The organism is Priestia sp. MDV22-iso46 (genome assembly GCF_058629175.1).
In genome coordinates, this window is sequence record NZ_JBZVWT010000001.1 from 1208515 (window position 1) to 1323857 (window position 115343).

The window sequence follows — 115343 nt, forward strand, 5'->3', positions numbered from 1 at the left end:
TAGGGATGGGCAGATAGTGATGTAAGATTTGATTTCATTTCATATAGGAGATGTTGAGTGTTGTTCAAGTAAGGCTAATAAAGAGCGAAAGAACGAGGCTTAAAAAGGAGTGATTGATTATGATGTATGAATTAGAATTCGTAATCCTAGAAGAACAACGTGTAATTGATCATGCATCCCATCAACAGAGACATGATACTAATTTATCAACTGAAGAAACTTTTTTTAAAAAAAAGTACTGCATCTAGAAATCCCAATGTAACACAATCTAATTCTCAATGTTGTGTATCATGTTGCTAACGTTGTAAATAACAGATAATTTTAAATTATAAGTATAATAAAGGTGAAATAATGGTATAGTGGGAGATAAAACTACCTTATGAGTTATAAGTGAGGAGGTTTTATCTTCCTTTTTTTATTCTGTGTTTCTAAAAAATAAGACGGGGAGGATTTATATGAATAATGTTATTGATCTTTATCAATTCCGAAGACATAAAAAAATTAAGAAGGTTTTCCGTTTCATTGCATTAATTGCGATAAGTATTATATTGATTATGTTTATTTATATATTACTTATAATAGACACACATCATCCTTCTGAGTTTCCTTCTTACATTGAGCCTAAACCATAATACCTGAATGCTCTTAACCTCCTCACTTAAACTCAAAAACCTATTAGTAAAACTTAATAAAAACAGATATAGGCCCTTTTGAGTTCTTAAGGACCCAGATACTATATATTGAAACTACACATTTTTATTTTATATACTCTTCTTCATTCCGCATTCTCTACATTCACGTAAGAAAACGCCACCTTTTACGGAACTTTTGAAGTAAGCTGAATTGCAATTGTCGCATCGACCACTTATCTTATTATCGAGACTGAAATTCAAATAATATAGTTAAAATAAGGGTCCTTACATATTAGACATGTCTAATATGTAAGGACCCTTCTATTCACAAACTTTTTTGTAGCCAAAGACTTAAGCAATAAATAGAGTGATGAATTTTATCTAATTCATCACCCTATTCATTATGCGTTACTATGTTAATTATAAAATTTGGTTTTTTCTTATTCAAATAAGGCACTATTACTAATGCACGGAGAATATCTACACTTCAAATCCTTTGATTTTAGCGTCAGGACTTAATGTCTTTTCTGGTACAAATTCGTCTGGTTGTTCTCCATTTTTCACTTTGTTTGCCCAGTCATGGTTAGCAAGTGCTCCACGACCTAAAGTGATGACATCTGCTTCACCTTTTTCGATAATTTCTTTCGCTTTTTCTGGGTCATGAAGGCTTCCGTTTGCGATAACAGGTAATTTGCTGTACTTTTTAGCTAATGCTGCAAGAGTAGCTCCAGTTTCTTCGCCTTCAGAGAATGCAGGTTGCCATGCTTCAAATTCTGTTACATGGATAAAGTCTAGTCCTGCTTGTCCTAACTGACCAAAAATAATTTCAGCGTCTTTCTCTTTATCGGCCCACTTATGATAATAGTCATTTATTTTACCTTGAGAAATTCTAATACCAACTGGATAGTCTTTTCCAACTGCTTCACGCACTGCTTCTGAAACCTCTACTAATAAACGAACACGATTTTCAGTAGTGCCACCATATTCATCAGTTCGCTTATTTGCATAATCTGTTAAGAACTGGTCTAGGATATATCCATTTGCACCGTGGATTTCAACTCCATCAAAACCAGCCTTTTTAGCATTCTTTGCAGCCTCAGCAAATCCTTTAATTACTACTTTAATATCTTCTTTTGTTGCTTCTTTAGGTACTGGGAATTTACCATTACCACCATAAACCTTCATTTGTTCTCCTTTTGGTTCAACAACTGATGGCCCAATTGAGTCCTTTACAAATCGATTTCCTTGAGATAAAGCACCTGCATGCATCAATTGAAGGATTATTTTTCCGTCTTCTTGATGAACAGCATCTGTAACCTTTTTCCAACCCTTAATTTGTTCGTCATTAATGATACCAGGTTGATCGAAATATCCTTGACTATAAGCATCATCTGGATATGTTCCTTCAGTTATGATTAAACTAAATCCTCCACGAGCAAATTTCGCATAATAATTAACCATTTCGTCAGTGGCTACACCTTCTGGTGTAGCGCTTGTGCGTGTCATTGGGGCAACACCTACGCGATTGTCAATTGTAATACTACCTAATTTCACTGTGTCGAAAAGTAAATTGTTGTTTGGCATAATATATACTCCTTCTTTATTTAAAATTATATATGGTGATAAATTGTTGAATTAACACCTATTAATTCCGCACGCCATACCCTCTGGGAAATCAGGCTGCTTTTTATTAATTTCTTCTGCAATAATATCTTCAAAAGATTCTTTAGAACGAATACCAGCTATTTTGGTATCACCAATAATAAAAGTGGGCACTGCAGAGATATCTGCTTCTTTATATGCATGTTGAAGTGCCTTTTGATGTGTCTCCCGATACTTTCTCGTTTCCAGAGCTGATCGTACTCATCTGTATTTAAATTGACTTCGCCAGCTAGCTTGGTCAGTATATTAATATCACCGATATCTTGTTCTTCTTGGAAAAAAGCTTTTAGTATATGTTTGTTATATTCGTTTCCTTTCCCATTTTCCTTTGCATATTGATAGCCTTCAAATGCCAAATGAGTATATGGTTGAGGAGAAACTTCTGGAAGTACTATATTAACTCCCATTCTTTCTGCCATAGGGTAAACAGATTGTCTCCAAGTGCTCTGTAGATAGCTCCCTTCAGGCTTTAAAGTTTCAGTCGGAAAAGGACGTAATTCATAAGGCATCCACTCTACTTCTACATCCTTTCCTTTAATTGCTGCCTCCAATGGCTGTTCAGCTAGAAAACAAAAAGGACAAACGTAATCAGAATAAACCTTTATCTTTACCGTCACGTATAATACCGCCTTCCTTAACATAATTAATTTGTTACTATTGATAACAAACTTGTTATGCCCTTATAATAATATACAATATATAATCAGTAAAATAGATATATCAGAACGTAACGTTCAATAAAATTGAACTAAGGAAGGAAGAAGCAATATGGAGCTTAGACACCTGGTCACATTTAAAACGATTGTAGAGAAAGATGGCTTTAAAAGAGCAGCTGATCTTCTCGGGTATGCTCAATCGTCTGTTACCACCCATATTAAAGAATTAGAAAGAGAATTGGGAAAACCCTTATTCGATCGATTAGGTAAAAAAGTGGTGTTGACTCAATATGGTCACCACTTTTTACCGTATGCGGCCAAAATCATTGATTTATATTCACAAGCTTTAAACACCAATGATGAGCCGATTGGAAACCTCATTATAGGTATTTCTGAATCACTCACAATAGACCGTATCCCCCCAATACTAATTGAATATAAGAGATTATATCCGAAGGTTAGTCTCTCTTTAAAATCAATTGATAATTATGATGTAACATCATATTTACAAAACGGAGATATTGATCTTGCATTGATACTCGAGAAAGATGATTTATCCCTTCCAGAACTTTTTACGGAGAATTTGAAAAGAGAAAAAATGGTTCTAATACGCCCTAACGACGTTGAAGACTCTAGCACAGTACTATATACCGAGCGATCATGCAGTTATAAATCTGTTTTTGAACACTATATAAATTACAAGCAAATGGATGTAAAAGAGAGTCTGGATTTTCAAAGTATTGAGGCTATAAAGCAGTGTGTTAGAAGTGGTCTTGGTATTTCGCTCGTTCCTTATTTCTCAGTAAAAGAAGAGCTAATGACAAACAAATTGTCGGGTGAAGAAGTACCGCCAGATCATCCTGCCATTTCTACTTTCCTTGCTTATCACAAAGATAAATGGCTCTCACCAGCTATTTTAAAAATGAATGAATTGATAAGGGAACATGCTAAGGGATGGGAATAATCTTTTACTACCCAAATTACATTTAATGCGTATTCATAATGAATACGCATTATCTAAAGCACTAACAACAACTAAAAAATTAACATTGTAATAGCAATAAAAAAGGGAGTATTGATAGCATGATAGGACAATTGGTAAGAAAAGGATTACCAAAAGAGGTGGAAAAGGCGTTAGATAACCTACGAGTAATAGGAAACGAAGCTGTGCATCCAGGTACTATAGATATAAAGGATAACGCTAATGTTGCATTTGCTTTATTTAGACTATTGAACTTTGTTGTAGATAGAATGATTACACAATTAAAAGAAATTGATGAAATTTATGAATTGTTACCTGAGGGGAAAAGAAAGGGAATTGAACAACGTAATACTAGAGTCACTAGTAAACAAGGTTAAGCATACCTTGTTTACTTTTATGTTAAAGGCATCGTAATGCGCTCACCGTAAACTTTAACAAATTTAAAGTGAATTTAAAAACTGACTTTTAAAAAGCTATTTTATATCATTACTCTTACTGACGATAAATGAATATTTTTCTAAAATATAAGCATTTTAGAAAGACTTTTTTAATAATACATTTCAATTTTTATATAGAGGCTTTTAACATAAACTATTCTGACGAGTTTCTTTCTTTTATTTTACCAAAAGTGTTCGTAAAAGTGTGTCGTTTTTAAAGAACGTTTGTAAAGTGATTTTAAATATAAGTGAACGTTAAGAGTAATGGATTTTATATCTGAAAGTAAAGTTCGTAAAGGTATACTTTTTCGAACTTTATTATTTTCTATTAATTCACGAATCAAAATATATAGATGTCTGAAAAAATAAAGAAGCTAGAAGATTTTGTGCGTGAAAAGTGGGTTCCTGAAGGAGCTGATTCAGCGCATCGTGTGCAATGTATCAGCTCCTATAAAATTAAAACATGCTCCCATAATCCTAGCTTTCCCTTTGCTGGAATAAATTCATCCAGCATCTGCATATCCTCAACTACCCAAGCATAACCTCCCACTATAAAGTTACCCATAAAATAGTCATTCCCTGATACGATTCGACCATCCTCCAGAATGGCCCATGTCTCATTGTTTTCAGTTACCTTCAAACAATCTACAAGTTTGCATACAGCAATGATCTGGCCAGTTGGAAGATTCTCTGGTGTGTATCCGTGCTTACCAAGCAACGACTTTATGGCTATATGGTTAGAGACGTCTTTATCTATTTTTTTACTTGTGTGAATGGCAAGTGGCCCCCGATAATTCGTTCTCCATGACCTTGTTTCATATGTTGCCTCTCTAAGGACAAAAAGGCTTGCCCACGGCTGGATCATTGATAAAACCTTCATTCTGACAGCCTCCAACCTATAGAAGTTTATTTTGATTATAGAGTGTCCCTTTAAAGGAATATTATGAGCAAAAGGCAGAATATCAGTTCACGGAGATCCAATTTATGAGGCATGAGTCATGACCAGTGATCATTAATATCATATATTAATCAGCAAACTATTTTTGTTAGGTTTTACAAACTCACTAGATGTGATTGGGCACGAACTTACACATGTAGTGACCCAGTTCACAAGCGGGCTAGAATATGAAAAGCAGCCTGGAGCTTTAAACGAACAGATTTAATGTGGTTTTTTATACCAATTGTGGAATTTTACGTAACGGAAGGAATTCAACTGGTGAATCGATTCAACTAGGCGTAAGTAAAATTAATATTTATAGTGATATGAAGTATGCATATTTTACAAAAGCACGCGAAATTCTAAGTACTACCGAATACTGGGATCCACTTTATTTTCCGAAAAGCCAAACAAAAAGCGTTTGTCAGGTTGAAGGGTGCAATGGTAAACACAAGAGTTTAGGTTATTGTTCGAAGCATTATAAACGATTTAGAAGTCATGGAGATCCTTTTTTAGTTGCGCCAACACACGGAGAGATTAAAAGGGTAAAAGATTAAATTTGTCATAATTAAGGTTCAGAAAAAGAGAACCTGAAAAGGGTTCTCCTTCTTACTATGAATTATATTATATTTGTCCAGTGGTACAATATTAGATATGTAAATAATAAATTATTTACGATATATTTATGGTTTTAAACTTCACACTTATTGAAGACAAATATGGACTTATGCATGGAGGTATAAGGATTTTCAATCTTAAATATATTTGATTACTACATGGTATTAGATTATAATTCTCTAGATTTGTCTCTCGTAGGTAAAATCTGCTGTTCCCCTTTTTCATAAAGCCATAATAATTTTCTTATAATATTAAGACGAGAGACAATAAAAGAGGCAATAAAAGTCGAAAAGATACTAATTATTGCTCCAACTATAACATCAGCAGGGTAGTGCACACCTACCCAGATACGAGAGATCCCAACAACAAGGGCAAGCATAATCCCTATGTATCTCCATCTCTTTTGATATATAAAGAAAGTCATACAGAATGCAAAGAACAAAATAGTGTGGTCACTTGGGAAAGAGTTGTCTACTGCTTTCTCAATTAATTTATTTACATTAGATAATTCAGCAAATGGTTGGTTGTTTGAATGCAACGTTCCAGCAATTTTCCCCATCATCTCAGCTAAAATAAAAGAAATAGTAGCTGAAATGATCATCATCCTGTTCTCCTCTCTCCTAGTAAACCAGAAAATTAAAGCGATAAAGGCAAGGACAAAAACCATATATTCAGCCATAAATATAAAAAAATTATTTAAATAGGTATACTCCTTACCAAAATCATTAATCGTTCTAAACAAATCAACATTCATTTCAAATAAATCCATGATTTATGTTTCCTCCTTGAATTTATATCCATATAAAAGAAGTATAGATAATCTTCTACAAATTAATAATTGATTTATCTTACATTATCCTTAACTGGAGTTGTATATTGTATTCATCTCAAGCTTCTTTTTTAATAATAAAGTAGTAAAAAGCAGAAATTCCTAAAACGACAAACATAATAAGTAGTAAGATCATTGTATGTTCACCTTCTTTCTTATAAGGTTTGTCGGGATAGACGTTTCAGCTGCTACTGGAGAGTCAAAAAATACTCTTTTTAATTTTTTATATTCAAAGAAAAGTAAAGCTATACTCATACAGGTTAACAATGTGGTAACAGAACGAGCTGGTATCTCAAAACAAAAATCAAGAATAGTAATATTTACTGTGATAGGTAAATAAATATTGTTTCCTAAAGTTGCTGTCTTTGGAATTACTAATAATAAGGCTGCTGTTATTTCTCCAAAAGCAATAAAAAGATTATATGTATCCGAATATCCAAAGAAATGCCATGCTAATTGCATTGCTGAGTCCTTTGTCGAGTCATATATAAAGTCGCCAGTAGAAAACATTTTGGCAATGCCGTAAATCAAGAAAGTTAATGCTAAAGACCATCTAAAAGTAGTAATAATCGTCATTCTAAGCTTTTTTAGAAATGTACTTCTATTCATCGGTTTTCCCACTTTCTGTTTCCGTTTTAATAAACCTATTTTGTATTTCTTTACTAGGAACGAGACAACTTTCTTTTTTCCCAAAGAATCGATATCGGTTCTTTGCAATAAAACGGTACACTTTATCTCTAATTTTTTCAGGTATTACCCAAAAGAGAACGAAGAACCTTATAGGTCCGGTAAGCTTATTTATGATATGTAAGATTGCTGTAGATTCAGTATATATTTGATCTTTATCAATTAAGATAATGGAATCCAATTGCTTATTATTCAGATTGTAATCTGTTATCAATGAGCATGCTAAATCTGATTGAAGAGACAAAAATTTAAATATGCCTTTAGGATCCCTTTTTATAACAAATTGAACCCAATGATTACATACGTTACATATACCATCAAACATAATAATAGGTTGATTGTCTTTTTTCACCTTCAATATATTTCATCCCTTTAGTTAATTGTAAATATTTTCTACAAATAATTATAATACGAGATTTAATAAAGCTCACCTAACAATAATGTAAGACGGGCTTACAATTTTGTTAGGTGAGCTTTATTTTTTGTTAAGAGTGCCTAGAAATCACATTATGGTAACTAGAATTGAACGCCTTATATGTTTAAAATAAACGTATCTAAGCATTTTGAAAGGAGTTATTTATTTAATGAATCTTCCTAATGGAGTAACGGGTTTTTATAGTTCAATAGATAATAAACCGAATGAAATAGATGAGAACCATTTTAAAAGTATCTGCTTCGATTTGATCAGAAGAAATCAAGGGAAGATATTAAAGATTGATGAGGCAAATTTAACAAGTAATTTTTCAAAGGTAAAAGTAAATGTTTTTAATCGAGAGATATATGTGTTACTCAATGCATATTATCCTTTTCTCGCTCTTGCTTCTACTGTTGAATTTCAACATATTAATTTTATTGATGATCCTGTGTTATCAAAGGGTTTTATGCCATTCTATAAAGTTCTAAGTAAAGAAGAACTTAATGAACCTTTAGATATAAGAAACAGCAAAGGAAAAGTAAGCTTAGAAAATAAGAATAACCTGAACAGCAGTGAGTTAGAACAAATCTTTTATTGGAAACCAAATACTGTTGGAGAAGTTATGTTCAACTTTTGGGATTGATCTTATGAAATAAGCTTCTTTTACTACAAAATTATTTCCGATAATCCGTTTTATGTTAACTAAAAATATATAGTATTTACATTTTAAGAAGAAAAAAGCAACTGTCCTATATCAGTGGCTTTTTTTGCAATGAATGCATGTCGTCAACTCGAAAACAGAATGAAAATTTCCAAATAGACACTTCCCAGCGTCCCAAATAGTTTGCTCAAGACATTGAATTTTATAAATAAAATTATACTTCTAGGAGAAGTTAAGGAGAAAAACAAATGTTTATAAAATAAGTTTTAAGACTAGAGCTTTTAAATTATATATAGTACTATTGGTGTTTCTGAAAAAGCTCATGATAAAGTGAGGAAGTAGAAAGTGAGGTCGAAATATCTATGCACTTCCCTCTTAAGGAACCAGTTCTTATATTTGGTTTTGCTGTATTAATTTTTTTATTGTTCCCTATACTCATGGGGAAATTAAGAATACCTGCTATTATTGGTCCCATTATTGCAGGTATTATCGTTGGACCAAATGGGCTAGAAATATTAGAACGAGATTCGACTATTCAATTGCTTGGAACAGTTGGATTGCTGTTTATCATGTTCATAGCAGGGCTTGAGTTGGATCTTGATGGTTTCAAAAAATACCGAAATCGCAGCATTTTGTTTGGAATGCTCTCGTTTTTAATTCCATTAGTTCTTGGAGTACTCATAGGGTTATGGCTTCATCTCAGCATGCTTTCAGCCATTCTATTCGGTAGTATTTTCTCTACCCATACCCTTTTAGGATATCCTGCCATTAGCCGGCTAGGCGTGGCGAAAAACCAAGCTGTCACCACAGCAGTTGGCGGTACATTATTAACCGATAGCTTGGCATTACTTTTTCTTGCCGTCATAACAGGGGCGTCTGAAGGTCATTTAACAGTTAGATTTTTTGTATACTTGATTGTTGCAACGGCTCTTTTTGCGGTAGTTGTTCTATTCTTAACTCCTTACCTGACAAAGTGGTTCTTTAAACGTTCTAATAATGAAGGAACAACAGAATTTAATTTTGTTCTAGCCATTTTATTTGTTGCAGGAGCAATCTCTTTATTTGTTGGATTAGAACCAATTATCGGCGCATTCTTGGCTGGCCTGGCTTTAAATCGGTACATTTATGACCATGGTCCGTTAATGAATCGAATTCGTTTTACGGCAAATGCCTTATTTATTCCATTTTTCTTGTTATCTGTAGGTATGTTGATGGATCTTGGCGTTCTTATATCCATTCCCAAAACATTGTTAACCATCGCATTAATTACCATTGTAGCAATTGGAAGCAAACTACTTGCCAGTTGGGTTACCAGTAAAGTATATGGTTATTCCAAGACTGAACGTAACGTTATATTTGGTCTTTCCACTACTCATGCAGCAGCAACACTAGCCATCACACTTGTTGGATATGAATTTGGATTATTTGACCAACAGATCATCAATGCTGTAATTATTGTTATATTAGTTACGTGTATTCTTGGCCCTTACTTGTGTGAAAAATATGGAAGAAAACTAGCTGTTGCACAAGATAAAGAATCACTGGATGATACACTTCCAGAACGTATATTAATAACCATTACGAATTCAGACACAATAGAATCTTTACTTGATTTAGGATTTGTTCTTAAGAAGGCGAAAAAGACAGAAGAACCGATTTATCCCCTAACAGTTATTCAAAAGGATTTAAAGCAAGCGGATCATGAAGTAGCACAAGCTGAAAGAATGCTTGGACACGCTCTCACGTATGCATCAGGAGCAGATGTTCCCGTTAGGTTATTGACACGCGTAGATCATAATATTGGATGGGGTATTGAACGTGCTGCTACAGAAGAACGAATCACAACAATTATCGTAGGATGGGATGGTTCAGTGAAAGAAAGCCAAAAGGTCTTTGGTAGAGTTATTGATAATTTCCTTGAACATACCTATCAACGCTCACTCATTACAACAATTAAGCATCCGTTGAATACGATGGAACGAGTGATTCTTATTCTGCCAAATAATATCGTACACAAGCCAGGATTTGAAGATTCAATTACAATTATTAAAGGTATTGTATCCCAACTCAATGCGACAATTCAAGGTCTTGTCATTCGTGATGACTTAGAAGCTTATAGAAAAGCTTCGGAACAGGTACACCCTAATGTCGAAGTCGAGTTCCAATCCATTGATTGCTGGAATTCCGTTTACAAAAATGGTTTGAATGATATTAAGTCAACTGATCTTGTGATTTTATTAAGTGCTAGAAAAGGTACTGTGGCATGGCACCCGGAATTAGAAACATTACCTAAAAAGCTAGCTTCGATGAATCTTAAAAACTTCATCGTGTTCTACCCAACAGAAATGAAGGAAACAGATATTCGAGGCTCACGTGGTACAGAAATTCCCAAAGAATTACTTCTTAAAAGTGATTATGAAAGCTAATGATGTTTTATATGCCACAGTGTGGTCTAATATATCATTAAAAAAATTTAATTGGCTAAAAAATAAAACCCTTGTCACATCTATATTTGTGGCGAGGGTTTTATTTGCATCACATGTAATCTTACACCTTTTAATTAATAAAAAAGTTCATTGATTTGCAATAGGTTGTTACGACATACGAGTCTTTATTTAGCAAATAGATAAAGACTTATTAATTTTATATTCCTTTTGGTTATCTAAAATCGGTTTTATGTTAACTAAAGTTGTAGATGATATTCACTTCAAAAGTAAAAAAACTCTCTATTTCCGTAGAGAGTTTTTCTACTACAAGAATTATCTATCATATAGGTTGACGTGTTGGAGCATCTTAGACAATTTGTTCAAGAATCAAATTTGTAATCCTCTCTAATAAGATCTGTATTTTTAAATGGAGAATCAACAACAAGCATTATCTACAGGTAGCTTTTCATTTGGCCCAACGCTATCCTCACCCTTATGAACCTCACTATCAGATTTCGTATAAAAGAATTCCCATTCATTCCCGTCAGGATCTGTTACCCAAAACTTATCTTGTACAGCATAGCAGCATGTTATATCCATTTCTTGACGGGCAAAGAAGCCTTCTTTTTCTAATCGTGATTTATGGGAATGGATTTCTTGGGGAGTTTCTACTTGGAAGCCGAAATGATTCACTTGATTACCCTTTACTTCGTCCTGTACATTTAAAGTGAAATTTAATCTTGGCTCATCTAATAAGAATTTAGCATAATCTACTTTCGTTTTTACAGGTTGAACGCCAAATACCTTTTGATAAAATTCAATGGACGCCTCTAGATTTGTTACATTAATTCCTACATGAACATATTTCATTTACACTTCCTCCTTCGCATGATAAACAATATTATTTTGAATGTAGTAAATTACGAGCATGAGCCGCTTTTACTTGTATCTTTTCTAAACAAGCAGCAAAGCTCCTCAGATAACAGGTGATTTACCTCTTTATCATTTAAATCATAATAGCTCCATGTCCCTTTCGTTTCTTTTGTGATGAGGTTTGCTTCTAATAAAATCTTTAAATGATAGGAAAGTTTAGATTGAGACATTCCAAAGCATTCAGTTAGATCACATACGCATGTCTGTCCTCGCTGACAGAGCTCATACATAATTTCTAATCTCTTTTGATCAGCAAGAGCTTTAAATTTTTGTTCGTACTGTTTAAATGGGTGCTTTTCTTCATTAACTTTTTCCATTGTCATTCCCCTTCATCAATTTTTTTTGATTTAAAGTTCAAAGCTTTCGGCAGCTTTTTTAAAGTTACTATATGTAGTTTCCCCTCTTAGCATAGGATCTTGATGAAAAAAACGCTGAAAGATTAGGTTTTGTGCTTTCTTATGGTTCATCCCTTGAGTGTTCATAACTAAATGAAAATAGGCTCGAAAGTACGTAACTGATAAGTTTCCAGAGTTGTTGACTCTCACTGCTTTCATCCTCACTTTTATAAATCAATTTTTTTTGATGTATTCATCATATCTGGAAAATTTAGATAAATCAAGGTATTCATCAACTTTTTTTGATTAATATTTAAAATGTATATTTTCGTTTAAAATATAATAAAATACTTATATAATTATATTTGAAAATAAGGAGGTGAGTCATAATGGATGTAAAAGCGCAGGTAGAAGTGGAAAAAGCAGTACAGATACTGAAGCTGCTTGGAGATAAGACAAGATTGTCAATGATGAAGCTGCTTCAAAATAACGAGTGCTGTGTTTGTGAGCTAGTTGAAATTTATAAAGCAAGTCAACCGGCTATTAGCCAACACTTACGTAAATTAAGAGATATCGAACTTGTAAGTGAAAGACGAAAAGGACATTGGATCTTCTATTCCTTAAATAAAGAAAACAGCTATTATCAGTTTGTCCTTGATATACTCGATTCTTTGCCAAGCGAAGATGAACGATTAAAAGAACTAGAAAAGCAAGGATTACGTATTAGTTGTTGCTAATAGTAGGAGGTTTGTAAAGTGGTATCAGTTATAGTAGCTTCCCTCATTTTCTTAGTGACATTGATTTTTGTCATTTGGCAGCCGAAGAACTTGTCTATTGGCTGGTCAGCATGCGGAGGCGCAGTATTAGCTCTTTTAGCGGGTGTGGTTGATTTCCATGACGTGCTAAATGTAACTCAAATTGTATGGAATGCAACATTAACGTTTATTGCAGTTATTATTATTTCCTTAATTTTAGATGAAATTGGATTTTTTGAGTGGGCAGCTTTACATATGGCACGAGCTGCAGGAGGAAATGGCGTTCGCATGTTTGTGTATGTATCCCTACTTGGAGCTGTAGTAGCCGCATTATTCGCAAATGATGGAGCAGCCTTAATTCTAACCCCTATTGTACTTGCCATGGTACGAGCACTAAAATTTGAAGAAAAAATGGTCTTTCCTTTTATTATCGCCAGTGGATTCATTGCAGATACAACATCGTTACCTCTTGTAGTAAGTAACTTGGTCAACATTGTATCAGCTGATTTCTTTGGTATTCGCTTTTCTGAATTTGCATCACGTATGATTGTGCCAGATCTGTTCTCACTTTTGGCAAGTATTGTTGTCTTATATTTGTACTTTCGTAAAAGCATTCCTAAGAAATACAACTTAGATGACTTACAGAAACCGGTTGAGGCTATTAAAGATGAAAAAATGTTCCGTTTATCAGGAATCGTTTTATTCATTTTAGTTCTTGGTTACTTTATTGGTGAGTTTTTCGATGTTCCCGTTTCAATTATTGCAGGAATTATTGCAATTTTATTCTTAGGAATAGCGAGAAAGAGTCCCGCTGTTCACACTAAAAAAGTGTTAGCAGGAGCTCCATGGGCAATTGTTTTCTTTTCCATTGGTATGTATGTGGTTGTCTACGGATTACGTAATGTAGGGCTAACTGAAGTATTAGCAAGCCTTATTCAAACAGCGGCTGACCATGGATTGTTTGCAGCAACTATTGGCATGGGATTCATTGCAGCCATTCTTTCATCGATTATGAACAACATGCCAACCGTGATGATTGATGCTTTGGCCATTGATGCAACTTCTGCAACAGGTACAATTAAAGAAGCCTTGATTTATGCAAATGTCATTGGTTCGGACTTAGGACCAAAAATTACACCTATTGGCTCTCTAGCCACTCTCTTATGGCTCCACGTTCTTTCGACAAAAGGAGTTAAGATTTCTTGGGGAACCTATTTTAAAACAGGTATCATCTTAACCATCCCAACATTGTTTATTACGCTTGTTGGTTTATATATTTGGTTATCAATTATTTCTTAACACATTATAAAGGAGATTTTACACATGTTTAAAAAAACACTTTATTTCTTATGTACAGGTAACTCTTGCCGTAGCCAAATGGCTGAAGGATGGGCAAAAAAATATCTAAATAACGATGAATGGGATGTACGCAGTGCAGGATTAGAAGCTCATGGATTAAATCCCAATGCTGTAAAAGCAATGAAAGAAGCTGGTGTTGATATTTCAAATCAAACATCTGATGTCATTGATCCTGAAATTTTAAATAATGCAGATTTGGTCGTTACATTATGTGGCCATGCAGCAGATCACTGCCCAGTAACGCCTCCCCATGTGAAGCGTGAACACTGGGGATTTGATGACCCAGCAAAAGCTGAAGGAACAGAAGAAGAAAAATGGGCGTTTTTCCAGCGTGTACGTGATGAAATCGCTGAACGTATTCAGCGTTTTGCTGAAACAGGTAAATAATTAATCAAGAAGCAGTCTATTTGTGTAGACTGCTTTATTTCTTCCTGAAATCTGTTTTATAATAACTGGGAATATGAGGAATACGTTATTAGTCTAACCAGATTTGTAGATTCATATACATACAAATTTAAAAATGCAGATTGTAATCGATTCTACTTCTATAAAAAGCGTCACTTATTGTTACTTATTTAATTTAACTTATATAAAAGTAAAAGTATAAACTTACTTTTTATAAATATAAGATATTCTTTTAGCTAGTTTGTAGAAAAACTTTCGCCTTTACAATTAGATGCGTTTATTGTATGATTACACAACAGGAACATTTGTTCGATGCTAAGGGTTTAGAGATGAATAAAGGAACACCGGAACAAACTAAGACAGTTAAACACAAAATTTTCTCGCACGGAGCAAAAACATTTGAGCCAACTCTTATTATTTATCGAAATACCTTGGCGTTTATTGTAAACGTAATAACAATCGGAGGTTTCAAATTATGAATGATAAAAAAGCAGCACTAGATATGGCTCTAAAACAAATTGAAAAACAATTCGGTACAGGATCAATTATTAAAATGGGAGAAGGCACACATACAAAAGTTGAGGCATCTAGCTCAGGCTCATTAGCTTTAGATATAGCTCTTGGAATTAATGGTTATCCCAAGGGAAGAATTATGGAAGTTTACGGGCCCGAAAGTTCAGGTAAAACAACCGTTTCCTTACACGCAATTGCAGAAGTACAAAAAAATGGAGGTCGAGCTGCCTTTATTGATGCTGAACATGCACTTGATCCGGTTTATGCAAGAAAACTAGGTGTAGATATTGATGAGTTACTGTTATCTCAACCAGATACTGGTGAACAGGCACTTGAAATTGCTGAAGCATTAGTTAGAAGTGGTGCTGTAGATATTATTGTTGTTGACTCAGTAGCAGCATTAGTTCCACAAAAAGAAATTGAAGGAGAAATGGGAGATTCTCACGTAGGTTTACAAGCTCGTTTGATGTCTCAAGCTCTTCGTAAACTATCTGGAGCAATCAATAAGTCTAAAACCATTGCCATCTTCATCAACCAAATCAGGGAGAAAGTAGGCGTTATGTTTGGAAATCCGGAAACAACGCCAGGTGGAAGAGCACTAAAATTCTATTCTTCCGTTCGTCTGGAGGTTCGCCGCGCTGAACAACTAAAACTCGGAAATGACATAGTTGGTAATAAAACAAGAATTAAAGTAGTCAAAAATAAAATGGCACCTCCTTTCCGCATTGCTGAAGTAGATATTATGTATGGAGAAGGTATCTCAAAAGAAGGAGAAATCTTAGATATCGGCTCTGAAGTAGACATTGTTCAAAAGTCTGGATCTTGGTTTTCATATAATGAGGAGCGTTTAGGACAGGGACGAGAAAACGCTAAGATTTTCTTAAAAGAAAACCCTGAAATTAGAGAAGAAATTAGAAAAAGAATTATTGATTTCAAATATAGTGATAATGTTAATAACGATAACGATAGCGAAAAAGAAAACCAATAAAAGCATAAAACACCTTTCCCACGGCTTGAACTGCCCCCCCATTATTAGATAAAAAAACTCTAATGATTGGGGGGTTTTTATGTCAAGACTATTGATTTGTACCTAAATAAACACTACTCATATAGAGAAACAGCATGAATCTTCTTGCAATCCATTGGTATATTTACAACGAACGCACCTTTCTCTTTGTTTCAATGAAATAAAAAGTATAATCAGCAGATAGTGAAGTGAATAATTTTTCGGCCTCAAATAGAATCCCAGCGAGTAACTAAATAAAGAATATCTTCTAAAAAGAAATTCTTATTAAAAAAGCCTAGGTGATACGATAGTAGAACTTTCTATTTCTGCCCCCTTCCATATCCATCGATTCGCTTTATCTCTACTTTTATTTAGGTACACATTATGATTAAGTTGATTATATTTATTTGAGTAATGAAGATTGGCCAGAAGCAAATTAGATTTTACTGAAACCATAACATTATTGTTGATAGTGTTATGAGTTGCATGATATTGCATCAGTAATTGGCCACCATCCATGTTCATCGTATCATTTCCATATAAAATATTATGTTCAATAAGAGTATTTATCGTCCCTCCACGTTTTTTATCATAGCCTCCAATGGAAATTCCTGTAAAACGATTCTTATAAATCATATTCCGTATAACTTGAACATTGCTAGTTTGTTTACCATAGTGTTCACTTGCGATTTCTATTCCTAGATCGTTATGACTTGAAACGTTATGCTCAATAATAACATCTTTTCCTCCGTCTACGTAGATTCCGCCAGCGGAGTATTCATATTTGTAAGCAGGGTTTGAATAACTGCTGACGTTGTAAATATGGTTTTCACTAATGAGTCCTTCACGGGCTCGGTCATATTTCTCAATAGGAGCTACTTTTTCAAAGCCAATTACGTCAATCCCAATATTATCAACGTTTCGAATTGTATTGGCATTGACGATAAAATCTTTAACATTCCCATTTAGAGTTAGCGCTTCACTAAAACCTAAGGTCAGGTTTTCAAGTAGGTTTCGCGATATTTTAATGTTTTCTAATGAACGCGGCGCTTTGGATCCATAAAAAGCTATTCCATGAGCGTTTCCATTTTTATGTGCAGTCTTAATATCGAAAATATGATTATTAATAATTCGAAGGTTCTTTCCACTTCCTTCTACTAAAATACCACATGGTGTATTTTGTTCCTTAGAAGTAGAAGAATGACCTATATTCAAACCTTGAATTGTTATGTAGCTCTTATTTTTTATGCTAACTAGCCCTCCATCTGTAGAACGGCTTTTTATTTTTTCTCCACTAATAAGAGGCTTTTCACTTTTATAGTTCCTGAAGATAATAGGCTTTTGTTTAGTACCTGAACGGCTAATAATTAATTGTTCATAGTAGATACCGCCCCTGATGTAAACGGTAGTTCCGGGCTGAGCTGCTTCACTTGCCTTTCTTAATGTTCTAAAAGGTTTGCTTTTAGTACCTAGGTTTTTGTCATCCCCTGTAGGAGAAACATAAATTTCATGATGTATTATAGGAGCTGCTGAAGGTTGATTAGCTGCCTCAACCCTTTGATTTATACAACACAGTAAAATAAGAAGAATACCAACTGCTTTTTTCATAAGATCCTCCTTAAAGTTAATGAATTTCACTTGCAAGATTTTTAAATTGTACTATAGTTCTTTTAATAAGGATGTAAATAATCGCACTATGTCTTATTATTTTTTAAAACTACAACAATTTTTACATTTAAAACGGAAAGTGCTAAAGTAATGCTAGAATGTGGAGGTTTGAGAAATGAATAAGGAACTTAAGTTACGACCTTTGGAAAGAGAAGATTTAAAATTTGTCCATGAACTCAATAATGATGCAAACATTATGTCTTATTGGTTTGAAGAGCCTTATGAAGCTTTTGTAGAGCTACAGGACTTATATGATAAACATATTCACGATCAAGGTGAGCGTCGTTTCATACTTGAAAAGGACGGGGATATGCTTGGATTAGTGGAATTAGTCGAAATTGATTATATTCATCGTAGAGCAGAGTTTCAAATTATCATTGACCCTACGTATCAAGGTCATGGTTACGCCATGGTTGCCACAAACCTAGCAATGAATTATGCCTTTTCGGTATTGAATATGCATAAACTTTACTTAATTGTAGACAAGGAAAATGAAAAAGCAATTCATATCTATAAGAAGGTTGGTTTTTCTATTGAAGGCGAGTTAAAAGATGAATTTTTTGTTGATGGAAGCTATCATAACGCTATAAGAATGTGTATGTTTCAAAAAGAATATTTACAAACCAAAAATAAAAACTAAGGTTGAACTAGTATAAGAGTCCTGGTCACTAAAAAAAGAAGAAAGAATGAAATTGGGCTTCTGCTATAGGGGTGAAAAATCCTGGAGGAGAAATGTGCAAACCATTTAAATATGATAACATTGTAAATTATAGAAATCATAAGGATGGTATTATGAGTACATTTAGTCCAACAGGATTGCTATTATTCTTAATAATTATTGGTTTAATAGGATTCCTAGCTTTTAAAGTTGTTAAAAGGTTAAAAAAGAAATAAGTAACAAGAAGGACCTGCTATCAAAACAGTAGGTTTTTTTAATAAGAAGATACATAATACCAGTTTTTATGTACTTTTTTTATTTGTTTAAAATCCCCGTTAAAATCGCTTTTTGAAGGTTTATTATCGTTTGGGTTATATACAAATCCCGAAAAATTGTCTATCATCCCACGGTATGTAAAGAAAAGAATTGATTTAGCCTTTCCTTTTGTTTCTACTACGATGTCGCCCCCACCTTTAGACAATTGAGTATACTCTTTAGGTAATTGAATAAGTGATGGACTATTAGGTACATTAGGTTTAATAACACCATTTTCTATTTTAGTTGCAACCTCTTCTCTCTTATCTTGATGGATTCTAAAGTTGAGATCTAAGTTGATTTGATTGAATGGAAAGAAAAACCATAATAAGATAGTAATGAGCTGAATAACAAACGGCTGCCACTTTCTATTTTTTAAAAGATGAATCAATGTCCATATAGTCATTATGATAAAGAAAGCATATACAAATAACCAAATAGGTAACATTAAAAATTCTGTTATAATATCAATCAGATCCCACTGGAACAATGACACTAAAATAACTAACAAACTACTAATTAACGATAAAAGCAACAATCGATTACGTTTCACACATTTTCCTCTTCCTAAAATAATTCTTTTTTAACCTTAATTATATATTAAAATCCTTATAAAGACGTATATATAATTCATACATAATCTGTTAACATAATCACTCTTTCAGAAAACATCATAAAAAAGAACCCTTGATGAAGGACGGGGACTGCCAAGGGCCCTTTTTCCGGAGTATGCAGCTTTTTATACATTGTTGACTGATCAACGTTTTCTCAGTAGGTGGATGAGAAACTAATGTATAAGAAGTGCACCTTTTATACATATGTTAATTTTAAAAAATATAGTATTTCCAGGTGAAATTGCCTCTTTTTTTAGTAAACTTTCATAAGATATTCTGATAATACTCAAAATTGAGAGGATGATCTATTAACGGATTAATCTGTTAATAGATCAGAAAGCAACCTCACTTTAATACCTGTGAATGAGATTGCTTTCTTTTTTTACGTATTTACTTTTTATTTGCTGTTAGTACATTTTGGAACAAAATACAATTAGAATGCTTTCAGACCTTGGGCATTTGCAACCCATTTTTTCTGTTTTTAAGCTGGATATGATATACAAATTTCTATTCTGCATGCTTATAAACATCCGGTCTCAGGCTTTCAAATATTGGGATGTATTTTTGTTGTTCTGTAACTTTCTGTATATGGATTTCCGCAGTTATAATCTCTTCTTGATCTCTCCCCTCTTCTACAATGTTTCCATTTGGATCAATGATCATTGAATGCCCCGCGTATGTGTTGCCAACATGATTTTTATTATTTACATTTCCTACACTGTTACATGCAATGACATAAACACAATTTTCTATAGCTCTTGCCCTCAATAGTGTTCTCCAATGGTTTATATTTCTGGTAGTCCATTGTGCAACGTAGAATATGACTTTTGCACCTTGAGACGTTGGGTAGCGTGTGATTTCTGGAAAACGTAAATCGTAGCATATAATTTGACTGGCTTTTATATTGTTAATCTCAAAGACATCTGGGACTTCATCTCCCCCTGTTAAATAATGATGTTCATCCAACATCGGCACGAGATGTATCTTATCCTTTTGATAGAGCAGCTTACCCGTTTTTGATACAGCAAAGGCTGTATTATAAATATTTTCATTTCTTTTATTTGAAACTGAACCTGCAATGATATTCACTTGATGGTTGATTGCTAAACGTTGAATAAAGGGAAAAGCTCTCTTTAAATCAATATCTGCTTTTTCTGCTACATTTTTTAAATCATAACCCGTATTCCACATTTCAGGTATCACAACAATCTCAGTATCTATATGAAGCTTTTCTTCAAATAAGGACTCAATGCGGTTTTCGTTTTGCTTAACTTCTCCTTCCATAATCTCCATTTGAAATAATTGTATTTTCATTTTTCTCCCTCTTATTCATATATAAATTTATAAATAGGATATAAATCACAGTTATATTTGACATCTTCGCCATGTGATGAAGAAATAATAGAAGGTTTAATTTCATCTATAATTCGCCCGCTATTAATATTTTCACCCATATCAACTGTAAACTTTCGAATCGGTGGATGTAAGGATTCAGCATTAGAAAAGAATAAGTCTCCAGTTAGCAGCACATTGTCATCTTTATGATGGTATATCACATGTCCTGGTGTATGACCGGGCGTTAAATATACATCTAAAGGTAACTTTTTAATGATGTTGTCACTTAAACTTTCAACTTGATGTTCCACGCCTGTTGTTTCCTTTTCTGCCTTGTTTGGATATGGCTTTTCGCCATTGATAAAAGGCGTTTCAATTTCGTGTGCGTAAATAGGAATATTTAAATTATCTCTTAAATACTTGGCGCCATTAATGTGATCTAAATGGCCATGTGTCAGTAAGATACTTTTGGGGATACCTAAAGATTTTGCTATATTTAACTGAGTATGTGCATAGTCTTTCATTCCGGTATCAATGATATGAACATTCTCACCATCTAGCACGTACCATGTATTGATTTTGACTGGAATTCCCACAATGGTTTTGTAAGTAAGTTTGTAAATATGGCTAGAGATTTGGACAAATTCCAATTGATGCACCTTCTTTTGTTTTATTTGACAATATAAGTTTAGTAAGAAAAAATAGACGTAACAAGAAGGCACAATTTTGTTACTAGCCATTGAGGTGAGAAAATGTCAGACTTTAAAAGTGATCAATACGGTCCTTGTACGTTAACTGTAAAACATGCTTGTCCAATTGAGTTAACGATGCATATTATGGGTGGTAAATGGAAAGGTATTATTTTATCTTTGTTATCAAAATCACCCATGTATTATAATGCAATGCGCCGTGAAATACCGGGTATTACCCAGCGCATCCTTACACTGCAGCTTAGGAATATGGAAAAAAACGGATTGATTGAAAGGGAAGAAACAAACGATAACCCTAAAAGGGTTTTATATTATTTAACAGATCTTGGAGAAAGTTTTGTTCCAATACTAAAATCTTTAGAGAAGTGGGGCAATGCTTATATAAGTCAGCAGGAAGAAGAATTAAAAAAATCTTAACGCTTTAAATAAACTCCTTAACTATATTTTACTTCTTTTTAATGATGCCTTGTTTTTTATAATGTAAGGACTTAATTAAGTGGTGTCCATGAAACTATACTAACTCCACCTCCTTTAATTAAAACGAAAACTTATTAAATGAGAAGAGCCTTTACCATGACGGTAAAGGCTCTTCATACGCTCTTCCCTGATGGGAATCTCTTGTTATCTTTATCTTTATTTTTAATTAAGGTCTATGAAAATCGACTGTTTTTTCGTCATCTCCTGTTCGTTCAAACCATCCTCTGAAAGCCCAGTTATCATAACCTCCATCGCCTTCATTAATAAATGTTCCTTCTTCAAATACCCAGACACCATACGTAATACCATCATAATCTACGGTATCAAAATATTGAACACCTTGTAATTGATCTGAATTATACCCTTGGCTCAAATTCATAACCATTACATTATATTGTTGACCTGACTCAAAGAATGCTTTTTCCATTGCTCCCTTGACGAAACCACTTCGATTGTCGGCTGTTTTAGCCGCATCTGCAATCGCTTGTCCTATGGCTACGGGATCAACTGTTACGTCTCCTCCAACTTCTGCAGCTTCTGCGGAGCCTGCAGAACCTCCTAAATTCGGTAGAGCTAATGGCGTCGCTAACACAGCTAAACCTACGGCAGAAGCTACAACAGCTTGTTTCGCTTTTCTCATTTGATCTCCTCCTATTTTTAGGTGATTCTTAGAACATTTACCCTTTATTACCAAACCAAAACAAAAAAGGTACTATAATTAAGAATAGGAGGTGGATAATTTTATTCTTTTGAAGCTTTTGTTCAACCAAACCTAAGCTTATAAGTTTCTTTCTAAAAGCTCCCTACTTTTTCTGCTATTTCTCTCGGTGAATATGGCATCTCATTTTTGAGCCACCACTCCACTGTGACGCCGTATTGGAAAAAGTTGAGGTAGCTCATTCAACATGATAACCAACTATTATTTAATGGATTTAGTTGCCAGATAACAAGGCATATATTCAGTGATTTTCCCCTTGTGGTGATGATCTTCATAAAGATCTTGTAGGGTGAATCCAGCTTTTAGCTGTCCTCCAATTTGAGTTTCTAAAGAATGACTAAACTGTACACCGCCATTCTTTATAAGCTCTTCATCATTTTCTACCGTGTTTTTAGTTCCATCATAAGGTAATTTATTAACCACTTGTAATGCTTTCTTACCTTCTCCAAATAAATAAAGAGCAGGGTTTGCAAAGCCAGATAGCAGAACGCCACCTTTTTTTAGAACTCTAAAACATTCTTGCCAAACGTGTTCAACATCTTGAATATAGCAGTTTGATACGGGATTAAAAATCATATCGAACGTCTCATCTTCAAAGGGAAATGTCTTACTCATATCGCCTTTAACTAAATCAATAGAATAGCCTTCTCTAGCGGACACCATTCTTTCTAATTCTAATTGTTTATCAGAGTAGTCAAACACTGTAACTTCTGCATGCTGTGCTGCAAAGACTGGGCATTGCTGTCCTCCTCCGCTAGCAAGTCCCAATATTTTTGCTTTTTTAAATGGAATAAACCAGTTATGTGGAACAGGCTTACAAGGTGTTAAGTAAATATCAAAAACACCTTGAGTTGCATCTACAAAGTCTTGATGATTAATAGCTAATGACCATTCTCCTCCAGCTGAAGCCCACTCATCCCACATTTTTGAGTTAATTTTTGTATAATCAGCTTTTTGTGACATAGTTACTCCCCCTTTACCTTTTTTAGTATTTTGTTTAATTTTACCATGTCACTAGAAGAATAATTTAGATGTACAAATTAATTTTTTCTGTTTCAGATAATTAATTTGTACTGGAGAAGTACTTAATAGATATTTTTAAAAATAAAAACACTCTTTTTAAAAATTAAAAGGGTGTTTTTATCTTAAGTATAAAAGCTTGTATATAAACAAGATACGAGTTTTATTTTTAATGACTTGTCTCGAAGCTTTCAGCCATCATTAGGTCATTTTTGTAGGCAGCCATTGCGAGTTCATATCTCACCTTTTGACCCGCTTCTACAAAATCTGCTTCCTTCACAAGTCCTGATAATGAATATTGGTGACCTTTAAAATCTACGTTCAGTTCAGTAATTTGATTGAATTGAAAGCTCTCTATAGGAATTCCATTCACATCTTTCAACAAATATTGACCATATTTCTCGTTACATGTTTGTGCTACTTGCTCCATTACTTTGAAGGCATCGTCCGGATTTTGCCTATAGTTGAGAATAAGACTTTCATTTACTCGGCGTCTTCCTCGGGTTCCGTTCTGTAGTTCCGTAATGTTGCTATATGAGACTGTATAGAGGTAACCGTCATACTGACGAATCTTTAAGTAGCGCATGGTGATTTCTTCTATTTTCCCTTGGCGGTTTCCGTTGAGAATAACATAATCTCCATGATGGATCTGGCGTTCAAACAAGTAAGTCAGTCCCATTATATAATCACGGATAATATGCTGGAGGATTATTGCCAAGGCACTGGCCAACACTACTGAACTAGTGAGTATCTTTCCGAAGTCAAAGAAATGGCTAAGCACATAAATAAAGAAAAAAGCCAGGCCTACTACTCTTGTCACCTGATTAGAAAAATGCATCAGCGTCTCTTCTCGTTTTTCATCTAAGAAGCTCGTTTTGTCAAAGAAAAGCTTAATGAATTTGCGAATAAAATAAACGATAAGTATAATCAGCAGCGCTACCGTTAAAACCTTTACGGGAAACTGCTGGAAGAATTCAGTAAAAACCAACCTATCCACTCCTTATTTCTAACACTATACCAAAAGAATGCACGTAAAAACAAAAATCTTCTGTTCTTCATAAACCTTAATGATAATAGCACGGTTTCATCAAAAAAAGAAGCGTAATCTATGCTTCTTGAAGTTGGGTATATTGATGATAATCTCTCAATTAATTGAAATTAAAGGGGTAAGGTGAACTGTAATAGACTAATTTTCTTCGTTTTTTTGTAGACTACTCTTATATATCTTTTGACTTTTGCAGGCTTTCTAATAAAGACATTCCTATATGTTCATCATTATTTCTACCTAGTCTATAATTAGCTAAAACGACGGACGCAACTTTCTTTTCTTTATCAATCCCTAAAAATGAGCTGAAGCATCCTGTTCCACCGCCGTGCAACACTACATTATTGTTTTTCTTTAAAAGCAACCATCCAAGACCCATATCAAACTTCTTTGTTCCATTCCCGTGTTTTTTATGACAAAAAGAAAGATATGGTTTATCTTCATACATATTTATTTTTGCGTATTTAAGTAAATCGTCAGCGGTTGAGGATACCGCCCCGGCAGGTGATATAAAATTTTCCTTGTCCCACTGCCAGTTGCCACAATTATTATTTTTGCGGTCATAACCCTGTAGATTATTATTTGAGCTGCCTAAACAAGTATCCTTTAGTCCGAGCTCATTATGAAAAAAGTCATTCATGGTATCCCAATATCCCCTGCCCGATACCATTCCCAACACGTACCCAATAAGTGAGATGCCGAAATTGGAATATTTCCATGAATAATCTACTTCTTTCAATTTATTACTTTCGATTAGCATCTTCATTTTGTTAAAATCCATATGCAGCGGATTATTTTTGTTCAAATCACTTCCGCCAAAAATCAAACCTAAAATTATTTTAAAATATTCCCGTTTATTTAAAGGTAAGCTTCCTGAATATCCAGAAGAGTGAGTAGCAAGGCGAAGCAATGTGGGATAATACGTGTCTTCTTTAATTTCTTTTATGTATTTTTGTATAGAGTCATTTATTGACAGCTTGTTTTCAGATACATACTTTGAGAGCAGCGATACAGTGAAAGTTTTCGTAATAGAACCAATTTCATAATGATATTTTTTTGATGAATCTATTTCACCGCCTTCGTTATAAGTTTTTGTAACAGGATCATTGTCCTTTAAGTAGCCAACGGTTAATTTTAAGTGTTTTTTTCCTTTACAGGTTTTATTAATTAACCGTAATGTTTCATCGCTGATTTCAAACATAATGATTGCTCTCCCTTATCCTTTATTTTTAAAATTTTAAAAGGATTAATCGATATGCTTTAAGTTAGATTAGCCTATCGAGTTTTTTTATATATTCTTTCTCATGTTATCAATTGCTTGAACTCTTCGACTTTCAAGCTCCCTTATTACTCTCAACTGTAATTCATTGTGATCATCATCCATTTTGATGTTGCCTTCTTCTTCAAATCCATCATGTTCTTCCCCATCAAAGCTATAGAGTTTCTTTAAAAGCTTCCACATTATTTCCAGCTCTTCAGTTGAGAACTTTTTAAAAAGTTCTTCCAAAAAGAAAATTCCTTTTTCTGAGACAACAAGCAGTGCCACTTTTCCCGCTTTTGTAATTTTTACGTTAACTGCACGCTTGTCTTTACTGCTAGGAACTACGTCAACATAACCCTTCTTTTCCATAATGGTAATTAACTGTTTGACGCTTTGTTTTGTGGTTCCTAATTTTCTAGCGATATTATTCAATGTTGTTTCATCTTCAGGTAAATGAGCAATTGCCACCATCGCCATATGCTGTCTTGATGTTAAAAGTTCAAGAGATTTATCACCTTTTACTTGGATTTTATTTGCCAGAGAAAATAAAGTAGCGTAAGTTTGCTGCATTAAGAAAAGCTCTTTATAAATATCCATATTCAGCCTCCATTTTAGACAATATAATGTCTAAAATAAGAGTATTACACTTCGAGAATTTAGTCAATATATTGTCTATTTTATTTTAGAAACATTCGGATTATGTGAACAAATAAAAAAGCAAACTCCCTATCACCAGAGGTTGCTTTTTATCTTATTTTAATTTTGACAATTCTAAGGAGACTATTCTGTTACACTAAATTAGGCAAAGAAATAGTGGCCGCTCGTAACCAAAAGTTGTCCTTTCTTTATCTAATTAGATAACTAAAAAGGCAATCTAATTTAATATTACTCTAAAAAAATGTAAGAAAACCGATATGAAGTAAAGGAGAAAAAACATGAACCAACACACACAACCTTTAAACCAGATATCAAAACGTGTATTAAGGGATAAAAACCAACAAAAGCAGCAAGTTGATCTTCAGAGTCACTGAAAATCAACTTGCTGTTTTTTTGTATTGTTCATTAATATTTTTAATTATAATGATCACTTATCTATATTTTACTAATAATAAACCGTCTTTTATAGTTAAAATATACACTTCTTGTGTGAAGCTGCGCTTGATAAGAATTCATATTGGAGATGAAATGTATGATAACTATAAATAAAGCCCAAAAGCAGAATCTATTTTCACGAACAAATGCTAAAACATCATCTACTGTTTCTTTATGGACTGGAGGAGTTGCTTTTACTTTTCTTTTTGCTTTACTTGCTTATGGCTTAGCGAAAGTCCCAGGGTTTAATCATATCGGTCCACTAGCCTGTTCAATTATAATGGCAGTCATTTATCGTCAAATTTGGGGGTACCCTGAAAAAATAAGATCTGGAATTGAATTTTCTTCTAAAAAGCTGTTACGCTATGCGATTGTTTTATATGGACTAAAGCTTAATATTGATGTTGTTATTCATCACGGGTTAGGATTGTTACTTCGCGATGTGGGAACGGCTGTATTTGCGATTGTTTTAACGGTTTTTCTAGCCAAATGGATGAAGGCTGATAGTGGTTTATCCCTTCTTTTAGGGATAGGAACAGGAATATGCGGTGCCGCAGCTATTGCGTCTGTTTCTCCGATTGTAAAAGCAAAAGAAGAAGATACAGCTATCGGAGCTGGTGTTATTGCTTTAGTGGGAACCCTATTTGCGATTGGATATACCATTTTAAGACCTTATATACATTTAACAAATATTCAATATGGAATTTGGTCAGGCGTAGGTCTCCATGAAATTGCCCATGTAGCTCTAGCTGCAGCACCGGCTGGACGCGATGCCCTAGCTATTGGACTGTTGGCTAAGTTAGGCAGAGTGCTCTTACTTGTGCCATTAAGCTTTATCTTAATGTACTGGATGAAGCGAACAGGAAAAATTGAAAAGGATACGAAGATTGAATTCCCTTGGTTTTTAATAGGTTTTATAATCATGAGTATTTTTGGGAGTTATGTCGTCGGTAAGTATTTTATAATACCTAAAACGATCATGAATGATATTTCAACTCTAACTACCTTTCTTTTAACAATGGCTATGGTCGGCTTAGGGTTAAATGTAAGTATGAAGGCTCTTCGAACAAAAGCATTAAAGCCGTTGATTGCGATGTTTATTACCTCTATACTCTTATCATTCCTTACATTTTGGACGATGTAAAGATAAGTAAATTAGAATAATTAAGTAACAACTAATACTTCCTATACAACTGTTAATGTGAAAAAAGTTTCTTATTTATCATGTTTTAAATCTCTTCCCAAATTTATGGATTAATTATAGAGAACTCTAAACCTATAACCTAAATACTAATGGTAGTTCCCTCTCTAATAAACAGTTTCACTTAAAAAACAATCTTTATTGCAGTAAGTAGTGCTGTAAGATGCGCTGTATTTGTATATACTAGGGGTTGTACTGCTGAACTTGATGTTGTTTTAAGAGCAGCAAGCGGATGAAAAGCCAAAGCATCTCCTGCCCATGGAATACAGTAAAACAGAGACACATTTAGAAAATACATTGACGCCTCTGAATCAGTCATGGTATAAACACAATAGGAGAGTTTAGTGCTTAAAAGCATAAAAGCGATAAAGTTTAAAATAATACTCATATAAATGAATACATAGGAGGAAACAACTACCATGGAACATAATGGCAAAATTATAGACTGTACCATTCGTGACGGAGGTTTAATTAATAATTGGGATTTTAGCGTTGAATTTGTGCAAGACTTATATAACGGCCTAAGCGCAGCCGGCGTTGAATATATGGAGATCGGTTATAAAAATTCACCTAAGCTTCTTCAAGCAACCGAGCCCAATCCATGGAGATTTCTTGACGATAACTTTCTCAAAGAAATTATCCCTGAGAAAAAGTTTACGAAGCTATCTGCCTTAGTAGATATTGGGCGTGTAGACCCAAACGACATCCTGCCGCGTGAACAAAGTATGTTAGATATGATTCGAGTGGCATGCTATATTCGCGAAGTAGATAAAGGCTTAGAGCTTATAAAAATGTTTCACGATTTGGGCTATGAGACTTCACTTAACATTATGGCACTATCTAGCGTACCGGAAAATCAGCTTATTGAAGCATTTGAAATGGTAAAGAAAAGCCCTGTAGATGTTGTATATATCGTTGACTCCTTTGGAAGCCTAGACCCTGCGGATATTGAGCATCAAGTGAAAAAGTTTCAAGCCATGATTCCTAGCAAACAGCTTGGTATCCATACGCATAACAACATGCAGCTAGCTTTTGCTAATACATTAACTGCGATGCGTAATGGCGTTACATTCCTTGATTCATCTGTTTATGGTATGGGCCGTGCAGCTGGCAACTGTAACACAGAGCTGCTTGTTAGCTACATACCAAAACCAAGCTATGAGATAAAACCGATTCTTGGCGTAATTGAAAAGCATATGCTTGAAATGCGTCAAAAGTGGGAATGGGGCTATATCATTCCTTACATGATTTCTGGTGTACTGAATGAACATCCACGTGTTGCTATGGCTTACCGTGATAGCGAGGATCGTGACAAATTCGTAGATTTTTATGACAAAGTAACGTCTCCAGAAGTTACTACGTCTCCAGCATCAAAATAAGTTAAAATGCTAAAAGTACCTCTGTTAATCGGGGTACTTTTTTGTTTTCGTACAAAAAGCCCATGATTGTATAGCATATACTTAAACTTTGATAACCTCGATCTCGACAATTAGCTAAATGTAAGCAGTCTTGCTCTTCTTAAACTATTATTTATGTATATAAACCGGCGTTCCAATAGGAACTGCAGAGGAAAGTTCTAGAATATCTTCATTGTCCATTCTGACACATCCATGTGACATATCTCTGCCAATAGAAGCTGGATCATTAGTCCCGTGTATTCCATATGTAGGTTTTGACAGTCCCATCCATAAGGGACCAAATACAGCTGGAGGGGTAGTATCTTTATTAATAATTTTAAATTTTCCAGTTGGAGTTGGAGTGATCATTTTCCCTACAGCAATAGGATATGTCTTTACTAATTTAGCTCCATCATATAGTTTTAATTGATGCTGCTTTATTGAGACATCTATCCTTTTTGCCATAGCACTACCTCCAATCTCTTATAAGTTGCTATAAATAGAATTTTTTTATTGTTAACCACGTATATCGAATAACTGTTAACTGAAAAATATCTAAATTGATCCATAAAAATTAGTACTATTTATACCGTTCTAATAGTGAAAAATTTCTTTAAAAGCCAAGGCCCTGGCGTAAATCCAAGCGTTAATTGCCAAGCTCCTATTGCTTGCAAACCAAATTTACGAACTAACACCATTTTTTCACTCATGCTTCTTACATCTTCAAACCATACTTCATGCATCTGTCCCGCTTGATCTCTATACTGAAAAAATGGTGATTTATACTCCTTAGAATATTGGATGGGAGACTGATATCTCATCGCTGTTTTAATCGCATTTTGATTGGATATAGCGGATGCTACTGTGCCAGGCTTGTAAGGAATTGACCAGTTATATCCATACAAAGGGACTCCAATGATAAGTTTTCTTCGCGGAACACTTTTTATGGCAAATTCTATTGTTCTTTTTACTTCAGTAATAGGTGCAACAGGCCCTGGTTCACTGCCTGCATGATGCCAATCATATGCCATAATGAACATATAGTTAACAACGGCACCTATTCCCCCGTAATCATATCCTTTTAACCAAGGAATATCTTCGCTTGTCTTGGCTGGAACCGCTATGGTCAGCACGTATCCGGCAGGTTTTAAACGTTCACCCAGCTGACGTAAAAATCCTGTAAAAAGATCTCTATCCTCGGCCTTTACACGTTCAAAATCAATATTCACCCCGCCGTAGCCTTTTCTAGATACTAAATAAAAAATATTATTCACAAGATTGTTTCTTGCCTGAGGATTGTTTAAAACTTGGTGGGCAAGATCAGAACTAAATCCTTCAGAAGTTAGATTAGTAATCGTAACTAACGGTGTAACTCGGTTTTTCCAAGTCGTTTCAATCGCTACTAAATCGTTTAAATTATTCATGATATCTCCATTGCTGCCAAAATGATATTCAAAGATAGAAATGGACGAGGAATAAGTTGCAAAATCAGTAATTAAACTGCGATCTAACTCTGGATTTCGAACAGCATAGTATTGCAGTGTACCTGCAATGTAGTTTGATATGTTAGGAATTTTTATTTTCATTCCCACCTGCAAATAATTATAATGGACTGAAGGATTAGCCCTTTTTAATTGTTCTAGGGACACATAAGCTTTTTTAGCAATGCTGCTCATTGTATCACCAGGTTGAACTCTGTATACATAAGAAGCTATAAGTAAGGCTTGACCTGGAACAATATTCGTTTCTTCTAACCCATTCACACTCCTAAGCTGCGCAATGGGATAATCATATCTACTGCTTATTAAAGACAGGGTATCACCAGGTTGAACTATATGAACAAACATGTTTTCTCCTCCTATGTACTCTTTATCGAATTATGTTTTATTCCGTGACAAGTTTAAAGAAGCCATTCAATAAATGTATATGAGTATTGTTTGTTTATATAACTGAGTTAATTGAGGGGGGAACCTTTTTACACACTCCCCCCTCCATTGCGCCCCTAATATGGGTAGAAATGTTCCAAAGATTATGTCAAAATCTATGTATCATAAACGTATGCTTTTAGCGTACTTGAAAAAGGATGATTGTTTGTCAGGTAGGATTACGTTAAGAAATAAAACTATTTTAAACAATATAAACAACGCGGCGATTAATGTTAGTCTTAATGAATAATTAAAATCGAAAAACCTTCCCCTCTGTTAGGTAGAAGGTCATTCGTGTAATTGAAATGTCAATGTAGTCTCTGTAAAAAGAATTCAATTCTTTAAACGGAAGTGGAAGAATACAAGTAAATTTGAGTGACATGACTTATTTGAGAGCTAGGCCTCCATGCCACAGATAAATTAAAGTCCTTGACCTACTTTAACTTTATTTTCACCTGTACTCCTATAAGCCCATATGATAACCGGAATTAATATCAAAGATAGAATCCCTCCACTTAATGATAAAACGGCATAACTTGATTGAGCCACAACCATTCCGGATAAAGCTCCTCCGGAAGCTCCCGCTAAAGCAATTAAAACGTCTATAGTACCTTGTGTTTTCGCACGTGTTAATGGTTCTGTAGCATCCACTATTTGAGCTGTCCCGCTAATTAACCCTAAGTTCCATCCTAATCCAAGTAACGATAGAGCAACCAATAGAAGAACCATTGAATCACTCGGTGCCATAGCTGCTACCAGCCCAGCTAAAAGAAGGATAATTCCTGAAGCAATTGTCATCGCCGTTCGTCCAATTTTATCAATTAAGACTCCTGTAAATAATGAAGGAAAATACATAGAACCAATATGAAAGCCAATTACAACTCCTACTTCAGTTAGCCCGTGGCCATGATGTCTCATGTGCACAGGTGTCATGGTCATTATAGCAACCATGACAATTTGAGTAAGAACCATAACTGTGGCCCCAACAGCCACTCCTTTTTTGTTGGTTGATTGCTCAGTATTTGTTAAATTTTTTTGAGTATCACGTTCTTGTTTATTCGCTTCTATCGCTCTTGCAATCAGTAACGGATCCGGACGCAGCATAATATAAAATACAAGACCAGCTACTATATATGCAACTGCTGCTAAAATGAAAGGTCCCGCAAGTGCTGGGGCACCAATAGAAAGAGCAAAATCTCCCATTACATCAACTAAATTCGGACCTGCAACAGCTCCAAATGTAGTGAAAACCATGGCCGTACTAACAGCGGTCCCCCGTTGTTTTGCTTTGGCTAAATCTGTTCCTGCATAACGCGCCTGTAGATTAGTAGCTGTTCCTGATCCATAAACGAGGAGCGAAAGAAAAAGAAGAAAAATACTATTAAGGATGGCAGAAAAAATAACACCAATCGCTCCAACTCCCCCTAGAATAAAACCCGTCGTAAGTCCTGCACGACGCCCTTTTTTTTGAGAGAGCTTTCCTACTAACCAAGCAGCTCCTGCAGATCCTAAGGTAAATAGAGCCGTCGGTACTCCTGCATAAGCATCTGTACCAAGCATTTGCTGTGCAATAAGTGCACCGACAGTGACTCCTGCCGCCAATCCTGCACCGCCAAAGATTTGAGAAACACTTACAACAAATAAGGTGCGTTTATATAAAGCTTTTTGTTTCTCTGGTGAATTAACATATTCTTGTAAACAAGTTGAGTGGTTGTCTAGAGCTTTTATATGATCCTCGTTTACCATCATAACCTTCCTTTCAGAAAACTCATTCTATTTTTGAAAATATTCTCACTAGATTTGGATTATCATAACATGGATAAAAAAGCCATACAATATTATAATTGTATGGCAAACAATATTATAAATTTACAATTCGATTTCTGAGAATAGCTTGTTCACGATGATTCTCTACTAAGGGTTCAAATTGATTTGACACAATAATACGTGCTGTTAGCTCTGCTAATAATGGTGAAACTGATATGTTTAAATTATAAAGTGCCTTTGAAATAGGCTCTTTAAATCGACTAGGCGCTGCTACATATGCTAGTCGTAACCCTAGTGCTATTGATTTTGATAAACTCGCAATATAGATGACTTGTTCTGGTGCAACCGATGCCACTGCTGGCATTGGTTGCTCATGATGGAGATGATACGTTGCATCTTCAATAATAAATTGGTTATATTTTTTTACAATCACGGCAAGCCTTTCTCGGTTTTCCACAGACATACAGCAAGCAGTTGGATTATGATAGTCTGGTATCAAGTAAATGCCTTTAATATGGTCATTTTTACATGCATATTCAAAAGCAGTTGGACTCATTTCATAATTCTTTGATTTTATCGGTACTAATTGTATACTAAGCATAGCTGCAACCGTTTTTAAACCTGGATAAGTGTGATGATCAACCCCGATGCGATCTCCAGGCTGACAAAGACTCGCTAGTATTGTAGCAATTGCATTTTGTCCTCCATTTGCAAATAAAATGTGATCAACTGTTGTTTCGAATCCGCCTCTTCTCATCAGCTTTACAGCTGCATCTTTTTGCCAAAGACTTTCACCTGGCCTCCCATAACTAAACCACTTTTCGTAATCAGTCTCTTGTAGCATATCTTTTAGTTGAAGGAGAAGCGGCTCGTATGAATCATTGTCTGGCAGTGTCGCGCCCATTTCAATTAAGTGGCTAGGCTTTATATCTTCGAGTAAATACGCATTCGATAACGCATCATACGATACGAATGTACCGCTTCCAACAGTAGCACTTAATAAACCCTTTAGCTCGCACACTTTAAATGCTTTTGAAATCGTACTCAAATTTAAATCTAAATAATCGGCTAGCTCTCTCTGTGGAGGAAGTTTTGTTCCAAGTAATAAAACTCCCTTGATAATATTCCTGTTCCAATTGTCCTGCAATGGCTTGATAAATAGGCTTTCTTGTTTTATCAACAGATGGTTTCCAGCTCATCGGATAGTTTTCAAACGAATTAATCGGCATAGTATCCATCCTTTTTTCACACAATTATATACTTGTACTGTTTATATCACAATTATCATTATTAATAATTTCCAAGAATCCATGGTTTTTGAGACTTGATTATGATCAATTATTTTAACGATTAAATACACTTGCTCATAATTTTCTACACCTTTTCTCATTTTTCTAAGCCTCTTGTGACTACTACGAAGAAAAATTTTTGTCCTACTGCTAAGAGTTAATAGAGGAGAAGCACATGCTGAAGGTACCAACTCACGCATGTGAAATACCTTAACCTTATCCTAGAGCAGGATCAACAGGGGATGATATTTTTAGAAGCTATCTCCTATTCAATAAAGGAGTCTTTTGTAAAGAGGAAGTCCGTTCTTTCTTAAACTTTTTAAAATTTCTTGACCTTAATAGTGCTTAATGAAAAATATATTTTTCAGTCTAACTACTGATAAATCTATACAAATCTTTACCTACTGTTGTAGATAAACGTTTACAGTTTAACTTGGGTTCCTTTTACTTATTTCTTTTTTTCCATTTTATAACCTGAATGTTAACGCCATGGTCTTCTTGAGTTGATATGGTGAATTCGTCCATTAATTTTTTCACCCCTGATAAACCAACGCCTAACCCTCCTGACGTTGTATAGCCACTTTCTAGCGCTTTTTGAATATGTTTAATGCCTGGTCCTTTATCTATAGCTATTATTTTGAGTCCTATTTCAGGTTGTTTCTCTATTATTTCCATTATAATTTTTCCGGTAGTGGCATATTTATATATATTTCTGGACAATTCTGAAATAGTCGTAATAATTCGGGCTTGATCAAGTGTGCTGAAGCCTAAGCAGTTAGAGAACATTCGCCCTTTCTGACGCGCTTCTACTATATCCACTTCAGTTTGTATCTCAACAGTTAAAGGTTCCTTTCCTTCATCCGATTGAAATAGCATAAGTATCACCACTTTCTTTATTTTAATAGTAGTAAAAAAACAATAGGCCAAAAAGAAAGGTTATATAACCTTTCTTTTTGGCCTACATCTAGTTCAGTGCCTAGCTTATCAGTGCCGTTATGAAGTTGGGTTTAAAATCAGAAGAATTGTACTTTTATCTTTATGAAAGTCCCATGCTACTAGTATATCTGTTACCTTTGAATCTAAAATTACTTCTAATGATTGACTATGTTCATAAAGTAGCCTTTTTTCGAGATTTCTTTTAGCCAATGTAAGGTTTTCTTCAAATCCTAATTGAACTAATTCTTTCTCTATAGTTACCATAATACCTTCCCTGATTATAAGAAGTGTTCTCTGATCTAATAGATAAGAAGAAACATTGTGAGGGAACTTTTCCGCTTTTTGAGTTACTTCCTCAACTTCTTTATGCAGCAATTTCTGATTTCTATAGGAATGATTAGCTATGTTTTCTTTATCAGAATGGATCATGATAAACATCCCAGACTGCAGCTCTAAATTCCAATCATAATAAAATTCTTTAATATCTAAATGTATATTTAATTGTATATATCCTTTTATCTCTTCAATTAAAGTCTCCATTAACAAATCACGTGTTTTTTGAACATAGATAACTTGTCCCTTGTCTAACAAAGCCTTTTCTAAAGGTAATAAAAAGGCTTTAAAATAAACGGTTATAAAAGGAGGAGAAATGACGGTGAATACACCTCCAGGACCTCTTCCAAAGTTTTCACGAAGTAACCTTCCCATATAGCTACTTAATTCTTTTTCCAGTTTCGTTTTATCCATAGATGGTGCACCTAGTTTCTAGTTTCATAAGGTATACTATTCGTGATGTTTTATGAAAAATCCTTCTTCATCATAAGATCATTTTCGGCAATAAGAATTCACTTTTTATAAAGTGTAAACGAGGCATACTAGTATACCTTTAAGAGATTGGTTTCTGTTTAGCTTTGTATTTCCTGTGTTTAAAGATTCTTCTTTCATTTAAAATTACAATTTTACTTCCATAGATAATGGTACTTAAAAGTAGTATATCCTTGCTAATTTCTTCTTTGTATAATTCATTGTCATACTTTTGGTAATCCTGCAACAATCGACGAAGCTCTTTTATAAACAATACAATCTCATGATTATCAGCCATCCCGACCAAATCCTTTCTGTTGGCACATCCTATTTTCAGGTGCTGTTTTAGGGGATTATTCCGTTATAAAAGGACTTACTCTTTTTAGACAACAAAAATAAGCCGAAAAAGAAAAGGTATGTCCTTTGCTTCCTCGGCTTATGTTTGGCACAGTGTGTCCAATTCATTACTGCCTCATTAATTTTTTGGTTTTAGGATAAGCGTAATGATACTATTATCCTTTTCAAAATCCCAATCTACAAAAATATCAAGAATGTCTGCGTTTAATATCTCATCATAGTCATCGTTTTGTCGTAAGATTCCTTTTTCCAAAGGACGTTTAGAGATGCGTAAGGTGTCATCAAAACCCAACGAAATTAGCTGCTTTTCAATAGCCACCAGTATTCCCTCGCGTACGATGACCAATGTACGATCGCTTAATTTATATGAAGAAATTTTTTCAGGTCCTTTTTGGGCAATCTCACTCATCTTTATAATTCGATCATGAATTGCTTGTTTTCCTGGGTAAGGGTCACCCTCAGTCAAATCGGCTTTCAAATCGTCCAGACACACTCCCACAAAAATTCCGGAGTGGTGATCTAAATTCCAATCATAATATAAGTGCTGTATGTCAAGGTCTGTAATCCCTTTAATTTGCCCAGTGATTTGAGGTTCAAGAGTCTTTACTAAAAGCTCTCTTGTAGTCATAACCTGAAGTTCTTCATTTTGGTTTAACAGTACTTGCTCCATAGGTGATACGAAGCCACTGACATAAATAACAACATAAGGTTCATAAATTGTAACATGAACAGCCTCGGGGCCTTTTCCAAAGTTATCTCGTAACAATTTGCCCAAATTATTCGCCAGCTTTGTTTGCTGAGCCTTAATATCCATATTTCTTCATCCTTTATTAAGAAAGAAGCATCATATCCTCTTTCCATCATTTTATTGTATCATTACGAACGAATAATTTAAATATACAGAATAAATAAAAAATAGTTATTACAATATGTTTAACCTAATTATAGATGTTCAAAACCTCTTCTTTCTATTGCTTAGGAATTATTTTGAATGTCACCGGAAAATACGAATCCATTAGATTCGTATTGCTGTTTTCAATAAAGAAATTTATTATACGATGATGAACAAAATTTTTTTATTTCTTAGTAGAAATCTATATATTTCTGAAGGAAAGACCAATTGTTTGTAAAAGAGAATTAAGCTTTGGAAACGTGCAAAAAAGCCAAAGCTTTCTTAAAAAGCATTTGGCTGCTTGCTTATTTCTTTCTTGCTTTACTTAAATAAAAATCTACTCATCATTTAACAGACCTTTATTAAGAAAGAAGGCCGTCCCCCCTGACCGATTTCTTTCTTAATAACCCTCTATTTAAGAGAGTAGCAGCACCGGCAGTACATCGGCGTTTGATGGATTCCTCCATAATTGAACCGGAACTATTTTGTTATAATTTTTTCAGCCTTCTCCCTTTAGCTCTACCAATTTTTTGTTTAATCGCGGAGTGTACATAACTAGGAACCCTGATCGCCCGATAGTATAGATGATGAAAGCCAGCCATAGGCCATGATTATGCCAGATAGGAGTTGCTGTAATCTGTATAATGATATAGACAACCATCGCGTAAATCATAGAATTTCGAACGGGAGCAATTTCAGTTGCTCCTGTAAAAACCCCATAAAGGACAAGGCCAAAACAAGCAACAAAGGGGTAGATGATAAGCCATACTCCATACGTAAGTGAAAGTTCAATCACATCAGGCAAATTTGTAAATAGCCCTACAACCTGCTTTTGAAAAAGTGCATATAAACTAGCTATAATAACAGCTGTTATTATCGACCACTGTCTAGACAAAGTAAGTGTTTTTTTAAATAATTCTTTATCATTTGACCCTACTGCTTTGCCAACTAGGATACTAGAAGCATTAGCAAATCCATCAAAGAAATAAGCCATTATATAGTGAATTTGAAATAATACAGCATTTGCAGCTAGAAATTCTGTGCCAAACGAAGCACCTTTTGCTGTGAACATATTAATAACGACTAATAAACAAATAGTTCGAATAAACAAATCCTTGTTAACATTAAACATCCTCTTCGTAGAATTTGTATCTATAAGTGCCTGAATGGATGGCATTTTCCATTTAAATGGAGATACTTTCAAAATAATGAATAATCCTAATATGAAGGCTGTAACTTCAGCAATCAAGGTTGCTGTAGCAACTCCTTGTACGTCAAAAGAAAAAACATGGACAAAAAGAATAGCTAAAAGCATATTTAAAACATTTGTTAGTATCTGTAAACATAAAGATTCTTTAATCTTAGCCATCCCCATTAACCAACCAAGAATCACATAGTTCATCAGTATAAAGGGTGCTCCCCATATTCTAATTCTAAAATATTCTACTGCAAACCTACTTACATCAGCATCGGGAGAAATCACTAGGAGAGCCGCATGTTCAATCGGCCATTGTAAAAGAATAAAAAGCATCCCTACTATTAAAGCTAATAAAAACGGGCGGGATAAAGCAAGTACTCCCTGATCTGGATCGCTTGCCCCATTTGCTTGTGCAGCAAAGGCGGATGTACTAACTCTTAAAAAGCCAAATACCCAATATAACGTATTAAAAATAAGAGTTCCTACCGCAACTCCTGCAATATAAGCTGGAGCTGAAAGTTGCCCGACAACCGCGGTATCCACCGCACCTAATAAGGGCGTAGTCATCGTTGAGATTGTCAGGGGAATCGCCAAAGTAAGATACGTACGATGATTCATCCAACTGGCCTCCTTCTATCGTTTCGAGTTAAACATAACAGCAATAGCCTCGATTACGTGGATGAAATCGAGGCCTTAAAATGCACGAGTATAGTAATATCTTTAAATTAAATATAATTGCTCTTTGTTCTAATCGAGCGAAAACGTGGATGCTCGGCAAGTATAGAACCTCTCATCTCTTTTACCACAGGATTTTCTGAACTAAAGAACTCATTTTTCGAATTATAATGTTCAATTAATTCTCCTTTTTCTAATACACCTAATGTATCGCTAATCATGCAAGCGGCTTTGATATCATGTGTAATAAAAAAATACGATAAGCCAAAGTCTTCTTTTAACTCTCTTAATAGTTCTAGAATAAGAGTTTGCGTAACCATGTCTAGACTGCTTACAGATTCGTCTAAGACAATGAGCTTCGGCTTAAGAGAGACTGCCCTTGCAATATTGATTCTTTGCAGCTGACCACCACTAAATTGATGTGGATATTTTTTTAAGTCCTTTTCACCGAGTCCTACTTTTTCTAATAATTCAATTACGGTTCGTTTTTGTTCAGCTAATGTTAATTTCTCATAGTTTTCTAACGGCTCTGCAATAATACGTTCAGCGGTCATTCGGGGATTAACTGCTGAGTATGAATCTTGAAAAACAACTTGAAGATCACGCCGAATTTTTTGGCGAGTGTACTTATCTACCGTATAGATATCATGTCCTTGAAAAAGAATCTGTCCATGCTTTGGCTTTTCCAAACCAAGGATTACTTTTCCTAACGTACTTTTACCGGCTCCACTCGTACCCAACATTCCTAAACATGTCCCTTCTTCAATAGAGAAGGAGATATCAGAAAGTACTTTCTTAGAACGATTTTGCCATTTGAAAAAAGTTCGATTTCCGTAGCTATGAGTGACTTCATTTACTTGTAATAAACTCACTTGTTCACCTCTTATAAAATGCTTTCCACATATCAAATTAAGTTGGTCATAGGTTCTTCTAAATATAATGATGGTCTTGCATTTAACAGCTTCTTTGTATACTCATGCTTGGGTGAATCAAACAGCTGAAATACACCTGCTTTTTCTACTATTTTTCCATGCTGCATAACGGCTACTTCATCTGCCATTTCAGAGACAACTCCTAGATCGTGTGATATTAATAAAATTGCTGAACCATATTCGGAACGAATTTTATCCAAATGACGTAGTACATTCTTCTGATTATTTACATCTAACGCGGTGGTCGGTTCATCAGCGATAATAACAGCTGGATGCAAGCTTGCTGCAATAGCAATCATTACTCGTTGAAGCATACCCCCACTTAGTTGAAAAGGATAGTATTTCAAAAGCTTGCCAGGGTCAGGTAAGTTTACTTGTTTCATTGACTCAATAGCAAGCTCTGTTGCCTGTTTTTTATTCAAGCTCGTATGAGAGCGAATAGTCTCAACAAATTGGTGCCCAATAGTAAAAACTGGTGTAAAAGCATTCATCGGGTTTTGCATAATAAACGCTATGTCCTTGCCACGAATCTTACGCATTTCTTTCTCAGCTAAACCGTTTAATTCTTGCCCTTTTAGCATTATGCTCCCTTCAATTGTTGTTTCCTTACGATTAAGGAGCTGAAGAATAGACATACTTGTGACGGTTTTACCACAACCGCTTTCACCAATAAGACCAAGAATCTCCCCAGGCTTCAGTTCAAAATTGATATCTTGAACGAGAGTTGTAATACCGTTTTTTGCTTTTATTTGAACATGTAAATCTCTAACTTGTAATACTTTTGACTTGTCTGTTCCCAACTTTCTTCATTCCTTTTTAAAATCGACGTTTGACACCGTAACGCTCTGATAATGCTTCGCCTAATAGATTGAATGTAACAATAACAAGCATAATAGACAAACCTGGATAAAGCATCAGTTCCGGATTCGTCCGAATATATGATTTTCCTTCGTGAATCATTGCTCCCCATTCAGGTGTAGGAGACTGAACGCCTAATCCCAGAAAAGACATAGCAGATATATCCATGATTGCCCAGCCCATTTCCAGTGTACCCATTACGACAAGCGGGGGTAACACATTGGGGATAATATGATTTTTAATGATCTTCCATTGAGAAGAACCACTGATCTTCGCAGCAGGGATAAAGTTCTGCTCTTTCAAACTAAGGGCCATTCCTCGGAACATTCTCGCGTAATAAACCCATTGTACAAGCATCAGCGCTAAGATTACTTGTGACAGTCCAGGACCAAATATACCAACCAATCCTAATACAAGAATAAGGCTTGGAAAAGCCATAACAGCATCGCAAAATCTCATTAAAACATGATCGACCCAGCCACCTTTATAACCTGAAAAAGTTCCAATAATTAAACCAATGGCTAATGATGAAATGAAAATAAGTATAGCAAAACCTAATGAGATGCGTGCTCCATATAAAATACGTGACAAGTTACATCTTCCTAAATGATCGGTTCCTAATGGGAAATTCCAGCTTGGAGGCTGCAATTTATAAGCCAAATTGACGGCAACGGGATCATTTGGTGTAATCCAAGGGGCCAAAATGGCGATGATAAAAAGAATACCTAATATCGTTGAACATATGGGAATTACTTTTTCATTTTTAAATATCGTACGTATACTTGTTATCATCGATGTTGCCCTTCTTCCCTGGAAATACGTGGGTCGATATACATTTGAACTATATCTACAATTAAGTTACTCAAAATAAATAAACTAGCCGCTATTAGTACATAGCATTGTATAACAGGTATATCACGATTAAAAATAGCTTCAATGAAATAACGTCCAAATCCAGGCCAAGAAAAAACCGATTCAACGATAATTGTGCCCGTAAGTAATTTCCCAAGATTCATTCCAAGCCCAGTTATCATTGGAGAAATAGCAATTCTCAGCACATGCTTTGTCATAATCGTTTTTTCTTTAAGTCCTCTAGTTCGAGCAAATAGCACATATGGTTGCTGCAAGTTTTCAAGAACACTGGCACGTAATAATCTTGTATACATTGCTATTAAAGGAAGAGCTAGCGTAATGGAAGGCAGTACAAGATGCTGCCATGTCCCAATCCCTTCAACTGGAAAAAGGTTAAGCTTAACAGAAAAGAAAAAGACCAATATATAGCCCAGCCAAAAACTTGGAATAGATGCACCAAAAAAGGAAAGTAAACGACTAAAATGATCAATAGCGCTACCTTTCTTTACTCCCGCCAGAAATCCAAGAGGCACGCTGACGAACACGGCTATTAATATACTTACTATAGCTAGTTGGATGGTCGCTGGTATTCGATATATAACCTCATCCCAAACCGGCTTATTCGAAACATAAGATATGCCAAAATCAAGTTGGCATATCTTCATAATAGAGTTTGCATATTGAATAAAGAATGGTTGATCTAAACCAAACTCATGTCTTTTTTGAGCTAAAATCTCATCAGTCGGCTGGATATGGGCTGCTGTTAAATAAGCTTCAGCTGGATCCACCGATGAAAGGTGAACCATTCCAGTCGTGAGAAGTGTGGCCAAAAGAAAAACTGGAATGATGGACATAATTCGTTTCAGTATATAATTGCCCATGAAAACCTCCTGCTAGTTACTGTTTGATGCTAATTCCTGTGAATGGATTCTCGTCACGATTAGCAGGGAAATTAAAATTCGTTACATTCTTTTGATAAATGGCTGTTTTCTTCATATACGAAATAGGAATAATAGCTCCTTGGTCTTGTATTGACTTTAAAATAGATGAATAGAGCTGTTGGCGCTCTTTTTCATCTGTTGTTTGAGGAACCTTCGCCATTTGTTTAATTAATTCATCTTTATTTGGATATGCTGAAATAGCTTCATTAAACCCATACCCTTTTGATGAGACAATGTTTAAAAATGTATGAGGATCATAAGGAGCACCAAAATTACTATAGAAATTAATATCAAATTTATTATCTTTAAATCTTTGAACTTGGTCTGGTAGTTCAACTCCCTCAATGTTTAATTTCACACCAATTGCCGCCCATTCAGATTGAAGAGTTTCGGCCATTGCTTTTTGAATTGATTCTGCTGAATCATACATTAGGTCAATTTCAAGTAACTTTCCATCTTTTTCACGAACTGTTTTTCCTTTAGGGAGTTTCCATCCTGCTTTGTCTAATAGTGCCTTTGCTTTTTCTACATTATACTTTACCAACTTCACATCAACATCTTTCGTGTAAGGTAAATTTGCAGGTAAGATATGGTCTGCTTTTTCTTCTAAACCTGAAGTCACTCCTTTAACCAAAGCTTCTTTATTAAAACCATAATGAAGGGCTTGTCTTACACGTTCATCTGAAAGCTGTTCTGTTTTTGTATTCATAACAAGCTGTCTTGTGGCAATTGGTTCAGAAACCCTAGTTTCATATTTTCCAGTAGACTTTAATTGCTTAAACGTGTCTAGACTGACAACTCCTTCTCCATAAATCATGTCCAAATCACCTTTTTCAAATGCGAGTACTCTCGTTTCCGCATCTGGAATAACTTTCACTTTGATTTTTTCTACTTTTGGAATCTCTCCCCAATAATTTTCATTTCGTTTATAAATAGCATATTCGTCTGCTTTATACTTTTCTAAAATCCATGGACCTGTACCTACCGGTTTAACGATACCTTTTGAAGTATCACCATCTTTAGGAAAACCAGCTTCACCCAAGAAACGAACTGGTCGAACTACAGCTAGCTCTTGAATTGTTGGGTAATATGGTTCAGTCAATGTTAATTTAAAAGTATTTTTATCCACTACTTCTGTTTGAGCTATTTTTGTAATGAAACCCAACCAACTATGTAATTCTTTATTATTCAAAATAGTGTCAAAATTCTTTTTAACAATTTCTGCATTAAAATCTGTTCCATCGGAAAATTTTACACCTTCACGCAAATGAAACGTGTATACTTTACCATCCTCAGAGATTTCCCATGACTTAGCTAGATTTGGTTTTATCTTACCGCCGGCTTGATAGCTTACTAACGGTTCATATACCATAGATTGAGCAAATAATTGTGAAGGATTGTAGACATGTGGATTCATTTCTCCTACATCTCTCGGCCAAGCAATCGTAAGCATGTTATCATGATTGCCTTTCGATGTTGATTCCTCATTATTAGCGTTTGAACAACCAACTAATAATGTCGACAAAATTAAAATAAACATAAAAGCTAACTTAATTTTCAGACTAATTTTACCCTTAGACATAACGTTGTCTCCTCCTACTTGATGTTGATAATCGTTTTCAATTGTAAGCAGGATTGGCATTCTTGTCAATGTAATATTAAAAACTTTATTTTCAATATTGTTATCCCGTTTGTGAAAGTAACTTTCTAATAAAATAAGCTAATCCTTATTTATATGTATGATATAAACTTAATTATTGCTTAATATATAGAATTAATGCTATATCTTCTTTGTGTAAATAGATATTTCCTACTTTTTTTGGAATTTACTGCTTTTTTATTTACGTTTGTTTGTATAAAAAGGTGTAGATCTTTAAATTGTCTGCTTTAGATATTCTCAATTATGGCTTATGTATTATGCCCTCTTTTAACATATTATATTGGGGTAAAATTCCTTTTATCACCCACTTTGTTTATACAGGTTTGTTGTTGAAAACCTTGTTTTTGACAAATAATATATTTACTTTGACTTAAATGATGGGAAAATATGAAGATTTTCGGAATAAATATATTGGTTCTTTTATTGACAACTGCAAACCTCCTATAATGGATGGTTTGTTAGATTAGAGCGTAGATTCATTTTTGAGGGAATGAGTTATAGCATGTAGTCAAATTATTGTTGGGGAAATATAGCTTTATCTTTTAATTGATGTATCGCAGGGACATACTAAAAAATGAGGTGATACTATGGAAATAAATCGAGCTAAGCAAATTCTTTCTTCACCCAAGGAAATTGATGTTCATTACCACGGAGTTCCTATTTGGATTAAAAGTGTAGATGAAACATCAAGTATGGCTACCGTTCATGCGAGAGGAACACATGATGAAGACCGTATGGTTCCAGTCCTTGATTTAGAAGAAAAATAAAAAGTCAGAAAGGAAGAATGTGGAATTTTCACATTCTTTTCTTCCATCTTCAAATAGAACCGAATAACTGATACCATATTTCTCTAAGCTTTATTTATAAGAAAAAAGAGGTGCAGCATGAAAGAGAAAAAAGAACCACAATTCAGAAGTGGCGAGATAGAAAATGCGGAACTAAAAGGCTATTATGGAATGGATCCTGAAACTAGCCTTCAATCTGTTAATTTTGCTACGACAGAGAACCTATACTTAAATGAACATTACCAGGAAGATTCTAAAGAAAATGAATAAAGAGGGAAGAGAATAACTGATCTTTATTTCTTTAGTTATACATTTTTAATAAGTTGTCAATAAAGGGGTTGTAGATACCATATTTCAATCTTGGCTTATTCTTACTTCTGCAAAGATATTACCTAACACATAACGAATATAAAGAGCCAATTGCTTTACGCAAGTGGCTCTTTGCTACGTTAATTGAATACACTTGAATCCCTAATAAATAATGGCAGATAGCAATCTATAAGTGATTTAGATTATTCTTTAACTAATTTAACAAGCATATGAGCAAGATGATGTTGTTCTTCCTCATTTCCAACTTTCCATAACTCATGTAACAAGTATTGCTCTTCATTTTGTGGCTCCTCATGCGTTGCGAGATAATCAGCTGTTTTTTTAGCTGCTAGAGCTAATTGATTATCATTTAACCCTAGTTTCTCACCTTTTGTGACTTTATCTCCTAAGTAACTTTTAAATTCGTTAAAACTAGAAAGGATGTTGTCTTTCTTCTCTTGACTCATTTCATTTAGTTTACCCTCTACTTTATTTTCAACGGTTTCAGTATTATTGTTCATTTTTCATTCTTCTTCCAATTAAGTATTAATGTTCTTATATGGTAAATCCCCCATTTACAAGTATGTAAACATTTCGTAGCCTACTCATATATTAAGTAGAATAGTTAACGGGCTTCAAAATAGTGAACACTTCTTTTTTGACGAGTTTGAATAGAAGATATTAGATATTAAAAAAGAAAAACTCCCCTAGTGCGTTAAAGGAGTTTTTCTTTTTTTTTTAATATTAAGGGTGTAATTGCTTGTTACTTACATATCATTTAATATTTTTGTAGATATTTATTATAACCTATCAAATGATTTCGAGAAAGTAAAAAATGAAAGCGATTACTTTAAATTTAAAATAATAAATGAAACATAACTGTTTTTTATGAGATGTATTTTGGTTTTGAAAAAATACAGAGCTTAAGCTTAAATGCTCTAAAGTTTCTCTTATATATTAATATATAAGAAACTTTTATTCTTTATCGTTTCGTGGCACAGCATTAGAAACCATAGAAGTATCTCCAGTATAATATTTATGCGGATAAGGATCAGAAGACTTAGCAGGCTTTGTTACAAACTCTTTCTCAAGATCATCTAATTTGGTTTCATCTGTATTGTTCTCTGATACCTGTTCTAAATTATTTGATTGATTATCGCCCATATGAAATTCCTCCTTTTAATTAAACAATGCTCATTGCTCATTAAGGATACATTTTTTAATAACCTGGATATAAATACTGTTTTTATTCTATACTTTCCCGTGCTTTTTCTTCATTTAGTATATATTTGAAATAAATATTTATTACTTTTTTTGAAATTGTGAACGATTTATTTATACCTTTAAAATTCATTATGTTAATTAAGAAAGTATGTTATATTCACTTCAAAAAGCAGAGACCGATTGGCCCTGCTTGTTATTTGACTATCACTTTCCCCACCATTCCACTATTAAAATGATACCTACATATCAGTTCATATGTACCGGGGTTTTGTGGTTTCACGGTAATGGTTTTTTCTTTTCCAGGCTGGACTTCAGCGTCAATTCCGAGTTTTTCTACTGTGAAGGTATGCTCTTTCTGACCTTCATTTTTCAATATCAATGTTGTCGTTTTTCCACTCGGGATAGTGATGGTTTCTGGATTAAAGTAATCATCGTTCAACTGAACCTCTATGGCTTTCTGTCTTACCACGTCGGATTCGGCCAAAACGCCGAGTGATCCTGAAGTCATCACACCGATAACCATCGCACACAAAACGACTAATCCCATTAACCACTTTTTCATAGACATTTGCATTCACTCCTTTCATAAGCCATATTCTTTTCCAATTCATAAAATAATATCACTATTTTTTTGTGAATGAAGTATTATTTTTCCTTAATTTCAATTTCTGGAAAGCACAAATAGTTATGAACGTTGAGAGAAGCGTGAGTGCTAAGAGAAGAAAATAGCAGGCGTAATTAGGAATGGATAATTTTTATAAAAAGAGCCTCTCAATTAGGTCTCTTAGTTAAATTACCTAACTTTATAAAATAGTATTGATACTAATAGAACAGTTACAATCATATTCTTATAAAAGAAAACAATAAAAAGGAGTGTCAAGTTAGTTGATAAAAGCTAAGGTTAGTTTACGGCCTATTGTTAGTAAGATAAATTTACCTACCGTGTTGAAAACAGCTATACTTCCTGGTGACTCATTTGAAAGCTTATTTATTGCAGCCCAAGTAGGAGAGATCTTTCACATAAGAGACGAAGCTATACAGACTTTTTTAGATATTCGCTCACGAATCATAAAATTAGGTACGTCTGAACCAGGTGTTTCTCGCGGAGGATATGATGAACGAGGATTGCTAGGGCTAGCGTTTCATCCAGAATTTTATTATAACGGTCTGTTTTATCTTCATTACTCAGTAGCTGGAACACAAGGCCCAGGTGCACTTTCCGAACATTATAGGCCTAACCCGTGTGATCCTAAAACTTCAAACTTAAGGTGGTTAAATAGAGAAACTAACTATGATCATATTGATACAGTGGAAGAATGGGTTTTCCAACCAAATGCTCAGCCTCAAAAAAGACGGACGTTACTTAACTTAAGAAGACCATTTTTTAATCATAATGGTGTCAACAGCTTAAACTTTTCACCTGAAACTGGAAAACTTATCTTAACAATCGGAGATGGTGGATCAGGCTATGACCCCTTTAACTTAAGTCAGGATGATATGGAAATTTACGGGAAAATAATTGAAATTGATGTAGGTAAGAATACATTTATCCATAATCCACCCGTAGTCACACGTTTTAGTGAACTCCCCTCACCTATTCAGGAAACTCTTACGCTCATTGCTAAGGGTGTTCGCAATATAACGGGCATTTCATTTCAAAAATTTTATAATCAGTACATCAAATATGTGGGAAATGTTGGACAAGACGTGGTAGAGTCGATTTTTTCATTTGTTCATTATAAGCCAATACCTGTTCCTCAACTTGTTCAAGCTTCTTTAATGAGAGCTAAACCCAGTCAAGAAGGATTTATTAACCTTGGCTGGCGGGGATGGGAAGGAGATTTTCCAACTTCGTTTATAAAAAGGTGTTCTGAAAATCCGGCCTTGGATGAGAAAATAATTGCTTATTACAATGAAGCGGTAAAAACTTCAGTGAGACGTCTTCAGCCTTTAACTAGTTATTTTCACAAAGATCCCCGCCCCAATAAATTTGGAGGGACCTCCCTTACAGGAGTTCAGCCATATATGGGGAATAAAATCCCTAGCTTAACAGGAAGCGTTATGTTTACGGATATTGCACAGGTTAAAGAATCTCAATCCCCAGTTAGAGGAGTTTTAGCTTATACCAAGGCAGGTACAGATTGTAAGCTAAATGATTTTAGTGTTGTGGAAATTGATTATAATTTTGGTTCCCAATCAGCTTACTACGTTAGTTTGGGAACGAACCTGGATCAAACCAGGCTTTATTTAGGAGTTTATGGCTCTATGAAAGTGTCTGACTTTAATCAAGGTACTGTTTTTGAAATTGTTCCATGATTTATATTTATAAAATTCGACTGGGTATTGATTTTCTCCCAAAAATTATAGCTTAATTTTTTCACCAGCTATTTTGTAAGAATGAGCAAATGAACTTTCTAGAAAATAAAAAAGCCTTTAATCAATAAAGCCCATAAAAGATTCATTTTATGGGCTACAGTACATACCTTTAGAAAGATAAAGAAATTTATCTTAACGGATATGACCTATTCCTGTAAAAGTAAATGCGACTTATTAGTCCTCCCTCTTAATTTCTTTATATATTACATGTAAGAGTTGACATATCAGGCAATGATCTAAATCTCTTACAATGTAAAAACAGTTAACCGAGGTGAAATTCATGTACTTTTTAAAGTCTCTTTCAAATGAAGTAAACTCTGCGCGGCTTTTTTTTAATAGACTATCTAAAACTAAGCAGCTTGTATCAGGCGCTCTTTTCGCCAGCTTAGCAGCCTTTTTTCAATCAGCAGGAGGTTTCTTACCAGGAATAGGAATTTTTATTAGTCCATTCTCTACTGCACCCATTCTTTTTTGTTTTACACTTTCGCTCCCTTTAGGATTTATTACCTATATACTAACGAATCTGCTTCTTCTGATTACCCAGCCAAGTGAACTTATTATTTTTCCTTTTACCACAGGAATATTGGGAATGGGCATAGGAGCTGCTTTTTACTTTTTTAAAAAGAGATTGTACATTATTATAAGTGGGGCCACCCTATTAACTGTTGGGATTATTACCCTATTGTACAGTTTCAAATTCCCAGTACTAGGTCCCGTGATTTCTAAAAATTTTTCTCTTTCTACTACTGGTTTAATTTTTGTATTTACTTTCCTTTATAGTTGGATTTGGGTTGAACTCAGCTTAGCTTATTTTAAAAAATTAAAAACCTTTATTTCCTAGTGAATCTACAAATTAATCCCTTAACAGAGATAACTCGTTAAAATAATGGAGAAATCCCAATCAGCTTTTTAGAAGAACGTCAATTAGGACAATCTCATCTAAACTTTGTAAGGCTCTTTTCATTATATTTTCAAATTCAACTAAACTATTTGCCTGTTCCCCTTTAATTCCAAAGCTTTTTGCCAGTTGAACAAAATCTGGGTTTGTAAAAGTTACTCCATAGCTCTTACCAAACTTTTTGTTCATCATTTCCTGCTCTATTTTTAATGTAGAGTCGTTTAAAACAATAATGATGAATGAAAGCCCTAAGCGCTTTGCCGTCTCTATTTCAGCAAAATTCATTAAAGCTCCTCCATCTCCAGTAATACAAATAGCTGGATCATTAGGGCAGGCTAGTTTAGCTCCAATTGAGCCTGGTAGAGCAATACCCATGGAAGCTAGACCATTTGATATAATGAGCCTGTTAGGGTTTTTAGGTTGATAAGTTCGGGCTACAGATACTTTATGAGCTCCCACATCTGAAATCACAATTGTTTTCTCTGAAGAGAGCTTGTCAATAATATGCAAGATATTCTCGATTGTCAAAGGCAGCAAATTGCTATCTATCTCTTTCTCTTCAATGTGATAAGATTGCTTAATTTGTTCCTGGAGATTACCAGAGGGAATCCATGGTTTAGAAGGAATATCAAGCTGATTGAATACTCGTAAAGTTTGCTTTATATCTCCAACCAATTCGACCTCTATAGGGTAATATTCATCTACTTCTGCGGGTAAAGTATCTATATGTAAAATTGGTGTTTTTTCCGTGTTCCATTCTTTGGGTAACCTTTCGACAAAATCAAACCCAATTACAATAAGTAGATCAGCTTCCTTTAAGCCTGCGAGCACTTCATCTTTTTCATTAAATCCAAACGTAAAGAAGTTTTGTGGATGATCTTTAGACAATACACCTTTAGCCATATAACTATGGGTAACCGGTGATTGAAGGCGTTCAATAAATGGTTGAAGCTCATCCACGGCTCCCTGTCTAACAGCGCCGTTACCGATAATAACAAAAGGTTTCTTATACTGCTTAATAAGAGTATTGGCAGCCTGAATGGACTCCAATATAGGTATGCTTACGGGTATAGATGTAGGTAAAATAGGTTTAATGGGAACGATTTGAGTTGCTAAGTCTTCTGGCAATTCTACTACTACGGGTCCTGGCTTTTCCATTTGTGCAATTTTAAATGCTTTTCGAATAATCTCAGGAAGCGTTTGTGCATCTTTTATCTGAACACCCCACTTCGTTGCCGGTTCCACCATTTTGATAATGTCCATATACTGATGCGAATCTTTATGCTGCCTTCCCAAAGCAGCTTGTCCTGTTAAAGCAACAACAGGGGAATGGTCTAGCTTTGCGCTAGATATACCTGTCAATAAATTAGTAGCTCCAGGGCCTAATGTTGATAAGCATACCCCTACTTTGTTTGTTAACCTTCCGTATACATCTGCCATAAAAGCAGCTCCTTGCTCATGCCTCACATTCACGAATTGAATCTGTTTAGAGTTGGATAAAGAATCAACAAAATCCAATGTCTCTTTACCAGGTATTGCGAAAATATATTCAACTCCCTCATTTTCTAAACATTGAACAAGTGTGTCGGTCACTTTCATATTGTTCGACCTCTCTTTAGATAGTATTGTGACAAGCTTATGTGAAAGGAATAGCTCATTAATCTTTATCTCATTTTTTTAGTTTTAACTCGCAAAAATCCCAAATATATGCAAGGAAATCCTATTCACTAACTATTGTTTATAGTGTTGCCATTAGGTTCTTATGTTAAATACATTTTTTAGAGAATGTATAAATAATTGGATGAGTCAAAAAAATTGGAATGAAATTAAACCTCAATGACTGTTTCTTTGTTAGTGAACAAAAAAAGGCTCCCTCAAAAGCTGAAGCCTTTTAAATTAAGTCATTAAGATTTGTAAAGAGGAAACATCAATGTATTATTTTTGTGTTTGAAGATTCTTTTCAAACATATCGATAATATGAAGGAACCTTTCAGCCTCTCGAAAAACATGATCAGCTAAAAGAGGATGAATAATACTTTTAATTCTACATTCCTCAATTAAATCTCTTGCTGTTTTTTTAAAGTCTCTAAGGGAAGCCACGGAAACACGATTCTGATCAAGAAATTGATCCAAAAGAGGTACCGTTTGAGATTGAGGCTTCATAGACTCTAAATCTCTTGCTTGAAAAACTAATTGATCAAAATCGTGACTGAAGTTTCTCGCCATATCTACAAGTTTTCTTTCTGATGGATCAAGAAGATGGCCTATAAATTGGGCATGATCAGCCATAATTCTTAAAAAGAAGACATTTTCCTTTATAATTGCATCAGCTAGCGGCTTCAATTTCCCTTCGTTTAATTCAATTAATCGTTTTCTAAAATAGTTGGCTTCTCTACTAGTATGATCAACCAAAAGAGGAAAGTTATTTGAGCCCGGTAGTTGACAGGTTAAGATTAAACCTAAAATTTTTCTCTTAAATGCAAATATACCTGTGGCTGCTTGTTGGACTTCCGAATTAAATCTTCTCATTTGCTCCGGATCTGTTTGATTAGTAAATGAATGAGAGCGTTGTTCAATATCTTCAAACAAACGATAAAATTGATTCGCTTCCTGTATTAATTGTGTATCCTCACATCTAAAACCTAATCGAAGAAACAATGAGTGTTCCTTCATAATCCTTGACCAAAAACGAATTTCATCTAAGGATTGTGCAACAAATGCATTAGTCATTATTAATCCTCCTATAATTGTAAATTAGTTTCATTCTAAGTTATTCTGTTTTATGTCTGGACATGCTTAAGCTCACATAAAAATTGGTTTTACTATATTTTTGAGGAATGGAATAAAAGATTTTGATTTTAGCCCTTCTCTCACAAAAAGAACAGGTACATGTAGAGTAGGGAATCTTCTTTACATGGGGGGTTTTAAGACCAATAAGTCCCTCCTTCACATGCTGATTACATACCATTAGCATATGCTTCACATTTTTCACCTCTTTTTCTTCTAGAGTTTTATATAAACATATGAGACAAGCAATAATATTTATGAATGTATAAATACAAGAGCCTAAAATTTCGAATTCTCTACTATCACCTTATAGAAAGGTATCCTCTGTAACCCTTCATCCGTGTGAGCTGATTGGGAGTGTGGTAGTACTCTATAAAGAATTATTATTAGAAAATAACATTTTGAGGAATGTAAAAAATGCCATATACAAATAATAAGACGGATCATTTAAATTGGAAGGAGCAGCTTTTATGAAAAAATTGTTAGGGATGGGACTTATTTTGTTATTTTCGCTAAACATGCTGGTTGACCCAAGTAGTACTCGTGCTCAAACACAAGAACATCGTGTTAGTCAATCTCAGGTAAAGTTTGAAAATGAATTCAGAAGTCTTTGGATGGATCATGTATTGTGGACAAGCAATTATATTACAAGTGCAACAACAGCAGGATCAGAAGACCAAAAACAGGTGTTGGCAAGGTTATTAAAAAATCAAGAAGATATCGGGAATGCTGTGAAGCCGATATACGGAGAGAAAGCTGGGAATAAACTTACGGATTTGCTCAAGGAACATATTGTGATTGCTGGCAAGATTGTAGATGCGGCTAAAACGGGAAAGAAAGCCTTGGTGAATCAATTAAACAAAGAATGGTATAGAAATGCTGATGATATAGCAGCGTTCCTTAGCCAGGCCAACCCTTATTTAAAAAATGAAGATTTGAAAAAATTACTGTATATGCATCTAAAATTAGTGACAAATGATTTATCTGCAAGCTTAGAAAAAGATTGGGAGGCAAGAATCGTTGCAATTGATGAAGGAGTCTCACATATTTTCTTAATGGCAGATACTATATCTGCAGGAGTTGTGAAGCAGTTTCCAAAGAAATTTAATAAATAATTTTAATAATATCCAGTATTATTTGAAATTTCTTCATAAAACACTGCACCTGTAAGGGCTCTTTTACTTGATGACTCTAAGAAACCTTATGTTTACTAAAAAGGTAAACGTAGATATTCTGCATAAAGCGTCATAACCAAAGGTTTATTAAATTTAAACACTGGGTATTATCAAATCAAGACGATGTGTTAAAAGTACCGCCCGTGCCTAGGGTGTGTCCTTCTCTATTCTATAAAAAATGGCGCCTAAAACGGCGTCATTTTTTATTTGGAAACAAGTTTACGGATTTTAGTGCGAAGATTGTATTTATATGAAAAAAGTATATAGATTCCTATCTAATAGAATGTATTTTTACGCCACTATTCAAAATTTTTTTGAGTGAACTTCCTTTTCTTTAGGAAAGACCGGTTCCATTGTGCTCTCTCATCTAATTTAGGTTCATATTTATGAATACAATGCCCTTAATAATTGTGTGAACAGTGGCTAATACTCGACTTCTATCATTTCCATGTTTAGAAGATCACTTATAAATATTTTGAAGGTTTTGCACCAGAACCTCATTATGATGTATATAGTCATACCCTTATTACATTTTAATGGAATGAGTGATGATAAAGAAAGTTAAAAAGATCAAATTAATTTAAGTTTAAGATGTCTCTATTGGGATAATATAATAAATAGGCTAGATTTAATGATAATCTGGTTTATTTTCTATATTTTAGGAGGAAACAAAAAATGGAACACGGTAAAGTGAAATGGTTTAATGCTGACAAAGGTTTTGGATTTATTGAGCGCGAAGGTGGAGAAGATGTATTTGTTCACTTCTCAGCTATTCAAGGTGAAGGTTTTAAATCCTTGGATGAAGGTCAAGAAGTGACTTTTGATATCGAACAGGGACAACGTGGACCACAAGCGACAAACGTAAATAAAGCATAAGAAACCATACTAAAAAACAGACTCTATTTTCAGAGTCTGTTTTTACTTAAAAAGATTTTTATATCAACACTTATTCATCAATAATTATAGTTCACGTTTTTTTAACTCTTCTTCAAAGAAAAAGGTACTTGGGTATTTGTCGACTGTATAAGAGTATCTTTTCATGTTTTTTACATAATGACTTTTTAAGATTGTCACTAATTCATTTGATACTCTTATATTTACTATTTCTCCATTACTAAATATTTTCTCACTCATAGCCCTTATCCTTTCTCGCATCAAAAATAATCAGGGATTATTTTCTATATGTTTTTTTACGGCCTACTGTTTCTTTTCTCCCTCTATTTCTCTTACGCTCTGTTTTTGCCTTTTTATTACGAAGTGGTGCCACTTCAGTCAATTGGACAGAGGTCATATTTGATTCTTTTGTTAAGAGCTTTAAAGTGGCTGACAGTAAAGAAACAGAATCCACTTCTTCTAATAGCTTTTCCGCCATTGGCTTATATTCCACAAACTCCCCTTTGTCGATAGCGGTCAAAACCTGGTGAATGATTGCTTCCTGATGCCCTGCCATTACCTCACTAGAAGTAGGAGGTGATTGTCTAGACATTTTGGTTTTCGTGACATCTTCAATCACTTTTAAATGATTACGTTCTCTTGGAGTTATAAAGGTAACTGCCAATCCCTTAGTACCTGCCCGTCCTGTTCGGCCAATACGATGAACATAGCTTTCAGGGTCCTGAGGAATATCAAAATTATAGACATGGCTAACACCTGTAATATCAAGTCCTCTTGCTGCAACGTCGGTTGCAACCATAATCTCAATCGTATGATTCTTGAATTGACGAATTACATCGGCACGTTTGGATTGTGTAAGATCTCCATGAATGCCTTCTGCTGCATACCCACGCTTTTTTAGTCCTTCAGCAAGTTCATCCACACGTTTTTTTGTGCGTCCAAACACAATAGCAAGGTCTGGTGATTGAAGGTCTACAAGATTACAAAGAACATCAAATTTTCGATTCTCTGGAATTTCCATATATTGCTGCTCAATGTTCTTTACCGTTAACTCCTTCGCTTTTACTTTTACGAGTTCAGGATCGTTCATAAATTTCTGGGCTAGACTTTGTACTTGCTTCGACATAGTTGCTGAAAATAGTAAAGTTTGATGGGGAGAAGAGATGCCACCAAGAATCGATTGGATATCTTCAATAAAGCCCATATTTAACATCTCATCTGCTTCATCCAGAACAGCTGTACGAATATGATTTAAACGAATGGTTCTTCGCTTCATATGGTCCTTAAGGCGTCCTGGGGTTGCCGAGATAATATGCGGTCTGTTTTTAAGGGCTTTAATCTGACGATTAATATCCTGGCCTCCATAAATGGGTAGCGTTTTAACTCCTTTTACCTGTCCAATTCGATTTAACTCCTCTGCTACTTGAATAGCCAGTTCACGTGTCGGTGCTAAGACTATTCCCTGAATCCCTTCTTCACCAAGCTCAACCCGCTCTATAAGGGGAATGCCAAAAGCTGTTGTCTTTCCAGTACCGGTTTGAGCTTGTCCAATTAGATCTTTACCCGCCATAGCTATCGGAATAGCTTCAGCCTGAATCGGCGTAGCCTCTTCAAAACCCAAGTTATGAACTGCCTTTTCAATGTCCTTGCTTAAATTAAAATCAGAAAATTTTTTCATTTTTTCGTGCTCCTTCTCTTACTTAAATTCAGAAATGAGAAAAGTACTCTTTAACGAGAGATATTATTTATTCATTTCTGCGTAATGGAAATCCGTGTTATTATTCACGAACATCTTATTTTAGCGTATCTATACAAGGCGAATTCATGCCTTATTTTATCCGCTCTTCCGTGTATTTATAAATTTTTATAGGATCTATAAAGTGTGGTTTAATTTAGAAAGATATGGTTCTCACTATTTCTTTTTTAAAAGGTATACTATTTAGGAGGAGGGATGATGTAGTTATGTATTATAACCATAGGAAAAAAAATCAAGAGCCCTTACCTAAAGAACAAATAGAGATTTGGGAATGTGAATCAGAAGAATGTAATGGTTGGATGAGAAAAAATTTCTCTTATCAAAAACAGCAAAAGTGTCCTTTATGTGGCCATAAAATGAGAACAGGAGAACGGCTTTTAGATGCGTCTCCTAATCCCCATCAAAAATAATTCATGTCCGTCTGTTGTATAAATCTATAAAAAAATTACGGCACTTCTTTAACTGAAAGTAAACTTCTTACCAAACAAACATGCCATATTTGCTTTGTATTTCTAGTGTATGGTTAACTAGTTCCTACCTTGTACCCTACGTATGACCCAGAAACCAGACTTAAAACGCTGGTTTTTCTATTATAACGAGATTTTAAAATGAGATATAATATGTCTTTTGCTAGCTAGTGAAATCAAAAGTAAAAAAAGACTCCTAGGTGGAGTCTTTTTTACTCATTTTAATTATGCTACTTTATGAACGTTAGCAGCTTGTGCTCCACGTTGGCCTTGTTCGATGTCAAACGTTACTTTTTGACCTTCTTCTAATGATTTAAAGCCTTCACCTTGAATAGAGCTGAAATGTACGAATACATCGTCTCCGCCTTCAATTTCGATAAAGCCGAAGCCTTTGTCTGCATTAAACCATTTTACTGTACCTTGTTCCATAATAGTGCCTCCTGGTGTGGAATAGTCCACACTTGTATTACTACCCTTGTCCAACCATACTATCTTAAGATGAAAATTTCTATGGAAGAGATTTCTCTTCTCTCAATCCTACACCGAACAAAAATAATTAATCTAAGCGTAACACACAGAACCGAAGATAGCAAATACAGAAAAATAGATAAAATTTTAAAATGGAAATATATGTATCGCATTAAGAACTAATTTAAGGTTTACTAGCAGTACATAAATTCAATGGACTTTCACCATTTTTGCACCTCTGTAGATTACTTACAAAATAATAAGCGCATTAAGAAACCTGCTGTTTTTGTGTATATGAAATTTTTCATAAAATTGATATCTTGGGCATAATACAGGATAGACACTTGGTAGAGGGGGGATTGTGTGAGACTGAAGGATGGAAACTTTTATACAGATAGTAGAACCAATAAGGTATATAGATTAAATGAAGATAACAAAGGAAGTTGGTACCTGAGTACTCATGATGATGAAGATAATAATCAAATGTCAAGAACTTCAGGGCGTAACATGATGAAAATGTTAAAGAGTTTTTATAACAAAGTGAACGACAGTTGAAAATTTACAGCTCTGGAAAACAGCATAAAAAATATAAAGCTAGCTTAACACAGCTAGCTTTATTTCTAATTTATAGAGCTAGTTATCATAATGTTTTTTGGGGATTAAGCAACAATACTAACAAAAAATTTTTAGCCTTGCCATTGGGAATCACCTATTATTTAATTTCGATTGCAGAAGCCTTGTTGTCCCAATCGGATGCCATAATACCATTTCTATATTGTTTTTTGAAAAATCATCTATAATTGATATTGTTTTAATCTCATATTGAGATATATAATAAAAACAAGAAAAAGAAAACGCTTTCTATATTTAAATACATTGTTACTTCTCAAACTATAAGGAGGATTTAAAATGAGCCAAGTGGAAAGAAATTCTAAAGTGCAGAAATTAGTTGAGTATCAAAAATTCAATGAAGAAGAAGTTTCGAAGATGACAGATCCGCAGGTTGAATATTATCACTGGCTCTATTTTGATGATTCCGCTTATGATTATATGTAACTCAATTATAAAATAAGAAAAAAGCACAAAAACGTTTGGTTCCAACGGGTTTGTGCTTTTTTCGTTTCTTTAATTATGCGATTACTCGTTTTTAACACCATTTCCTGTGACAACAAAGTGAGGGCTGCCTTCCTTCCGGTTGAAAAGTCTCCAGAACTCACTATATTCATCGTCTTCTGACGTATTCGGAAACACCTCTAATAAATAACCTTGAGATAAAAAGATCTTTAGCCCTCCTACTTCGTCCGAGTCAACTCTTTCTACAATCGTGTGTTCGTTTATATCTTCTATAATCGATTCAATTCGTTCGCTTATTTTCCCCTTCTCTTACTTCGCTGATTGTCTTTATAAATTCACGCTCAGTTACTCCTAGATAGGAGTCGGAGCGACGAACATACACAATCCTGAGGTTTCTGTAAGGTTCAGGTATTGGAAAGAGTTGTACTAACCCTTCTCTCTCATATCTCTCCGCTAATGACCGGGCTATAAGTGTCACACCCAGACCAGAAACTACTGTCCCCATAATCGTTTCAAGTGTAGCAAATTCCATAATTTTTGGTGATATTATTTGTTCGTCTTTTAACCACTGCTGTAGTCTTTCTCTATATTGGCAGCCTTCATTAAATAAAATGAATGGTAAGTGTAGTAACTCTTTGGCAGACTGAATCTGCTTCTTCCCTTTTTCATTTGCACTGCATACAAGTACAATTTCTTCATCAAAAGCCGGAATTTGATCAAGCGTTGACACATTTACTGGTTCTGCTACAAATGCCCCGTCTAACTGAAACTTAAGAACTTTCTCTATTAATTGTGTACTTACTCCTGATACTAAAGAAATATCCACATTTTTGTGCTTATTATGATAGGAAGAAATGATTTCAGGAAACCCTACTACCGTTTCAACTAACCCAATACATAATGATCCAACAAGGTTACGCTCATCTTGAAATGCTTTCTGTATTTCATCCATCAGCCGCATCATTTGTTCTCCATATGTTAAAAGTTTTCGACCTTCTACATTTAATGTCATTCCTCGTCTGTGACGATGAAACAATGGGTGTCCAATTTTTCGTTCAAGAGACCGAATACGTGCTGTTACATTTGGTTGGACATAGCCTAGCTTATCAGCGGCAAGGCTTACACTGCCGTATTCTGCTACAGCCATAAATATGCGTATATCTTCTACTTCCATAAACATCCTCCTTTCCACTTACATTCATTTAGGTATTAATAATAGTGATATCTACAATCATTTATCATTATTTTACAAGGTATCAAGCTCTAGATAAAATAATGACATCTGAGTGCTACTGCAATTATTTAGTAGCAATTACGTAAAGTTCTTAAAATGAGGTGACTGAAAGGAGGAAATCTGATTGTTTTATTTACTATTGTTTCTTGCCATCATCTTGGAGGTAATCGCAGTATTTTTTCTTAATCTTACAAATGGATTCACAAACTTTGTTCCTACTGTTTTCGCCATACTATTTTATTGTTCTTCAATTGCTGCTTATATGCTACTTAACGCCAAAGGTGAAGTAGGAGTAGCAAGTGCTTTGTATGCAGGAGGAGCAACTGTACTTGTTGTTGTCACAGGTATTATCTTTTTTGATGAAACTATTTCCTTATCTAAAATTTTAGGTGTTTCTCTTATTATAATCGGTGCAGTTTCTCTTAACATTAAAGGGAGCTCTAAAGAAAGAAGGACAGCGTAATGGGATACGTATTTTTAACGATTGGCTTAGTTTTAGGCATTGCAGGGCAAATGTGTGTAAAACTATCTAAAGGCTTTAGACAAACTGTTCCCACGATAGGCGCATTTCTACTCTTCATTGCTTGTATTTATTTTATTTCTCTAACGACACACTATTTTGAAATGGGAATCGTTTTTGCTATATGGGCAGGGCTGACGATTGTTAGTACAACGCTGTTAGGTATTTATATATTTAAGGAATCAAAAAACAAAAGAAAGATTATCTCGGTTACTCTTATTATTACAGGTGTTATTATACTGAAAGCTTTCTAATAAAAATAAGATAAATAAGGCCCTTACTTAACTTATAAGTAAGGGCACCAATGCAACACGGTCCATCTCTTCTTCTAATTCATGTATTCGTTTTGATAATACACTTTTCAATTTCACAGCCTCTACTAGAGAAATTTTAGACATAGATCAAAGCTCCTTTATTCATAAACTTAATTTTTACTATTTTATTGTTGTAATACCTTCTCATATAAGGAGGTGTTGTGCCACTTCCGCCATACCCTGAGACACTGCTGCGATCTACTTTATAAGACATTACATAGTGTCCTTTTCGTTTCCCTTTGGTCCAGTTTTCTTCAAAGGTCACAAGGTATAACTCTTTATTTATTTTTTTAGTACGAGTGCTTCTTTGAACGTGATATCCCTCAAACGTTCCTTTCCATGTTCCAACTGTATCAGGAAATAAATCAATATCTGTTCCTTCACCAGTTGTCGCAAACTCTATGGCATCTTCTTTGGTAAATGGCGGAAGACTAGGTGATATCGCTTCTAATATACTCCAACTGAGAAGTAAAAGAATAAGAGGTATAATTAGCAATACTTTTGTACTTTTTTCCCTGTCAATTCTTCTTTCTACCCACCAATCTATACATGCATATAACATAGCAGCTGCCATCCCGTAATAAGCCAAATATGTATCTTGAAAAAACAAACCGTTAATTAAGCCTAATATGCCGTGGAAGAAGACAAATAGCCACCTCATGTTGGGAAGCCATTTCTTTCGAATAGCGTCCAGTATAACTGAGACAAAATTTCCGTATACAGCAATAACTGCACCTACATAAAAAAGATATACAAGGAACCACCCTGCCATGTCATTTCCAGTATGATACGATAGTTCTTCTCCATCAGTTAGCTGTTGAACCAGACCTGTTATTGCCAAAAGGTAAGCTAAAATAAAGCTTGTAGAAAGAGTTGTTATCGTCTTTCTCAAAATCACATAATCTTTTTCACTTTCCATAAAGGGTACCTTTTTCTATATATTTTATATTAAATCATATTTCGTCATTTAAAGGCGACTTACAAACAAAAAATTGTGATTGATACTATTTATTTTAGTGGCTTTGTTATAGTAAAACGTTAATCACAGAAGTACATATATTAAACTGATTTGTGTTAAACTGTTACAAGCTTAATACTTTGAAAAAGAAAGGCCGAAAAAAACATGACACAAACGAATACAGCATTTCGTGATGCGCTTATCAAATCACTGCGAGGTGAAAGAGGTCACCTTCCGACGATTAACGCAATAACTGATATTAATATGAAGCTTGCTTCACATAAACAAGAGGAATTACCTTATTCTATTTATCAATTAGTGAAGCATATGAGCTATTGGCAAGACTTTTTACTTGCCCTTGCTAAAGGAGAAAACCCCGAAAAACCGAAAAGTGTGAGTGAAAGCTGGCCCGAACATCCAGCTCCGTCTGATAAGGAAGAATGGAAAAAGACGATCCAGCATTTTTGTGATGGAATTGACGAAGCTTGTCACTTAGCTGATACATTAGCAATCGAAGAACCTCTGGATGCTTGGCCAAGTGAGACCCCAGGGGGCTTACTGCGTAATATTGCTTCTCACAACAGCTATCATCTAGGTGAAATTGTCATTATGAGAAGATTAAACGGAGCATGGCCACCGCCAACAGGAGGCTTTCCTGCTTAATAAAAACCGATTGAGACACAATGATTGGCAGAAATAAAGCCCTAAGAAGCGTCGATTAGACACTTTTAGGGCTTTATTTTAGTTATGTGCTATTACCTTTTGTTTTATCTATAAATCAATCGATTACTGAATTCGATTTTCAGCACTCTAAAAATCTTTGTCTTCGTGCAATTCGTTACCTATAAGAATAATGTGTCGGACGAAACAAGTCTTCTTCTGCATTTCTGACAATTGAAAAGTGTACAACATTGTAATGAACATGTAAACTTTCACTATGATGCTTTATAATTTGTTCCGTACTTAAACCTGTTACGGCTCGCTGCTGAATGCCCACCCCATTGATCGTAGCTGTTTTGACTGCACTATCTATACAGTGTTGTCTCTAAATTTATGACAAGCTCAGTGAGCAACTTAACGAATGTTCTTTACCCCTTGGTCTTTTAACTAGTTCTCCTCCACAGTTAGGACAAATATACATCGCGTTCTCACTACATTTATCACAAAATGTACATTCATGTGTACAGATATAAGCAACAGAGCTATTATGGAGTTTCTTATTGCACTTTTCGCATGTATTTCTCATTTCCAAAGCCATTAAATCCCTCCTTTTGATATAATTAAATTGTATTCTATAAATTTCTTTTTTTACATATGTTTCTTATTGTATTCCTAAGTAATAACTTTAATATGGACGGAAAACCTATTATTTTAATTTATAATTTAAAGCGGGGTATGTTTTATGGATGAAATTGACAAAAATATATTACTACATCTACAAGAGAATGCTCGTTTGTCCGTTACACAGTTGGGAAAGCTGGTTGGTTTATCTACCCCTGCTGTTAATGAAAGGGTAAAAAAACTTGAAGAAAAAAATATAATAGATGGATATAGAGCAATAATTAATCCTGAAAATTTTAACAAACCTGTAACTGCTTTTATTTTATACAGCAATACAAAATGCAAGCAATTCGTAGAATATTGCAAAGAACACCCTGAAGTTATCGAATGTCATCGTTTGGCAGGTCAATACAACTACTTAGTAAAAGTTTTAACTAATTCCGTTCAATCTCTTGAAACATTCATTGATGAATCTATGGCTTTTGGGCAGCCATCTACATTGATTAAACTTTCTTCACCAGTTGTTTATAAAGCAATAAAGTAGATTATAATCTACTCTTTTTTTATCACTAAATCTATTTAAGGTAATTCTATTATAAGAAGAACATGTTCTGTTGATAGCCGCCTTTTTAACTGATCAGCTAGCAGGATTAGAAGTGCATAGAATTTACAATTGCAGCTATCATACTGTCTGTTCTCGGCAGGTATTTTTCTATACGTTTATATGTTACAATAGAGAAAGAACATAAATTTAAATTATATGGTCTCTTTGTACCCTGGGTTTCCTTATAATGGAAAGAGGTACTTTTATGAATATACTTGAAATAAAAAAAACGCTTTATACTCTTGTTCAATACGAGGATAGTGCTATTACTCATACCATTCCTGAAGTACTGGAATTGTCGTATTGTAAAACATCTAAGATTTTTCAAATCACTACACTTACTGATCAAAAAACCTTAAATTATAACGATTATGATATAGATAACGCTTCTAAAGCTTTATACAAAATTTTAAACTGAAGAAAGCGATTCAATGATTCTTCTATCTTTTATTCAACAAACGTGCGATTGCACAATATGTTATTTTAAGCAAAAGAAACTCCTGGTATATGTTCAGGAGTTTCTTTTGTTTTTCTAATGTATACAAGATACAAATCTAATTTAAAAACCTCACTTAAAAATATTTAAAAGAGCATGAAACCGTAAAAGACGATGTCACTATTCCTTTAATTAGAAAATTCCTCTGAAAGGTTTAGCACCACCTAAAGATTCATATAATATGTATCTTTAAAAACGTAAAAGTTGCTTTAGTTATTTTCATTTTACAGGTTATTTACTAGAAGTAATTCCTAAAAAATGAAGTGCATTTTTTACAGTAGCCATTGTCGGGGTAGAATCTAAATTAATACCTAGCTGTACAGCAGAGCGAGATAATTCTGGTCTTAATCCTGTTAAGATGCATTGCACTCCAAGTAGTGACATAACGCTATTAATTTTAAAAAGATGCTCCGTTACAATTGAATCCAATGTATAAATACCGGAAAAATCTATAATTAAACAATTTATATTTTGCGTCTGCACTTTTACTGGAACAGCCATTAAAAGTTGGTTTGCTCTTTCCTCATCTATGGATCCTACTAAGGGAAGTACAGCGATTCCCTCTAAAAGAGGAACAAGGGTTGTAGACAGTTCATTTATTTGCTTTATTATTTCTTTTTGTCTTGTTTCACTCTCTTTTTTTACTGTAATATCTCTCACATAGGTTTGGATTACTTTTTTATCTCCCAGCAGCAAGGGATGACAATATAATTCAACATTAACAGTTGTCCCGTCCAATCTAAATATGGTTTCCTCAATGAGCTCTGCTGGGCGTTCATAAGCAGATTGGATTCTTTTCCTTATTGCTGCTTTAGATGTTTCTTGAAATATATCTAAGGGACTTGCACCTATAATATCTTCCCTTTTCCCTCTAAAAAAATGTTCAGCTGCGTGGTTAACATATATAATCTTATGATTTGAATGAATAATGAGTGGATCTAACGCATATTCAATGACTTCCTGATAATCAATACCCGAAATGTTTTCATTCATAATTTTCACTCCTTAATATGAAGGTTAGACTACTATTTCAAATTTATCAAGGGTTCAATTGCTTGTTTAAGATCTTAAAAAACGATAATAAAGTTTCTTTTGAAGTTATAAATAAGAAATAGTAAGAAAATAGAAGATTAAAAGGTCGTCTGTCCTTTACAGAACAAAAATAAAAACAGCCCTTAGAAATGAATTCAAGGGCCCTCTCTGCATTTATTTAAATCATACTTTCTCACGAGTTAAATCATGGTGTAAGGCTGTATCAGGAACTGTAGGATTAGGATAATTTATTTTCACTTCAAACGGGAATTCTTTTTGATGACGAAATATATTAATTCTTCTTTTAGATCATTTACAGAGTTTTATCTTTTCCCCTTTACCCTATTCTCATTTGAATGAATCGTTTGATCTCTATTTCTTTTTCTTCTACTAAGAAAATAGATAATAAAACCTACTAAAACTAATAAAGTAATTAGAAGGATACTTGTAGGAAAGTATAACGTCCCTATGTGGATACCAAAAAATTGAATCATTATCCTTTCACCTCCATATGAGATTAGTAAACGACTCTAGTAATATACTTGCGTTCAGTATCTTTCCGATTCATAAACCCTTCGTACAGAAGAACAAATATTATATATAAAGCAACATGCTAGTATGATTTACTAATAGTTCTCGATCACTTAGTTTCTTCGAAAGTTATTGCAAGGAAAAATCATTACACATCTTTTTTTGCAATAATGATTATACGTTCTTGTTTCATTTCACCGACACATTGTTTAGCTTCTTCTTGGGTTAAGCCTAACGAGGCCATTTTAGAATGAAGTTCATCTTCACGAGAAAATAACTTATTAACTGCAGATTCAAAAACTCCTTGTTCAGAAGCTCGATATTCTTTTGTATTTGTTGTATTTGTTAAATATTCCGAGCGCTCTTTATTATAGGTCAATAAATAAATTTCACTTTTACTAAACCCGTTGGCAAAAAACTCTTCAATAAACTTATTTGCCTGACCACTATTTTCTGCTACTTTAATTTCCTTCACTATTTTCTCCTCCTCTATCCCCATAGAATATGTCGTTCTACTAATAGGTGTATCCTTCAGCAGCCAATTAAAACCAATTTATTCAGATATGGGATAAAAGACTATAAAATATCATCTGAATATTGTATAAAATGGGGTAAATTATCTACTTCTAAGAGAATAAGATATAGACTTCTTTTCCTTTGTAGAAATATCGAAAGAGAACTTTTTATGTAACCTTGAAAAAATTCCCCCTCTATTGTCAGAGGGGGAATTTTAGTTCACCTTTCGCTAAATCTAACGCTTTATCTGCCTTTTTTAAATCGTGATTTACTTGTTCTTCTACATCATAGGCATGATACATTTCATTATCAATCATATATTGGGCAATCTTTTCATGAAGCTCGATGGCTTTATCTAATTGCTTTTTTAATACCTTTCGAACTTCAGGCGTCGCCGTTTCTGTAAGCGCTACCGCATATGTTCGTACACCATTCTTAGCTGATAATAATAAATCAGTCGCGATAGCAAGATCATCTAACGTTTTAGTAAGAGTACTTTTAGTGGCCATTTTTCTACCCCTCCTATTTATTGAGCTTTCTTTAAGATTTTTTTCAATTCTTTAATCGCTTCAGTAGATGTTTGAACATCTTCTTCAAGAATCTTTTTTAAATCCTCATCCTCTACCAATTCCAACATCGCTGTTCCTTTTGTTACACATGATGTTTTAAGCGTTAAGATTTCATGAACTTCTAGCGTTTCGTGCATAGCTAGTCCCTTTGCCATGTTTGCATCCTCCTTGTCATTTTTTTGACTTGTGAATTATATTCCCAAATCATTTCCATTTAAACAAGTATTGATTATTTTTTTGAAATTTTAAAAAGAGAAACAGGAATATTAAAACTAACAAAAATAATAAATAAAATAATCCGGTTCGCTTGCGCAATAGTTTCAATTAAAAAGTGCGTTAACCCGGCTTGGATTAACGCACTTGATCGTTACGCTTGAAACAACAAAACTCACTTTTCTATAGAATCTAAACATCCTTTTAGATGCTGAAATGAGGATCCATTTGGACGGAAAGAGTAAGGATGATTGGTAAATTAAGGCTGATCATTACACTCAATTACCTTCTAGACCGATGATTTTTCTGATGGCTTATTGCCCGGTGCAAACCAACCTAATAGAGCAATACCAACTAATACTCCATAGAAAATTAGAGTCCAGATAGTGCTATGAGGAAAATGAGGATCTAAGACACCAATATCTTTATGCGCAAAAGTAATAACAGCAAGTTTCACCCCTACCCAGGCAACAATGGCGTATGCTGTCGTTTCTAGAGCAGGTCGCTTTTCAAGGAGTTTTACAAACCAGGTCGCTGCAAACTTGATTAAGATAAGACCTGCAATCCCTCCAAGAACTACAACTGCAAACTGCCCTCCGTCCATACCACCGATTTCTCCAAACTGTGAATCCGGAAGTCCGAGAGCTATAGCAACCGCAGCTAAAATAGAATCAATGGCAAAAGCTAGGTCGGCTAACGCAATTTTTCCCACCGTCGGCCAGAACCCTTTTCCAGCAGACTCCTTTTCATCATCATTATGAATATTCTCATTGTGTTTCCCAAACCGTGCCTTAATGACATGCTTTAAACCTAAATACAGAAGATAAGCTGCTCCTATCGCCTGTATCCACCAGACGTTGGCGATAAATGAAATGGCAAAAAGAGCTCCAAATCGAAAAATAAATGCCATAAGAATTCCGTAATTAATCGCTCTTTTCTTCTGATCCTCGGGTAAATGTTTAGCTATAACTGCTAGTACAAGAGCATTATCAGCTGATAATAATCCTTCTAACCCGATTAGAATCAATAATGCCCATACGTATTCGAGCCAAATAGATTCCATCCATTTTTCTCCTTTCCAAAATGTAAGCTGTTATACTAAAGGTTTTGTTTACAATAGAATAACCATATATGCTACAGTAAACTCTAAAAGATAAGATTTTCATTTTTTTAACACTAATCAACAATTGAACATCTCTTAAGATAAACATAAACATAAACACGAGTTCCAGTATGTCAGTAAATAGTTTATGTCAACATACTTACATAGGTTAGAAAGTCACCCTATTATTGTTATGCCCTTCCCCTTTTCTCAAGAAGTACCTGTGAACAATAAAAAAAACCGGCTGTAACATATTAACCAATATGTTACAGCCGGTTTTTATAGTGGAATAAGAAAATTAATTAGGACTAATCCCTACCCAAAAAAGATCCACTAGAGCCTGAGCCGTTTTTTCAGGGCCTCCTAATTCTGTAATTAATTCTTTTTTGTTCCGAATCATTGTTACCGTGGAAAATGTATGCGCAAGCAATCTGGGACTTGCTACGACGATTTCTCCGCTGTTTGCAGCTTGCTTGAATACGTTCTCTAATGCCTCATGTATCGCTTTCTCCGCTTCACGAATTTCATGAATATGACCTTCTGTAAGCGAAGAAGTCGCTTCTTGCAATAATGTTTCAAAATCAATATGCGGTCTTTTTAAATGATCCAAGGTTACCTCATATAATCTGTGTTTCAGCCCTTTGGAGTTTTGTAATAATTTCTCTGTCTGTTTTGTGATACGTTGGAACATACTTGATACCGAAACGGTAAACAAAGTTGCCTTATTTTTAAAATAGTAGTAAACGCTGGCCTTGGTCACATCGCTTGCTTCAGCCACTTGCTCCATTGAAACTTTTTCGTATCCATATGCCATAAAGAGATGGGCAGCTGTTTTTAAAATTTGCTCTCTTGTTATATTATTTTCAGTTGTTATTTTAGGTCTGCCAGGCTTTTTTTTCGGCGTCTGATTCGTATTCATAAGGGCCCTCCTTCTAGTTCAAGAAATTGGCACATTTAAACTAGTTGATTAATTAACCTTCTGGTATATATAATTATTGAAGGTTCTATATATATTGTAATAGAAACAAACAGATTTGGAAATGAGGGAGAATTAATGAAAGAATCACCTTTAGCAACATTCAGCCGATTGATGACTGGAAAAGTGAGTCGTTGGGTTGTTATTGCCGTATGGATTCTGGCAACTGCAGTTCTAACAATTGCTTGGCCTGCCGTTAATAAAACGGAAGTGAACAATGCACCAAACTTAAGTGAGAATTCACCTTCTGTAGAGGCTGAAAATCTCATAAAGAAAGAATTCCCTAACTCTTCAGGGGTTCCTGCCCTGCTTACATGGCATAAAGATTCAGGTTTGAATACCGATGACTTAAAATCTATTCAGCAAGTGGCGGCAGATTTAGAAAAGAAACCGTTAGAAGAACAAACGTCTACCCCGCCTTTGCACAAATTACCGTTAGCAGCTTTACAAAATATGATTTCGAAGGACGGTACAACGCTTGTACAGCCCATTTTCTTTAAAGAAAACGTTGAAACGGATGTACTAGAAAAAAATCTAGACACGATTAAAAAACAAGTAAAAGAACAGGTTTCATATGATTCTTTTGCTACAGATATCGATGCAAAAGATAAGCTAAGCACGCGCGTTACCGGACCTGTAGGAATTCAAGTAGATGCAACCAGCTTATTTGAAGGAGCAGACGTTTCCTTACTAATCGCGACAGTTTTATTAGTCTTAATTTTACTTCTTGTAATTTATCGTTCCCCAATTTTAGCGATTATTCCTTTAATCGGTGTAGGTTTTGCCTATGGGGTTCTGAGTCCGATTCTCGGTATTTTGGCAGATAAAGAATGGATTACGGTTGACTCGCAGTCCATATCCATTATGACGGTCTTGTTATTTGGAGCAGGAACAGACTATTGTTTATTTTTAATTTCTCATTATCGGGATGAGCTTCGCAAAGTAAAAGATAAGAGACAAGCACTTATTAACGCCTTTAAAGGTGCTTCAGGTGCTATAGCTATGAGTGGATTTACAGTTGTCATCTCTCTTCTGGCCTTGATTGTAGCAAAATACGGTGCTTACCACCGCTTTGCAATCCCTTTTAGCTTATCTATTCTAGTTATGGGATTAGCAAGTTTAACACTTATTCCCGCCCTGCTTTCGGTTATGGGAAGAGGTTCTTTTTATCCTTTCGTTCCTCGTACTCCTGAAATGGAAGAGGAATTGGCGAAAAAGAAAGGAAAACCGGTGCGTGACCGAAAAGAGAAAAACCGTTTCGGGAATTGGATTGGTAATGTGGTTACGACTAAACCATGGACAATCATTGTAGCTTGTCTAGTCTTTTTTGGAGCTTTGTCCATTTACTCAAGTCAAATCAAGTACACATATGATTTATTGTCTTCTTTCCCTGAAGATATGCCTTCTCGTGAAGGATTTACCATTATCTCTGATGCTTACTCTCCTGGTGAACTAGCACCGGCACAAGTAGTCATTGATACGGAAGGAAAATCGGTTGACCTTGAAAAAGCATTAAAGAAAAATCACCTTATTAGTACCGTTTCTGCACCTCAAAGTGGTACAAATAATGAGGATTTAAAAGTATATGACGTCACGTTTAATGTGAATCCATATAGTATAGAAGCAATGAAAGCTATTCCAGACTTGAGAGATGCAGCTGAAAAGGCACTGTCACAGTCCGGAGTTTCCGCAGTCAAATCCAAAGTATGGATCGGCGGTCAAACAGCTACACAGTATGACACGATGACCACGAGTGATAAAGACGACAGTATCATTGTCCCATTAATTATTATTTTCATATCGCTCCTGCTATTAGCTTACTTGCGTTCCATTGTAGCCATGCTTTACTTGGTTGGAACGGTTATCTTGTCCTACAGTGCAGCCTTAGGATTAGGCTGGCTCATTATTCACAACATCATGGGGGCAGATGCTATCCAAGGAGCGATTCCTTTATACGCATTTGTATTTTTAGTGGCGCTTGGTGAGGATTATAATATCTTTATGATCTCAAGCATCTGGCAGAAAAAGAAGCACATGCCATTAAAGCAAGCAATTAAAGAAGGCGTAAGCAAAACAAGCGGTGTTATTACATCAGCTGGAATCATTTTAGCTGCTACCTTCGCGGTTCTAGCAACACTGCCTATTCAAGTTCTGGTTCAGTTCGGAATTATCACAGCTTTAGGTGTTTTGTTAGATACATTTATTGTGCGACCATTCCTTGTACCTGCGATTACTACGGTTTTAGGAAAATTTGCTTTCTGGCCAGGTAAAGTTGAAATGGCACCAGAAAAAGAGCAGTAAATATTAAAGCCAAGAAAAAAGCAAAGAGAATATTCTCTTTGCTTTTTTCAGGATCAATTAAATTTTATGATAAAGACCAGAGAAATAATTTACCATTAAAAACATGCAGCTTTCTACACTTCTTTTAATATAGCCCTCACTTAAAGTGTTAATCTTTACTTGTATCTCATAAAAGCAGCTGTTTAGGATAAATTATTACTTAAGAAACGTATACTACTGGAGGTTGTAACTTGTTAATAGGTGAGATTATTCAGAAGCTAAATAATGGTGCTACTTATGAAGATATTGCTTCTTCCATGAAAATTAGGGAAGATATATTGAAAAATGATTTAAAGAAATTCGGATTTCACTATGAGAATAAAGAAAAAAAGCTGGTATTTACAGGATACGAATCTGAGTATGAGAATACACTTCGTGTTTGTTATCCTGATATAAAAGGACTTTCTATTTAACATTTCTGCTTTAGATATATAATTTTCCATCCTAAAAGCGTGGACTGCATTCAGCCCACGCTTTTAACTATCTTCATTTTAGTTCTCTTTTTAATACTTTACCTAGCTGGTTTTTAGGAAGTTTATCAATAAAATAAACTTCGGGAATTTTGTAGCTTGCTAGACGATCTCTACAATATTTTAGGATATCTTCTTTTGTTAAAGAAGCATGAGGATCTTTTACCACATACGCTCTAGGTTTTTCTCCATAAACTGGGTCTTCTACTCCTACTACAGCAGCTTCTATAACCATATCTATTTGCTCAATTATTTCTTCTACCTGATCAGGATAGATATTATCACCGCCATATACGATAACATCTTTATAGCGTCCCATAATATATAAAAAACCGTCTTGATCTACCTTTCCAGCGTCCCCCATATAGAACCAACCATCTCTAAGGACTTTGTCAGTCGCCTCTTGATTATGCCAATAGCCTTTAAAACAATAGGGGCTTTTTATAATAATTTCTCCAACTTCTCCTGTTTTTACTTCTTGTCCTGACTCAGGATCAATAATTTTTACTTCTACACCAGAAAGAGGCTTACCTGCTGATTCAATTTTTTCATTTCCCATATTTGGTGTCCATACACTTACTGTCCATGCTTCTGTACTTCCATAACCTTGTATCATGCTGATGTCTAATTTTTCATATTCCTTAATAAGATAAGCAGGAACTTTTGCCCCTCCAGCAATAGCAACCTTTAGTGAAGATTTCTTTGACCCTGCATTTTTCACTACTTCGAGCATTTGCATATACATAGAGGGAAACGCTAACATCATAGTGATCTTATGAGTTTCAATCGTTTCCCAAATGATTTCCGGTGTAGGATCTGACAACAGAAATAACCCCATCCCGTTGGAAACAGATTTCAAAATATTATTAATAGAACTCATATGATAAAAAGGATGCGAGGCAAGAAAACGACCATCCTCTTCATAATCGATTCGTTGACTAGATGGTTGTATATACGAATACACATGACCATGCTCAATCATACAGCCTTTTGCGTTGCCAGTTGTTCCAGAAGTAAAAAGAAGCATAGCTATGTCATCTTGAGAGACCTGTATATTTGGATTTAGTATAGAATACGCAGAAAAAATTTCATTATATTCTTCAACTGTCTCCACACTATTTTTTCTTCCTACTTGTAAAGTAATAACGTCATTTAATATTTCAAAATCAAAAGGAATAACCTCATGAAATTTTTGGTCGTAGAAAATAACTTTAGGTTGTGCACTATCTAAAATATCAATAATTTCATACTTCGTAAGCTGCCAGCTAATAGGAACCGCTACGGCTCCGATTCTTAATGCGGCTAGCAGAATGGTAGGAAACGGATGATTGTTTTGACAGAGAATTGCAATTCGATCCCCTTTTTTAACGTTATGGCTTAACAGGTAATGAGCGAGTTGATTGACACGTTCATTATATTCTTTAAATGTATGGAAAGATGTACTCCAAATTAAAGCCTCTTTTTCAGCAGATTGTGTAGCCCTTTGCTCTAATAGTTCTCCAAGTGTATACATGATAGCTCTCTCCTTTAATGATAATGACCAGTTTGAATCATATTTAAATGGTGCTTCATTCTAATTATTTTTAATTCTATAAACTACATTACCCATAATTAACGTTAACGCAAACGTCAGTTATGGGCGTTTGGAAAATTCATATCTTTTTAGCATGTAAAAGATACATATTGCTTATTCAGAGCAGACTATTCAATATACTTTGAAGCTTATGTTGAGGAGTTCATAGCGCTTTATCTTGTAAGATTCTTTTCTTTTTTAATTTAGCCCCCTTTTGCACCAGCTATTAAGTATGTTCTCTTTCTATGCGTCGAGTTAATTGCTAGTTGCACTCTCCATGTGAATAACAAAAGTCTTAAGAGTTATATTAATAAAAACGCTAAGATAATATAAAGCTTCTCTTCTTGCTATAGGATCTATAAATGACCATGGAGGAAAATATGAATAAAGTCTTTTTCATTTTTATGATTATTGGTGTACCTCTTTCAATTATTGGCAGCATTTTTAATTGGAATTATATTTTCATGTTCTTTATTTATTGTGTGACATTAATTAGTTTGGCTAATTACATCAGACGTTCTACTGAAAGCCTTAGCGTTGTAGTAGGTCCAACAGCAGGGGGATTACTTAATGCTACGTTTGGCAACGCTGCAGAAATTATTATTTCGTTTTTTGCATTAAGTAAAGGACTAAATACAATCGTCATTTCCTCCATTACTGGAGCAGTTCTCGTTAATCTACTTTTCGCGAGCGGAATATCAATGATTGTTGGAGGAATTCGATTTAAAAAGCAAAAATTTAGTGTGTTTAAAACACGACATAATACCTCCCTCTTAATGTTTGCTATTATCGTAACTTTTGTATTGCCATTTATCTTTGCAAAACGCCTGGATGATAAAGATATGCAGGTTCTATCAACTTCTTTTGCCATTGTGATGCTGACCATTTACCTGCTTGCTCTTCTTTTTAAACTTGTCACGCATAAGGGGATTTTTACTGGAAACGCAGAAGAAAATGGAGAGGAACCAGAATGGGGAAAAAAGAAAGCAATCGTTGTACTTGGACTGGCCACAATTGTACTAGCTTATATTAGTGAAAAACTTGTTGGCACCATTGAGCCAGTAGGTGCTGCCTTAGGCTGGAGTCACGTTTTTATTGGAATTATCGTTGTGGCCATAGTGGGAAGTGCTGCAGAGTACGTGTCAGCAATTGCAATGGCCTATAATAACAGAATGGATGTAATGGTGGAGATTTCCATTGGTTCAACCGTCCAAACGGCCATGTTTGTTGCTCCTATACTCGTTCTGTTCTCATACTTGTATGATTTCTTGCCTCTTGTATTTAATACAGCGGAAATGATTGCGATGATCCTTGCCGCTCTCATGACGGTGACCGTTGTGAACGACGGTGATTCCAACTGGTTCGAAGGTGTTTTACTTGTCGGTACCTACATTGCGATAGGCTTTAGTTTTTACCTTTTATAGAATTTTTTCAAGAAAAAGATGAAAATTTCAGCTTACATAAAGATAATGCCTGGTCATCTTTTTAAATCTTGATGAATAACATATACAAAAAAATTTGCTTTTTTTGCATGGTTTTCAACTTTAAACACGATTAAAATATTGCTGCATTGATAATATATAATGGTATATGAACGAGAAAAACGAGCTCTTATCTGCTAAGGGCTCGTTTTTTACATTTATTTCATCTGCCCTTACACATAAACATTAAAAATAAACAAAACACACAAACCTAAAACATATGTACATATTCTGACGCAAATGACATATTAATAGCTCGATAGTGCTAATAATAAAATTTAGAGGAGATGAGAGTGGGAATGGATAATTTTAATTCACAATCATCCACTGATTATTCAAACCCGCAAGTATGGAATTTTGTTTCGGCTCCTAATTTACATCCCATGAAGGTTACCATTAATGTTAATAAGCCTGGAACAGCTCCCGGCCTATTATTTGTTGCGCCCTATACGGTATATGAAGCAGCTATGATTGGCCAAACTGGGGCACTAATTATGGATCAGACAGGGAATCCAGTGTGGTTTAGACCACTTGCTAGTAGATATATCCAAAACACAGACTTTCGAGTACAAATGTACTGCGGGAACCCTGTTCTTACGATGTGGCAAGGAACAATTTCAGGAACTCAAACCGCAACCCCAAACCTTCCAGCAGGCGATCCTGAACCTGGTGCTTATTTTCAAATTATCAACCAGCATTATAAGGTCATTAAAAAGTTATTTGCTAAAAAAGGATTTACAGCTGATGTGCATGAGTTTACAATCACCAAACGGAATACGGCTTTGTTTACGGCGGTAAAACAAGTACCTGCGGATTTATCTAAGTATGGTGGACCATTACGCGGGTATTTTGATGATTACTCTATTCAAGAAGTAGACATTGAGACGGGAGAACTTGTCTTCTTTTGGAGTGCACTTGAACATATTAATCCAGCTGATTCAATGGTACCTGCTTCATCCGCGACAAGTTCTAATAATATATGGGATTGCTACCACGTAAATTCAGTCGAAGAAGGGCCAAACAATACACTTCTAGTGAGTATGCGTAATATGTGGGCCATTTATAACATTGATAAAGAAACGGGAAAGGTAATTTGGCAACTTGGTGGAAAACAAAGTGATTTTAAGCTTGGACCGAACGCTGTATTTTCTTGGCAGCATGATGCGCGCTATAGGTCCGAAAATAGGATAAGCTTGTTTGATGACGCCTGCTGCGCTTCTTCCACCTCTCCTCCTGAAGGACAGGCGCGTGGTTTAATTCTTCACTTAGATTATAAAGACAAAGTTGCAAGTGTAGATCGAACATATTATCATGACCCAGCTTTATATGTTCCAAGTCAAGGAAATGCGCAAAAGCTTTCCAATGGAAATCAACTCATTGGGTGGGGACAAGAGCCGTACCTTTCGGAATTTAGGAACGCGGGCAATACACGGAGAAACCCTTCATTTAATTTGTTATATGATATGCGATATCCAAATCAGAATCTTTCGTATCGAGCATTCAAAAATAAGTGGGTAGGTCTACCACTTTATCCGCCTAGCATAACGGTAGACTTATTGCCCGACGGTGAAGCTAAAGTTTACGCATCATGGAATGGTTCAACCGAAGCGGTTGCTTGGCAGGTACTAGCAGGACCAACACCTTTTAAATTAGCAGTAGTGGTATTTAGTACCCCTCGTACTGGATTCGAAACAGATATTCATGCTCAGGAAGTTGGCCCCTATTTTCAAGTAAAAGCATTAGACTCCTGCGGGAACGTCATTGGTACATCACCGACTACTTACGTAAAAATAAGACGAAATAGACGAAAGTGAGCATTAATAATCCTCTACTAGATTTTTAAAAATGTTCTTATGATGCCCCCTACTATCCCCTTAGGGCTATACATCCAGAGGCGTACATTACAAAAACATCCTCACCTAACTGAATGTAGCAAAAAATGTTAAGAACAAAGATTTGTTTGCTGTTATAGTGAACATAAGGTAGGTGGATGTAAATGAATTATGTAACTTGTATACAGAGAACGCTAGATTACATTGAGGAGAATTTGGAGACACAAATTACTTTAGAAAAGTTAGCAGAAATTGCTTATTTTTCTCCTTTTCATTATCACCGTGTCTTCCAAGCCATGGTTGGAGAATCAGTGATGGATTATGTGAGAAAACGAAGACTTACACGCGCAGCAGAACGCTTATTTTTCACAGATGAAAAAGTCATTGATATCGCACTTGATGTTGGTTTCCAATACCAAGAATCATTTAACAGAGCGTTCAAAAAGTTTTATGATGTTTCACCGAAGCAATACCGTAACGCAAGGAGAATATCTGGACCGCTGCGGGGAAAAGCCTACCTAACTACCACACTTTTGTCAGGAGGAAATAAGATGGAACCAAAGCTAGTCACTAAACCTGCTTTTTATGTCATTGGATATGAGCTAAAAACGAAAAACGAAGGTGGCCAGAATAATAAAGACATTCCTGAATTTTGGCAACAGTACATGCAAAATGGATTAGGCTCTAAAATCCCCAATCCCCTAAACGAAAACGCGGAGCTTGGCATTTGCACTGATTTTAATCCTGAAACGGGTGAGTTTGTTTATGTAATTGGCATGGAAGTAGAGGAAGGCACTCCAGCGCCTGAAGGAACAGTTTACAGAAGCTTCCCTGAACTAGAATATGCTGTATTTACTACACCAAAATCAAATGAAGAATCTTTTACTTCTTCCATTCAGTCCACATGGAATTATGTTTTTACAGAATGGTTCCCTGAATCAGGTTATGAGCACTACGGATCAATGGAATTTGAATTGTATGACAAAAGATGCTATGGTTCGGAAAACAAAGAGATTGATATCTATATTCCTGTGAAAAAACAGACCGTTAAAGCATAAAAGAGAGTACCCTTTCTTAATAGAGAAGTAATGTAAATAGAAATTTATCTATCATATTAAAAATATTTCTATACAAAAGCCCAATCTCTAAGCAATTAAATTTAGGATAGGGCTTTTTGTTATTTCACATTAGAAATTTTGAAATTCATCAACGTGGATATTTGCTTCCTTTACAATACCGATATAAAAAGCTCCAAGTATACAAAGCAATATGGGCTGCTTTTTATATCGAATTACTTAACTTTTTTTAAAATACCTCCTGATTTGTCACTGAATATAAAGTCATATTAGCTGACTAGCTTTGTCTTTCACCTAAACGCTCTAAAAGATCCTTAGCATTACTTTGATACCCAACTAATGCGAAAAAAGAAGATACTAAAGTTCCTACATGTACATATTTTTTACAAATTATAGAGACAATAACAGTGCTCATTGCATACACAAATATTCATTCATATAAAAGGTGGTAAAAAGTGCGACAAAGACATCTTCTAAGAGAATCTAAGGAAAAAAAGACAATAAATTATTCGGTAACTCCTCTATATGATGATGTAAATAAAAATATAGAGCGGTTATTGAACGAACTAGGAAATAGTTCTGATGTGTCATTTCGAATAGTGGAGTCTCCATACCAAAAAACGGTAAAAGCAGCTGTTGTCCACCTTGATGGATTAGCAGATGAAAACATTATAAATGAGAATATCATGACGCCTCTTATTCAGTGGCTTAAGGAAAGTAATCAAGTAGTAACCGTCAAAGAGATAGAAGAACAAATATCCCAGATATTAACTGTATCTCAATTGACTATAAAAGAGAATTGGCATGAATTTATGTCAGCCGTTTTAACTGGTGATACGGTCATACTACTGAATGGAAGTTCTAAAATTTTCATTGGCAATACAAAAAAACTTCAGTCCCGCGCAGTAACAGAACCAACCAGTCAAACTGTTGTGAGAGGACCCAAAGATAGTTTTACAGAGAATTTACGAACTAATACCTCCTTGATAAGAGCTAGAATTCAGGATTCTAATTTACGCTTAGACAGCATGAAAATTGGAAGCGTAACCCAAACAGATATAGGGATCATGTATATTCAAGGGAATGCAGATGAACGTATTGTAGAGGAAATCAAAGAACGTTTAAAAGAGATTAAGGTAGATGGGGTCCTTGAGTCGAACTATATTGAGGAATTTATCCGGGATGATAGGACCACTATTTTTCCACTTCTATTAAATACGGAACGACCTGATGCCGTTGTAGGAAATTTATTAGAAGGTCGAATTGCTATTATTGTACAAGGAACACCTTTTGTATTAATTGCGCCTGCTATTTTTTCTCAATTTTTCCAGTCTCCCGAAGATTATTATCAAAATGACTATATTTCTTCCTTTTTAAGGATCTTGAGATTTGGTTCTTTTTTTCTTTCTATGTATGCGTCTGCTATCTATTTAGCATTGATTACGCATCATCAGGGACTTATTCCAAACACATTAATGGTCAGCTTAATGGCTCAACGAGAAAGGGTTCCTTTTCCTGCCATTGTAGAAATAGTAGTGATGGAACTAGCCTTTGAGATGTTACGAGAAGCAGGAATTCGAATGCCTAGAGCAATTGGACCAGCAGTCTCCATTGTAGGAGCACTGATTTTAGGACAAGCAGCTGTAGAAGCAGGTTTCGTATCAGCAGCTGTTGTGATCATTGTTGCTATTTCTGCCATCAGCAATTTTACACTGCCATCTACTAGCATTGTCAATGCGGCCCGTGGTTTTCGGTTTATCTTGATTCTAATTTCAGCATTTATTGGCTTATATGGAATTTTGCTTATGACCTTATGTATATGGCTTCATATAAGTAGTCTAAGATCTTTCGGTATCCCCTACTTTTCACCTTTTGCTCCCTTGGATTTTAAAAAGCAACAGGATACTTTAGTTCGATTCTCTTTGCCATCTCTTTTAAAAAAACATCAAAATAAATAGAAGTCATATAAAGATGAATGAGGATAAAAAATGAAAACATACCTTTCACTTTTTTTGATCACGGCCATTTGTTTATGCATTTCAGGATGTTCAAATTATCGAGAATTAAACCAAATAGGAGTCATTATAGGATTGGGAATTGATGAGAATAAGAATTCGGAACAACCTTATAAAGTAACCTATCAGGTCATTAATCCAAGTGGTTTATCACAAGGCAGTTCGTCAGGAGGACAGGGTCTTCCCGTCATTAACTACACAGTAACTGCTAAAACGCTAGTTGAGGCATTAAAAAAAGCCTCCGTCGTCATTCCAAGAGAACATATTACTTCACATCTTTCGCTTATCGTTGTAGGTGAAAAGTTAGCAAGAAGTGACCTTAGCTCATTATTTGATGCTTTGGATCGAGGCAAACAAGCCCGTACCAGTATTCCAGTTTTTATTGCACGTGATGGGACTGCGGAAAAATTGCTTGGTGTGATTGAACCTTTTGAGGTTACTCCAGTTAAAAGCATCATAAGCACAAGTCAAAATGCTCAAAAAGTGTACGGAATAGTTAGCAACGTACAAGCATATGAAGTTATTTCTATGCTTGTGAGTGAGGGAAAAGAGTTATCTCTTCCTGGAATCAGCATTAACAAGCCCTCCCAGAACGGCGAAGAAGCAGGAAATTTAGAAAGTACCAGCCCAAGTGCGATGCAGGTAAAAGGATTAGCTATATTTCGAAATGGAAAGTTAGTGAGGTGGCTGGATGATGAAGAGGCTCGATCTATCCAGCTTGCTACGTCTAAAGTGAAAGGTACGGCTCTTGTTTTCCCTTGCAGTATAAATGGAAATAGCACACTTACAACGACTGGAATAAAAAGCAAAATAAAAACAAAAATCCGCCATGGACAACCTGTTATTCATACAGATTTGAACGTCATGGGAGAAATTACGGAAACATCATGCCGGAAAGATTTAAGCAACCCTAAAGTATTAAAAGAGTTGGAAAAAGAGGTAGAAAATGAACTACAAAAGGAAGTTACAAAGGCTATTACCATCGCACAAAAAGAAAAGTCAGACATATTCGGCTTTGGTGATAGCTTATCTCGAACCAATCCTAGTTATTGGGGTCAGCATAAACAGAACTGGGAGAATCTATTTTCAAGCGCTAAGATATCGATGAATGTGAACGTTAGTATTGTAAATACTGGCATGCGAACAAATCCTTATGAGGTAAATTAGATGAGGAGCTGAAAAAGCATTGACTAAAATAAAAATCGATGGATTTCAATTATTTTGTATGATGTTTATCTTTATATTAGGCAGTACGTTACTTTTAGATATTGGAAAGGCTGCTAGGCAAGATGCATGGATAGTCCCCCTTTTGGCTACTATTTTTGGCTGTTTACTGTATTTAGTCTATATCTCCTTATATAAGAAATATCCCAATATGCCTTTGACTGGCTATATCATTAAAATTTGGGGTAAATACGTAGGCAGTGCTATCAGCTTTTGTTATATTATCTATTTTGTTTATATTGCTTCCAGAGTACTACGAGATTTTGAAGAATTACTAATTAGCTCTTCTTACTATGTTACATCGATTATTACGCTGGGCATATGCATGACCTTTGTGTTAATTTATAGTATTCACTTAGGAATAGAAGCATTCGCACGAGTTACATGCTTATGTTTTGTTGTTATTTTACTGACTCTTTTTATATTAAATGTTTTGTATATAGTAGGAGGCTACATCAAGGTGGAGAACCTTCAACCCGTATTAGCGAATGGATGGGGAAACATAGGGAAAGAGTTAGTCCCTCTTGGCATTACTGTACCTTTCGGGGAATTGATTACCTTTACTATGATTCTTCCTTATTTAAATAAAAAAAGTCAGGCCGCAACAATTGGTTTGTCCGCCATTATAATAGGAGGAATTGTCTTAACCATTAATTCAATTATTCTTTTGTGTGTACTCGGACCAGAGACTGTTTTAAGATCCTCTTTCCCGGCTCTTACAGCTGTGAGTTACATTAACATAGCTAGTTTTATTCAAAGACTGGATACCTTTATTCTTATTCTCATGGTCATTTTAGGTTTTGTCAAAATAACCATCTATTTCTTTTGTGCAGTGATTGGCGCGGCTGATTTGTTTCGAATGAAACCTTCTGTTACAAACATTTATTTAATTGGCGGTGTTATTTTTTTCTCCTCACTGATGATTGCTCCTAGTTACCAAGCTCATATAAATGAAGGACTCAAAATTGTTCCTTATTTATTGCACCTCCCTTTTCATATAGCAATTCCCATCCTATTGCTGATTACAGCATATATAAAACAAAAAATAAAGCCTACCCTTTCATGAGAAGGGAGGCTATTGTTTTTTTAAAGCAGGAAAAATGCTAACAGCAAGGAATATTAAAGCAAATAAAATAACCAAAAAATAATCTTCCCCACGGGCAATTACAAAATATTGTTTTAGGTTATAAAACGATTGAAACATATAGTTTCCCTGAAAAACGTCGATGAATACAATAAGAACATAAGCCCCGAGCAAAATGCATAAGGATGGAATTATTTTAGCCATTATATCAGCCTCACCTTTTTCTTTTAAATTGCGGTAAATAATATAAAAATATACAAGACGTCCATGAGATTTAATAATATTTATTAAATGATGAAAAATAATTGATTTTCTGCAAAGCAATCTGTTATAAAAATTTAACGCAACAAGAATTGTGGACATTGATCTCCAAGGAACTTTGTTCATTCTAATGCACGATTCTATTTTTATAGACTCTTAAGAAATAGTACAAGCCAAGCAGAAGTAATCCTACATTTGTATAAACATAAAAGATAAATCCATACAAAAAGTTCTTTTGAGCCAATGAATCAAAAACATAATGCAAAGAGTGGTATAGCGCTACATAGATTAAACAAAGATTCCAGAAAATATTTTCTTCTCTAGAATAAATCTCTCTTAGTAATAAAAGAATGATCCACCAAAACACAAGTATGGATAATGTACTGAGTAAGTTAATTGGGTAAGTCTTATAGTAAAAAAAATACGCGCTGCTATAAAATGAAAGCATCGATAGTAACAACATGAATAGTGGCTTTCTAGAGTATTTATTGGTGATAAAAAAGTACAAGCCAACTAAAATAGCAACAAAAAAATAAATGTAATTTAACGAATTTCCCATCTCAAACCTCAAAATTTTTATAATTTAATACTATGATATTTAAGTTTCTAATAAAATCTTTTATGTATTGGGTGAAAAACACTGCACCTTATGCTACCTTGCCTTTTTTATGTGTATAATACTCAAAGATAGCAATCCCAAAGGAAACTCCAAAAGCGGTTGAAAATGCTGTTAAAAGATCAAAATTAGAGGTAAACAGAATATTAATCATTAAGTTTCCTCCAAAGAAGATTAAAAAATATACCAAGAATTTCAAAATAACTATTTTCAAGAATTACCCTACTTTCATAGATGTCGTTTAGATTGACTGCTGATTCAGCACAGATTTTAAAAATCACGAAATCATAAATATAACCAATATATGATTATATTACCATATATTTTTGCTGGACATAAAAAAGAACCTCTTTAAAATAGAGGTTCTTCTTTTATAACAGACAAGATATTTAGTTACGGTAATAACAAGAATTAAAATTTCATTCGCAAGCTTTAATAAAGATAATCTTCTTACTATCTATAGCTTTTCTACCAATTCATCAACACGGACACAAGTGGATCCTTTTGTTTTCACTGTTTTTAATACATCTCTTAACGCATTAATTGTGTTTCTTGGAGCGTCGGATTCCGCCCCGAGCGTATCTCCGCAGTCGTGCAGCAAAATGACGTCCCCGCCTTTTATGTTGGCCAGGCGTTGTTTAATCTTTTCGCTTCCGCCAGAGGTTCGCCAATCTTCCGCCATGATTGACCATAGAATAATCTTATATTTACCTCTTCTCATAAAATCGAAAAGGTTGAGCATTCCCCAAGGTGGGCGATAATAAATAGGTGTAACTCCAGTGATAGATTTAATCACCTTGGCTGTATTCTTAAGTCCATTTCTAACTTTCCAAGGCGCCATAAACCAATTAGAATGATGGACGTAATTATGAATTCCAATTAAGTGACCTTCATTATACATGCGCTGAATCAGTTCAGGATATTTCTCTGCTTTAGTACCTACCACGAAAAAGGTGGCCTTCACCTCATTTTCCTTCAGTAAATCAAGAAGGATTGGCGTATAAACAGGATTCGGACCATCATCAAACGTAAAAGCAATTTTGGATAAGTCCCTTCCCCTTTTAACTACGTTCACTCCTAGACCACGTGATAGGACATACGGAATAACGCTGTATAATAAAATTAAAAAAATAATAGCAGAAATTATGAACCCCATATTATATACTCACCTCTATCTCCTTTTGCTTTTGTATCGTTTTACTACTTGTTACGTTGCGTAATGGACCGCTTCTTGCTGCTCCGACAATGACATGGAGAGCGTCTATAGATGATGTTTTGGTTTGAGATTTTCTCATTCTTTGTTTCATCCATTTTAAAGGTGCTGAATCGCAGACAAGATTTTCAACTTGCGCAATTAACTCTTTTTCTGACTCTGCAGAAAGTGCGAATCCTGAACGACATAAATAATCCGCGTTGTCTTCTTCCTGTCCTGGTAACGAATGATAAATTAATATCGGTAAATCCATCGCCGTGGCCTCAGAGGTTGTTACTCCCCCGGGCTTGCTGATCATTAAATCTGAAATAGCCATTAATTCCTCGACCTTTTCACAGTATCCAAGAATTCTCACTTCATGCTTCGAGTCTTTTAATTCCCACTCTAATTGTGTTTTTAATTTCTTATTTTTACCACATACTATAAAAAGTTGAATCGGTGTGGAAATGGATTCTAATGCCTTAAAGGTTGAAATCCCTTTTCCAAAAAATCCGTCGCCCCCTCCCATGATGAGCAGGGTGAACATATTTGGATTGATCATATATTTATCTAAGAGAAGGTCTTTTGGAAGAACATCCATAAATCTTTTCCGTACAGGTATTCCAGTGTTTTTAATTTTGTCTGCCTCTACTCCTAACGCAATTAATTGATCACGCAGTTGGGCAGAACCTACCACATATTGATCTGTATAGGGATGAATCCAATAAGAATGATCTGTATAATCCGTGATGATGGTTACTGCTGGAATATCAATTAACCCTTGCTCTTTTAATTTTGATATAATCCCGGCGGCAAATGGGTAGGTACTGACCACTACTTTCGGTTTTATTTCCTGTATAATTTTAAGCACGGTTTGCATTCCCGACAAAAAAATCGAATTTAACTTGATGGAAAACGAATTTTTTACACGAGTTTTTTTATACAAAAAGCTGTACACTTGAGGAAACTTCTTAATGCTTTTTTTGTAAATATAATGGCTGATTGGATAAAGATTGGGATGAATCCATTCCATGATGTCCATGGTAATAGGCTCAGCATCAGCAACCATATCATTTACCGCCTCGCTTATCGCATTAGCCACTTGTTTATGCCCCTCTCCAAATGTAGCGGAAAGAATGAGGTATTTATCCTTCTCACGATTGTTCATGACTTTTCCCTCCTTGTAGTTTGTATGCTTTTGCTATGTGGTAAAGCCTGGGCTGTTTCCCACACCTTTTTGTTCTCTTGTTTATACGATTAAAGAATTACTCTACTTGGAAAAGAGTAAGCATTATAAAAAATTAATAATGGGTAGTTACCCTTTTCAATTAATTTGTAAGATTTATCTTTTCTTCTCCTCCATTACATAGATTGTTTAGGAACTCCTTACACTATTTATTAGAAAAATAAACGTTCTTATGTTGACCTTTCAAATACCACATTTTCAGTCTACGGTTTGTAATTAAAAATAGGCTAAAAATAACATTAAAAATCAATGAAAAAGAAAGTTTTTTTTATAAATAGTGCTACATTAAAAGAAAAGCAAAGGTGAAATTAACCTTTTTCCTCCTCTTATTTTCAATCAAATTCAAGCATATTTGAGTTATTCACTATGCTTTAGGCAAATACATATTATGAAAGAAGGACAAACCATGGATTTTATCACATCTTATATAAATCAATACGGATATATCGTGCTGTTTCTGGCATTGATGCTGGAACTTCTTGCACTTCCTCTTCCAGGGGAGCTTCTCATGGGCTACGCTGGGGTTCTTGCTTTTCAAGGACATTTAAGCTGGGTGGGAAGTATCCTGGTGGCTGGTATGGGGAGTATGGTTGGAATGACCATAGCTTACGGGGTAGGCTATAAGTTAGGGACTCCTTTTTTTGATAAATACGGACTGGTCTTTCGTGCTTGAAAATGATGTTGTATATGGCAAAATCATTATGACATAGTATCTCAAATGGTTTAGGAGTGTTATCTATTGCTTTCCAGCTATCATCAAATGAAAAATCACTCACTGAATCATGATAAAGACGAAGGATTTTCCCTATTTCTATTAAAACATCGTCAGACCACATATATTTCTTCAAGGGATAATTACCAGCTTCACCTTCAATAAATGACAAGACCTCTCTCCCTTTTTCATCAATGCCTAAAAATTTTGGTGCATAACTAAAACCTTTGTTCTCTAAATGCTTTAATAGCTTATGAAATTTATGACTATCTGATTTTAATTCTCGTCGTACAGTATCTCCCGAGCGATAAACGTTAGAGACATTCCCTCCTATTAGCACTTCTTCGTCCTCAAAGCTTGACATATAAACATTCCTCCTGAATATATCCTATTTGTCGTCAATAAGTGAAAATGATAAAGCATTCGTCATAAATGAAATATCTCATTTTACTACTGATGATTTAGAAAAGCCCGTACTTTTTCTTTTGTAGCCCATCAACAATCCTTTGGGACTGACTGATAAGTTGTAGAAACTCGGTTATCGTCATGTTACGTTACATTATAATAAAAAAAGAATCTTCATTCGAAGATCCTTTTAACTGCTTGTTTCATACAAAAATCCGCTAAAAAGTGGAAGGCCGCTACTATGTTAAATCACCAAAAGCCTCCATCTGAGTGAATAATTTGTCCGGTAATCCATTCTGATTCTTCACTTGCTAAAAAGATAACTAATTTTGCGGCATCCCGGGGCTCACCAAGTCGCCCCATCGGGAACTTTGGCAGTAACTCTTCCTTTAACTCACTGCTCATCCAGCCAGTGTTAGTTGGTCCAGGATCTACAGCATTAACAGTAATTTTAAGAGGTGCTAATTCAATAGCAACTGATTTAGTAAACGTAGAAACAGCCCCTTTCGTTGCAACATAAGCCAAATTCCCAGGCTCAGGTGACTTATCTTGACCTGAAACCATATTAATAATTCGACCGCCATGCTTACCTTCTATTAGACGTGCAAACTCAACAGTCAAAAGACACGTACCTCTAACATTCACGTTATAATGAGCATTAAGAATATCAGCATCTATAGAACGAAAATCTACGTCCACAGAATGTGTTGCGTTATTTACAAGGATTGATGGAGAACCTAGTTTGTTTTGAACTTCATCAAGCAGCTTTCTTGGTGCATCGGGTTGCGATAAATCCAATTCCATTGATTCACATCGCACTCCCAGACTGCGAATCTCTTCCATAAGATGTTTCGACCATTTAAAATCATCTTCATTGCAATAATCCATTAAACGATCATACTTTGACCAATGAGTGAAAAAAATATCTGCGCCTTCTCTAGCTAATTCCCTGCATATTTCAGTACCAATACCTTTTGCCCGACTAGCACCAGTAACAACTGCAATTTTATTTATTAACCGCTTCATAAAGCATCTCCTCATGAGAACGTTGAATTCATATGCTCACCAATAGCACACGAATTCAGCAATCCTGTATATGTATATTAATCTATCAAGTTGTAATAAATGAAAAAATGTAATTAAAGTTTAAAAGGTATTTTCTCCATATTAATCATTCATTCTTATTTCACCTCACATAAGTATTTTTCCATACATGCATTCAACTTTCCTGCCTTATCAACATGTTACAGACAGTACAAGCTGAATCCCCCCTAGTCTCCAACAAGTTTAGGCTCTTTCCTTAGTTACATTTTTAAGAACGTTATATTTTACTTTTTAGTAAAAAGGTAAAGAGATAGACAGAATAATGGATTTCCTAAATAAAATTTCAAAAGGAAATATCCTTATTTTAGAGAACTTAATAAAGGGCTGCTTTTCATTTCTCTAACATTTAAAAGGAGGTACACGAATGAATGAACAGATACTGAAAATTAACAACGTGGAAATTTGTACAGAAAGTTTTGGAAACCCTAACAACCCGGCTGTACTGCTAATAATGGGAGCAATGTCTTCGTTAGATTGGTGGGATGAAGACTTCTGTCTTCGTCTTGCCGAACGGGAGAGATTTGTTATTCGTTACGACCATCGTGATTTAGGGCGATCTACCACTTATCCACCCGGTACTTCTAACTATACAATAACGGATATGGCTGATGACGCAATTGGTGTTTTAGACGCTTATTCTATAGAAAAAGCTCATATTGTTGGAATGTCTTTGGGCGGAATGATAGGTCAGATTCTTGCTCTTAGATATCCGGATCGCATAGACTCCCTTACTTTAATTGCATCAAGCGTATTTGGAACGGAGGCGGAAAAATTGCCCCCAATGGATCAGCAGATACTTGATTACCACACGAAGAGCACTTCCATAGACTGGTCAAATCAAGAGGAAACCGTTCCCTACCTTGCAGGTGGATGGGAAATTTTAAGTGGGACAAAACCTTATGAAGAGGAAAGAATGTATAAGCTAGCAGAAAGAGAAGCTGCCCGTGCTAAACAGCTGCCGAGTAGATTTAATCATGCTTTGCTTCAAGGAGGCGGACAATATTATGACAGGCTGAGTGAAATTAACATACCTACGCTGATCATTCATGGAACAAAAGACCCCGCACTGCCGTATGAACATGGGCTTGCTCTTGCAAAAGCTATTTCTCATGCTAAATTAATAGCTCTTGAAGGTACAGGACATGAAGTTCATAGCGAGGACTGGGAACAAATTATCCAATCAATTGTAGGGATTAGCTCCTAAAAATAAACTGGTTTGCATACTAAAACCAAAAGGAAAGTCGTTAATTCAGAAGAAAATTCAATTGATTTTTATCTAAGTAAACCAAGAGACATGAAGACTTCAAAGCGCTTTTTTAAGAAAGCTTTGAGGTCTTTTTATGTTTCAAATTTTCTTCTACTGACAGTAGACAAAACATCCCCTACAGCAAAGGGTGTTTTGTACAAAACTACCTACACCTTTTCAAAACATCACATTTACGATACACTGATATTCCTTATAATATCCATATAAAGTTATTTAAGTAATAAAATGGAGGTTTTTATGAAATATTTTAAGGTGTTTTTTTGTTTAATCTTATTAATCCTTGTAAGCATAACAGGCTGTTCTCAAAAAGAAGAAGTCACAAGTATTAACAATGTTGATGTAAAAAAACTTAAAGATCACAGTGGAACTTATGTTGGAGATAATTCTAACGTAGTAGCTATCATAGGGGCGTTGCCTGGAGGAGAAACATTTAAAGAAATTGATTTACATAATAAAACACCAAAAATAATGTATGGTACTAAAGAGGGCTCTTTATCAGAAGATGAAATATTAAAATATTGGTTCGACGGTAAGGATACACTTGAGAAAAACTTTCTTTATAATGCTATTTATTTAACGATACTAATACCTAATGCTGGAGGGTACAGTTTTAAAATAGATGATCAGAAATTCTCAGTATCTAGGCAAGAAATGAAACAATTCATTTCCAAAAACATTCAAACTTTACCAGATAGCAATGAGTTATTTGATAAAGAAAAAGCACAGCAATTTATAGATCATAATAAAGAAAAGATAAATAAAACAGCTAAATCGGCAGCTATTCGACAACAATTCTTTAAGAATGTTCCTATCATAAAAAAATAATAACAAATAAAGAGCCTTATGCAAGGCTCTTTATTTGTTTTCTATTTGCCTTTGTGCTTGGCTTTTGCCTTTTGTTTTCTTATAAAATACTTTTGTTCCTTCAGCTCTTCACGATATTGTTTAGCTTTCTTTTTTCTACCTTTTTTCTTTTCTTCGTACTCCTTCTTCACGGCTTCTTGAGCTTTAGTCGAAATACCAACATTATTTATCTCTTTTGCTACTTGGCGCTGTAAGCGTTTTGGATTTACCTTTTTATTAGATTTTATTTTCACATCAAGACCTGTATGAACTGATTGATTGATCACCTCTAGCAATCTGGAATTAATAAAGTCTAATATCTCTGTATCTTTTGGTTCTGCTCCAAACACATAACGAAATGCTTTTAACTTACCGCCTTCTACAACTTCAATAATTCCTACCCAAAACTGACCATCATGGTAAATCGTTAGTGACATAACGATTCCCTCCTCTAAACATACTATGAAATGATGGACATCCCGAGGAGGGGAAGGTCACTGACATTAATATATTAATGCATCCGGACTACCAACCGAATTGTGTTTTTACATCCCATATACAAATTTTAACATAAAGCTATTTAATATCACTACCCTAAAACGAATTAAATGAATAATAAAATCACTAAGGTTTAAATAAGTTGTTTCTGTTGCACCATCACCGACTGATTCAACTTCTTTATATGGGATTACAAAGAACCCATTGATCCTCCTAAAATAAGGCCATAGAAAAAACCTTTTTCTATAAATTTCAACAAGAAATTCTTCTCCTTTCAAAAATGCTCATTTAATGAGTTATAGCATTCCCTATAACTATTAAAAGGCATTTATTTATCTTCCATAAAAATTATTTAATTATGAATTTTATTACATATAAGATATATATTAACATATGTACAGATTAAAAGGGAGACTAACGTATAGTCTCCCTTTCTATAAAAGTTTAATAACTTTTAAAAATGCTATTTACTTAAACAGTCTTTCAAATTAAATAAAAGATCCAGAAAGTCACGAAGCAAGGAAGCTTTTCACAGCAGTTAAAAAAGCGGATAAGTTTCCTACATGCACCTCATGTCCAGCCCCTTCTATCGTTACTAATTTACAATTTGGAATGCGCTTAGAAACTTCCTGTAATTTATCTTGAGGAATATGGCTGGATCCTCCTCCTATGATGAGAGTAGGTGCAATTATCTCTGTAAGACTTCCCCACCATTTAGGATTGGGGTTGTTTAACTGTTGAAGAATTGAAGGTACAACCTCCCAGTCAAACGGTAAAGAACCAGGCGGTTTGGCAGGAGTTTCAAACTTTTCTCCTGTAAAAGGTGGAGGAGTGTCTTCAACAATCAATTGATCTACCCTTTCTGGAAATGTTTCAGAAAAAAGATAGGACACCGTCCCACCCATAGAATGCCCAATCAACGTAAAGCTCTCCAAATTCATCGCATTTACAAACTGAAATAAGTCATCGCACATAAGTTCAAACGTATAGGTGCCGGTTCTCTCACTTCCACCGTGTCCTCGCTGATCTAAAGCTAAAAACCAATATTCCTTCCCTAATACAGCTGCTACTTCATCCCAAGACTCTGCACTCATTCCCAAAGCGTGAAGTGCAATAATGGCGGGTGCTGAAGCTTCACCCGCCTCTCGATATTGAAATGTTAAACCATTTAGTTCGATTTGATTTACTCTCATTTCCAAATCAGATCAACTCCTAACTCAGATTTCACCAATTAAAATCTAGTTTATTAAGGTTCATCTATATATTAGTGAAGGAATGAAGATTTCCTTCACCTCTTATCTTATTGGGAAAGATATTAGATTATTTTATGGATCCTATTTAATTCTTTAGTCAGCATAATGCACCTAGAGTTTTTTACTTTCGATACCTATATAATTTAAACCAAAAGTACTGCAAGCCAATTGAATAAAAGATTGTAAAGGAAGAGACATAAATTTATCTTTATGCCAAAACATTTGTGTATAAAGAGGCGTATCAACTTTAGTACAAGCCAATTCTTTTAATATGCCTTTCTCAAGCTCTCCTTTTACTACTACTTCGGGCAATATGGCAATACCTAAATCTAGCATGACGCATTGCTTAATAGCTTCCACGCTTGCAAATTCAAATTTAGTTGATGTACAAATACCCGCCTCGCGAAACAAGTTTTCCAATACTACCCGGTATGAACACCCCGACTCAGTATACAAAAGAGTCTCATTTTCAAGCTCTTCTAAGTAGATATCCGCTTTATCAGCTAAAGGATGCTGAGGAGAAGCAATAATTTTTAAGTCTTCTGCAACAAGACATTGTGTATGTAGATTTGCATCATGATGCTGAATAGGCTCCATTGTAAAGGCGATATCAAGAGTGCCGTCTAGTAGCTGCGCTCTTGTTTGTGCTTGAGAGTAAATGGGCTTAAAAATCATTTTAACCTTTGGAAATTGATCCTTAAACTCTTTTAATATTGGAGGTAACCTATACGTGCACTGGCTTTCAGAAGATCCAATAATAAGTGTACCCGCAGGCTCCTCCACTCCACTTACAGCGTTTTTTGCTTCCTTAGTCAATTGAATCATTTTATCAGCGTATCTTTTAAATTCTCTACCTGCCTCTGTTAAAACCAAGCGTTTCCCTAAACGTTCAAATAAAGGCGTTTCAAGTTCATTCTCAAGAGCTTTTATTTGAGCGGTAACGCTTGATTGAGCAAAGTTCAAAATTTTAGCTGTATATGTAAAATTTAAATTTTCTGCAGCTGTTTTAAATGTAATTAGTTGTTTTATTTCGATTGTCCTCACCTCTGTATAATCGGATATTCCGATTGATTCAATCGTAATGTTCATCTGTAACGATTGCTAATTTCATTATAAAATATGGTAAATCAAACCACAATATACTAAATATAAAGAGATAAGGGGAAATCATAATGACTACAAGAAAAGAGAATAAAAAGGAATCAATCAGTTTAACACAAAAAGATATAGGTGAAAAAAACTTCAAATACTATTGGAATGAAATTATTCGAGCGCTTATTATAACTAAATAAGTAAGGCTAATCAATTTTATTTTTGGTTAAAAAAGCTATATAAAATAAATCCACCTACAAGCGCTTAAATATAAAAACAATAGTCCGCTAACTCTGTATATCGTCAGAGTTAGCAAGCTATTAGCCTATTTAAATTTAAAATCATGTTTATTGACTTGAATCTAATCTGAATTTGGCAATATCCTTTCCATCTTGGGAGATAATGAGTGTACCCTTTAACGCATTAGCTTGTAACTTTTTTAGTTTTTCTTCAGTTGGCAAAAGAGGTAATTCATTATTTTTTTGTTTTGCTCCTAAGGTATAATTAAGAGTAAATTTACTGGTTCCTTTAGATAGGATCTCTCCTATACTCATACCAAACCCTAACTTACTGTTATCCATATCATAAATATTTGAACCAATTGCTTCTTTTACAGCTGACACTAACTCCTTATCTGGTTCTATGCGAAGTTTTGTTTTATCAAGATCAGAGAGAGCCATAATATTATTGGACGTGTTTTCCATCGTGAATGTATAGTATAACTCGGTTGGAACGATACGTTTACTTTTATTCTTTTTATCAGGTACTATCATCTCCCCAACGATTTTTTTATCATCTGTTAGCCTTACCTCTGTTTTTTGTAATTTTAAGTGCTCGACATTGTTTACATACTGTGTATTTGAACAAGCTGAAATTATAAATACTAGAAAAGCAATAAATAAACTAAGAGAGAACTTTTTCATAATGCAGCCCCTTCTTTATTCCAACTATATTTCAAGAGAAAAATAATACATCCTCTTTAATTAACATAATGGATTTTGTAGACACTTTAGCACCTTTATTGACGAGAATACAAAAACCACACAGGCATCTCCGTGTTTTCAATTAGCAGCGCTTGTTTATGCTTAGGATCACCTTTAATAGCATAAACAAAATCCCCATTTTGTGTTTTACCAAAGGCTCTAAAATATTTCTTAGAGTCATACTTTGTTTGATCAGCCATCTCCGTGCACTCATAATTTCCATATGTATCACTTAAAGGCTTTGTGTTAAACATATTATCGTATTTCACATCATGACTCCTTTCAATTTAAGCTGCATCCTTCCTTTTTAATTCCCAGATAAGAGCAATGGTGGAAATAGCTCCACCTACCGCAAAGAGATAAGAAAAAAACGGTATTATTTCATGTATGAATAAACCTCTTACTCCATAAAAACACAGGATAATAGTGCTGATTAAACCAATCATAAGCCGAATATTTTTATTAATCTTTTTCTCCCCCTTAGGATTTTCCCTGCACCTGATCCTTTATCATAAGTCCAAATATAGCGAAGAAGTTTAATGCAATCAGCAATCCATAATAAAAGCCAAGCCCTTCAAAAAACAAAGAGAGAATAGAAAATATTATAGATTCAAAGCCAAATAACATAATAATAAGGCCAATTCCTTTAGCGAGCTGTTTTTCATCCTTAGGTGTAAATATCTTTCCATACCCAGCAATGAAATTAGTATTACCTTTTTTCCATACACGTTTTCCAATATAAATAATGAAGCAGCTTACTAAACATATAAATAATACGTGCAACATCTGATATTACCCCTTCTTTACACACTCTAATTTAACATATATAGTATATTTTACCATATATAATTTACAAATATTATGTATTAAAGGTGGACTCATAAAATATAACACTATAAAATATATACATACTAATTATGGATATCTTAATTAAACAAGAACTCACTGAAGAATATAATAAAACTGAAGAAGTTGTGAAAAGCGCTTTTTTTAAATGAAGAATACAGCGATAAGAAAGAACATTTACTTGTAAAACGGATTAGAAAGTCAGATGCCTTTATTCCTGAACTTTCATTAGTCGCATTCAATCAGAATCGAGATATTATAGGTCATATTCTTTTATCTAAGATAACAATTATAGATGGTGATAACTCTATCGATTCTTTGGCACTTGCTCCAGTTTCAGTTGCACCCCAGTACCAGAAACGAGGAGTTGGGAGCCGATTAATACACGCTGCGTTAAAACGTGCAAAAGAGCTTGGTTATGATTCAGTAATCGTTTTAGGACACAAAGATTACTATCCAAAGTTTGGATTTAAACCAGCTAGCTCATGGAATATATATGCTCCATTTGACGTACCTGAAGAATTCTTTATGACCCTAGAGTTAACAGAGGAATCACTAAAAAATGTGCAAGGTGTTGTGCATTATTCAAAGGCTTTTTCAGAGTAAGTACTAACTGATTAATTAGGTTTTACGTAAAGAGAGGTTGTCCGGAAAATAATTTTATAGTATTTTCTGTGGACAGCCTCTCTTTGATTTACCTGATATTATTAAAGCGGTGGGTTTTCCACACCTAAATGAACCCAATCTTCTTTTGGAGGTCCATAAACTCCAGCAGGTTTTAGGCCTGCTTGACGCATAAGAACTGTAATTTGACCTCGGTGATGAACAATATGCTTGATTAGTCCCATTAAGATTGCCGCATTTGATTGCTTTCTACCAAACGCTTCTTGCGTATGTTCTAAAGATTCATCTGTCCATTGCTGTTCAATAATTTTAGCAGCGTGAGAACTTACATTTTTGAAGGTTATAGCGATTTCCTGGGCAGAAGATGGAACGCTTGCTGTACTTTCTATCCTGTCTATACTTAATCCAAACTCAGTTAGGTAATCTGGAACATTTGTTGTAAAATGCCAAGCGATTCTTCCTAACGTACGTCCTTCAGGGTAAACTTGTTGTTTCAACGAATCATCTGTCAAGCTATCCAAAACTTTTTGAGTTAGCGTGGCTTCGCTGTTCCATTCTTTGATAAAATCTGAAATGGTGTTATACATGTAAAAAACCTCCTAATATAAATCTAATCTAAATTAACACTTAAATAATATCATAGAAAAAACCAGTTGGCTTATTTACTAAAGAAAGGAGATTCTATGTTATTTAAAGCTACTGCTCAAAAAACTATTGTTTTTCCTTTATTACTTTTAAATAATTTATTACTCATTCAAGCAGTTCAATATAAAGCACTTGATTTTTTACTTCTTTTTGCTATCCTTTGTTCGTTTCTTTCCCTTTTCCTCGGATATGAATTTCAGATAGACAAAGATACTTTAACCTATGGAACATATATATTATGGTTTAAAGTATATGCAAAAACCGTTAAACCAACGGACATTAAAAAAATTGTATTTAAACGGTTAAGTTGGAAAACAAAATTAGCAGTAGTAAAAGTAGAAAACAGGTGGAATATGCGAATAGCATTATTTAATCCACCAAATGTTTTTAAGGAATTAGAAAGATTTGCACATGAATATGATGTAGATATTCAAAAAACATCAGATTATAAAATTCTAGAGAAAACGTCCTGAATTTCACCGCGTTTAGAATACATTAACTTTACGTATGGGTGCATAATCAGCATCTATTCATTTCTAATTAAGACGCTTTTGGACCTCTTTACTCCTACAAAAAATTAGTAAAGAGGTCCTTCTATTCTTAACCTACTATAAGCATCTCTAAGTTTAAACACTTTGTCCTCCCTCCTCACATCAACCTCAAGCCCTACATAAAAATAGGCTTCAAGACCATCCTGTTTAACATTATTTGGATATATAATTCGTATATAACGCTTTTTAAGAGGTGATGATTCTGTATATATCAAAAAAGGTTGGCATTTTAAGCTGGTTTACTACTTGCTTGTATTTTTTAGTTGAACCTTTCTTTATTTTGACTTCAACTGCTCCCTACAGTGTTTTAAATCACGCAATGAGTGATCTTGGCGTAACTTCTTGTGGAACCTACACCTATTCAATTGCACCTCATGAAATTTGCTCTCCTGACCATTTCTGGATGAACGTATTGTTTATTATAAACGGATTAACACTTTCAATTGGTGTTCTGTACATTTCACAAAACCTAAAGAAAACAAAAATAACCCAACTAGCAACAGCTTTTATTCTTATATTAGCTTTAGGTAACATTGTTTCAGGCTTTATACCGGCTGATATAAATTTATTTTGGCATTCAATATTCGCTCAACTTGGCATGATCACTGTTTTAGCTGGTCTTTGGATATATGCATCCTCTTTAACCAGCGGCAAGTATTGGACTTATGGCTGTTTAGTCTCCTTACTAGTCATCCTCATACTCATCATGCTTGTATTTTTTGTTCCTATGCCTACCGGTCTGCTGCAAAGATTATTCTATTTAGTAATCTTTATATGGGGCACCGTGCTTTCCTTTATGTTAAACAAGTAATCCATTATCATTCCGTTTCATATGAGCTTACAAGATTACGTTCAACTACGCGTAATTTTAAATAGCAAAAAGTCCATAGAGGCATCCCCTATGGACTTTTTATACGATTTTGTTAGATAAATTCTCTTAATAATTCTTTAGATTTCTTTCCGCTAAAACCAAAATAATTGCCAATAAGCTTGACGTATTCTGTGTAGGTAACTTTTCTATTTAAAGCAGTTTCCCACCACCTCTGTGGATTATAATAGCGACTTCCACTAGAACAATAGGTTAATTGTATTTGGGTATCCTTAAATTCTTTATTAAAGTTTTTTTCTGCCCTTTTCATATGATAGTTGGAAGAAACAACGATAGCGGATTGAAAATGATAGTTCATCATTAGCCTTTTTGTGAATTTAGCGTTTTCCGTAGTACTTGTAGCGTGATTTTCTAATATAATTGAATCCTCAGGTATCCCTGATTCCTTGGCTTGATGATAAAAATTATTCTCTTGACCATTCGAAAGGATTAAATGAGCCGCATAGCCTTTTTTATATAATTCAATTCCCTTCTCCAGTCGATCATTATCACCACTTAACACAATAATCACGTCAGATTTTACCGGCTTTTCGTTTACCACAAGCTCTTTCCCGGCAAACAGAAAAAAAATAATCCCTAATCCCAGCATAAATATACTAATTTTTATCCTTTTACCTTTAATTTTTTGCATATAGACCCTCATTTAAAAAGTTCACTTCATATCGTATCATAAAGCTCAATATTCATAAAAATAAAAAGGTAATCTCCAAAAAAATTTTAATTCTTAACCTTGATCTTAGCCTTCTCGTTCTTGGTAACTAGTGCTTTGTAGTTTATTAGAAGACAGATTTACTTCCTAAATAACGAGGTGCCCAGTAAGAATTGCTTAACGATGCAATAGTTACACCAGTTGAACTTCCAGCATGAATAAACTGCCCGTTTCCAATATAAATTCCAGCATGTGAAGGACCTCCAGTAGTATCAAAGAACACAATATCTCCTACATTTGGAGTAGATGTATTTTTTCCTGACTGATACAAGGTAGCTACTGTTCGCGGTACAGTTACTCCACCTCCATTTTTAAATACATAATAAATGAAACCACTGCAATCGAAACCACTCGGAGACGTTCCTCCCCAAACATATGGTACGCCTATGAATTTTTTGGAATAAGCAACAATATCACTAGCTGTCGCTTGCGTTGAACTATTGACAGTTGAAGAACCAGTGGAGCTGCTAGATGCGTTATTTAAGGCATTTAAAGTAGCCGGACCTACTATTCCATCCACGGCTAAGCCATGATCCCGTTGGAAATTCATAACCGCAGTTTGAGTAACTGTACCAAAATATCCTGTTGGTGTGGCGTTAAAGTAACCTTTGTCCTTTAACAGTTGCTGTACTTTTTCAACTTCATTACTAGTCATTCCATATTTTAAAAGTGTACCGTTTGTAACCGTACTTGTTGAATTACCTATTAACGCTTGATATGTATTAGATCCTACAATTCCATCAGCGGTTAAACTATGAGAACGCTGAAAGCTTAAAACTGAATCTTTTGTAATTGAACCAAAATAGCCAGTCGAAGTAGCTGAAAATATCCCCTTCTGTCTTAAAACATCCTGTAATTCTTTTACGTCTGGATCTGTCATACCTTCTTTTAATAGCTTGTCTCCTAAAGCTGCCTGGCTTATTGTTGGTAAAACAATCAATGACGAGCATAGAGCTAATGAAGAAATTATCTTTTTCACTAAGTATATCCCCCGATGTTATATTTTTCTTGTTCTTGACTATAAAATTTTAGCAGGGAGAAAGAGAAAAGAAGCAACCTATTTATGAATTTTTTGTGACATTTTCAAAAATCACTTGATTTATTAGGAGGTAATTATTTGTTTTGTCATATAAAGTATAAATATACTTATAATGGTTAAACCTGTTGTTCTTGAATCTCATTTTTCTTTTTAATTATGTGACGCTAAATCTTGAATACAATAAAACACCTTTCTGTAATGGTGGACACCAAAAGGAAAGATAGGATGCCAGCGCGAAGAGATAGGAGGAATAATGTGAGCAAATTAATATTTTTGAAGCGCCGGTTTAAATACTTACTTATTAAACTATTAAGATTAAAAGATCATTCACATAAAGTTGCGCTAGGTTTTAGTCTAGGTTCTGTTGTGAACTTTGTTCCTACCTTTGGATTGGGCCTTATAATATCCGTAGGTTTAGCTAAATTATGTAAAGGAAACAGCATAGCAGGTCTCATTGGTGGAATGTTTTTTATGTGGGCCTTTCCGTTGATGTTTTACTTGAATACAGTAGTGGGAGGATATATATTTCCAATCGACCTTGATCAAACTTTATTTCAAAGTGCAGATGAAAATTTGGACAACCGACTAGAACTAGGAGCGAAAGTAGGAAAGAATTTTTTAACGGGAATGTTGCTTAATAGCTTTTTGTTTGGAAGTATACTCTATATTGTTAGTTACTATATTATAAATCAGTACAGAGGCTTCCTCTTACACTACATCTATAAGAAATGGATAGTAAAAAAACACACTAAAAAAACGGATAATTAGCTCAATTTCAACATTTATTTTTAATTGTAAAGCGATATAGCTGAACATTTTTTAAAAAGGCATAGAGATAAATTAGCCCATAATTGATACCTATGGTTATCAATTATGGGCTATACGATCGTTGTTTCTGTTTTAAGATAAATATGGAGGAAATAAAGGACTGCTCTCATTCCTTTGTTGAAGATAATACAGTTTGTTTCACCCATTTTTTTCGATTTCTTTGGTCAATTATCCATTGATATAAACTTTGTATACCTAGTATCAGAGAAATTATGACACCGCTAGCTGCCAGGATTAATGCAAAATATTCTACAGGATTGTACGCAAGTATATTTCTCCATGTGATTTTTCCGATAAAATCATTTACTACAAGCCCCATTCCAAGCATTTGACCTACTACGGAATAAAGAGTCAAAATCAGCAATAACAGGCTGTCTTTTTTCGCGTTAACGTTTTCCTGGTATCTAAATAAACTCTCTAGAGATTGTTTAGCTTCCTTATATAACAACTCAATATTGAAATTTTTCCTAAGAAGATAGAAAATATCACGGCTTCGGGACTGAGATACTATTTCAAGCGAAAAATAATTGGCGGTAAACGAATTAATGGAATAAATTAATTTTTCATTTCTTTCACGTCTTTTTCAATATTTAGCTCTGTATAGGTATTAGCTAATTTTAATAAAACGATCTTGTGAAAAAGATTTAATACAAGCCCGTAGTAAAATTCTCCATAAAACTGATTAGCTAGATCAGGAGTTGTACGTTCATCTTGAATCGTTATACAAGTAAAAATATGTTCTTCTATCAGAAAATAAGTGCTAGGAGCCCAGCGCTGATAAGCATGTTTTTGTAAATAATCTTGAATGTAAGGAAGGTTATTAGCATGAACATATGGCTTCCCCTCTACAGTTAAGCCGCAAAGACTTCCCATTCGATAAACATCAACTACATCGATTTTTTCATTTTTCTCTAATGCCACTAAAGATTGGACATACATTCTTTCATCTTCAAAAAAAGAAAAGGTTTCAAAATAAGAATTTTCCTTTGAATCACCTTCAAAAAAGCGGGAGAGCCCCTCAGAGAGGTTGTTAAATACAAATTCCCCTGCTCCCTTGTATATCTTGCCATCGCATTCAATTTTTGTACTGCTATCTTTTCGTGTTCGTGGTTCTAATACGTGAAAGCGATCTGCGAATTCTAAAGAATGAGACAATGACATAGACGTAAAGGGTTTCAACTCAGTTCGAATGGTTAAAAACCCAAGTTCATAAGGACATGTAGTTAAATCAACAGAGTGTATTTGAAAAGGAATGCACTCTGTATCTGTAATTAACTTACCTCTTATATTTAAAGGTTTTGAATATCTATGAAGGCCTTTTTCTTTTTCTGAATGTGGAAAGAGTATCTTATTAGTGAAAGACAAATAATACGCCTCCATATCACGATGTGAGACTTTAAAATCGCCGTAATATGCACATTCGTCTTCTAGTTGATTTAACTGAAATAGCTTAAATCCGCTCTTTTTTAAAAAAGAGGAGATAGTAGATTCTGTTCCTTGCTTTAAGGAAAAAGGGAAAACAAATTGAAAGAGAGCTCTGTCTATCTTTTTTTCTTGGATATCAATTTGCTGCATTTGCTCTAATGTACTCCTTTCAATTATATATATCATTTACCATTTTGTATCATAACGATCGATAGTAAACCTAATATATTTTTTCTTGATAAGAGTTCATTCAATTTAATAATTTAAAAACAGTAAAACAGCTCCACGTAAAAATAAGTAGCCATACTATGATAATAATTGAACCCGCAACCCAATTTTTAGGTCGTTCATTTTGAATGAGCTCTTCTGCTTTTATTGCGCAGTCCTCTATAATACTTGTAGGTAGCATCTTCAAAGCAAGCATAATTCCTAAAGGAACAATGATTATATCGTCAATATAGCCTAAAACCGGTATAAAATCAGGAATTAAATCGATTGGACTGAAGGCATATGCAACAACACAAGCAGTAAATACTTTGGTATACCAAGATACTCGTTCATCTTTATAAGCTAAGTATAAGATAAATAGCTGCTTTTTTAACTTTTTAGCCCACAGCTTTAATTGATTAAGCATGTTTCCTATTCTCCTTTGCTATATATCTGGACGGTTTGATGTAATATAAAATTACTTTTATTCTCTTTGATACCTGCATATTTCTCTTATTAATAAATTTAGAACTATGAAAATAACTGATTAATGCAATCATCTTGATTTACAGCTAGTTTGGGAACAGCTTGAATAGGAACCCAATAATACGAAAAGATTAGTCCTGCATCTTCACCTTCAGAATTAACCTCATGTTCCCAGTGTTCTGGAACTTCTTCGCTAACTGCTAAATGAAAAACATGTCGTTCATGATACTGACTTTTACCTTCATGATGATAAACATATGTTGTCAATTTTGTTACTGATAAAAACTCCATTAATCCAGATTCTTCTTTGACCTCCCTATATAAAGCTTCTTCAATTGTTTCTCCCTGTTCTACAGTACCTGCTGGAACTTGAACTCCTGCTTCTCGATAATCTTTGTGTTTGTAAACTAATAACTCTGTATGATGACCATTAAATCTAGTTATGTAAGCCATAACTTTTGTTATAATCGTTTTATCCTGCATATTCGCTTCCTCCTATATATAGATACTAACCGTACAGATTTCTTCATCAGCAAACAAACTTCTTTAACTCCCAAGAATAAATCAGGCATATTTTATTATATCTATTTTAATTGCAAAAATAATTAGTCTCAGTGTTGTCATAATAAGCTGCTTTTACGGAAGGTTAACTGGTATGAGAATTGGAATGGTTAGTTTCGCTATTCTGATAGGATATATAATCATCATATCAGTAAGTGAAATAATAGGAAGGGGCAAGAATCAAATTGATTCTTGCCTTTTCTGTCTTTATTTTCTTTCAAGAGAAGATTCTGATACATTTTCGTATTCTGTAATTTTACAGATGCGATTTTCATGACGGCCCCCGACAAATTGGGTTGTTAACCAAGTCTTCGTAATTTCGCGAGCTAAACCTGGTCCAATTACTCGTTCCCCCATAGCTAAAATGTTCGTATCGTTATGTTCACGCGTCATTTTAGCTGAAAAAACGTCATGAACGAGTGCGCAACGAATTCCTTTTACTTTGTTAGCGGCAATACTCATGCCAATTCCCGTACCGCAGATTAAAATTCCAAAATCGGCTTCTCCATTTGCTACTCTTTTGGCAACTGGAATCGCATAGTCCGGATAATCGACTGAACTGCTGCATTCACAGCCTAGATCTTCATAGATTATGGACATTTCACCTAGCAGATTTATAATCTCTTTACGAATGTTTATTCCGCCATGATCTGAAGCAATTATGACTTTCATAAGATTACTCTCCTCGTTCAGCTATAGTCTTAATTAAAATTCTAATGATTTTTGGAGTCTCTTTTTACCGATACGTTATTTCCTAGAACAATCCTCAGAACACTTCCCGTACCATGTTTTAACCCCTTCAGAGTTGTCTACATTCTCAATAACTTTCCCACATACTTGACAAACGATAGTTCCCTGTTTTACATTAACCTGCTTATTCATGTCTATTTCCTCCTTTTTATTAGAAAAATTCGTTTGTATTCAAATACATTTCTTTAGAGACAAATTCGTTTTATCTCTATTTTGATAAATCATTGTATGTTAGAAAAGATATCCTTAAGCTAGAATGGTATCCAGTAAGCTGTATTTATCATCATTACTAGATAATTTCGAATGAACTTTTTCAATATCTACATTAATCAAGTCATTTTCTTTAATTCCTACGGCTCTACCAGAATACCCTTTTAGTAATAATTCTACTGCTGTAACCCCCATTTTACTTGCTAATATACGATCAAATGCGGATGGCTGCCCTCCTCTTTGAATGAAACCTAATATACTTGTCCTTACGCTAACATCTAATCGATCCTCAACATATTTTTGTAGGTCTTGAATATCGTACATTTTTTCAGTAATTAGGATTAGGTTATCTTTTTTGCCACTTTTAATTTTCTCGTTCAGTTTGGAACATATCTCTTCAAAACTTAATTTTCTTTCCGGTGTCGAGATAATTTCTCCTGCGCCTGCTAAAGCAGAGTACAGGGCTAAATCGCCGCAATATCTTCCCATTACTTCCACAATCGTCGTCTTTTCATGAGATAAATCTGTATCCTTAATTTTACCGAGGCACTCTAATATCGTATTTAAAGTAGTATCAAATCCAAGTGAATAATCTGTGTAAGATAAATCATTATCAATCGTTGCCGGTATACCAATGACATTTACACCTAATTCGTGTAATTTCTGTGTCCCTTTAAAAGAGCCTTCACCGCCGATTACTACTAAATGATTAATTCCATAATCCTTTAATATACTTAAGGCTTTTATTCTGCCCGACTCTTTCATAAATTCTGCGCAACGGGAGGTTTTTAAAAATGTCCCTCCTTTATCCGCAATGTAGTCTACATCCGTAGAGGTTAATCTATGAAGTTTACCTTCTATTAAACCTTGGTAACCACCCTCGATTCCCATTACCTCTATGTTATGATAATCAGCTGTTTTTACTACTGCTCTAATAGCAGCATTCATTCCTGGAGCGTCTCCGCCACTTGTTAAAACTCCTAGCTTCATCATTGCCATACACCCCTGTTATTCTTATCCATGTAAGAAAGTTGGCCGACAGCCTCTAGAAACTAATTGTCGGCCCCTCCTAGTAGTACAAATTTCTTTCAAACAAGAATCAACTAGTTTTTTCTAATCGATCGACTGTATTTTTTTTAATAGCTCTTCCTGATTGTTTTAATAAAAAAGCTACGATAAAGGACGCTACGAACATGCTAATACCTAGAAATGTCATACTAGCATTAAAAGATCCTGTTAGATCTTTGATGTATCCCACGATATATGGTCCGAAGAAACCGCCTAGATTACCAATACTATTGATAAGAGCGATGGCACCTGCAGCAGCAGCTTCCGTTAAGAAAGACGGTGGAATTGCCCAAAACGGAGAATATGCTCCGAACGCTCCGCAAAGACTGATCGTTAAGAATACAAATGATAAAACAATGTTCGTACTTGCAACGTAGCTACTAATAATCAATGCGACGCCGCTTGTTACTAAACAAGCAACTACGTGAAAGCGTCTTTCATTTTTCTTGTCAGAATGGTTACTAACCAACATCATGGTTACCATTGCACAAACATACATTAATCCTAAAATCCACCCCATAGCATGTGTACTAAGAGAAGTAGTTTTAGATAACCCTTCTGAAATTGTCGGTAAAAACATGACGATGCCATAGTAGCCAACCATCCAGAAAAAGTATCCTAAAGATAGAGTTAATACGTCACGATCTTTTAAGGCCTGAGCAAATGTATAGTGTTTGGCTTCCTGTTTTTCTAACTTCTCTTTTGTTGTAACGTCGATTAACCATTTCTTCTCCTCGTTAGTTAACCATTTTACATCCTCAAGCTTATCGTCAAGATAGAAGAAACATATAATACCTAGGATTAAAGCTGGAATCGCTTCCAAAATGAAAAGCCACTGCCATCCAGCCATGTTTAACCAGTCAATACCTAATAAATAAGTAGAAAGAGGAGATCCTATTGCATTAGCACCAGGGATCGCAATCATAAATCCAGCAATTGCTTTTGCATGATGTTTTGTTTGATAAAAACCACTTAGATAAAAGACCATACAAGGATAAAAGCTAGCTTCAGCAACTCCTAAAAGAAATCTTGCTGTATAAAACTGCCATGGTGTTTGGATAAAAGCCATCAAAATAGCAATTACTGCCCATGTAATCATGATTCTACTAATCCATCTTCTAGCCCCAACCTTCGTCATCATAGCACTGCCAGGTACCTCTAAAAGAAAATAGCCAAGAAAGAAAATCCCTGCCCCTAATCCAAAAACAGCATTAGAAAAACCTAAATCTTCATTCATTTGTAATGCAGCAAACCCAATATTTACTCGATCAAGTATAGATATGGTAAAACATAAAAATAGAAATGGAATGAGCCTTAACGTTACTTTTTTAGTAGTTGAACGTTCTAAGTTAATTGGATCCAAAATAATTCCTCCCTGGGTTACCATCTTTCTCCTCTTCATGTTCTTCGGTCTTTGACCTGAGTATTTGCTCTAGGCTAATTGACAGAAAGAATTAAAAGTTTATATAAAAGATGATTGATCTATTTCTAAGTCTAAGTAAATCTAGTCCCTACTTCTGTAATCCCTTTCATATGGAAATATAAAAAAATGAAAAGCGAAGTATCCCCCTGTATTATTTATCATTTAAAAAAGTAAGAACTATTAGAAAATATCATACACCAAAACCTTACTAGCGATATGAAAACACTATAAATCTACTTTCTAATTTCTATCCTAATAATCCAAAACATTTGTAATGTACAATAACGGTAAAAAACGCTTACATTTTCGAACCCTTCTGCTAATCTCTTCAAAAAATATCGAGCTGTAAAGAATGTAAAGAATAATGAATTTTAAGATTTACATTACCTCCGTTTTATAGATTTAGCTACTTGTATACTAAGTTACCTTATATAAACAGTGTACTTACATACCTATCAATTGTCAATATAATTATTAGATTAAATATTTTCTGAATTTTATTAAAAACGAAAAGAAATATACAGTTTGTTTGGAAAGAAAACACTGAATCTTGCCCATTTTATGCTGTCTTTTTAACAGCAAAAAGACAGCTACACTTTAGCTGCCTTTTGACTCTGTATTTGGTATTAGTTTAATAAAAAATTAGTTGGAATTAAGCTTTCCAATAGCGATCATACAAATTTCGCATGTGAAAATTCATGATTCTCACAGCTTCTTCTTCATTATGTTGTTCAATTGCATTAATAAGTAATTTATGTTCATTAAAATTAACTTCTCGATAGTCAGGTCTAGTGACGGTTCGATCTCTTATAAACTTCCACATTTCCTGCTGCTTCATTGCATTGCTAATAGCTGCCATAATACTAATAAATAAATCATTATGAGAAGCCTTCGCTATGCCGTTATGTAGGGCTTCATCTGTTTCAGGTACATACACCCCTGCGTTCGTTTCTTCCTCCATCTTATCAATTGTTGCGCGCAGTTCCTTAATATCTTCTTCTGTAGCTCTCAAAGCTGCAAAACGTACAATAAGAGGCTCTATGTTCATTCTTGCTTCTACAATGTCTTCAGGGGAGGTAGATTCCGTTAAAAGTGTTGATTGAGAATTTTCAGCTTCTGTTTGAAACTCTTTAACGTATACACCTTCTCCTTGACGAGAATAAATAAAACCGTTCAATTCTAGGGCGCTAAGGGCTTGTCTAACAGGCACTCGGCTTACACCAAATTGTTCACACAACTCCCTTTCAGCAGGGAGCTTATCTCCTACTTGAAACGCTCCAGATTGAATTTCAGAAAGAATTTGATTATAAATTTGAATATATAATTTATTATTGGAAACTGGATTAAAACTAATGGAAATCACTTCTCTCTATAATTATTAACTCATTTTATTCATAATTAAGTAGACATAATTATTATATACTGTTCTATTTTTAGGGGCAACAAGCCTAGCATCTTCTAGCAAAAAAATCCTTATTGATGTAGTCAGTTTCTCATTTTACTAATGATTTTATCAATGAACAGCTATACAGGCATGCCATAATGGCATGCCTGTATAACGAACCTGAATATTAATCCATATGTGAGCCACCGTTTATATCAATTTCTTCTCCTGTAATATAAGAAGCTTCTTTTGAAGCTAAAAAGGCAATTGTAGCCGCGATTTCTTTCACTTCACCCGGTCTACCCATAGGAATACTATCAATCACAGACTTTGCATCTTCTTCAGGAAGGGACTTCCAAATTTCTGTATTAACCAATCCAGGAGCTACACAGTTAACCGTAATGCCATCTAAGGCTACCTCGCGCGCTAAGTTCTTTGAAAAACCTAGCACTGCTGCCTTAGATGCCGAATAGTGAGGCCCCCCAAACACGCCTCCACCTCTTTTAGCTGAAACAGAAGACAGGCTTATAATTCGACCGTACTTTTGATCTTTCATTGTTTCTAATACTGCTTGCGTACATAGAAACAACCCAAACATATTGACGTTAAACACTCTCGTAATGTCTTCAAGCGTCATATCTTGAACGGTAACCTTTTGAGAAATCCCTGCATTATTAATTAAAATATCAATTCTACCGAATTCTTCAAGTGTTTTTTTAACCATCGCATCGCAAGAATCTTTACTTGTTACATTTAACTCTATTCCTAAGGCTTTGCCGCCCGCTTCTTTTATTTCATTTACTGTATCCTGAACACCATCAAAATTAATATCTGCTATAACAACAGCCGCTCCTTGCTCTGCAAGTGTCAGGGCGATTGTACGTCCAATCCCTTTTTTGGAACCGCTACCAGTAATAATTGCTACTCTCTCTTTTAAATCAAACATATTATATTTCCCCCATCTTGTTAGCTTCTTCTATTTAATTTAGTTAGTCTTAAATCAGTTCTTTAGCTGTTTTAATAATATTTTCTACAGTAATTCCATTTAACTCTAATAGTTTTTCATAAGGCGCAGATTGTCCAAATTGATCCTTTACACCAATTCTTCGAACTGTACCTTTTCCTTCTTCCGCAACTACTTCACATACGGCACTGCCAAGGCCATTTAGAATATTGTGATCTTCAACCGTAATGATTTTTCCGATATTTAAGCAGTCAACCACTGCTTCTCGATCTAAAGGCTTAATAGTATGCATGTCTAGTAATTTCACAGATATGCCTTGTTTCTCTAATTCTTTAGTTGCCTCTAAAGCGAGTCGTACTGTATCACCGTTGGCAATAATAGCGATGTCACTTCCATCTTTAATTTTCTTGGCTTTTCCAATTGTAAACTCTTCATTTTCATCGTAAATCATTGGAACCGTATCGCGAGTAAAACGAAGATATACAGGTCCGTACACTTTAGCAGCTTGTTCTACTAGTTTTCTAGTAGAATAATAGTCAGCTCCCATAATGACGGTCATATTTGGAACCGATCTTAATACTCCCATATCTTCTATAGCTTGGTGACTTCCGCCATCATTAGCTGGCGTTAAACCGCCGTGTGAACAAGCAATCTTTACATTTAAGTTAGGATAGCAGACTTCTTGTCTAATTTGTTCAAGCATTCTTAACGAACCAAAAACCGCGTAAGTGCTTACAAAAGGAATTTTACCAGTCGTAGCAAGTCCAGCTGCTAACCCAGCTGCATTTTGCTCTGCAATACCAACATTAATATGCTGGTCGGGTAATTGTTTGATAAAGTTTACTGTTTTACACGACTTTGCAATATCTACATCAATGACATAAATATTTTTATTTTCTTTCCCTAATTTTACGATTTCATCTCCAAAGGCTTCTCTCGTAGCTTTTTTTACTGTAAGATCTTTTTCTAGTATGCTCATTACCTTAAACCTCCTGCTACTTCTTCCAGTGCTTGATGATATTGTTCTTCATTAGGAGCAACCCCGTGCCAATCAGCCACATCCTCCATGAACGAAACGCCTTTACCTTTTACCGTGTCACAGATGATACATTTTGGTCTTCCATTCTTCGCTACTCTTACTTCATCCAATGTTTCTACAATCTCTTCCATGGAGTGTCCGTTAATTCGCTTTGTTTCAAAACCAAACGCATCAAATTTTTTCTCTAAATCTTGCAATGGCATAATTTCATCACAAAATCCATCGATTTGAAGTCTGTTATTATCTACAAATACAACTAAATTATCTAATTGGTACTTAACTGCTGTTTGAGCAGCTTCCCAAATTTGTCCTTCTTGACATTCTCCGTCTCCTACTAAAGAAAAAACTCTATAGTCTTTAAAATCTCGTTTCCCTGCGATTGCCATACCTACGCCACACGAAAGTCCTTGTCCTAGTGAGCCTGTTGAAATATCAATACCTTTGCACTTTTTCATATCTGGATGCCCTTGAAACGGAGAACCGTATTCTCTTAACGTGTATATCGTTTCATAGGGAACGAATCCTCGTAAAGCTAAAGCAGAATATTGAATGGGACAAACGTGACCTTTAGAAAGTACAAATCTATCACGATCTTCCCAGTTAGGGTTGTGCGGATCAACATTCATTTCTTTAAAATAAAGCGCTGCCATAATATCTGCTGCAGAAAGTGAACCTCCTGGATGGCCAGACTGTGCTCCATAAATCATTGTAAGAGCTGTTTTTCTTAATTGAATGGCTTTTTCTTTTAACTCTTCAATACTAATTTCTTTCATTTTAGTCACCTCATTAATTTATGACTTGCTGTTTTCTAAATGATATATCCATTAAAATATAATTTAGTACACTTAGGTAACTTGTATACTAAGTAGCTTTGTGACTTAAGTGTACATCTGAAATGCGAGTTCGTCAATAACAAGATTGAATTATTAGAATTTTTTTATTTAAAACAAGTCATTTTTGAAGGAACAGATGAATTCATCTGCCATTTTGTCTAAGATTTTTAAGCAAAAAAATAAGTACTGCTCCTATTTTAGAAGCAGTACTTATTTTTTATTGATTGATTAGTAACTGGTGTATATAACCAAAAGCTTTATCAAAAAACAACTATGCTTTTGCACTGGAATTATTGCTGCTTATCATGTCTTGGCTACCAGATTTAATGTTTTTAGCTACTAGTATACCTACTATCCCCGATACTCCTAAAATAATAAAGATGTAGTTATAGCTTGTAACGAGAGCAATAAGCGTGGATGAAACAATACTTCCGAAATAACGAAACGTTGAGTAAATGCCAGAGGCTGTACCAGATTGCTCTTTACTTACGGAGTCCAGCGAGGCAACCTGCATGCTTGTTAAACCTATTCCTGTAGAAAAACCTCCAATAATTAAAGCCACTATAAGAAAAAGAATAGATCCAACATTCTCTAAAGATAAAAAAAGAATATTAGAGACGATAATCATTGCAAAAGAAAATCCAATCACTTTTTTAGAACTAAACTTATTGTTTAATAATCCTCCTATCCAGCCGCTTAAAGACATTGAAATCGAAAAAACTGATAAAACAAGCCCTGTTTGCGCTGTAGATAAATGAAATTGAGACTTCATTAACAGAGGCATAATTAACAAAATCACATACATAACAAAATTGCTAAGCATAATAGATAAATTAGCGCTTGTAAAGGTGGAATTTTTAAATAAAGAAAAATCGATAATCGGGTTTTCTGTCGTATTTTCTCTTTTGATAAACAAGATTGTAGATAAAATAAATATTATTCCCATTATTAAAGCCTTAGTAAATTCTATACCGTGTGTCAACAAGATCAATAAAGAAATACTAATTGCTAAATAAATGGAGCCTTGAATATCTAAAGTGCTTGTTTGCTTTTTAACATTAAATTTAGGAATCATAACTATTCCACTGATTAAAGCTAAGAAAAGAAAAGGAACATTCACCCAGAATATAGCTTCCAAGTTGAAGTTTTCAAGCAGTACAGACCCTAGCAATGGTCCAATTGCAGCACCCAAGCCCATTCCCATTCCAAATACACCTAAAATTTTAGGAAGCCTCTCTTTTGGCACCACATATCTAATGATTGCTATAGTGTTTGGAGTAAGTAAAGCTCCTCCTACTGCCTGCAGTGATCGAAAGATAATAAGGGAAATGAGATTAGTTGAAAATATACAGCCTAAAGATGCTATAAGAAAGAACACTACGCCCCATAAATAGATATTTCTGTTTCCATATAGATCTCCTAGCTTTCCAGCGATAGGCTGAGTAACAGCCATTACAATTAAATAAATAGTTACTACCCACGAAATATTTGCAAGTGGTTCATTAAAATGAGCTGATATGGTTGATAGAGCAACGGCAATCATTGTCGAATTTATTGGTACAAGAAATGTCCCAATTAGTAATGAAATAATCAAGATAAGCTCTTTATGTTTACCCAAACATTATTGCCTCCTTTTAATGGAGAGAAATTCCTTTTATAAACGTTTTTATACTGTTTTTTATCATATTTTGATAATCTGCATGTAAGGCTTTGTCTCCAAAATTTAGTTTATACATAAAATATCCCCAATACGTACTTAGGAAAATCTCCGCTTGTGTACAGCAATCTAATTCTTTGATATATCCTTTCTTTTGCATTTCTTCAAAGTATTCTTTTAGTATTTCTTTCGTATCATTAATTTTTTTTAAAATTTCTTCGTGCGCCTGTGAGAAAATTAAAGGGTCCTTTAAAGCAATTGAAATCATGTCTCGGTTATTATCAAAGTCTTTTAGTAACAGGTAACCGAAATTCGTCAAATCTTTTTCAAGCTCCCATTCAATTGATTTATCAAAAATCTCAAGCGAAAAGCTTGTTGTTTTGACAATAGCTTGAATAATGCCTTCTTTATTGCCAAAGTGGCGAAAAACAGTTAATTCATTAACGCCAGCTTGTTCTGCAATTTCTCTAGTGGTAGTACCTTTATAGCCTTTTTCTTTAAGCAGTTCTATTGTAGCTTTTGTTATCTTCTTTTTTGTTTCATCTTTTTTCATGTTAATCATCCTTTATGCTTCCTGAATGTAAGTATTTACTTTCCATTAGGCAGTATATAAAGGAAAAAGAGCTGTTGTCAAATGGAAGCGAAGAGAATTATTTATTCATTTAAAAGCGTGACAATTCCATTCGTACCATCGACCATAACCATATCGCCATCCTTTAGCTTATCCGTACTTATTTTCGTACCAACCACTGCAGGAATTTCATATTCACGTGCAATTATTGCCGAATGAGAAAGAATACCTCCAGCGTCAGTAATAACGGCCCCCGCAGTCTGAAATAAAGTAGTCCAAAGTGGAGTAGTGGTCTTACATACTAAAACATCACCTTTTTCCAGCTTGGAAAATTCCTTCGTATTTGAAATGACTTTTACTTTTCCAGTATATGTTCCCGAGGAAGAGGCTAACCCTTTAATAGAATGTTCGCTGTTAGCGTCATTTTCCTCAATAGCTCCCATATATTTCTCAGCTTCTTTCAGCTGAGCTGATTCAGGGACGCCGAAGTATTTAGGCAAATTAGACATTTTCTCATGTTCTGCGTGTTCTTTTTTACGTTTCTCAATTAATTCTGTCATGTCTACTGGATTTTCTAAAAGAGACTCTAGCTCATCAAGATATAAGAAGAAAATATCTTCTTTCACTAGAAAAACATGATGATGTACTAGTAAATTACCTAGCTTGAGTAGGAATAAACGGGCTTTTGCATCCAACATTGCATCGATATAAAAATGATGGTCATCTCTTATAACGGATGCATCTAATGCCCAATGATAATATTTTTTAAATTCTTCTTTATGTTGGCTATCCTCTATCTGCATCAACAATTCATTATAGTTCTGTTCACGTTTTTTGACCGTCTGTTTGAAATTCTCATCAAAGTTGTAACCGTCATTAACATATCCTTGAATAATTGATAATGCGTGAAGAGGATTCTCTAGCCAAGTTTCTCCTACAAAATCGTGACTTACAACGCTTCGATATCCATACTGTTTTAGAAAAGCATCTACTTCAGCCATAAAGCTTTTTGCTGCTTTATTTTCCTCTAATTTCTTTAATAAAGTTTCTGTGCATTCTTCTTGAAAGATCTTAGTAAGTTCCGCATCGCCTTTAACTATTAAAGCAAGTCTAGAAAGCTGTTGATCCGTTTCCAACGATTTGTTCATTTTCCCGGTTAATAGCTCATAAACATCATGTCCGGATTTTTTATTTGTAAGGTTTTTATAGTATTCTTCAACTATAGTATTTAAAGACATTTGAGGCATAACAATGTCAAAATGCAAATCATATGCCGTTTTATAAAAATCAGTCAAACTTTGAAGAATCTCTTTTCCTCTCTGAAGGTTGAGATTTTCCCAGGTAGAGCTATCTAATTTGTCATAGTAAGGTAAAAATTGTTCCTTAATAATTTGATTCATTCGTTTTGTTAAGACTGGATAAATACTTTCCATTAATTCTTTATGTTCTTGGCTTCTCTTATCAGAATCTCCTTTAAAAGGCTCCGTTCTTGTGTAGATATGTCCTTTATACACTTTTAAATTAAGTCTATTAAATATAAAGTTTAACTTTTGAAAACTAGAAGCTGTTCCTTCAGAAAATGCCGGAATAATAAATGAAGCGTACAAAGGACTAACAGCATGAGAAAAACTTGTGTCATTTAAAATCCAAAACTCTTCCATATCCTCGAAATTTAAAGATATATCTTTTTGGAAAGGAGTTAATTCTTTGGCCTCTGTTAACGTGGTAATCGCTCTTGCCTGTAATAGATATACTTGATTGTCTTGAATACCAAACTCTATGTCTACGGGATGTTGGTAAAGAGCTTCTACTTCTTTTGTTATTTCGGCCAATTCAATGATTTTCTCGTCTGTTAAACAAAACTTTTGCTGCTCATCTTCCGTTGTTTCGATTTCTTCAACGCCTTCAACAAGTGGAATTATTTTTACTTCCTTTAGCCCTTTTTCTTTCTCTATCTCAAAGGTTTGTTTATTAACCAGGTAAACATCAGGTGTTACTAAGCCCGATACGATTGCTTCTCCTAGTCCGTAGCTGGCATTAATCATCATTTCTTTTGTATTATGAGTGACGGGGTTTTGACTGAATATGACTCCCGATGTTTCGGACTCAATTAACCCTTGAACAACAACTGCCATTGAAACTTCAGCAAAATCAGCATACATATTTTGAGTATATTGTTCGACTCTTTCAGTAAAAAATGAGGCCCAGCACGCTTTCACTTTACTCAAAAAATCCTCGGTACTTTTCACATTAAGATAGGTTTCATACTGGCCAGCAAAAGATGCGCCTTCTAAATCTTCAGCACTGGATGATGAACGAACAGCTACTGACGTATAAGAGCACTTTAGGTTTCGAAATGCCTCTACGAGATCCGATTCAATTTCAATAGGAATTTCCCCGTGCAAAATTCTCTCGTGTATATTATCTGTTTGACGATCAATCTCATTCCATTCGATATATCGCTTTAAAGCTTCCGTTTGAATAATAAACCCATCTGGAATCGGTAAATTTTTTCTTTTCATTTTTATAAGGTTTAAAGCTTTTGCTCCAACTTTTTCATTCGCCTCGTCCACCTTTTGAAAACTTAAACTATACATTAAAAATATTCATCCTCCTACAAAACAATTTTAAAATGTAAGTAATTACTTACTTTATATTTATTT

General features: G+C 34.7%; 113 protein-coding genes and 9 pseudogenes. 42 read left to right on the forward strand and 80 right to left on the reverse strand.

The features are described 5' to 3' along the window. Positions 1–761: 761 nt before the first annotated feature. The 4 genes and pseudogenes from AC4NPH_RS06245 to AC4NPH_RS06260 all read right to left on the reverse strand — a co-directional run. A pseudogene (locus AC4NPH_RS06245) lies at positions 762–866 on the reverse strand (DUF8096 family protein); the annotation flags it as partial. A gap of 246 nt (positions 867–1112) precedes the next feature. Further along, positions 1113–2216, reverse strand: a complete 1104-nt coding sequence (locus AC4NPH_RS06250) for an NADH:flavin oxidoreductase (RefSeq protein WP_491938660.1) — start codon at positions 2214–2216, stop codon at positions 1113–1115. Between the two features lie 51 nt (positions 2217–2267). After that, entirely contained in the window at positions 2268–2483 is a 216-nt protein-coding gene (locus AC4NPH_RS06255; protein ID WP_491938735.1) for a thioredoxin domain-containing protein, read from the reverse strand. After that, positions 2477–2935, reverse strand: a pseudogene (locus AC4NPH_RS06260) (DsbA family oxidoreductase); the annotation flags it as partial. The pseudogene AC4NPH_RS06260 and the gene AC4NPH_RS06255, both read right to left, overlap by 7 nt. Positions 2936–3062: 127 nt before the next feature. On the opposite strand from AC4NPH_RS06260, the gene AC4NPH_RS06265 reads away from it, so the two are divergent. Both AC4NPH_RS06265 and AC4NPH_RS06270 read left to right on the forward strand, forming a co-directional pair. Further along, positions 3063–3914, forward strand: a complete 852-nt coding sequence (locus AC4NPH_RS06265) for a LysR family transcriptional regulator (protein WP_491938661.1) — start codon at positions 3063–3065, stop codon at positions 3912–3914. A gap of 119 nt (positions 3915–4033) precedes the next feature. Further along, entirely contained in the window at positions 4034–4309 is a 276-nt protein-coding gene (locus AC4NPH_RS06270; protein WP_013056458.1) for a DUF4145 domain-containing protein, read from the forward strand. A 508-nt stretch (positions 4310–4817) separates the two neighbouring features. On the opposite strand, the gene AC4NPH_RS06275 is transcribed toward AC4NPH_RS06270, so the two are convergent. Beyond that, on the reverse strand, positions 4818–5249 hold the full coding sequence (locus tag AC4NPH_RS06275) for an ASCH domain-containing protein (RefSeq protein WP_013056457.1): 432 nt from the start codon (positions 5247–5249) through the stop codon (positions 4818–4820). Between the two features lie 172 nt (positions 5250–5421). On the opposite strand from AC4NPH_RS06275, the pseudogene AC4NPH_RS06280 reads away from it, so the two are divergent. Continuing rightward, a pseudogene (locus AC4NPH_RS06280) lies at positions 5422–5529 on the forward strand (M4 family metallopeptidase); the annotation flags it as partial. 564 nt (positions 5530–6093) lie between these two features. On the opposite strand, the gene AC4NPH_RS06285 reads toward AC4NPH_RS06280, so the two are convergent. The 3 genes from AC4NPH_RS06285 to AC4NPH_RS06295 all read right to left on the reverse strand — a co-directional run bounded on the left by AC4NPH_RS06285 (position 6094) and on the right by AC4NPH_RS06295 (position 7792). Then, on the reverse strand, positions 6094–6693 hold the full coding sequence (locus tag AC4NPH_RS06285; RefSeq protein WP_491938662.1) for an undecaprenyl-diphosphatase: 600 nt from the start codon (positions 6691–6693) through the stop codon (positions 6094–6096). A gap of 192 nt (positions 6694–6885) precedes the next feature. Continuing rightward, positions 6886–7362 (reverse strand): hypothetical protein, encoded by a 477-nt coding sequence (locus tag AC4NPH_RS06290; RefSeq protein ID WP_491938663.1) that lies wholly within the window; start codon positions 7360–7362, stop codon positions 6886–6888. Beyond that, positions 7355–7792 carry a thiol-disulfide oxidoreductase DCC family protein gene (locus AC4NPH_RS06295; RefSeq protein WP_041816672.1) on the reverse strand — a complete coding sequence of 146 codons (438 nt, stop codon included), beginning with the start codon at positions 7790–7792 and terminating at the stop codon, positions 7355–7357. Before AC4NPH_RS06295 ends, AC4NPH_RS06290 begins: the two co-directional genes overlap by 8 nt. Before the next feature lie 232 nt (positions 7793–8024). Between AC4NPH_RS06295 and AC4NPH_RS06300 the strand changes: the two genes are divergently transcribed. Both AC4NPH_RS06300 and AC4NPH_RS06305 read left to right on the forward strand, forming a co-directional pair. Then, positions 8025–8498, forward strand: a complete 474-nt coding sequence (locus AC4NPH_RS06300) for a hypothetical protein (protein ID WP_013056453.1) — start codon at positions 8025–8027, stop codon at positions 8496–8498. A 380-nt stretch (positions 8499–8878) separates the two neighbouring features. Further along, positions 8879–10942, forward strand: coding sequence for a cation:proton antiporter (locus tag AC4NPH_RS06305; RefSeq protein WP_098315490.1), 2064 nt, complete (start codon positions 8879–8881; stop codon positions 10940–10942). Positions 10943–11377: 435 nt separating this feature from the next. Here AC4NPH_RS06305 and AC4NPH_RS06310 read toward each other — a convergent pair whose 3' ends face one another. Continuing rightward, positions 11378–11812 (reverse strand): ArsI/CadI family heavy metal resistance metalloenzyme, encoded by a 435-nt coding sequence (locus AC4NPH_RS06310; protein ID WP_098598785.1) that lies wholly within the window; start codon positions 11810–11812, stop codon positions 11378–11380. A 50-nt stretch (positions 11813–11862) separates the two neighbouring features. Next, entirely contained in the window at positions 11863–12192 is a 330-nt protein-coding gene (locus AC4NPH_RS06315) for an ArsR/SmtB family transcription factor (protein WP_029324433.1), read from the reverse strand. A gap of 407 nt (positions 12193–12599) precedes the next feature. On the opposite strand from AC4NPH_RS06315, the gene AC4NPH_RS06320 reads away from it, so the two are divergent. The 5 genes from AC4NPH_RS06320 to recA all read left to right on the forward strand — a co-directional run bounded on the left by AC4NPH_RS06320 (position 12600) and on the right by recA (position 16230). Then, the gene (locus tag AC4NPH_RS06320; protein WP_098197175.1) at positions 12600–12947 is read left to right on the forward strand and encodes an ArsR/SmtB family transcription factor; all 348 of its coding nucleotides are present in this window, start codon (positions 12600–12602) and stop codon (positions 12945–12947) included. 18 nt (positions 12948–12965) lie between these two features. Continuing rightward, entirely contained in the window at positions 12966–14264 is a 1299-nt protein-coding gene (locus AC4NPH_RS06325; RefSeq protein WP_491938664.1) for an arsenic transporter, read from the forward strand. Positions 14265–14288: 24 nt separating this feature from the next. Then, a complete protein-coding gene (gene arsC / locus AC4NPH_RS06330) occupies positions 14289–14711 on the forward strand; it encodes an arsenate reductase (thioredoxin) (protein ID WP_354315608.1) in 423 nt (140 codons plus the stop codon). A gap of 302 nt (positions 14712–15013) precedes the next feature. After that, on the forward strand, positions 15014–15208 hold the full coding sequence (locus tag AC4NPH_RS06335; RefSeq protein WP_055990421.1) for a hypothetical protein: 195 nt from the start codon (positions 15014–15016) through the stop codon (positions 15206–15208). Further along, a complete protein-coding gene (gene recA, locus AC4NPH_RS06340) occupies positions 15205–16230 on the forward strand; it encodes a recombinase RecA (RefSeq protein WP_013056446.1) in 1026 nt (341 codons plus the stop codon). The genes AC4NPH_RS06335 and recA overlap by 4 nt, the downstream gene beginning before the upstream one ends. Before the next feature lie 303 nt (positions 16231–16533). Here the strand turns inward: recA and AC4NPH_RS06345 are convergent, their stop codons facing one another. Beyond that, a complete protein-coding gene (locus tag AC4NPH_RS06345; RefSeq protein ID WP_063671206.1) occupies positions 16534–17856 on the reverse strand; it encodes a right-handed parallel beta-helix repeat-containing protein in 1323 nt (440 codons plus the stop codon). Between the two features lie 175 nt (positions 17857–18031). Here AC4NPH_RS06345 and speG point away from each other — a divergent pair, with 175 nt between their 5' ends. Next, positions 18032–18556 (forward strand): spermidine N1-acetyltransferase, encoded by a 525-nt coding sequence (gene speG / locus AC4NPH_RS06350; RefSeq protein ID WP_013056444.1) that lies wholly within the window; start codon positions 18032–18034, stop codon positions 18554–18556. Between the two features lie 292 nt (positions 18557–18848). On the opposite strand, the gene AC4NPH_RS06355 is transcribed toward speG, so the two are convergent. From AC4NPH_RS06355 to AC4NPH_RS06365, 3 genes are all read right to left on the reverse strand, one after another. Continuing rightward, positions 18849–19442 carry a hypothetical protein gene (locus tag AC4NPH_RS06355; RefSeq protein WP_013056443.1) on the reverse strand — a complete coding sequence of 198 codons (594 nt, stop codon included), beginning with the start codon at positions 19440–19442 and terminating at the stop codon, positions 18849–18851. Between the two features lie 568 nt (positions 19443–20010). Then, positions 20011–20817: a carbon-nitrogen family hydrolase gene (locus tag AC4NPH_RS06360; protein WP_013056442.1), complete on the reverse strand. Its 807-nt coding sequence runs from the start codon at positions 20815–20817 to the stop codon at positions 20011–20013. 11 nt (positions 20818–20828) lie between these two features. Further along, positions 20829–21488, reverse strand: a complete 660-nt coding sequence (locus AC4NPH_RS06365; RefSeq protein WP_029324417.1) for an MBL fold metallo-hydrolase — start codon at positions 21486–21488, stop codon at positions 20829–20831. Between the two features lie 102 nt (positions 21489–21590). Between AC4NPH_RS06365 and AC4NPH_RS06370 the strand changes: the two genes are divergently transcribed. Further along, the gene (locus tag AC4NPH_RS06370; RefSeq protein WP_013056440.1) at positions 21591–21965 is read left to right on the forward strand and encodes a winged helix-turn-helix transcriptional regulator; all 375 of its coding nucleotides are present in this window, start codon (positions 21591–21593) and stop codon (positions 21963–21965) included. Positions 21966–22191: 226 nt separating this feature from the next. Here AC4NPH_RS06370 and AC4NPH_RS06375 read toward each other — a convergent pair whose 3' ends face one another. From AC4NPH_RS06375 to AC4NPH_RS06395, 5 genes are all read right to left on the reverse strand, one after another. After that, the gene (locus AC4NPH_RS06375) at positions 22192–22665 is read right to left on the reverse strand and encodes a stress protein (RefSeq protein WP_098197171.1); all 474 of its coding nucleotides are present in this window, start codon (positions 22663–22665) and stop codon (positions 22192–22194) included. A 279-nt stretch (positions 22666–22944) separates the two neighbouring features. Next, the gene (locus AC4NPH_RS06380) at positions 22945–23706 is read right to left on the reverse strand and encodes a class I SAM-dependent methyltransferase (protein WP_279824900.1); all 762 of its coding nucleotides are present in this window, start codon (positions 23704–23706) and stop codon (positions 22945–22947) included. A 226-nt stretch (positions 23707–23932) separates the two neighbouring features. Further along, positions 23933–24751, reverse strand: coding sequence for a mechanosensitive ion channel family protein (locus AC4NPH_RS06385; RefSeq protein ID WP_013056437.1), 819 nt, complete (start codon positions 24749–24751; stop codon positions 23933–23935). 229 nt (positions 24752–24980) lie between these two features. Further along, on the reverse strand, positions 24981–26009 hold the full coding sequence (locus AC4NPH_RS06390; RefSeq protein ID WP_013056436.1) for a serine hydrolase domain-containing protein: 1029 nt from the start codon (positions 26007–26009) through the stop codon (positions 24981–24983). 87 nt (positions 26010–26096) lie between these two features. Then, a complete protein-coding gene (locus tag AC4NPH_RS06395) occupies positions 26097–26666 on the reverse strand; it encodes a MarR family winged helix-turn-helix transcriptional regulator (RefSeq protein ID WP_013056435.1) in 570 nt (189 codons plus the stop codon). Positions 26667–27258: 592 nt separating this feature from the next. On the opposite strand from AC4NPH_RS06395, the gene AC4NPH_RS06400 reads away from it, so the two are divergent. Together AC4NPH_RS06400 and AC4NPH_RS06405 are read left to right on the forward strand one after the other, a co-directional pair. Next, complete coding sequence (locus AC4NPH_RS06400; RefSeq protein ID WP_013056434.1) at positions 27259–28305, forward strand: YeiH family protein; 1047 nt, start codon at positions 27259–27261, stop codon at positions 28303–28305. A 476-nt stretch (positions 28306–28781) separates the two neighbouring features. Then, positions 28782–29741: an aldolase catalytic domain-containing protein gene (locus tag AC4NPH_RS06405; RefSeq protein ID WP_013056433.1), complete on the forward strand. Its 960-nt coding sequence runs from the start codon at positions 28782–28784 to the stop codon at positions 29739–29741. 147 nt (positions 29742–29888) lie between these two features. On the opposite strand, the gene AC4NPH_RS06410 is transcribed toward AC4NPH_RS06405, so the two are convergent. The 14 genes and pseudogenes from AC4NPH_RS06410 to nikA form a co-directional block, all read right to left on the reverse strand. Next, positions 29889–30224, reverse strand: coding sequence for a L,D-transpeptidase (locus AC4NPH_RS06410; protein ID WP_013056432.1), 336 nt, complete (start codon positions 30222–30224; stop codon positions 29889–29891). Positions 30225–30343: 119 nt separating this feature from the next. Further along, positions 30344–31606 (reverse strand): glycoside hydrolase family 18 protein, encoded by a 1263-nt coding sequence (locus AC4NPH_RS06415; RefSeq protein ID WP_013056431.1) that lies wholly within the window; start codon positions 31604–31606, stop codon positions 30344–30346. Between the two features lie 498 nt (positions 31607–32104). After that, positions 32105–33433, reverse strand: coding sequence for an MFS transporter (locus AC4NPH_RS06420; protein WP_234014906.1), 1329 nt, complete (start codon positions 33431–33433; stop codon positions 32105–32107). Between the two features lie 118 nt (positions 33434–33551). Further along, a pseudogene (locus AC4NPH_RS06425) lies at positions 33552–34680 on the reverse strand (aminotransferase-like domain-containing protein); the annotation flags it as partial. Between the two features lie 504 nt (positions 34681–35184). Then, complete coding sequence (locus AC4NPH_RS06430) at positions 35185–35616, reverse strand: anti-sigma regulatory factor (RefSeq protein WP_013056429.1); 432 nt, start codon at positions 35614–35616, stop codon at positions 35185–35187. A 117-nt stretch (positions 35617–35733) separates the two neighbouring features. Then, on the reverse strand, positions 35734–36423 hold the full coding sequence (locus AC4NPH_RS06435; protein WP_013056428.1) for a Na-translocating system protein MpsC family protein: 690 nt from the start codon (positions 36421–36423) through the stop codon (positions 35734–35736). A gap of 139 nt (positions 36424–36562) precedes the next feature. Beyond that, positions 36563–36778, reverse strand: coding sequence for a hypothetical protein (locus tag AC4NPH_RS06440; RefSeq protein WP_041816524.1), 216 nt, complete (start codon positions 36776–36778; stop codon positions 36563–36565). Between the two features lie 177 nt (positions 36779–36955). Next, positions 36956–37651: a Na-translocating system protein MpsC family protein gene (locus tag AC4NPH_RS06445; RefSeq protein WP_014460656.1), complete on the reverse strand. Its 696-nt coding sequence runs from the start codon at positions 37649–37651 to the stop codon at positions 36956–36958. 577 nt (positions 37652–38228) lie between these two features. Then, on the reverse strand, positions 38229–39545 hold the full coding sequence (locus AC4NPH_RS06450) for an MATE family efflux transporter (protein ID WP_013056426.1): 1317 nt from the start codon (positions 39543–39545) through the stop codon (positions 38229–38231). 107 nt (positions 39546–39652) lie between these two features. Further along, entirely contained in the window at positions 39653–40474 is an 822-nt protein-coding gene (gene nikE, locus AC4NPH_RS06455) for a nickel import ATP-binding protein NikE (protein ID WP_013056425.1), read from the reverse strand. Positions 40475–40506: 32 nt separating this feature from the next. Next, positions 40507–41334: a nickel import ATP-binding protein NikD gene (nikD, locus tag AC4NPH_RS06460; RefSeq protein ID WP_053487098.1), complete on the reverse strand. Its 828-nt coding sequence runs from the start codon at positions 41332–41334 to the stop codon at positions 40507–40509. Between the two features lie 16 nt (positions 41335–41350). After that, positions 41351–42184, reverse strand: coding sequence for a nickel ABC transporter permease subunit NikC (gene nikC, locus AC4NPH_RS06465; protein ID WP_013056423.1), 834 nt, complete (start codon positions 42182–42184; stop codon positions 41351–41353). Further along, a complete protein-coding gene (gene nikB / locus AC4NPH_RS06470) occupies positions 42181–43125 on the reverse strand; it encodes a nickel ABC transporter permease subunit NikB (protein WP_180896083.1) in 945 nt (314 codons plus the stop codon). Before nikB ends, nikC begins: the two co-directional genes overlap by 4 nt. A gap of 16 nt (positions 43126–43141) precedes the next feature. Next, positions 43142–44767 carry a nickel ABC transporter substrate-binding protein gene (gene nikA / locus AC4NPH_RS06475; protein ID WP_098239465.1) on the reverse strand — a complete coding sequence of 542 codons (1626 nt, stop codon included), beginning with the start codon at positions 44765–44767 and terminating at the stop codon, positions 43142–43144. A 665-nt stretch (positions 44768–45432) separates the two neighbouring features. Between nikA and AC4NPH_RS06480 the strand changes: the two genes are divergently transcribed. Both AC4NPH_RS06480 and AC4NPH_RS06485 read left to right on the forward strand, forming a co-directional pair. Next, positions 45433–45612, forward strand: a complete 180-nt coding sequence (locus tag AC4NPH_RS06480) for an H-type small acid-soluble spore protein (protein WP_013056420.1) — start codon at positions 45433–45435, stop codon at positions 45610–45612. A 117-nt stretch (positions 45613–45729) separates the two neighbouring features. Further along, on the forward strand, positions 45730–45900 hold the full coding sequence (locus AC4NPH_RS06485; RefSeq protein WP_176533035.1) for a hypothetical protein: 171 nt from the start codon (positions 45730–45732) through the stop codon (positions 45898–45900). 242 nt (positions 45901–46142) lie between these two features. On the opposite strand, the gene AC4NPH_RS06490 is transcribed toward AC4NPH_RS06485, so the two are convergent. From AC4NPH_RS06490 to AC4NPH_RS06500, 3 genes are all read right to left on the reverse strand, one after another. Beyond that, the gene (locus AC4NPH_RS06490) at positions 46143–46460 is read right to left on the reverse strand and encodes a DUF3243 domain-containing protein (protein ID WP_491938665.1); all 318 of its coding nucleotides are present in this window, start codon (positions 46458–46460) and stop codon (positions 46143–46145) included. A 454-nt stretch (positions 46461–46914) separates the two neighbouring features. After that, positions 46915–47103: a hypothetical protein gene (locus tag AC4NPH_RS06495; RefSeq protein WP_013056416.1), complete on the reverse strand. Its 189-nt coding sequence runs from the start codon at positions 47101–47103 to the stop codon at positions 46915–46917. 253 nt (positions 47104–47356) lie between these two features. Continuing rightward, positions 47357–47731: a cupredoxin domain-containing protein gene (locus AC4NPH_RS06500; protein ID WP_013056415.1), complete on the reverse strand. Its 375-nt coding sequence runs from the start codon at positions 47729–47731 to the stop codon at positions 47357–47359. A gap of 317 nt (positions 47732–48048) precedes the next feature. Here AC4NPH_RS06500 and AC4NPH_RS06505 point away from each other — a divergent pair, with 317 nt between their 5' ends. Next, the gene (locus AC4NPH_RS06505) at positions 48049–49479 is read left to right on the forward strand and encodes a PQQ-dependent sugar dehydrogenase (RefSeq protein WP_180896084.1); all 1431 of its coding nucleotides are present in this window, start codon (positions 48049–48051) and stop codon (positions 49477–49479) included. 340 nt (positions 49480–49819) lie between these two features. Continuing rightward, positions 49820–50380 (forward strand): hypothetical protein, encoded by a 561-nt coding sequence (locus AC4NPH_RS06510; RefSeq protein WP_013056413.1) that lies wholly within the window; start codon positions 49820–49822, stop codon positions 50378–50380. A gap of 60 nt (positions 50381–50440) precedes the next feature. Here AC4NPH_RS06510 and AC4NPH_RS06515 read toward each other — a convergent pair whose 3' ends face one another. Both AC4NPH_RS06515 and AC4NPH_RS06520 read right to left on the reverse strand, forming a co-directional pair. Beyond that, on the reverse strand, positions 50441–52036 hold the full coding sequence (locus AC4NPH_RS06515; protein ID WP_013056412.1) for an acetolactate synthase large subunit: 1596 nt from the start codon (positions 52034–52036) through the stop codon (positions 50441–50443). A gap of 336 nt (positions 52037–52372) precedes the next feature. Further along, complete coding sequence (locus tag AC4NPH_RS06520; protein WP_013056411.1) at positions 52373–53167, reverse strand: DUF2935 domain-containing protein; 795 nt, start codon at positions 53165–53167, stop codon at positions 52373–52375. Positions 53168–53694: 527 nt separating this feature from the next. Here AC4NPH_RS06520 and AC4NPH_RS06525 point away from each other — a divergent pair. Both AC4NPH_RS06525 and AC4NPH_RS06530 read left to right on the forward strand, forming a co-directional pair. Continuing rightward, on the forward strand, positions 53695–54339 hold the full coding sequence (locus tag AC4NPH_RS06525; protein WP_491938666.1) for a glycosyltransferase: 645 nt from the start codon (positions 53695–53697) through the stop codon (positions 54337–54339). Positions 54340–55074: 735 nt separating this feature from the next. After that, positions 55075–55275, forward strand: coding sequence for a cold-shock protein (locus AC4NPH_RS06530; protein ID WP_013056409.1), 201 nt, complete (start codon positions 55075–55077; stop codon positions 55273–55275). 295 nt (positions 55276–55570) lie between these two features. On the opposite strand, the gene cshA is transcribed toward AC4NPH_RS06530, so the two are convergent. Next, the gene (gene cshA / locus AC4NPH_RS06535; RefSeq protein ID WP_053487093.1) at positions 55571–56971 is read right to left on the reverse strand and encodes a degradosome RNA helicase CshA; all 1401 of its coding nucleotides are present in this window, start codon (positions 56969–56971) and stop codon (positions 55571–55573) included. A 284-nt stretch (positions 56972–57255) separates the two neighbouring features. On the opposite strand from cshA, the gene AC4NPH_RS06540 reads away from it, so the two are divergent. After that, complete coding sequence (locus AC4NPH_RS06540; RefSeq protein ID WP_013056406.1) at positions 57256–57459, forward strand: cold-shock protein; 204 nt, start codon at positions 57256–57258, stop codon at positions 57457–57459. Between the two features lie 282 nt (positions 57460–57741). Here AC4NPH_RS06540 and AC4NPH_RS06545 read toward each other — a convergent pair whose 3' ends face one another. Next, on the reverse strand, positions 57742–57945 hold the full coding sequence (locus AC4NPH_RS06545) for a cold-shock protein (RefSeq protein ID WP_013056405.1): 204 nt from the start codon (positions 57943–57945) through the stop codon (positions 57742–57744). 948 nt (positions 57946–58893) lie between these two features. Between AC4NPH_RS06545 and AC4NPH_RS06550 the strand changes: the two genes are divergently transcribed. Next, on the forward strand, positions 58894–59040 hold the full coding sequence (locus AC4NPH_RS06550; protein WP_013056404.1) for a BH0509 family protein: 147 nt from the start codon (positions 58894–58896) through the stop codon (positions 59038–59040). Positions 59041–59338: 298 nt separating this feature from the next. On the opposite strand, the gene AC4NPH_RS06555 is transcribed toward AC4NPH_RS06550, so the two are convergent. Next, positions 59339–60232 (reverse strand): LysR family transcriptional regulator, encoded by an 894-nt coding sequence (locus tag AC4NPH_RS06555; RefSeq protein WP_053487092.1) that lies wholly within the window; start codon positions 60230–60232, stop codon positions 59339–59341. A gap of 184 nt (positions 60233–60416) precedes the next feature. Here AC4NPH_RS06555 and AC4NPH_RS06560 point away from each other — a divergent pair, with 184 nt between their 5' ends. Both AC4NPH_RS06560 and AC4NPH_RS06565 read left to right on the forward strand, forming a co-directional pair. After that, complete coding sequence (locus AC4NPH_RS06560; protein WP_013056402.1) at positions 60417–60755, forward strand: DMT family transporter; 339 nt, start codon at positions 60417–60419, stop codon at positions 60753–60755. Further along, a complete protein-coding gene (locus tag AC4NPH_RS06565) occupies positions 60755–61066 on the forward strand; it encodes a DMT family transporter (RefSeq protein WP_013056401.1) in 312 nt (103 codons plus the stop codon). Before AC4NPH_RS06560 ends, AC4NPH_RS06565 begins: the two co-directional genes overlap by 1 nt. Before the next feature lie 136 nt (positions 61067–61202). On the opposite strand, the gene AC4NPH_RS06570 is transcribed toward AC4NPH_RS06565, so the two are convergent. Beyond that, on the reverse strand, positions 61203–62045 hold the full coding sequence (locus AC4NPH_RS06570; protein WP_063671187.1) for a hypothetical protein: 843 nt from the start codon (positions 62043–62045) through the stop codon (positions 61203–61205). Between the two features lie 204 nt (positions 62046–62249). Here AC4NPH_RS06570 and AC4NPH_RS06575 point away from each other — a divergent pair, with 204 nt between their 5' ends. Then, on the forward strand, positions 62250–62747 hold the full coding sequence (locus AC4NPH_RS06575; RefSeq protein ID WP_013056399.1) for a DinB family protein: 498 nt from the start codon (positions 62250–62252) through the stop codon (positions 62745–62747). Positions 62748–62922: 175 nt separating this feature from the next. Here AC4NPH_RS06575 and AC4NPH_RS06580 read toward each other — a convergent pair. Next, a pseudogene (locus AC4NPH_RS06580) lies at positions 62923–63126 on the reverse strand (cysteine hydrolase); the annotation flags it as partial. A gap of 9 nt (positions 63127–63135) precedes the next feature. Continuing rightward, positions 63136–63342 (reverse strand): DUF1272 domain-containing protein, encoded by a 207-nt coding sequence (locus AC4NPH_RS06585; protein ID WP_081085204.1) that lies wholly within the window; start codon positions 63340–63342, stop codon positions 63136–63138. A 144-nt stretch (positions 63343–63486) separates the two neighbouring features. Between AC4NPH_RS06585 and AC4NPH_RS06590 the strand changes: the two genes are divergently transcribed. Continuing rightward, the gene (locus tag AC4NPH_RS06590; RefSeq protein WP_013082584.1) at positions 63487–63909 is read left to right on the forward strand and encodes an Lrp/AsnC family transcriptional regulator; all 423 of its coding nucleotides are present in this window, start codon (positions 63487–63489) and stop codon (positions 63907–63909) included. Positions 63910–64174: 265 nt separating this feature from the next. Continuing rightward, entirely contained in the window at positions 64175–64387 is a 213-nt protein-coding gene (locus tag AC4NPH_RS06595; protein ID WP_429582289.1) for a hypothetical protein, read from the forward strand. A gap of 309 nt (positions 64388–64696) precedes the next feature. Here AC4NPH_RS06595 and AC4NPH_RS06600 read toward each other — a convergent pair whose 3' ends face one another. The 6 genes from AC4NPH_RS06600 to AC4NPH_RS06625 form a co-directional block, all read right to left on the reverse strand. Next, positions 64697–65458 carry a PAS domain S-box protein gene (locus tag AC4NPH_RS06600; protein WP_057238217.1) on the reverse strand — a complete coding sequence of 254 codons (762 nt, stop codon included), beginning with the start codon at positions 65456–65458 and terminating at the stop codon, positions 64697–64699. 718 nt (positions 65459–66176) lie between these two features. After that, positions 66177–66503 (reverse strand): YflT domain-containing protein, encoded by a 327-nt coding sequence (locus AC4NPH_RS06605; RefSeq protein WP_013056395.1) that lies wholly within the window; start codon positions 66501–66503, stop codon positions 66177–66179. 241 nt (positions 66504–66744) lie between these two features. After that, positions 66745–67053: a spore coat protein gene (locus tag AC4NPH_RS06610; RefSeq protein ID WP_491938667.1), complete on the reverse strand. Its 309-nt coding sequence runs from the start codon at positions 67051–67053 to the stop codon at positions 66745–66747. Positions 67054–67070: 17 nt separating this feature from the next. After that, positions 67071–67268 (reverse strand): hypothetical protein, encoded by a 198-nt coding sequence (locus tag AC4NPH_RS06615; protein ID WP_013056393.1) that lies wholly within the window; start codon positions 67266–67268, stop codon positions 67071–67073. A 347-nt stretch (positions 67269–67615) separates the two neighbouring features. Continuing rightward, positions 67616–68389 (reverse strand): TerC family protein, encoded by a 774-nt coding sequence (locus AC4NPH_RS06620; RefSeq protein ID WP_335482229.1) that lies wholly within the window; start codon positions 68387–68389, stop codon positions 67616–67618. Between the two features lie 337 nt (positions 68390–68726). Continuing rightward, a complete protein-coding gene (locus tag AC4NPH_RS06625; protein ID WP_013056391.1) occupies positions 68727–69347 on the reverse strand; it encodes a TetR/AcrR family transcriptional regulator in 621 nt (206 codons plus the stop codon). A gap of 135 nt (positions 69348–69482) precedes the next feature. On the opposite strand from AC4NPH_RS06625, the gene AC4NPH_RS06630 reads away from it, so the two are divergent. Both AC4NPH_RS06630 and AC4NPH_RS06635 read left to right on the forward strand, forming a co-directional pair. Next, entirely contained in the window at positions 69483–71705 is a 2223-nt protein-coding gene (locus tag AC4NPH_RS06630) for an MMPL family transporter (RefSeq protein ID WP_491938668.1), read from the forward strand. 230 nt (positions 71706–71935) lie between these two features. Continuing rightward, entirely contained in the window at positions 71936–72157 is a 222-nt protein-coding gene (locus AC4NPH_RS06635; RefSeq protein WP_013056389.1) for a hypothetical protein, read from the forward strand. 73 nt (positions 72158–72230) lie between these two features. On the opposite strand, the gene AC4NPH_RS06640 is transcribed toward AC4NPH_RS06635, so the two are convergent. Beyond that, on the reverse strand, positions 72231–73727 hold the full coding sequence (locus AC4NPH_RS06640) for a class I adenylate-forming enzyme family protein (RefSeq protein WP_013056388.1): 1497 nt from the start codon (positions 73725–73727) through the stop codon (positions 72231–72233). Between the two features lie 440 nt (positions 73728–74167). Here AC4NPH_RS06640 and cax point away from each other — a divergent pair, with 440 nt between their 5' ends. The 6 genes from cax to AC4NPH_RS06670 all read left to right on the forward strand — a co-directional run bounded on the left by cax (position 74168) and on the right by AC4NPH_RS06670 (position 82481). After that, positions 74168–75211, forward strand: coding sequence for a calcium/proton exchanger (gene cax, locus AC4NPH_RS06645; RefSeq protein ID WP_013056387.1), 1044 nt, complete (start codon positions 74168–74170; stop codon positions 75209–75211). A gap of 356 nt (positions 75212–75567) precedes the next feature. Then, a complete protein-coding gene (locus AC4NPH_RS06650; RefSeq protein ID WP_308334246.1) occupies positions 75568–77082 on the forward strand; it encodes an arylsulfotransferase family protein in 1515 nt (504 codons plus the stop codon). Between the two features lie 182 nt (positions 77083–77264). Continuing rightward, the gene (locus AC4NPH_RS06655) at positions 77265–78158 is read left to right on the forward strand and encodes an AraC family transcriptional regulator (RefSeq protein WP_098314598.1); all 894 of its coding nucleotides are present in this window, start codon (positions 77265–77267) and stop codon (positions 78156–78158) included. A 473-nt stretch (positions 78159–78631) separates the two neighbouring features. Then, on the forward strand, positions 78632–80134 hold the full coding sequence (locus AC4NPH_RS06660) for a spore germination protein (RefSeq protein ID WP_053487087.1): 1503 nt from the start codon (positions 78632–78634) through the stop codon (positions 80132–80134). Positions 80135–80164: 30 nt separating this feature from the next. After that, positions 80165–81358 (forward strand): Ger(x)C family spore germination protein, encoded by a 1194-nt coding sequence (locus AC4NPH_RS06665; RefSeq protein ID WP_098197161.1) that lies wholly within the window; start codon positions 80165–80167, stop codon positions 81356–81358. 19 nt (positions 81359–81377) lie between these two features. Continuing rightward, a complete protein-coding gene (locus AC4NPH_RS06670) occupies positions 81378–82481 on the forward strand; it encodes a GerAB/ArcD/ProY family transporter (protein ID WP_013056382.1) in 1104 nt (367 codons plus the stop codon). 9 nt (positions 82482–82490) lie between these two features. Here the strand turns inward: AC4NPH_RS06670 and AC4NPH_RS06675 are convergent, their stop codons facing one another. The 6 genes and pseudogenes from AC4NPH_RS06675 to AC4NPH_RS06700 form a co-directional block, all read right to left on the reverse strand. Further along, on the reverse strand, positions 82491–82862 hold the full coding sequence (locus tag AC4NPH_RS06675; protein ID WP_029324349.1) for a YczF family membrane protein: 372 nt from the start codon (positions 82860–82862) through the stop codon (positions 82491–82493). A gap of 545 nt (positions 82863–83407) precedes the next feature. After that, a complete protein-coding gene (locus AC4NPH_RS06680; protein WP_255255999.1) occupies positions 83408–83530 on the reverse strand; it encodes a hypothetical protein in 123 nt (40 codons plus the stop codon). A 303-nt stretch (positions 83531–83833) separates the two neighbouring features. Beyond that, on the reverse strand, positions 83834–84532 hold the full coding sequence (locus tag AC4NPH_RS06685) for a polysaccharide deacetylase family protein (protein ID WP_098314600.1): 699 nt from the start codon (positions 84530–84532) through the stop codon (positions 83834–83836). Position 84533: 1 nt separating this feature from the next. Continuing rightward, positions 84534–85736, reverse strand: coding sequence for an MGDG synthase family glycosyltransferase (locus AC4NPH_RS06690; RefSeq protein WP_057274704.1), 1203 nt, complete (start codon positions 85734–85736; stop codon positions 84534–84536). A 725-nt stretch (positions 85737–86461) separates the two neighbouring features. Then, positions 86462–86890: pseudogene (locus AC4NPH_RS06695) on the reverse strand (protein kinase family protein); the annotation flags it as partial. A 290-nt stretch (positions 86891–87180) separates the two neighbouring features. Next, the gene (locus tag AC4NPH_RS06700; RefSeq protein WP_098287206.1) at positions 87181–87957 is read right to left on the reverse strand and encodes an SDR family oxidoreductase; all 777 of its coding nucleotides are present in this window, start codon (positions 87955–87957) and stop codon (positions 87181–87183) included. Between the two features lie 442 nt (positions 87958–88399). Here AC4NPH_RS06700 and mle point away from each other — a divergent pair, with 442 nt between their 5' ends. The 3 genes and pseudogenes from mle to AC4NPH_RS06715 all read left to right on the forward strand — a co-directional run bounded on the left by mle (position 88400) and on the right by AC4NPH_RS06715 (position 90127). Next, positions 88400–89239, forward strand: coding sequence for an alpha/beta fold macrolide esterase (gene mle, locus AC4NPH_RS06705; RefSeq protein ID WP_057274698.1), 840 nt, complete (start codon positions 88400–88402; stop codon positions 89237–89239). Between the two features lie 39 nt (positions 89240–89278). Further along, positions 89279–89413 (forward strand): annotated as a pseudogene (locus tag AC4NPH_RS06710) (DDE-type integrase/transposase/recombinase); the annotation flags it as partial. A gap of 126 nt (positions 89414–89539) precedes the next feature. After that, the gene (locus AC4NPH_RS06715; RefSeq protein WP_098314604.1) at positions 89540–90127 is read left to right on the forward strand and encodes a DUF4825 domain-containing protein; all 588 of its coding nucleotides are present in this window, start codon (positions 89540–89542) and stop codon (positions 90125–90127) included. Positions 90128–90168: 41 nt separating this feature from the next. On the opposite strand, the gene AC4NPH_RS06720 is transcribed toward AC4NPH_RS06715, so the two are convergent. The 6 genes from AC4NPH_RS06720 to AC4NPH_RS06745 all read right to left on the reverse strand — a co-directional run bounded on the left by AC4NPH_RS06720 (position 90169) and on the right by AC4NPH_RS06745 (position 94757). Next, the gene (locus AC4NPH_RS06720) at positions 90169–90582 is read right to left on the reverse strand and encodes a YjdF family protein (protein WP_491938669.1); all 414 of its coding nucleotides are present in this window, start codon (positions 90580–90582) and stop codon (positions 90169–90171) included. 570 nt (positions 90583–91152) lie between these two features. After that, positions 91153–91842 (reverse strand): alpha/beta fold hydrolase, encoded by a 690-nt coding sequence (locus tag AC4NPH_RS06725; protein ID WP_308334250.1) that lies wholly within the window; start codon positions 91840–91842, stop codon positions 91153–91155. Between the two features lie 165 nt (positions 91843–92007). Next, positions 92008–92931 carry a LysR family transcriptional regulator gene (locus AC4NPH_RS06730; RefSeq protein WP_025601740.1) on the reverse strand — a complete coding sequence of 308 codons (924 nt, stop codon included), beginning with the start codon at positions 92929–92931 and terminating at the stop codon, positions 92008–92010. Positions 92932–93335: 404 nt separating this feature from the next. Next, positions 93336–93911: a hypothetical protein gene (locus AC4NPH_RS06735; RefSeq protein WP_063671158.1), complete on the reverse strand. Its 576-nt coding sequence runs from the start codon at positions 93909–93911 to the stop codon at positions 93336–93338. 95 nt (positions 93912–94006) lie between these two features. Beyond that, positions 94007–94240: a hypothetical protein gene (locus AC4NPH_RS06740; protein ID WP_308334251.1), complete on the reverse strand. Its 234-nt coding sequence runs from the start codon at positions 94238–94240 to the stop codon at positions 94007–94009. Between the two features lie 211 nt (positions 94241–94451). After that, entirely contained in the window at positions 94452–94757 is a 306-nt protein-coding gene (locus AC4NPH_RS06745; protein ID WP_308334252.1) for a hypothetical protein, read from the reverse strand. Positions 94758–94888: 131 nt separating this feature from the next. On the opposite strand from AC4NPH_RS06745, the pseudogene AC4NPH_RS06750 reads away from it, so the two are divergent. Further along, positions 94889–95423 (forward strand): annotated as a pseudogene (locus AC4NPH_RS06750) (GNAT family N-acetyltransferase). 101 nt (positions 95424–95524) lie between these two features. On the opposite strand, the gene AC4NPH_RS06755 reads toward AC4NPH_RS06750, so the two are convergent. Beyond that, positions 95525–96028, reverse strand: coding sequence for a DinB family protein (locus tag AC4NPH_RS06755; RefSeq protein ID WP_308334253.1), 504 nt, complete (start codon positions 96026–96028; stop codon positions 95525–95527). A gap of 96 nt (positions 96029–96124) precedes the next feature. Between AC4NPH_RS06755 and AC4NPH_RS06760 the strand changes: the two genes are divergently transcribed. Next, entirely contained in the window at positions 96125–96559 is a 435-nt protein-coding gene (locus AC4NPH_RS06760; protein WP_308334254.1) for a diguanylate cyclase, read from the forward strand. 274 nt (positions 96560–96833) lie between these two features. Beyond that, positions 96834–97448, forward strand: coding sequence for a DUF998 domain-containing protein (locus tag AC4NPH_RS06765; RefSeq protein WP_491938670.1), 615 nt, complete (start codon positions 96834–96836; stop codon positions 97446–97448). Positions 97449–97560: 112 nt separating this feature from the next. Here the strand turns inward: AC4NPH_RS06765 and AC4NPH_RS06770 are convergent, their stop codons facing one another. After that, positions 97561–98157, reverse strand: coding sequence for a YdcF family protein (locus AC4NPH_RS06770; protein WP_013056361.1), 597 nt, complete (start codon positions 98155–98157; stop codon positions 97561–97563). A 145-nt stretch (positions 98158–98302) separates the two neighbouring features. Beyond that, complete coding sequence (locus AC4NPH_RS06775) at positions 98303–99214, reverse strand: C40 family peptidase (RefSeq protein ID WP_013056360.1); 912 nt, start codon at positions 99212–99214, stop codon at positions 98303–98305. 315 nt (positions 99215–99529) lie between these two features. Between AC4NPH_RS06775 and AC4NPH_RS06780 the strand changes: the two genes are divergently transcribed. Beyond that, on the forward strand, positions 99530–100042 hold the full coding sequence (locus tag AC4NPH_RS06780) for a DUF2062 domain-containing protein (RefSeq protein ID WP_098314607.1): 513 nt from the start codon (positions 99530–99532) through the stop codon (positions 100040–100042). A gap of 166 nt (positions 100043–100208) precedes the next feature. On the opposite strand, the pseudogene AC4NPH_RS06785 reads toward AC4NPH_RS06780, so the two are convergent. The 14 genes and pseudogenes from AC4NPH_RS06785 to AC4NPH_RS06850 all read right to left on the reverse strand — a co-directional run bounded on the left by AC4NPH_RS06785 (position 100209) and on the right by AC4NPH_RS06850 (position 115277). Further along, a pseudogene (locus AC4NPH_RS06785) lies at positions 100209–101677 on the reverse strand (hypothetical protein). A 100-nt stretch (positions 101678–101777) separates the two neighbouring features. Beyond that, entirely contained in the window at positions 101778–102161 is a 384-nt protein-coding gene (locus AC4NPH_RS06790; protein ID WP_013056357.1) for a YkvA family protein, read from the reverse strand. Positions 102162–102265: 104 nt separating this feature from the next. After that, positions 102266–102703 carry an NUDIX hydrolase gene (locus tag AC4NPH_RS06795; protein WP_013056356.1) on the reverse strand — a complete coding sequence of 146 codons (438 nt, stop codon included), beginning with the start codon at positions 102701–102703 and terminating at the stop codon, positions 102266–102268. Positions 102704–102988: 285 nt separating this feature from the next. Continuing rightward, positions 102989–103453 carry a ribose 5-phosphate isomerase B gene (rpiB, locus tag AC4NPH_RS06800; protein ID WP_013056355.1) on the reverse strand — a complete coding sequence of 155 codons (465 nt, stop codon included), beginning with the start codon at positions 103451–103453 and terminating at the stop codon, positions 102989–102991. Between the two features lie 75 nt (positions 103454–103528). Beyond that, entirely contained in the window at positions 103529–103663 is a 135-nt protein-coding gene (locus AC4NPH_RS06805; RefSeq protein WP_107917869.1) for a GapA-binding peptide SR1P, read from the reverse strand. Positions 103664–103777: 114 nt separating this feature from the next. Then, entirely contained in the window at positions 103778–104734 is a 957-nt protein-coding gene (pfkA, locus tag AC4NPH_RS06810; protein ID WP_063671151.1) for a 6-phosphofructokinase, read from the reverse strand. 106 nt (positions 104735–104840) lie between these two features. Then, positions 104841–106172, reverse strand: a complete 1332-nt coding sequence (locus AC4NPH_RS06815) for an MFS transporter (RefSeq protein WP_025601763.1) — start codon at positions 106170–106172, stop codon at positions 104841–104843. 712 nt (positions 106173–106884) lie between these two features. Further along, the gene (locus AC4NPH_RS06820; protein ID WP_053487075.1) at positions 106885–107595 is read right to left on the reverse strand and encodes a FadR/GntR family transcriptional regulator; all 711 of its coding nucleotides are present in this window, start codon (positions 107593–107595) and stop codon (positions 106885–106887) included. A gap of 208 nt (positions 107596–107803) precedes the next feature. Beyond that, positions 107804–108562 (reverse strand): SDR family NAD(P)-dependent oxidoreductase, encoded by a 759-nt coding sequence (locus AC4NPH_RS06825; protein WP_013056351.1) that lies wholly within the window; start codon positions 108560–108562, stop codon positions 107804–107806. Positions 108563–108611: 49 nt separating this feature from the next. Beyond that, entirely contained in the window at positions 108612–109559 is a 948-nt protein-coding gene (locus tag AC4NPH_RS06830; RefSeq protein WP_491938671.1) for a transketolase family protein, read from the reverse strand. Beyond that, positions 109559–110410 carry a transketolase gene (locus AC4NPH_RS06835; RefSeq protein WP_306472910.1) on the reverse strand — a complete coding sequence of 284 codons (852 nt, stop codon included), beginning with the start codon at positions 110408–110410 and terminating at the stop codon, positions 109559–109561. Before AC4NPH_RS06835 ends, AC4NPH_RS06830 begins: the two co-directional genes overlap by 1 nt. Positions 110411–110723: 313 nt before the next feature. Next, positions 110724–112070 (reverse strand): MFS transporter, encoded by a 1347-nt coding sequence (locus AC4NPH_RS06840; RefSeq protein ID WP_025601767.1) that lies wholly within the window; start codon positions 112068–112070, stop codon positions 110724–110726. A gap of 16 nt (positions 112071–112086) precedes the next feature. Continuing rightward, positions 112087–112671 (reverse strand): TetR/AcrR family transcriptional regulator, encoded by a 585-nt coding sequence (locus tag AC4NPH_RS06845; protein ID WP_013056347.1) that lies wholly within the window; start codon positions 112669–112671, stop codon positions 112087–112089. A 92-nt stretch (positions 112672–112763) separates the two neighbouring features. After that, positions 112764–115277 carry a PEP/pyruvate-binding domain-containing protein gene (locus AC4NPH_RS06850; protein ID WP_491938672.1) on the reverse strand — a complete coding sequence of 838 codons (2514 nt, stop codon included), beginning with the start codon at positions 115275–115277 and terminating at the stop codon, positions 112764–112766. Between the last annotated feature and the right edge of the window lie 66 nt (positions 115278–115343).

Bases quoted from the DNA above. Each gene is read 5' to 3' on its own strand.
- AC4NPH_RS06265 (WP_491938661.1), top strand. From the start codon at position 3,063: ATGGAGCTTAGACACCTGGTCACATTTAAAACGATTGTAGAGAAAGAT.
- AC4NPH_RS06315 (WP_029324433.1), bottom strand. From the start codon at position 12,192: ATGGAAAAAGTTAATGAAGAAAAGCACCCATTTAAACAGTACGAACAA.
- recA (WP_013056446.1), top strand. From the start codon at position 15,205: ATGAATGATAAAAAAGCAGCACTAGATATGGCTCTAAAACAAATTGAA.
- AC4NPH_RS06515 (WP_013056412.1), bottom strand. From the start codon at position 52,036: ATGAAAGTGACCGACACACTTGTTCAATGTTTAGAAAATGAGGGAGTT.
- AC4NPH_RS06520 (WP_013056411.1), bottom strand. From the start codon at position 53,167: ATGACTAATGCATTTGTTGCACAATCCTTAGATGAAATTCGTTTTTGG.
- speG (WP_013056444.1), top strand. From the start codon at position 18,032: ATGAATAAGGAACTTAAGTTACGACCTTTGGAAAGAGAAGATTTAAAA.
- AC4NPH_RS06680 (WP_255255999.1), bottom strand. From the start codon at position 83,530: ATGATTAATATTCTGTTTACCTCTAATTTTGATCTTTTAACAGCATTT.
- AC4NPH_RS06830 (WP_491938671.1), bottom strand. From the start codon at position 109,559: ATGAGCATACTAGAAAAAGATCTTACAGTAAAAAAAGCTACGAGAGAA.
- AC4NPH_RS06360 (WP_013056442.1), bottom strand. From the start codon at position 20,817: ATGAAAATACAATTATTTCAAATGGAGATTATGGAAGGAGAAGTTAAG.
- AC4NPH_RS06755 (WP_308334253.1), bottom strand. From the start codon at position 96,028: ATGTATAACACCATTTCAGATTTTATCAAAGAATGGAACAGCGAAGCC.
- AC4NPH_RS06600 (WP_057238217.1), bottom strand. From the start codon at position 65,458: ATGAATGAAAACATTTCGGGTATTGATTATCAGGAAGTCATTGAATAT.
- AC4NPH_RS06850 (WP_491938672.1), bottom strand. From the start codon at position 115,277: ATGTATAGTTTAAGTTTTCAAAAGGTGGACGAGGCGAATGAAAAAGTT.
- AC4NPH_RS06430 (WP_013056429.1), bottom strand. From the start codon at position 35,616: ATGCTATTTCAATCGGATGAAGGAAAGGAACCTTTAACTGTTGAGATA.
- AC4NPH_RS06530 (WP_013056409.1), top strand. From the start codon at position 55,075: ATGGAACACGGTAAAGTGAAATGGTTTAATGCTGACAAAGGTTTTGGA.
- AC4NPH_RS06285 (WP_491938662.1), bottom strand. From the start codon at position 6,693: ATGGATTTATTTGAAATGAATGTTGATTTGTTTAGAACGATTAATGAT.
- AC4NPH_RS06555 (WP_053487092.1), bottom strand. From the start codon at position 60,232: ATGGAAGTAGAAGATATACGCATATTTATGGCTGTAGCAGAATACGGC.
- AC4NPH_RS06415 (WP_013056431.1), bottom strand. From the start codon at position 31,606: ATGTTTGTTCATATAGTTCAACCTGGTGATACCCTGTCTTTAATAAGC.
- mle (WP_057274698.1), top strand. From the start codon at position 88,400: ATGAATGAACAGATACTGAAAATTAACAACGTGGAAATTTGTACAGAA.
- AC4NPH_RS06825 (WP_013056351.1), bottom strand. From the start codon at position 108,562: ATGTTTGATTTAAAAGAGAGAGTAGCAATTATTACTGGTAGCGGTTCC.
- AC4NPH_RS06765 (WP_491938670.1), top strand. From the start codon at position 96,834: ATGATTCTGTATATATCAAAAAAGGTTGGCATTTTAAGCTGGTTTACT.
- AC4NPH_RS06665 (WP_098197161.1), top strand. From the start codon at position 80,165: ATGAAAACATACCTTTCACTTTTTTTGATCACGGCCATTTGTTTATGC.
- nikA (WP_098239465.1), bottom strand. From the start codon at position 44,767: ATGTCTAAGGGTAAAATTAGTCTGAAAATTAAGTTAGCTTTTATGTTT.
- AC4NPH_RS06845 (WP_013056347.1), bottom strand. From the start codon at position 112,671: ATGATTAACATGAAAAAAGATGAAACAAAAAAGAAGATAACAAAAGCT.
- AC4NPH_RS06270 (WP_013056458.1), top strand. From the start codon at position 4,034: ATGATAGGACAATTGGTAAGAAAAGGATTACCAAAAGAGGTGGAAAAG.
- AC4NPH_RS06450 (WP_013056426.1), bottom strand. From the start codon at position 39,545: ATGAATCATCGTACGTATCTTACTTTGGCGATTCCCCTGACAATCTCA.
- AC4NPH_RS06770 (WP_013056361.1), bottom strand. From the start codon at position 98,157: ATGCAAAAAATTAAAGGTAAAAGGATAAAAATTAGTATATTTATGCTG.
- rpiB (WP_013056355.1), bottom strand. From the start codon at position 103,453: ATGAAAGTCATAATTGCTTCAGATCATGGCGGAATAAACATTCGTAAA.
- AC4NPH_RS06675 (WP_029324349.1), bottom strand. From the start codon at position 82,862: ATGTCCACAATTCTTGTTGCGTTAAATTTTTATAACAGATTGCTTTGC.
- AC4NPH_RS06410 (WP_013056432.1), bottom strand. From the start codon at position 30,224: ATGGCAAAAAGGATAGATGTCTCAATAAAGCAGCATCAATTAAAACTA.
- AC4NPH_RS06630 (WP_491938668.1), top strand. From the start codon at position 69,483: ATGAAAGAATCACCTTTAGCAACATTCAGCCGATTGATGACTGGAAAA.
- AC4NPH_RS06275 (WP_013056457.1), bottom strand. From the start codon at position 5,249: ATGAAGGTTTTATCAATGATCCAGCCGTGGGCAAGCCTTTTTGTCCTT.
- AC4NPH_RS06420 (WP_234014906.1), bottom strand. From the start codon at position 33,433: ATGATGGTAAACGAGGATCATATAAAAGCTCTAGACAACCACTCAACT.
- AC4NPH_RS06380 (WP_279824900.1), bottom strand. From the start codon at position 23,706: ATGTCACAAAAAGCTGATTATACAAAAATTAACTCAAAAATGTGGGAT.
- AC4NPH_RS06395 (WP_013056435.1), bottom strand. From the start codon at position 26,666: ATGGATATTTATAAAGAGCTTTTCTTAATGCAGCAAACTTACGCTACT.
- AC4NPH_RS06510 (WP_013056413.1), top strand. From the start codon at position 49,820: ATGTACTTTTTAAAGTCTCTTTCAAATGAAGTAAACTCTGCGCGGCTT.
- AC4NPH_RS06440 (WP_041816524.1), bottom strand. From the start codon at position 36,778: ATGGCTGATAATCATGAGATTGTATTGTTTATAAAAGAGCTTCGTCGA.
- arsC (WP_354315608.1), top strand. From the start codon at position 14,289: ATGTTTAAAAAAACACTTTATTTCTTATGTACAGGTAACTCTTGCCGT.
- AC4NPH_RS06640 (WP_013056388.1), bottom strand. From the start codon at position 73,727: ATGTATACACTTGGAGAACTATTAGAGCAAAGGGCTACACAATCTGCT.
- AC4NPH_RS06495 (WP_013056416.1), bottom strand. From the start codon at position 47,103: ATGGGCGATAATCAATCAAATAATTTAGAACAGGTATCAGAGAACAAT.
- AC4NPH_RS06575 (WP_013056399.1), top strand. From the start codon at position 62,250: ATGACACAAACGAATACAGCATTTCGTGATGCGCTTATCAAATCACTG.
- pfkA (WP_063671151.1), bottom strand. From the start codon at position 104,734: ATGATGAAGCTAGGAGTTTTAACAAGTGGCGGAGACGCTCCAGGAATG.
- AC4NPH_RS06400 (WP_013056434.1), top strand. From the start codon at position 27,259: ATGATAACTATAAATAAAGCCCAAAAGCAGAATCTATTTTCACGAACA.
- AC4NPH_RS06435 (WP_013056428.1), bottom strand. From the start codon at position 36,423: ATGGATAAAACGAAACTGGAAAAAGAATTAAGTAGCTATATGGGAAGG.
- AC4NPH_RS06715 (WP_098314604.1), top strand. From the start codon at position 89,540: ATGAAATATTTTAAGGTGTTTTTTTGTTTAATCTTATTAATCCTTGTA.
- AC4NPH_RS06760 (WP_308334254.1), top strand. From the start codon at position 96,125: ATGTTATTTAAAGCTACTGCTCAAAAAACTATTGTTTTTCCTTTATTA.
- AC4NPH_RS06565 (WP_013056401.1), top strand. From the start codon at position 60,755: ATGGGATACGTATTTTTAACGATTGGCTTAGTTTTAGGCATTGCAGGG.
- AC4NPH_RS06545 (WP_013056405.1), bottom strand. From the start codon at position 57,945: ATGGAACAAGGTACAGTAAAATGGTTTAATGCAGACAAAGGCTTCGGC.
- AC4NPH_RS06345 (WP_063671206.1), bottom strand. From the start codon at position 17,856: ATGAAAAAAGCAGTTGGTATTCTTCTTATTTTACTGTGTTGTATAAAT.
- AC4NPH_RS06480 (WP_013056420.1), top strand. From the start codon at position 45,433: ATGGAAATAAATCGAGCTAAGCAAATTCTTTCTTCACCCAAGGAAATT.
- AC4NPH_RS06375 (WP_098197171.1), bottom strand. From the start codon at position 22,665: ATGAGAAAAGCGAAACAAGCTGTTGTAGCTTCTGCCGTAGGTTTAGCT.
- AC4NPH_RS06690 (WP_057274704.1), bottom strand. From the start codon at position 85,736: ATGAACAATCGTGAGAAGGATAAATACCTCATTCTTTCCGCTACATTT.
- cax (WP_013056387.1), top strand. From the start codon at position 74,168: ATGAATAAAGTCTTTTTCATTTTTATGATTATTGGTGTACCTCTTTCA.
- AC4NPH_RS06250 (WP_491938660.1), bottom strand. From the start codon at position 2,216: ATGCCAAACAACAATTTACTTTTCGACACAGTGAAATTAGGTAGTATT.
- AC4NPH_RS06700 (WP_098287206.1), bottom strand. From the start codon at position 87,957: ATGAAGCGGTTAATAAATAAAATTGCAGTTGTTACTGGTGCTAGTCGG.
- AC4NPH_RS06795 (WP_013056356.1), bottom strand. From the start codon at position 102,703: ATGCAGGATAAAACGATTATAACAAAAGTTATGGCTTACATAACTAGA.
- AC4NPH_RS06735 (WP_063671158.1), bottom strand. From the start codon at position 93,911: ATGAAAAAGTTCTCTCTTAGTTTATTTATTGCTTTTCTAGTATTTATA.
- AC4NPH_RS06305 (WP_098315490.1), top strand. From the start codon at position 8,879: ATGCACTTCCCTCTTAAGGAACCAGTTCTTATATTTGGTTTTGCTGTA.
- cshA (WP_053487093.1), bottom strand. From the start codon at position 56,971: ATGAAAAAATTTTCTGATTTTAATTTAAGCAAGGACATTGAAAAGGCA.
- AC4NPH_RS06540 (WP_013056406.1), top strand. From the start codon at position 57,256: ATGTATTATAACCATAGGAAAAAAAATCAAGAGCCCTTACCTAAAGAA.
- AC4NPH_RS06300 (WP_013056453.1), top strand. From the start codon at position 8,025: ATGAATCTTCCTAATGGAGTAACGGGTTTTTATAGTTCAATAGATAAT.
- nikB (WP_180896083.1), bottom strand. From the start codon at position 43,125: ATGGGCAATTATATACTGAAACGAATTATGTCCATCATTCCAGTTTTT.
- AC4NPH_RS06685 (WP_098314600.1), bottom strand. From the start codon at position 84,532: ATGGGGTTCATAATTTCTGCTATTATTTTTTTAATTTTATTATACAGC.
- AC4NPH_RS06595 (WP_429582289.1), top strand. From the start codon at position 64,175: ATGAATATACTTGAAATAAAAAAAACGCTTTATACTCTTGTTCAATAC.
- AC4NPH_RS06290 (WP_491938663.1), bottom strand. From the start codon at position 7,362: ATGAATAGAAGTACATTTCTAAAAAAGCTTAGAATGACGATTATTACT.
- AC4NPH_RS06720 (WP_491938669.1), bottom strand. From the start codon at position 90,582: ATGTCACTAACGATTTACCATGATGGTCAGTTTTGGGTAGGAATTATT.
- AC4NPH_RS06310 (WP_098598785.1), bottom strand. From the start codon at position 11,812: ATGAAATATGTTCATGTAGGAATTAATGTAACAAATCTAGAGGCGTCC.
- AC4NPH_RS06615 (WP_013056393.1), bottom strand. From the start codon at position 67,268: ATGGCAAAGGGACTAGCTATGCACGAAACGCTAGAAGTTCATGAAATC.
- AC4NPH_RS06585 (WP_081085204.1), bottom strand. From the start codon at position 63,342: ATGGCTTTGGAAATGAGAAATACATGCGAAAAGTGCAATAAGAAACTC.
- AC4NPH_RS06525 (WP_491938666.1), top strand. From the start codon at position 53,695: ATGAAAAAATTGTTAGGGATGGGACTTATTTTGTTATTTTCGCTAAAC.
- AC4NPH_RS06320 (WP_098197175.1), top strand. From the start codon at position 12,600: ATGGATGTAAAAGCGCAGGTAGAAGTGGAAAAAGCAGTACAGATACTG.
- AC4NPH_RS06590 (WP_013082584.1), top strand. From the start codon at position 63,487: ATGGATGAAATTGACAAAAATATATTACTACATCTACAAGAGAATGCT.
- AC4NPH_RS06805 (WP_107917869.1), bottom strand. From the start codon at position 103,663: ATGAATAAGCAGGTTAATGTAAAACAGGGAACTATCGTTTGTCAAGTA.
- AC4NPH_RS06490 (WP_491938665.1), bottom strand. From the start codon at position 46,460: ATGAACAATAATACTGAAACCGTTGAAAATAAAGTAGAGGGTAAACTA.
- AC4NPH_RS06625 (WP_013056391.1), bottom strand. From the start codon at position 69,347: ATGAATACGAATCAGACGCCGAAAAAAAAGCCTGGCAGACCTAAAATA.
- AC4NPH_RS06745 (WP_308334252.1), bottom strand. From the start codon at position 94,757: ATGTTGCACGTATTATTTATATGTTTAGTAAGCTGCTTCATTATTTAT.
- AC4NPH_RS06405 (WP_013056433.1), top strand. From the start codon at position 28,782: ATGGAACATAATGGCAAAATTATAGACTGTACCATTCGTGACGGAGGT.
- nikC (WP_013056423.1), bottom strand. From the start codon at position 42,184: ATGATAACAAGTATACGTACGATATTTAAAAATGAAAAAGTAATTCCC.
- AC4NPH_RS06790 (WP_013056357.1), bottom strand. From the start codon at position 102,161: ATGCTTAATCAATTAAAGCTGTGGGCTAAAAAGTTAAAAAAGCAGCTA.
- AC4NPH_RS06370 (WP_013056440.1), top strand. From the start codon at position 21,591: ATGTCAGACTTTAAAAGTGATCAATACGGTCCTTGTACGTTAACTGTA.
- AC4NPH_RS06485 (WP_176533035.1), top strand. From the start codon at position 45,730: ATGAAAGAGAAAAAAGAACCACAATTCAGAAGTGGCGAGATAGAAAAT.
- AC4NPH_RS06620 (WP_335482229.1), bottom strand. From the start codon at position 68,389: ATGGAATCTATTTGGCTCGAATACGTATGGGCATTATTGATTCTAATC.
- AC4NPH_RS06610 (WP_491938667.1), bottom strand. From the start codon at position 67,053: ATGGCCACTAAAAGTACTCTTACTAAAACGTTAGATGATCTTGCTATC.
- AC4NPH_RS06650 (WP_308334246.1), top strand. From the start codon at position 75,568: ATGGATAATTTTAATTCACAATCATCCACTGATTATTCAAACCCGCAA.
- AC4NPH_RS06335 (WP_055990421.1), top strand. From the start codon at position 15,014: ATGATTACACAACAGGAACATTTGTTCGATGCTAAGGGTTTAGAGATG.
- AC4NPH_RS06550 (WP_013056404.1), top strand. From the start codon at position 58,894: ATGAGCCAAGTGGAAAGAAATTCTAAAGTGCAGAAATTAGTTGAGTAT.
- AC4NPH_RS06655 (WP_098314598.1), top strand. From the start codon at position 77,265: ATGAATTATGTAACTTGTATACAGAGAACGCTAGATTACATTGAGGAG.
- AC4NPH_RS06390 (WP_013056436.1), bottom strand. From the start codon at position 26,009: ATGTTTGAAATCAGCGATGAAACATTACGGTTAATTAATAAAACCTGT.
- AC4NPH_RS06570 (WP_063671187.1), bottom strand. From the start codon at position 62,045: ATGGAAAGTGAAAAAGATTATGTGATTTTGAGAAAGACGATAACAACT.
- AC4NPH_RS06445 (WP_014460656.1), bottom strand. From the start codon at position 37,651: ATGGATATTAAGGCTCAGCAAACAAAGCTGGCGAATAATTTGGGCAAA.
- AC4NPH_RS06500 (WP_013056415.1), bottom strand. From the start codon at position 47,731: ATGTCTATGAAAAAGTGGTTAATGGGATTAGTCGTTTTGTGTGCGATG.